This is a genomic window from Acinetobacter sp. ANC 4973 (assembly GCF_002135275.1).
GTDB classification, from domain to species: Bacteria; Pseudomonadota; Gammaproteobacteria; order Pseudomonadales; family Moraxellaceae; genus Acinetobacter; species Acinetobacter kyonggiensis.
Genome location: NZ_NEGM01000008.1, coordinates 57672 through 142145, shown reverse-complemented (window position 1 = coordinate 142145; position 84474 = coordinate 57672). Strand labels below are relative to the sequence as shown.

Genomic DNA, 84474 nt, shown 5'->3' with positions numbered 1-84474 from the left:
ATGCTGAAGTGTTTGATCCAGAAACACACCGTTCTGTAGGTAAAGATACAGGGTTAACTAACCATGTTGAGCGCTTTAATGCCACACTGAGAAATCGCTTAGGACGTTTTACACGAAAAACTTTGAGCTTTTCAAAGAAGAAAGAGAATCACGAGGCTGTCTTACATCTATTTTTGTTGAAATATAATCAGGATATGAAAAATAGGTGGATAACACGTTAAATTTAAACACTACCAAATATTTTATGCTCTTTGCTGAGTATGTATAAAAATACGACATATAATTAAAAAATAAGCAATAAAAAATCCCCAACAGAATGTCGGGAATTTTTTATAAAATTTAGTTCTAAAAATCTGTATTAAGATATATTAAATTAAATAGAATTCGGGTTATCTATATAATTTTGAAAATTTTCCCGCTTAAGGTACTTTGAAAAAACATTTCGAAACTTGGCCGAATATCTTCACCATCAATGGTGATATGTTTTACATTAGAAGAAGATTGCGTATTAGCAAAATGCTTATCAACTGTTGCTTGAATAGCGTGTTTAACGCCAAATTGATCTTTCACACTGATACTTTGTTTAAGCATTAATATACCTTTAATAATATTGTAGTAGAGAAAATATATAAATTTAAATATTTGATATATATAATTATTATTTAAATAATTTTATGCTTTAACTTAAACAGTTGGTGTAAAGAAGTATAAAATGTACGACCATCTAAATTTAAATCAACCACAATGCCTGACTGAAGAAGAACTCTTTTTCCTACTTCAATTTTTTTTAAACCTTGACGTGTATTTTGCATTTTATTTAGGGGAATTAAGGATACTATAATTTCAGTACCATTTTTAGATTTTGCAATTAAATCATTTATTTTTAACAACTTATATCCTATTTTTGGAGACTCTTCCGATCTGGAAAACAACTTTAAAATTAAATTTTGGATTATAAAAAAAGCACTGATTAGTGCTTTTTTATTACTGCTTATTATTACTTAGATAGCAACAATATTTACAGCATTTGGTCCTTTTTGACCTTGAGCTACACTGAATTCAACCATTTGGCCTTCAAGTAAGGTTTTAAAACCTGAACTAGCGATTTCGCTAAAATGAGCAAAAACATCTGGACCTGATTCTTGTTGAATAAAACCAAAACCTTTAGTTTCGTTGAACCACTTTACAGTACCTTTAACAACATTTGAGTTTGACATAATATATCCTACTGATTTTTTAATAATTTTTAGTCAAATTATTGACTGATTATAACTTTGAAAATAATAAAGAATGAGACTTAAAATCTGAAAAAACGAAGGATTATGACTAAAACTGCGATACTTAAAGAAGATTTACCGAAACAAGACTTTTTTCTAGTTAAGTTAACTATACACTAAAAACAAAATTAATCAAGTTTTCTTATATATATATTTATTTTTCTTATAAAAACGTCAGATTTATTAAAAAATTTAGTTATTTCAATGGTTTTTCTTTTCATTGTAATTGTAACAAAATAAGGTTAATCTGTTGACTTAGTAAGTTTGACAAGTACTGAATGCGATTGTATAGCTTTGTAATAATAATATTGGCGTTTTTAATTTCGGGAATGATGGTTGTTTCCCATATGCAAAGAGCTTATGTAACCTTCTCAATTTAACCTTATTGTTTACCACTAAATCCAAGAAAAAACCGCCTAATGAGCGGTTTTTATATATTAGTTAGTCATACTAATAAAAAAAATATCTTGAATAAGTACAAAAACTATTCGTTACCTCTAAGTACTTTTGCAAATTTTTTGATCTTTTCTATTGTCGCATCCACACCTTGCTTAAAAAAAGTTTCAACCAGTGCTGAGCCAATAACAACCATATCTACTTTATTTGCTAAGGTTTTAACATGGCTTTCATTTTTGATCCCAAAGCCAATTGCAATAGGGATATTAAAGATTGGTTTTATTTCAGCAATCTTTTTTTCAAGATTGGGCAGATTTAAATTTCCTCCGGTTAGGCCATTTTCTGCAACATGATATAAAAAACCTGTAGCACTCTCTGATATTTTTTCTAATCTATCAAGTGGAGTCGTTGGAGCTGTCATAGCAATTAAGTGCATATTTTTTGCATTTAATATCAATTTAAAATTATCTTGATATTCATGTGGCACATCTAAAATAAGGATGCCATCAATAAGGTTTTCTGTTTCAAATACAAGTTTTTCGAAATCGTATTGCATAATTGGATTTAAATAGGTCATGAATACAATAGGTGTTTTATTATCATTTAACCTTATTTTTTTGACCAGTTCGATAGTTTTACTCACAGTTTGGCCAGCACTTAAAGCTCGGATATGAGCGGCCTGAATGATTTCCCCATCAGCAACAGGATCAGAAAATGGAATGCCAATTTCAATAATATCTGCTCCAGCTTGGCCTAATTGACTAAATAAATTACAGCTTTCTGAGAAGTCAGGATCTCCAGCAGTAAAATAACACACGAGACCGCTTCGCTTTTCCTGTTTTAATTCCTTTAATTTTTGGTCTAAACGGTTCATTCTGTTACTCCTGAGAGATATTTTTTGACTGTATTTAAATCTTTGTCACCTCTCCCACTTAAATTGACAATAATGGTCTGTTCAGGCCGCATTTCTTTGGCCAATTTAATTGCATATGCGATAGCATGAGCACTTTCCAGTGCAGGTATAATTCCCTCCTGTTGACTTAAAATCTGAAATGCATTGACTGCATCCTCATCATTTACAGCAACATAAGTAACGCGCCCTGTTTCAAACAGGATGCCATGCTCAGGACCAACCCCAGGATAATCTAATCCTGCCGATATAGAATGTCCGTCTAGAATCTGTCCATCTGAATCTTGTAATAAGTAAGTCAAATTACCATGTAGGACGCCAACTCTACCTTTTGAAATAGATGCAGCGTGCTCACCGCTGTTTGTTCCTTTTCCACCAGCTTCAACCCCAAACATTTTGATATTCGTATCTTGTAAAAATGGGTGCATTAAACCCAATGCGTTGGATCCACCACCCACACAGGCAACTAAAGCATCAGGTAGTTTATTTTCTTTCAACAGTATTTGATTTTTAGCTTCTATGCCAATAATTTTCTGGAACTCTCTCACTATGGTCGGATAGGGATGAGGACCTGCACCCGTTCCTAATAGATAATAGGTCGTATCTACATTACTGATCCAGTCACGTAATGCCTCATTCATAGCATCTTTTAGGGTTCCACGACCTTTCTTAACGCTTTTAACTTCAGCTCCTAGTAATTTCATTCGATCAACATTCATTTGCTGACGATGAACATCCGTTTCACCCATGTAAATGGTGCATTTAAGCTTAAAGAGAGCACATACTGTTGCTGTTGCAACACCATGTTGTCCAGCACCTGTTTCCGCAATAATTCTGGTTTTACCCATTAATTTAGCCAACAAGATTTGTCCAACACAATTATTAATCTTATGGGCACCTGTATGGTTCAAATCTTCTCTTTTAAGATATATTTTGGCTCCCCCCGCATACATTGTGAGATTTTTTGCATAAAACAGAGGGCTAGGTCGACCCACAAAATCTGTTAAAATTTGTCGGTATTCAGTCCAAAACTCGGCTTTATTCCGAATAATATTAAATTCTCGCTCTAGGTCTTGAAGCGCAGGCATAAGACTTTCTGGCATGTAGCATCCGCCAAATTTACCAAAAAACCCTGATTTATCAGGACCATTACCTGTATACAGTGTTGTCATTTTATATCACTTGAAGAATCAAAATTTTCTTCATCTTAAAAGATTTCCATTTTTTATATAATTGATATATTTTTAGATCATGATGTTAGAAAAATTCACACCATGAAAGGTAGAAAGTTACCCCCATTAAATGCTTTGAAAGCATTTGAAGCGGTGGCTAGAAATAGAAGTTTCAGCTTAGCTGCAGAAGAACTATGCGTAACCCATAGTGCTGTTAGCCATCAAATAAAACAGTTGGAAGAATGGCTTGATAAAAAATTGTTTATTCGACATTCCTCAACTATCTCTTTAACCAGAGATGCAGAAGAATTATTCCGCCTTTGTACTCACTTTTTTAACGATCTGGAAAAATGTGTCTTTGAGTTAACAAATAAAGCCTCTGAAGTTGAAATTGTTATTGGAGCATCTCATAGTTTTATGGCTAATTGGCTCATTCCACGATTAGAAAAACTCGAAATAATCTATCCGAATATCCATGTTAAATTAATGACATGCAATGATTTAAAGTTACTAGAAAAAGAAAAAATTGATATTTTTATCAATAGTTTGAATCTAGATCAAACGCTTCCAGAATCTCTAGATAAATACATTTTATTTCCTGATAACATGGGACCTATTTGTAATCGTAAAACATATAATCTAGACACAATAAATGATGTTTTGAATTATCCACTACTTCATACCAATTCAAATAAAAATGCATGGAATATATGGTTGGATAGATCAAGGCTTCATTCTGCGCATAAATCAAGTGAACGTTATTTTGATAGTCTAAATTTAATGATAGAGGCAGCTGTTTCCGGATTAGGTATTGCAATAGCACCTCAAATTTTAGTAGAAAAAGAAATATTGAATGGAAGGATCATAGCTCCTTTTGGCTTTATATATTGCGACTATAACTTTTATGCGGTAGTAAGAAAAAATAGTGCTAACAGTGAGGTTATGAATATTGTTAATTGGTTACAGTGTGATGCCAAAACAACTTCTTAGATAATCTGAATCTCAGATAAAAAATTGACTTGAAAAAGGGGGCTAAAAACCATTAGGGTGTCACTACACAGCTATGCTCAGCTACCATGTTCCTAGCGCCATATATGGCTCATACATACTTCTTATGCATGATTGATGGGTTTTTTCAAAAATTCGGCAACCTATTGGCGATTTTTGAAACAAAACAAAAAGCATTTGAGAATGCAGCCTTCTCAATTGAAAATTTCGGAAATCGTGTTCATCTCTATTTAGTATAAATTTTCATATTTCAATAGAAACCTTATTGAACTTCTTTAGAAGAAATATAATCTGGTAAAGCTGTAAAGCTTGCACTCTTACTGACTCTTTAGCGAGGATCTATGCTTCTTTATGCGTCTATCAGCTTTGTCACCCAAATAAGCCAATGATTCAAGTTAGTGAAGTATTCACTTAAGCAGGATTCAAATTGATTAGTGAAATCATTAATTATTTTTGTTTTATTCATATATTTTCACAAAAAATTCACTATTAAATAACTATTATTATAAATGAAATTTGATATATCAAATAGATTGTTAAATCAATCTTAGCTGAATTAATTACGGCAATACTTACTACATTTAATGTAGTAAGTATTTATTTAAAAAATTTATTAATTTAAAGATAATACCTTTAATTGTTGTATATTTTTAACGATTAATGATAAGTTTTTAACTTTAATGTTTTCTAAAATATAAATGGATGAATCAGTGACTATAGAATTCGTGGCTAAATCTAAATTACCGACAGCTTTTGGCGATTTTGAAATCATAGCATTTCAAGATTTAAGTACTGGTGAAGAACATGTTGCCCTTTCTAAAGGACTAGATACTATTCTAATGAAACCAATATTAGTCAGAATACATTCTGAATGCTTAACTGGCGATGCCTTTAGTTCATTAAAATGTGATTGTGGTCCACAATTACATTCCGCAATGAAAATGATTAGTGATGAAGGTCAAGGAGTGATTTTATACTTACGTCAAGAAGGTCGTGGTATAGGTTTGACTAATAAGATTCGTGCATATGCACTCCAAGATCAAGGACATGATACTGTTGATGCAAATTTGCTTTTAAATTTACCAGCAGATGCTCGTCACTATGATATGTGTATTATTATGCTTGATTATTTAAAAGTTAAAGAAGTAAGGCTAATTACTAATAACCCTCTTAAAGTTAATTCATTGAAACATTTTGGTATTAATGTAGTTGATCGTGTCTCTATAACAGTAGGTTTAAATATTTTTAATAAAGACTATTTACAAACAAAACAGGAGCGTATGTCACATATGTATGAAGAAATTGACTTTAAGTAGATTAAAATTTCATTAGTATTTTCAATTATACATAACACACATTATGCGAAGTATGGATATTAAAGCTCAAGTAGAAACATCCACTTTTAGAACAATAATACTCTTAATTTTTATATTAACTATTTAACCATAATAGCGAATAAGCAACACCATTTAAAATCATTAATTTCTCTGACTATTTTTATCAAATTAGAATATTTTTGACTCTAAAACAGTTTTTATGCTTAAAAAAATAGCACCCCTTAAGCAAGATTCTGCTTATTTAGCAATTAAATCTATTAATTGCTAAACAATATAAATTTCAAATTAGACTATTGTTTAAATTTTATCTTATTAAATAACTATCTAGTGACATATATATCAGTTTTAAGTCAGTTATAGGTGCCGGTCGCGCATAAAAATAACCTTGAAGAAGATCACAATTTTGTTGATAGAGTAAACTAGCTTGATCTAATGTTTCGACGCCTTCTGCGACCACTTCTAAATTAAGCTGATGTGCCAGATGGATAATCGACTGAACAATAGCTGCATCTTGATCATTTATAGTAAGGTTTTCAATAAAACTACGGTCTAATTTGATTTGATTAATAGGTAAACGGCGTAAGTAGCTGAGACTCGAATAACCGGTTCCAAAATCGTCTATTGCGACTTGTACACCTAAAGCGCGTACCGATTCCAAAATTTTTATTGCTCTATCGGTTCCATTAATAATTACTCCTTCCGTAATTTCAATTTTGAGTAATTTAGCAGGTAAATCACTGACTTCAAGTACATATTTAAGCCCTTCTAGAAAGCCCGTTCTGCAAAACTGTAAAGGAGAGATATTAACCGAAACGGTAAGATCGCTATTATGTTTCCTATTCCATTCAGAAATATCTGTACATGCTTTTTCTAATACCCATTGACCAATGACTACAATTTGTCCTGTTCTTTCTGCTAAAGGGATAAAAACATCGGGGAAAATATAGCCCCGCTGTGGATGATACCAGCGAATAAGGGCTTCCACCCCCTTAACCTTTCCAGTTAATGGCTGAATCAGCGGTTGATAAAATAGATTGAACTGTTTCTCTTTCACTGCTTCCATAAGTTCAAGGCGAAGATTAGCATAGTCTCTTTTTTGGACAACCTTGTTATTACTTTCTTCATACCAGCTCCAAGTATTGCGACCCTGTCTTTTGGCCTCCTGCATAGCTAGAACAGACTGATACAAAAGTTCTGAAGAGTGCTGTATGGAATTGTTATTTGTTACGATGCCAATACTGGCACTCAAATGTATAGTGTGACCCTCGATTTGAAAAATTTGTGAAATAAGATCAAGAATCTTTTCAGCGGTTGCGATTACTTTCTTTGGGTCATGTGGATCTGCCATCAATACTACAAACTCATCTTCGGCATAGCGGCTGAGAAAATCATCTGGGTTTAAAAATTCTTGAAGACGGCTTCCAACGTTCTTGATAATTTTATCACCAATTACATAGCCTAAACTGTCATTCATTGATCTAAAGTCATCAAGGTCTATGTAAAACAAGACTAAAGGTTGTGGATTGCGCTGTTGTTTTTCAAAAGCATCTTCTAAAAAATTTTCAAAAATTATTTGATTGGGTAAGCCAGTTAAATGATCATGCTTATGTAGATATTCCAAATATTCTTCATGAATACGTTGCTGGGTAATATCTTCCTGAATCCCTAGGAAATGAGTGCAATTATTATATTGATCAAAAACAGGTCCCAGCATTAAGCGACTCCAGAACCAGCTTCCATCTTTACAATAATTTTTTACAGTAACAAAAACCTCTTTTTGTTCTTCTACTGCTTGTTTGAGTAATGTAATCTGATCAAAATCTGTATCTGCACCTTGTAAAAAAGAACAGTCTCGCCCCATGACTTCTTGTTCTGTATAACCGGTTAGCTTGAGAAAAGCTGGGTTAACATAGACAATTAACATTTTTTCAGATGCATCAGTAATAAATATACCATTCGGACTCGCATCTACTCCACGTTTTAAGAGGCGTAAAGTTTCCTTATTTTTGCGGCGTAGGGTAATGTCACGTGCGATTGCAAATACACCAGTAACTTTTTGGTTTTGAATAATCGGTAAATTAGTCAGGTCAAGCCACAAGATTCCACCAGAAGCATGGTAAGCAGGAGTTTCATAGTGTTTAGCACTACCTTGTAGCGTTTCTTCAAATGCTGCATCCACTAGATCATGATATTCATCAGGTATAAATGCCTCATAATGTTTGCCTTGAATTTGTTCTTCAGAAAAACCTGTAATTTCATGACAAGCAATATTAGTATTTATTACATAGCCTTCTGTATCAAATTCAAAAATTACATCAGGATGATGAGTATAAAAAGAGCTGTATTTTTCATTGATTGCTAATTTTTGCTGGCGTTCATTATCAAGTTCAATAGCTAAAGCAACTAAGGCCGCGGCTTGCAATAAAAGATTAATATTTTGTTCAGTAGGTTCTCTTTTAATGCGATAGTAGGTTCCAAAAGTTCCGTATAAAATACCTTTTGCACTAATAATCGGTGTAGACCAACAGCTAGAAAGCTTCTCTGTCTGAATTAGTGCTCGGTAAGCTTCCCAATTGGGATCTTCCATTAAGTTAGGACTAATCACTAGCTTGTGCAGAAATGCAGCCGTGCCACAGGAACCCTGATGTGGACCAATTTTTAAATTATCAATAGCTTTGCAATACTGCTCAGAAAAGTGTTGATTGCCACTAATAAGTTTTAAAGTCTGATCCTGTTCTGAGTAAACCATAATGGTGACTAAGGCATCTGGAATATGCGATTCAAGCCATTTGGAAATCGTATTTAAAATTATTTTAAGTTCGCTATGCTGCCCAATAAGATTAAAGATATGGTAAGTGTCATAACTATTAAAATTATCCTTCATTTAGAGCGCTACCTTCCTTAACTTTTTTTACATTTTAGATTTATTTCTAACTTAATTTTTATAGGAAATCCATATTAACTACCTATCAAGACTATTTTATTAAAAAAAAGTAGAGTTTAGGAAAAATTTCACACTCTACAATACAACTATGAGTTAAGGCTTGTAATTATATCGAAGAAGTATTCATGAAAGACCTCAAATCATTCATCAGCGGTCACGTTTTGGCGATCTGGAAATAGATACCATCGTCGGCAAGAATCATCAGCAACCTTTAGTTTCGATTGTGGACAGAAAAACAGGCTATCTATGGCTAAAAAAGTGCAGTAAAGCAAATTTATGTAGGTAAGTGAACAGGTTGTGTCGTGCCTATTGATTTTTTACCGTAAATTATTAAAGATTTTTAATACTATTTAAATTTCAGTTAATTTTATTTCACTAAAAAATTTAAGTTCTCAACTTTGCTGATGGAGATGGTGACAAAACAACCCATAAAAATAAAATATAATTTTCAATGCCTTATAAAAATCAAAGGTACGAACAATTACCCTTAAAAACCCAAGGTCTGTTGAGAGTTAAGTAAATTACTATCCAACTTTTATAATCGCAAGATGGATACAGATATACTTACAGATGCCTAATAAATAAAAATGGCACTCCACTACTTAGATAAAATTACAGATTGTAGTCATAGTTGTAAAAATAATAGATTACTCCCTGAAACTGTATTATGGGTAGCCCATGGCTAGACTTATCACTTGGATTCAGCAAATGAAATACTGTCTTTAAAAGATATCGAGACTGGATGTAAGCTGCAATATTCGAGACAATTTTAGTATTAGTCAATGATCATCTTGATATGGAATACGTCATGATTGATGGAAATAACCCTCTTTAACTTCCTAAGCCTCTTTACAATTATAAAAATAGGTTATCCACCATATGTTTACCATTACAAATCACTTATTTTATTATGAAGCCCTTGATCAATAGATTGCTTATGGTAAGACTAAAGACTTCATCAACTTGATTGCTGAATTTGTCTTAGTAAAGCTTTAAGCTGTATCAAGCAATCTTGCAGAGTATGCCTCTTAAAAACCAGTCATAACAATCAATCTGTGCTTAATTGAAATCTACTATTTCTTCACATTAATAGTCTGTTTTTTTAAGCGATAATCTAAAGCTGCTCGGCTAATGCCTAAGATACGGGCGGCTTCCGAAACATTATTGTTGGCTTTTTGCATTGCAATAAAAATCAGCTGCCTTTCATGATCTTCTAGACAAAAGCCATCTTGTATCACGACATCTAAGTCCATTTTTTCAGATCTTGGTTCAACATCTTGTTTGATTTGCGGAAACAAATGATTAAGTTTAATTTCCTGCTGATGATCCGTCAGTAAGGTTGCCCGCTCTAATAAGTTTTCAAGTTCCCGAATATTGCCGGGCCATTCATAAGTCATGACAAAGTTTTTGGCTTTATCACTTAAACCTTTTAATGTCTTTCCATACATATTTTCAAAACGCGATAAGAAGTGCGTAATCAATAATGGAATATCATCACGACGTTCGCGCAATGGCGGAATAATGACAGGGAAAATGTTTAAACGATAATATAAATCGGCACGGAATTTTCCCTCTTTCACAGCTTGTTCTAAATCTTCATTGGTTGCTGCAACCAAACGTACATCAGCCTTTCGAGTTTGATGATCTCCAACCCGCTCATACTCTCCTTCTTGCAGCATGCGTAACAAGGCAGCTTGTGCACGTGGAGAAAGCTCAATCACTTCATCTAAAAAAATAGTTCCTTGATGAGCACGTTCAAATTTTCCACTTCGGGTTTGCATTGCACCTGTAAATGCACCTTTTTCGACACCAAAAAGTTCTGCTTCAATTAAATCTGGCGGAATACAGGCACAGTTTACAGCAACAAAAGGCTGGCCTTTGCGGGAACTGCCTTCATGAATCCCGCGCGCAAAAGCTTCTTTACCCACTCCAGTTTCACCTTGCAACAAGACAGTAACCTTACTGCCAGCAGCTTTTTTCAAAAGATCACAGACTTTACGATATGCAACTGATTCACCAATAGAATTAAACATGGTGTAGTCTGCTTCTACATCGGTATAGATATTTTTCTTTAACTCATTGAGTTCCGCCTGTAAGGCAATCAGTTCATCCGAGACAGGATCAGGTGACATAAATTGAATCAGTTCATCAGCATTTTCCCATTCTTTTAGGGGCTTACCAACAATTCGACAACAGTCATCACCTTTTGCCACACAATGGGTTTCTTGATAAATAATGGTTTGCCCCATGACTAAACTGCTATAACCGCAGGCATAGCCCAATAACATCCAACACGCGGACTCATCAGAAGCCCCGAACTCACTTAAATGAACTTCCGCCTCAAAAGAATTGCGCCAATTAAAATCTGCGTAAAATTGATGCTCATCGTGACTTAATTGAAGTTCATTCACCTCAACTTGCACCATCCCTCGAATACCATGCATTTGTGGTCCAGCCATAAAGGCTTCAGCTTCATTTAAATTCGGGCGTAATTTAGAAGTAACTTCTGCATCTCGCACGCCAGCCTGATAACCCAAACGGATAAAAAAACGCTTAGTCCTTTCCCAGCCCAGCATGTTATATAAATCTTTTCTTAAAAAACCCATGATGCTGGTATGCAGCAATAGCATACGGTTTTCTTCAAACCAAATTTTTCCATGCTGACTATCAAACTGAATTTTATCCAGCAAATCTTGAATATCTTTGTTCTTTTGCAAAATTTGAGTATAAAACTTCGCATCTTTGGCTTGAGGCATGACTGAATATCCATCCTTGGCTATAGGTCGATCCCCCTATCTTACTAAATTCCGACTAAAAAGCTTTACTACCTTATTATCATAACTTTATACCTCTAAAGTATTTTTAAATTAAAACTATAAAATCATATAGATATAAATCACTTGATCTGGAAAAAGTATTTTCAAATTCCCAGCCTAATCATTCACGATTTGATGAAATCAGATATTTTTATGTTCATCATTCCATGAGTTTTTATCACTCAAATAACCCCGAAAAAACAAATAAAAAATATAATAGTTTGATTAATAACAATTAATAAAAGTTGGCATGGGTTTTGATATATCTCTATCAATAAATGCAAGGTTGCATCACTGAAATGATTTCAGTGTAGAGATAAAAGGATGATTCCAATGACTCAAGCACTACAACATGACCAACTCACCAAATACATTCGTGTAACAGGCAACCGTCATGCCAAGTTTGTTGAATTTGACTTCGCAATCCACGACCCAACACTTTTTGTCGAACTCATTCTCCCCCAGCAAGCCTTTCAACATTTTTGCGAAATTAATCATGTCATCGAAATGACTGAGGCGCAGCAAGCATGGAATGACGCACAAGAAGATAAATGGCGTTATGGCGTTGAACCAACGGTCCTAAGCCAAGTTCGTGAACATTTAGATCAAGAAGATCAATCTTAAGCCCATAAGGAAATCGTGATGACTTTAGAAATTAAAACATCCAATCTAGAACCTATTCGTCAAACCTATGCCTATATCGAACGCCGTTTTGGTAAAAAGCCAGCGACTCGTTATCAAGAAGTCAGCTTTGATGTACAAGGTACAACCAATTTTCATTACCGTCCATTGTGGAAACTAGACAAAACTTTAAATGATCACACCCATACAGCGTTGCAAATGCAAGACTGGTATGCGTTCAAGGATCCGCGTCAATTTTATTATGGCCCTTATGTACAGCATCGTGCACGTTTACAAGATAGCGCTGAAAGCAATTACTCATTCTTTGAAAAACGCCATTTGGTTGAAAATCTCAGCGATAAAGTTAAGCAAAAAATCATTCACTGCTTATTGCCATTTCGCTATGTGGAGCAAACCGCCAATCTACACATGATGTCAGGCAGTGCTTACGGCTATGGCACGGTCATTACCCAAGCCTGTGTTTTTGCGGCCATGGATCGTTTGGGCATGGCGCAATATCTCTCCCGTATTGGTTTACTCATTGATGGCAATACCGGTGAATCCTTAGAACAAGCAAAAGAGTCATGGATGAATGACGTAGCTTGGCAACCACTTCGCAAGCTGTGCGAACAAAGCTTGACTGAACAGGATTGGTTCAAACTTTATATCCTGCAAAACCTACTCATCGACAGCTTAATGCAGGAACTAGTTTACGGCGAACTAGATCAATGGCTGGTTGAATACGGTGCGCGTGATGTGGCGATGCTGACCGAATTTATGAAGGACTGTTTAACTGATTTACGTAAATGGTCAGACCCTGTTTTAAAAGCAGCTGTTGCTGAATCGGAAGAAAATAAAACATTAATTCAAGGTTGGATAGACATACTTTTACCGCAAGTCACAGAAGCCTTTAGTGCATGGGCCAAAACCGCTCTTGGACATGCATCTATCGACAATGGCCTAGCTGTCATTGCAGAACGCAGTAAAAAAGCAGGTTTAACCCTTAAATTAGAATCAGTGGCATAAGGAAGCGTAGATATGAGTTCTAAAGTTTATTTGGCATTACAAGATAATGATACCTCACGCTACATCATTGAAGCGATTGAGCAAGATAACCCAGAAGCGACGATTCAATATCTTCCTGCCATGATTCGTGTGGAAAACCTCGGAAAATTAGTGGTTCGTGCTGAAACTGTCTCTGAAAAACTAGGACAAGATTGGGATATTCAAGAACTGCAACTCAACATGATCACTTTGGGTGGCAACGTTGATGAAGATGATGACACTTTCACTTTGCAGTGGAATTAAGCCCACACGGAAGAAATAAATACAAGAAGCCGACTGCTTCAACAGATTGAAAAGGATGATCAAGATGAATAGCCAAGCAAAAAATGCGACAAAAACTGCAACCAAAAAACTGAATGCAAAAGATCGTTACCGTATGCTAACCCGTGATTTGGATTGGGATTTTTCCTATGCAGATCGTAAAGAAGCTTTTCCTTACGAAGAGTTTGAAGGTATTAAAATTACAGACTGGTCAAAATGGGAAGACCCATTCCGTTTAACCATGGATTCTTACTGGAAATATCAGGCGGAAAAAGAGAAAAAACTGTATGCCATTTTTGATGCATTTTCTCAAAACAATGGTCAGATGAATGTCAGTAATGAACGCTATCTCAATGCCATTAAACTGTTCTTAACCGCAGTGACGCCACTGGAATATCAAGCCTATCAAGGTTATGCACATGTAGGCCGCCAATTTAGCGGCATCGGTGCACGTATTGCCTCGCAAATGCAATCGATTGATGAACTGCGTCATGTACAAACGCAAATTCATGCCATGAGCCACTACAACAAGTTCTTTGATGGCTTCCAAGATTGGGCACACATGCATGACCGTGTTTGGTATTTGTCTGTACCAAAATCATTCTTTGAAGATGCACGTTCAGCAGGGCCATTCGAATTCCTATTGGCGATTAGTTTTTCTTTCGAATATGTCCTCACCAACTTATTGTTCGTCCCATTCATGTCAGGTGCAGCCTATAACGGTGATATGGCAACCGTGACCTTTGGCTTTAGTGCACAGTCGGATGAAGCACGTCACATGACCTTAGGTTTAGAAATCGTAAAATTCTTACTTGAACAGCATGAAGATAACGTTCCTATTGTTCAGGAATGGATTGATAAATGGTTCTGGCGCGGTACTCGCCTACTTTCCATTGTCGGCATGATGATGGACTACATGCTGCCAAACAAAGTCATGTCATGGAAAGAAGCTTGGGAAACTTATTTCGAAGAAGCTGGCGGTGCTTTATTCAAAGACCTCAGCCGTTACGGTATTCGTATGCCGAAATATTCCGACGTGATTGTGAAAGAAAAAGAGCATATCTCACATCAAGCATGGTGGATTTTCTATAACTTTGGTCATGCTGCTGGTTTCCATACGTGGATTCCAACCGACGAAGAAATGGATTGGTTATCTGAAAAATACCCAGATACTTTTGATAAATACTACCGTCCTAAATGGGAACTCGCACGTAAATTGGAAGCCGAAGGTAAACGCTTCTATAGCAATGGCTTACCGCAACTGTGCCAAATCTGTCAGATTCCAATGACCTTTACCGAAATGGATGGCGACCCAACCATGTTCAGCTACCGCGACAGTATATATAAAGGCGAGCGTTACCATACTTGTTCAGATGGCTGTCATGACATTTTTGAACGTGAACCTGAAAAATATATTCAAGCTTGGTTGCCAGTCAATCAAATCTTGCAAGGCAACTGTGGCGGTCCCGATTTAGAAAGTATTTTACGTGACTATTACAACTTTAACGTTGGTGCAGACAATCTTGATATTGAAGGTTCTCCAGACCAAGAGCGTTGGAGAAAATGGAAAGGTCACGTTGCGTAAGCAAAAAAGGATCAGAAGTCATCTCATAGATAAAAATTTCGAGATGGCTTCACACTCAAGGAATTTAGGAGTTTTCTCATGCCAGTACAAGCCATTCAACAACATTATGAATTTGATGCACGTGACGCACAAAAAAATTACGGCGACAACATGTTGCTCTATGTGGGATGGGATCATCACACTTTATTTTGTGCCGCTCATGCTTTTGTGGTCTCGCCACAACAAAGCTTACAAGACTTGATTGATCAGCAAATTCAGACTGGTTTTAATCAGCACCCAGACTTTGAACATATTGATTGGTCAACCGTACAATTCACCTTAAATCGTCAATTATTAACAGACGTGGATTTTTCTAAGACATTGGCGGATTTAGATTTTGATCATAAATCGCTACTGCGCTTTGTCACGCCCGGTTTAAATGGCTACAACGGCACACATGTATAAGGGAGAAGTATCATGAGTTATCAAGTAACGATTGAACCTGTCGGCATGACCATTGAAGTTGAAGAAGATCAAACTATTTTAGACGCTGCTTTACGTCAAGGTGTTTGGCTACCCTTCGCCTGTGGTCATGGCACATGTGGAACCTGTAAAGTTCAAGTGACGGACGGTTTTTATGATGTCGGTGATGCTTCACCCTTTGCACTAATGGATATTGAACGCGAAGAAAATAAAGTGCTTGCCTGCTGCTGTAAACCTGAATCTGACATGGTGATTGAAGCTGATGTCGATGAGGACGAAGATTTTCTTGGCTATTTAGTCCAAGACTACCAAGCCAAAGTTTTAGAGATCACACAACTGTCGCCAACCATTAAAGGTGTCCGTTTACAGATTGATCGCCCAATGGAGTTTCAGGCTGGACAATACATCAATATTCAATTGCCAAATATTGAAGGTACTCGTGCATTTTCGATTGCCAATCCGCCGAGTGAAGAAGGCATTATTGAATTGCATATTCGCCAAGTACAAGGCGGTGCCGCCACCACCTATGTACACGAAACCCTTCAAGCGGGCGATGAACTGGCAGTCTCTGGGCCATATGGACAGTTCTTTGTACGTAAATCGGATGAAAAAGATGCCATCTTTATTTCAGGCGGTTCTGGTCTATCTAGCCCACAATCGATGATTTTAGATCTTTTGGAACAAGGTGATACACGTACCATCTATCTTTTCCAAGGCGCACGTGATGTTTCTGAACTCTATAATCGCGAAGTGTTTGAAACCTTAGTCAAAGACTATCCCAACTTCCGCTATATTCCTGCATTGAATGCACCAAAAGCAGAAGATCAATGGACAGGATTTACAGGCTTTGTGCATGAAGCCGTGGCAGATTATTTTGAAAATAAATGCAGTGGTCATAAAGCTTATTTATGTGGTCCTCCACCGATGATTGATGCAGCCATTTCAACGCTGATGCAAAGCCGCCTCTTTGAAAAAGATATTCATACCGAACGTTTCCTGAGTGCAGCTGATGGTGCTTCTAACGAATCTCGCTCTGCTTTATTTCGGCATATTTAGAATGTTCTTTTAAATAAAAAATTTGAACTATCACATTGAAAAACATTGTGATAGTTCCACCCTTTTCGAATGATCTGTTTCATGTCCGTTCCAGATCATTCGATTCTATTTTCATTAATCCAAGGAAGATCATGATGAATACTCAAGAAATCGAAAAATTAGTCAAAAAAATCAATGTTGATACAGCACAAGGTGATGTCGATTTACGCATTCAACAAATTGTAGTGCGATTAACTCGTGATTTATTTCAGGCGATTGAAGATCTTAATATCTCTCAAACAGAATTATGGAAAGGTCTTGAGTACTTTACCGACGCAGGTCAAGCCAATGAACTTGGTCTTTTGGCTGCGGGCTTGGGACTTGAGCACTACCTTGACCTTCGCGCAGACGAAGCAGATGCAAAAGCAGGCATCACTGGCGGTACACCACGTACCATCGAAGGTCCGTTATATGTCGCAGGTGCACCCGAATCAGTCGGTTTTACCCGTATGGATGATGGTACTGAATCAGATAAAGTTCCGACTTTGTTCATTGAAGGGACTGTGACTGATACCCAAGGCAATATCATTAAAAATGCTAAAGTTGAAATTTGGCATGCCAACAGTTTAGGCAACTATTCATTCTTTGATAAGTCACAATCCAACTTCAACTTACGCCGTACTGTATTAACAGATACTACAGGGCAATATGTTGCTCAAACTACAATGCCTGTTGGCTATGGTTGTCCGCCACAAGGTACAACTCAATTTGTCCTAAATAAGTTAGGTCGTCACGGTAACCGTCCTTCTCATGTGCACTACTTCGTATCTGCACCGGGCTACCGCAAATTAACCACGCAATTTAATATCGAAGGCGATCAGTATCTTTGGGATGACTTCGCATTTGCAACACGTGAAGGTTTAGTGGCAACTGCTAAAGATGTAACTAATGAAGCTGAAATTGCACATCGTGGTTTAGACAAAGTATTCAAACACATTCAGTTTAATGTTGAACTTGTAAAAGATACTGAATTTTCACCTTCTACTGAAGTAGACCGTCGCCGTGTAAACGCCTAAAACGGTATCAATGCCATTTAAATTGTTTTAAGTGGCATACCAATCAAATTGCGCTTTGCAAAAAATTTAAAAATCATCGAAAAGGATTTTCTATGAAAAAACCCATCCAAAAAATTTCATTTTCACTTTTGCTCGCTTTTGCAGCAAATTATACTTTTGCCACAGAAAATGGTGCCGATTCATTTGCTTTAGGTGCTGAAGGCATGATGGCCGGTGCTTTGCCACCACCGGGATTATATTTGCTCAACTATTATCAAAATTATCATGCAGGAAAATTTGACCATGGACCAGACAGCTTTCATCTTGATGTAAATGCCTTCATTCCCCGCTTAGTTTGGATGACAAAACAAAACTATGTAGGTGGTCAACTTGGTTTTTATGCTGCACAGCCTTTGGTTGATTTACGCTTAAAAATTAATGGTATGTCTAATCATAATGCGGCATTAGGCGATTTAATTCTAGGTTCAATGTTAGGCTGGCATAGCGGTCATCACCATTGGATTGGAGCAATCGAAACAGTGCTAGCTACAGGAAAGTATGATGCACCGACAGCATTTCAGCCTGTTGTTGCCAATACTGGGAAAAACTACAATACAGTTCGGCCAATTATTGCCTATACCTATGCTCCTCCTATGGGCTTGGATATTTCGACTAAAATTTCATATAGCTTTAACGATGAAAATGATGACACGCATTATAAATCTGGGGAATATTTTGCTGGCGACTACAGTTTGGGCTATAAACTGAATGATCATGTCAAATTGGCAATAGAAGGTTATGCTTTTAAACAAGTTAAGTCAGATCGTGTCAACGATGATGATATTGGTCAAAAAGGACAAGTCCTTGCAGTTGGTCCTGCTATTCAATATCAGGATCAAAATTGGTCTATTGAAGCAAAATATTTAAAAGAAACCAATGTTGAAAACCGCCCTGAAGGACATACTGGCCTTTTAAAATTTATCTGGGCTTTTTAACACAGCAAACTGAATCGTTATACTTTTTGAAGATTTAAAGCGGACTATACTAAACTGTTAAAAAATAAAAATCATGAATGAATCTTATATCATCGCGATATTCGAAGCTGCCTTATCGATTGCCGTACAGATAGCCCATGATGCAATACCTACCGCTTTGAAACAAAGCATACTGTTTTGAAAGAGATAGAGCTTGGGCCGAAGCGGGAGGATTTGAAACTATTTTACGATAATAAATACGAATATTGACCTTGAAGATGCCATGATCGATGTAAACATCATTAAAGTACATCATCATGATCAAGGAATAATTATGACCATAAAAAAGAACAGTAACATATTGATATAAATTGAATAAAAATAACTTATCACCCCAAAATCCACCCAACTACATTATTTATATTAATAAGTACTAAATTTCTGAATCATAATCCCACATAAAACTTCTCAATCAACTGTCGTGTCTTCACCAATAAATTGGTAAAAACATTATCTCGTTCAAATAGCTTCACTTTGTAATTAGGCAATTCTTTCAGCTCTTCTTTACGCGGCAGCCGCTTCGTGAACTCATATTGATCCAATACTGCTTTCATTACTTCAGGTTTTAAATTTTCTTGTTCACACAAATACTGATATGCCTGTTCTTTTTCTACATCCCAAAACTCAGCAAAAGCTGTTTGCACACTTTACCCATTGAGCATTTTCGGCATACTGTCTTCAATGAACTTCTTAATCAGCTCTTGCTTATCATGCAAGCCCACTTCACTACCGATCAAATCATGAATTTGTGCTTCATACTACTTACGCTTTTGCTCATCATCACTATTCAACACAAGCTGTAATAAAGTTAGGATAACTAACTTCTTCAATTGAGCTTTGTTTGATTACATCAATATATTGCGTATATTCTACATTGCTTTTATCAAGTTCTAAAAACTGAATATCTTCGCCCTCTAAAATATCATCCGCAAAGGCAATGGCTTTTTCAGAGAGATATTTATAAAAAATAAACCCAAGAATGTAATCTAGAAATTCATCTGCACCCATCGTGCCACGTAAAGTATTGGCAATATTCCAAAGTTGTTTTGTAATTGTTGCAGCTGCACTTGGGTCATTATTGTGAATCCGCAAATTAAAGATAAAGCGTGACTAGTTTACCGAAAATTAAACTTTTTTCATCTAAAAATATGAGGTTAAAGACATGACTTATCGCAGTCACACCTTAACCGCAACAACGTTTTAATCCTTAATATTTCGATTGCTATCATTTGATATAAATCAAATCTGATATACTGATTAAAATTTTTTGACTTAAGGAGCCTAGACGTGCTTAAGACAATTGAACAGAAAAAAATATATATTCAGGCAACACGCCTACAGAATTATCGAGCCAGCCTAAAACTTGAAGGTCTTTCTCCATCATCTGCCCCTTCAACTTTAAGCAAAGACCAAATCCTGCAAAAATATAAAAAGTTTTCAGAATCATAATCTGGTGATTTAATGGATAAATATGGTGAAATGGGAGACAGTTTATACTGTTATCCAAACTCAAATATTCTCAAAAATAAACTGCATCTCCAAGATGAAAAAATTTTGCAGCAAGCCGAATTAGAGCTTTCTGAATATGCGAGCTTACTGATTGAATATGCTGAGCCACCATACGATCTCCAATACCTCAAAAACATTCACGCCTCATTATTTTCTGAACTTTATGAATCGGCAGGTGAGCTTCGGCGAGTTGACATCTCCAAAGGTGACACACGCTTTTGTACCTTTAGCCGTATTGAAGTTGAAGCCAATAAGCTTTTTAAACAACTTCAATCTCAAAACTATTTTCAACACCTTGAACAGCAACAACTGATTATTCAGCTTGCTGACTTCTATTGTGAACTAAATGTTATACATCCATTTCGTGAAGGCAATGGACGCACCCAACGTATTTTCTTTGAACACCTTCTCGCCTATTGTGGTTATGGTGTTGATTGGTCTCAGATTGAATCTCAGGAACGCTGGATTCAAGCAAATATTGAAGGGTTTTACGGGCACTTAGATGGATTAGTTCAAATCTTTAACGAATGTATAGTCATTCCCCAATAAAAAAATAAGGGAGCCGAAACTCCCATCTTGTTAACGAGTGGCCAACTTATTTTCAATCCATTGATGAATTTCATAAGCTGACCAACCAATACGATTCTGCGTGATTTTCACTTTTTTTGGAAAAGTTGGGTCATAGTACGGTGAAAACTCATCCATCATTTCGTAAATTGTTGAACGCCCTACGCCTGTAAATAGAACAACTTGTTTAATGTTAATGAGTTGATTCATCTGAAAAGTCTGACCTGTGAACGCATTCATGATGTTTACTCCTGATCATTGATGCGAGCGGCAATTCGCTCACATGATAGGCTTCTGGCGTAAAATATTACGTTCACGATTTCACAGCCTGAACTGATTGCCGCAGCTCTCTCTGAACATCCTGAATATGCCTTAGCTTAGGTACTTGCTCCTTCTGCTCTACTTCTTCGGGGTAAAACTCCTCAACAACATCCAAATCCTCTTCAGAATTCATCTCAAACCGTGCCTTGGCACAACCCTGCCTTGCCACATGATCTAGAGCCATTTGATTAAACCCAGCTAACTTACTTTTTTGATCAATCTCCTTTGCCGTTTGAATGGCCTCTTGTAAACTCACTCCTTCTCTTAAAGTTAAATCAACGTAATACACAGGGGTTCGATAACTTTGTGTGGTGGACTTGCCTCGAAGTGTCAGTTGCAGAGGGAGACATGACAGCAAACCATTCGAAGCTGCATGGTAATAACTCAATCGTGCTGCCAAAGTTCGGATACTGTTAAAGCCCGTGGTTCTAAAAATGAAAGTCCCTAACTCATCTGATTCATCTAAATTGACATGCAAGCGTCCATAGGGCTTACAGTTTCCTCCTTGTGCCAAGGGACATAAATCAGGCGATGGACAGGGATGCTGTTCTACCCCTTGATTGGTTAAGCGTTGGCAGGTTTCACCATTACCCACACACACGGGACGACCTGTTTGTCTGTCAAATAGGCTGTACTCTGCGCGTAAATTCAGTTCAGGATCATTGAAGATCATTCGTACTGGAATGGTTCTGAGTTTTTGATTCGGTGCTTTGGCTCGAAGCTGCTCATCCAAAGGATGTTTGATCCAGCCCTCTTTACTTTGGATTTGGCTAGTCAGGGTAAATTGGTCATCTTTTTCAGGCAGTCGTTTGCCATTCTTTTCAACCATTTTACCAATGCTGATACGGCCCAATATTGGTGGGGTAATTGCGAGACCTTTAATCATGTGGGTTTCCTCTCATGTTGATTAATTGATTGATGTTTGGTTTGAAATTTAAAAATCGAATGCATAAAAAAATCCCATGCTGTTTGGCATGGGATCGTTATGATGTTAAATAGGTTTGTTGTTGAATTTCTTAGGCTCAGTTCATTTTAGTCATCATCTGTATAGATGTTAAAACGCCGTGTGCCCTGTTTACTTTGTGGAAATTGCGTCAGCATTTCAGGATGCAGTTTCAGTAAAGCTTTACTGTCTAAGCTGATCGAATCCTTAGACTTTTTCCACGTCACTGAACCTGTTTTAAAGGTGGCTCGTTCCACCTCCTGCATCTTGGCTTGCAGCTGATGCTTGAGTTGATCGAATTGCTGTTGCTGCTTTTCAATCTGGTTACGTGCTTGAATTAATTGTTCAAACTGTTGGTTGGCGGTTTCGTCTTCCGATAAATCCGCGGTACTGAGGGGTACATGCTCAGGATAAAGTTGTTGTAAGGCTTTGGCTGCTGAGCGACTTGCATCTGCATCGGGTGGAATGTCCTTTTCTACACATTCCCAGAAGTAACGCTCGGCATTGACGATATGCTGAATCACAGATTCACTGCGGGTCACTTTAAAAATACGGGTTTCATGTCCACAGAGTAAGACACAGATATGCGCAGCCTGTTTACCTGTCACTGCCAGTTGATGTTGGACTTGACACAGCACATACAGCGGAACGCCATCTCGCCATAACTTAGCGCCATATTCTCCTGCGGTTTTACATTCCAGAATTTGCACCTCTGCATGACCCACCACGGAGTAATCTAAGTTGGCCAACATAAAGTGTTTATCTGGATCGCGGTGCTGTAATACAGCATTGACCCGTCTGACTTTAGTGTTGGTGTGCATACTGTAGTACTGTGCCACCAATGGTTCCAGCTGCTTGCCCCAGTACAGTGGCGCATGGCCTTCACTTTCATCTTCAACCGATTGTTGAATTCGACCTGTTTTAATCATCCACAGTTCCAACATCGACATATAAGGATTGAGTCCACAAGCTGCGGCACAATCACTGCTCCCAATACCCTGCCTACGGATTTCCAGCCATTCGGCTTGACTGAGTTTTCGGGTATCAACAAAGCGTTTAGCAGTAAACAGTTTTGGAGCAATAAAAGGTGTCGCTTGAGAGGCAAGATTTACTGTAGGTAATGCGATTGCTGTATTCATTTGTTATTCCTCATTGAGTCAATCTGTTAAATAAAGGGCATAAAAAAGCCCCATCCGAAGATGTGGCTGAGTGGGAATGTGCTGAGTTGATGAACTGAAATAAGAGAATGAGTGAAATTAAATCGGGGCTATATCTTTCCGAGGTGAACGGCTGTCGTTAAACCATCATGCGTAAGGCTTGTTCTAGTCCACGCTGTTTTAAACTTGCCCCTGCACCAAACCATGCTGAATCAAGTCGGTGGTCCTGACTCATGGCACGACGTTCATGATCTGCAAATTCCGTAATACTGCACAGTAAGCCATAGGCAGTATCTTTAACTGAACTGAGTTCTGCACCACGACCATGCCCATTAAACATGGTCATGACTTTCGACATGGCACGGCCATTCGGTTCAGTTTTGTTGTCGGGTGTAGTATTGGCGACATTACGATAGAACTGAATCAGATTATCATCCTGTTGAGCGATACTGAGACTGCTGTTGTTAAACACAGCATCAAAGTAAGCAGCCGCTTCTTGTTGAGTGACTTTACGCTGACTGAGTTGTTTCATTTCATACATGTGTTCATCCCATGCACGTACTGAAACACCCAATTGTTGTTTAACTTTCTCTGCATCAAACTTAGTACTGTGTGGAACTTTGACCACGCCTGCACTGCTGTTTTGTCCTTTTAATGCAATGGCTAAGGTGTTGTTACACACCACACGAATGGAAGTAAATTGTGCCGTAGTCGCAAGGGTGCCATCACATGCGGTGGCTAAAAGAATGTAGCCATTGCTGACATCCTTACCTTTTAAAGCAGAGGTCTGCCCAGTTTTGGCTAAAGCCCAGAATTTCTTGCCACCTTTGAGAACCCCTGCGGTTTCCAGTTCAAAACCAGATTGTTCAGTCAGATCACGATAGAACTCTAAAATCTCAAGCGGTTGAACTTCCTGATAACGCTGACTGACCACCGATAGCGGTGCATGCGTATCAGAACGATACAGAACCCGTTGTTCCTCAAACGGCATAATGATGTTTTGCCCACGATCATTTTTAGCCATGTAGCTAACATCAGAGGATTCAATCCGCCAATTCATACCTGCCTGCTGTGCCCAGACTTCAATTAGTTGATTTTGAGTGAGTGGATTACCTAAGCCATGCCAAGGGGTTTGTCCCACGTAAGCCATATTCTCGATTAAATGTGCCATGATGATTTCCTTTTAAAGAATGAATATTTTTAAGATTTGCCAATCTAAATTTCTGGCATAAAAAAAGGCCTGCTGAGGGAGCAGACCAAACAGGTAAACCATGCGGTAAGAAACCTGCATGGAGATTCATGTAAATGTTATATATCTGAAATTTATTTAATTCTTGTTCAATTCCTTGATGCTATTTTTCTTCAAATTGGTCATCCGCAATTGACCTGTCCAACCTCTACGATTATCCTTAACTTGCTGGCCTACATCGCCAGTCGGTTTTAGCAGACCGCTCATACAGCGCATCAGGGTTTATTCTTCTGAGTATTCTCTACGTGCGTAAAACCTTCTCGTCCCCCTTTGCGGTAGAACGGGAGGGGGACGCGTTCGCGCGTGCTGGTTCTGTATGTCCAGTCTGCTAACCCTCTTTCGTTCTGCCACCATTATTTAGCAGTAATTGGTAGAACTTCTTATACATACAGGAGTCATCACCATGACCAAGCATTATCTCGCATTATTATTTTCCCTAAAGCCTATCTGGGCCATTCCCTCGCCCTTGGCATAATTCATAGATTTTAGATCCGCTTAAATTGACCTAAAAACGTCCACCTTCTTTGGCTGGATTACGCTCGTCTGTTCATTTAATTACGCGATTACATCTATCTATTTCAAAATAGCCAAAACAATAAATTCGGGGGAAATAATGAAAACCTCTCTATCAATTGCTTTCATCACGTTGACCGTACTCCTTCTGACAGGTTGTGCCAGTAAAACTGAACGGCAATTTGTCAGTGGTTGCCAATCTACAGGTATGGAACGCTCTGCTTGTCAATGTGCCTATAAGAAGCTTGAAAGCAAATATGGGGAAGATGGACTAAAGAATCGTCTCTACACACTTCAGCAAAGTGAGTCCTTTCAATACGACATGATGCAAAGTGGCTTGCAATGCATGAAGGAGTAATTCATGAGAACGCTTGCTGGCACCATCTGCATCATCGCAGTGATCTGCTTTTTAGCTTCATTGGAAGGATGATAGTTTTGGGCTTTTTTTCTTGCTTGCGCAATATGCTTTTGGGGGAAATAAATGAATCCATCGATTAAAACTTGGGTCATTCGTGGCTATTTGATCATTGGCTTGCTTTTCACGCTGTATCAATCCTTCTGGGGACAATACAGCTATAAATCATTTGCCTATCACCTCGGACAAGGCGTGATCTGGCCTGCTGTCATGTTCCCCTCAGTCGGTAAATTCATTGGTGGGATGCTACTGCTGCTGATTATCGGCGGATTAGTCCTACGTTCAAAATAGTTCAATATTATATTACTGGGGAAATTCTTATGAAAAAGCTCATTAGCGCTGTTTTACTTACGGCTTGTACAACGTCTGCCTTTGCAATTGACCACATGCTCATCAATGGTAAAAATGTGACGGTAAGTGATACACGTTCAACATTAATCCAAAAGTTCGGTAAACCTGAATCTGGCACAAATCAATTCAGCAATTGGACAGTGGGCAACTTAAGTCTTTATGCGAATTATAACCAACAGGGTTTAGTCCAGTTCAGTGTCAATCAGCTCAACACAAAACCAAGCAATAACTATATCAATGTTGACGGTAAAGCCATTTATCTTGGTAAAGACACCATTAAAACAGCGACAGCCAAATTAAAACATGGCTGTTTTAACTTTGATGAGAGTCGACAAGGCTCAACCTATACCATGGCTCCGAAGACTGCTGTGAAAAACAAACTGAATATCGTTCTTGAAACCACTGCTGATGCATATGATGTTAAGACGATTTCTAACATGCCGATCAATGGTTTTTCATTCACTCAGGAATCACCGGAATCAAATAGAGGCTGTAAATAAAGTATTAAAAAAATAAAGCGGGTGTCCTTCTCATTTCAACAAGCATTGCGCGCTTAAATTGTTTAAGAGCGCAATGCTGAATCCCAATTAAACACCCATCTCATCATCAATATCTATATCGAGCTCCATACCATGCATCATTTAGTTTTACTGACTGCCTCATTGATTGTTTCTTGCTGTGCGTTGAGTATTCAAGCCAAGCCCGTCACTCAACAAATGCATGCCTGTAAGAGCGATAACATCCGTACCATTTCAACCAATTGCAAAAACCCCACTGCTGGTTTTACCTTAGGCTACAGTCTCGAAAATTATGGTGATCACGGTTCATTACTGAAAATCGAAAATCCAACGGGACGTAATATTGAGATTGATCGAATAGAATTATTCGATGGTTTTAATCAACAATGTGAACTTGATAGCTGGGGGCCAGAAGGTGAGACCATCTCTGCTAAAAGTTACTTCAATGTCATGAGCAGTGAATGCAAGCCTGAACGTATTTTAAAACATGTGTTTATCCAAGGAAATAAACGGTATGTGTTCTAATCCAGAAATACATTGAGTCGTCATTCAAATATCGTAAAAAAAACCGATCATCATGGATCGGTTTTTTTATCCCTCTTCAATAGAGCATTCAACCCATATGGCTAAAGTTTAAAATACTGCTGACATTGTTCACAGTAAAGCGCTATCGCTATCCCTGAATCGAAATGACTTCGCTGTGTTTCAATCCAATACAGATAAACACTTTTAAGCAGCACCTCAGCTAATCCAGTGATCCACGGTGATAAGGGCCAGCCTTTCGACAGTTGCTTTATGACTACTCCACCGAATCCCAAATGAGAACTCAATAAAGACGTTCTGTGTGAACTAGATGCAGGCGGTTTAGAATGAGAAACAAATACACGATAAATGTGAGTAGACTGGCAATATGGGCAATGCGTTAACATAGTTGACACCTCCAATGAAAAATAAAAAGGGCCTGTATGAATAGGCCCTGATCACTTGAATCATGATCTTCAGGTGGATGATGTATGCCTGTATTATTTTCTATTATCCGAAGGTGCGCATGCGCTTCCGGCACTTTACTCGAAGATGCTGATTTTCTTTTTCAGGCCGTACCAGATAAGCCACTGTATCCAGCATATTATTCACCTCATCTGGATTCTTACGGTGAATCATCCCAATGCCTAGACGGTTTCGATCTGAGAACTGTTTCAGATAGGCTGCTGTATGACAATTAAAATGACAGCCTTGATCTTCTGTAATCGTTGACCATAGTTTTCCAACACGATCAGCGACTGAATATGCGCTACGACGTTCACTACCTCTGTAAACCAACAGCAAATGACAGTGATAGCCCTTCTCCTCTCCCTGTTCTAATACCATGCATATTTAACTAAACCTTTAAAAATTGTATCTTGATCACGTAGTCGGGTACACAGTACCTTCATATCATCACTAAATTCTTGAATACCTACTTGATCTTGGTATTTAAGTGGATAGGCTAAATCAACACGTACCACTAAGATGCGTGAATATTTATCACTGATATCATTCATCCGCTGAACTAGATTTTTTGTATTCTCAGATTCACTATAACGATGATCACGTAATTGTCGTTTATGTCTACGATAATGTTTTTTAAAACTTTGTTGTATCTCAATAAAAGACTGGTCATTTAATCGATCTAATAACTGCTCTCGATCATATAAGTATTCATTCATATCTAATAGCAATTCGATGAATGCACCGATGGAGGCTGAATAATAAAAATCGGCTTCATAAATTTCATCAAACTGGATTAGCAGATCTGCTAGGTTATTATAGAAGTTACGAGGCTGAAGTTTTTTAATAGAAATATCTTCAACGAAATATTCAATCTTGATTAAGACTTTTGATTCATTTAAATTATTGCTCACGAGCATCTCTTATGATGGTTTAAATCATATAAAGAAGATCTCTGTAATTATTCACTTAACTCACCACCTATAAATTAACTAGTATGATTATTTAATTAAATAATATTAATAACCCAAATATTTAACTTTACAAAACAGGCCAACACAAACGAAATTCAAAGGAATTTTTCTAAAAAAAATCAAGCAATAGTTATCCAGAAAATTATCTTATAAAGAATTTAAAATCTCACCACATCATATCTTGTTAAGTAAATTATCATCTAGTTTTCTCCTCTATCAAAGCAACAAAGCTATCTATCCACCAAGAGTGAAAACGATAGTTCTTCAGCTTCATTAAATTCATACAACCTTAACTTTAAGAGTAGATACTTTCTAAACTACTAAAAAATTCAACAAATACCACTAAAATCCACTAAAAACCCTTCTGTATAACAACTACATATATATAAATACTACTTAAGAAACTATTAAAATTCATATAAAATTACCACCCAAATTCTACGATAAACACTACAGAGATATCTACAAATGCCTGGATTCAATACATTGGAAGATAAAATAAAAAAAGAACTGAAAAAGTATCAGGATGAGGAAATGTTTTGGATATACGATATTATTTTAAAAATCAACTCAAACAGCAAAGATTATCTTAAGTCTCGTTATATAAGTGGAATTACAAATTTCAATCAATTAAGGGAATTAATTATCGAGGAATTACTAAAAAGTGAAAGCGAAGATAAAATTAAGTACCGTTTTGAAGCAATTAAAAATGCAAAAATAAAATTCATTAAAAATGAAATTTTTAATGAATTTAAAAAAGATTCAAGATTATGTTTATTTACATTATCATCTTTAAACAAACATTCTTTGAATAAAAAAGAATCACAAATAGATCTCGATTATTTAGTTGAAGACAACTCGATAGAAATTCTAACCGAAACACTCCTTGTAACAAATAAAGACTTTAAATTTATTTCTGAAAAATATATTTATATAAAATTTATTATTAATATATTTATAAATAAAATCTCCGAGAGAAAATTAATTAAAATCAAGCAAGAATATAAAAATAAAGTTAAACAAGAAATAAATAGTTCTACTAAGTTTAATGACCAGTATTTCATCAATTGGTCTTATGATTACTTAATATCAAAAAAGCTTAATTTTAAAAAGGCATCACATTCCTGCCACAACAATGAGGATAAAAAACTATTTATCATTTCATACCTTGACTTTCTATATCTCAGTGATCACCAAGAGCATGAGATTTTAACAATCAGAATGAGTAAAGCATGGAGTCAAAAAAAGTTCAGAGATGGCAATAAAGTAAAAAACCCCTACCATATCCCGCTAACAAAAAAGGCCAAAGAAGAACTGGGGAAATTATCAGATTTCAAAAATCTATCCGAATCTGATATCTTGGAGCGCCTTATCAATCAAATGTTTCTGAACGAAATGTGTGATAAAGATGGAAATCTAAAGTACTGAGCAACCAACCTGATCCTTAAAATCAGCAAATTATTTTCAACACCTTAAATTAAAAATATAGCTCTACTTTTATGATTATCGTACCTTACTTGCTTAATTTAAGCTTTTCAAAAAAAGAGGCTTTCCCCCTCTTTTTCTTATATTACATTTTGCAAGACCAATTTTTTACTCGCTCCCCGTACCATTCCATAATTTTCACCCTCTCATCCCAGTACTGTGCTCGGTTATATGCAGCACGAATTCTGTTCTGAGGAACATGAGCAAGCTGACGCTCAATAGCATCGGGATTAAACAGATTTGATTCATTTACGACTGTACTGAATAGCGATCGAAAACCATGTGTTGTCATTCGACCTGCATAGCCTGAACGCTTAATAACTGCCAAAATGGATTCACTCCGCATCGGTTCTTTATTATTTAGACGATGAGGGAAAAGCAATTCTTGATTATGGGTAAGTCTTAAAGCTAGCAGTTCTTCAATCATCATATCAGTCAGCGGTACACGATGCGGAAGACGATTCTTCATACGATCTTCAGGGATATCCCACTTACGCCCTTCCAAATCAAACTCCCCCCATTGCGCTTGTAGTAACTCACTAACTCGAACACCAGTAAGCATAATGAGAATGATGGCATGATGAGTCTGAGCATCACTTGGATAAGCTCTCACTTTTCTTAGAAATTCAGGCATATCTGAAGCAGGTAATGATGCTAAATTTTTCACACGCTTATTTTTCAGCGCATAAACCAAATCACCCGCAGGATTATCGTAACGATATCCATGAGCTATGGCATATTTCATGACCATCCCACAACGAGACAAAGTACGTTTAGCCACTTCAAGTGAGCCTCTTGCCTCAATCCTTTTGATAATCTGCAAAATTTCAGGTGCTTGAATTTGGTTAATACGCTTATTGGCAAGAGCAATATAAAGCTCATCTAACGAAGCTCGAACATTGCTAATGTGTTTAGTTGACCACGTTTTTTTTTGATTATTAAATCAATCTTCTGCAACCTCTTGAAAAAAAGGCTGCATCTCTTCGACCTCAACTGTATTTTTGAGTTTATACCTCAGATCAAGTGCTATCTCTCTTGCATGTTTTAGACTCAGCTCAGGATATATACCTAATGCTTTGGACTTCCTTTGCCCATTTTCCGTATATCGGATAGACCAATATTTTTTCCCATTCGGATCGATTCGTAAAGAGAGACCATTGATATCAGAAAGGCGGTACTGTTTCTCTTGCGGTTGTGCTTTTTTACACATCACATCAGTAAGTGACATATTTTTGTCCCACTTAATTAAACTTATTTAGTGGGTCAAATTGTCCCAATATTGACCCACATAAGGCAAAAATAGGGTCAAATAGCTTAGGACAGTATCGGACAATACAGCCAATAAAAAAGCCCTTAAACATTGAGTTTAAAGGCTTTTTTACATTCATTCGAACAGCTCTGAATTGAATTTTGGTGGGGTGGCGACAATTGAACTGGATTCATAAGCAACTGTTATTTAATTATAAAATTTAATATTAAAAATAAGGGATACACGTGGGGATACAAATTACTTGCTGCTGGGCTATTTTCTTCGAGTTTGGTTGCTATATCGGGAGTACAACTCAAAGTATATTACTCAACACTTATCCCTATTATTATTTCGCCTCCTTGCCCTCCACTTAGTCTAGAAAGTGAGGTTTCACACCTACCACACTCTTACATTTTCTATCTAAGCCCTCTAAACAATATAATAGATTGGTCTTCCCTAAAAATGATAACTAGCAGCTTCGTTACAATGTTGCCAAGTTATTAGATAAGAAGTAGATACGATGAGTGATGCAAATAACGCCGTTGATATAATAGATTCAGATAAAAATAAGAAGATAAAAACACCGAAAGAAATTGAGAAAGAACTTAAAAAGCTCAAGCGTTATAAAGTTGAAAGTGAAAAGTCATTTCTTTACTCACTCCAGAATACAAAACGCTTAGCCGATCTGATTAAAGAACACGGCGGTCTCATCAGGTACACACCAAATAAAGGCATCAGTATAGATAAGGCCAGCTATGAAAAAATGCCTGAGCCAATACAAACGCAATTCAAGTATGGATTAGGAAAACTGGAAAAATACTTTTCTATTTTGTATGAAGCTGATTGCCAAGCACGTGCTTTTAATGCCTATCTGTATCTGTTAGAAATGCAATATCAAAAACATAGAATTCTCAACAGTCCAACAAAATATGCAAAGGTCACTTTAACTGAATGGCGTAATTGTGTATCAGAAGTAATGGCTTTAGATTCTGTGCATCTGGATAGGATAGAAAAGTATTTAATTGATAGCGGTAAATTACTTTATTGCTGGAAAAGAGGTACAAAGTGCTTAACCAGCTCAATGGAAAAAAACGGTGAAAAACTGAATTTAAAAGAAGATTACCGCATCAGTTTTAATGAATGGATGAATACAAATAGAATTGTTTATTTGGAGATGGATGTACTAAAACTAGCGTTCCCATGTAGGTAGTCATTTCTGACTTAACACTAAAAACAAAATCCCTTTTTTTTGATCAAAATGACATTATTTTTGACGTTTAACCACCCAAAAATATTTATATATAATTCATTAACTTAAAGGCAATGGAACTAGTCATTTTTAACGTCAGATTTTAGACCTATTATTTAGTTCGTTTGGCTATGGAATTGACACAGAATGACCACCTCCCCCAACTATAAAAACAGCTGGACACCTGAACGTAGGAGAAAGCAACGTGAACGGATTATGCAAAATAAGCCGTGGCTTAAATCCACCGGACCAACAACAGAAGATGGAAAAAAGGCCTCAAGCCAGAATGCTCGATCTAACTTTGCAAATCTCGCATGTGCAGAGCTGGATCAATTGATGAAAAAACAGGTCAAGCTGTTAAAGAAACTTTCAAATCTAGATTTTGAACAGGATCTACAGGACATTGAAAATGAAATTACGGGAATCAAAAAAATTTTAGGATCTGGAACTACTCGTAAATCACTAAAACAAACTAATAAATAATGACTGCATCATTTATCCATGAGTATTTAAAGATGACTTTTAGCAATCAATCCAAAGCTACTGCTGTAATCCTAAGTGCAGATATTGCCCTAAAACAAGCTGGTTTAGCACATAAAGGTATTATCACTGATACAGCAAAGTTACTGCTGTCTACCGCCCACGATCATCAAACCACTGTAGACAACGCATATAGCATTCTATGTGAAGAATATAAACAATTAGAAGAACAGCAAAAACGGCGCAATGATGAAGCTGTCAAAGCTTATGATCATCATATTGCTAAGAATCAAGGTGAGTTGAAGCAAATTAAACAGGATATTGAAAGACTAACAACGGAAGTTTCTTCTTTAGAGAAAGACTTACAGCGTAAGAAAGAAATTCATGGCCAGCAAGAAGGACGATTAAAGGCAGAAGGCCTTACCCAAGATCAGATTAAAACCGTATTGGGTATGGGTAAATCCTTAGATGAAGGTAAAATTTTAGAAGAAATTAAATATAAGAATGAAATCAAAATTCTACTGAATGAACGTACTGATGAGATTTATACAGAAGCACGCTCTATCAAAGAAACAGTTATCTATACCCAGTAGTGACACTCCACTGAATTAAATAGTTCCCACACCCACATGCAATGATTTTTTGCATGTGGCTCATAAAAGGTTATCAAAGTGACTCAAGCTGAAAAGATTAAAACTGAACTCTCAAATTATCGTTATTACAAAAACAAGTTTGGAGAGGCCCATCCCCGGACAATGGATAAATTGCTAGAAATAGCCGATTTAGTCCCTAGAGAATGGATCGCTGATAAAGATACAGCATTGAGCAAGTTTGTTGCTTCAGCGCGGCTTATTAATGATTTGCGTAAAAAGAATGAATAAAACTTAATTTTGAGCTTTGCTTTAAAAAAAATGCCTTATTCCCAACGTATTCCGTCAACCTAAATTAAGTTTCACGCACAGCTGAATTCACTGTATTTTATTAATTAAAATATTAAAATTAATTTAGATAGCCCTGCTTTTAATATTTAGGGGTTATTAGATATTGGTCAGCTATAATTAGTAATTTGGACTATAAATCAGTAGAAGCAAGAGAACAGTTATATTTAAAGAGGGAATTATGGAAGTCACAAAAGATTCAATTGCTCAAAAATACAATTTTTCTAAATGTGTAATCTGTACACATAAATTTATGGATGAGGATCCAAACCCATGTAGTGATGAGCATATTATTCCTGAGTTTCTTGGTGGAAAGTTGAAGGTAAAATTTTTATGTAAAATTTGCAATAATAACTTAGGTGGGGGGGTCGAAAGCCGTTTGGCCGTTTCATTTTTTGGCAAGGCTCATGCACATCAGTATCAAATAAAAGGTAAAAGTGGCCGTGTTCCTAACTCCCCTTTAGTGGGCAATTATGAATATAACAATACAACTATTTTTTTTGCTCCAGATTACACGATCAAAATGCACCCAGCTATCGAATGTACTGTTCGCGAGGATGGAGGTATAACATTTAAAGGAAGTATCGATGCGAATAATTTAGAAAGCTCAAAGCAAGAATTGGTTACCATGATAATAAGAAAATTTAAACAACAGGATAGAGAGGTAAATAGGGATAGTATATATGAGCAAATCAGCGCAAATATTGATAATTTGCCAAGAAGTGTTCATGAGAAGCCTAAGATTAATATTAGGGTTTCTATAGATCTAAGTGATATTCAGTTATTGCATTTAAAAATTGCTTATGAAATCTTGTGTATTCATTTTGGCGAAGAAATTATAGATGATAGTTTTTTTGATAAGTGGAGATTATCTTTACAGCATCAAGTAATTGATACTTCTATACCTTATGGTAATAAGAGTTTTTTTGAGACCATTGAGCATTTAAAAGATCTTTCGCCAGGTACTATTAATTTTACTAGTTTTGAGGAAGGACACTCAAGGAATAACATATTAATAATATTATCCCCTAATGCTATATTTGTAAGATGTCTTGGTTTTTGGGGAGTTTTTAAAATTAATAAATCAGAGTCTCTATTTTTGTATGAACATGGTGTTCTAGATGGGAAATTACAACAATATAATTATGATGAGTTTATTATCAGATTTATAAATATAAAGTCTATAGCTGCATTAGATCAAATCTGAGATATTCAACCAGCTATTAATAATCTTAAAATAATAATTTGTGGATTTTAAATCTAGAATTAATTTCATTTATGAAATCCCTGTAAAGCCCCATCAAAGGGGCTTATAAGCATCAAAGCAATTGCAGCACATCAGCTCTAATCTCTGTCACTTCCTTTTTATTGCCGCTATGGTCTTTCCACTTCCTTGTACGCAATGAGCTTTCATATAAATACCGCCTTTCTTGAGGTACTTACTGGCAAACAAACTTAATCTGGAGCCAACCAAGCATTTAATGGACCCACATCACTTTTGACTCCATAAGCATATGAAGATTGGTGAGAAGGAGCTCCTTGATAAAGAATATAATTACAAGTTATTTCAAGCTCTTTATAAATTACATTATCTGTAGCACAGCAATATAAAAGTGCTATGCCTATATCCTTACCATTTTTTGAGGCTCGTACAGTTATGTATTCACCTTGCTTGATAGGCTGACCAAAAGAATGGCATTGCCAGCCATTGTCCCTGAGCATTTTTACTATTTCATCGTTCATTTTAGATGAAAGAATTGCTGAACGACCTAACCAACCATCATCAGAGGCAGTAGGGTTAAAAGGCAAACAATTATTAATTTGTAATTGCTGCAAGGTATGCTTTTTAATGACTTGCATGTTTAAGCAAGCAAAAACATCATTACGAAAAGATTCTGATCTTTTATCAGGAGTTGGTGAAAAAATTGACAGCTTAGATTCTCTTAATGCAAAACACTCAATAAAAGCAAGAGCTTGTATTAATCCCATAGCACGGAAAAAATTAGAAGGATTTTGCCAAATTTCAGACTTTGCATGTGCGAAAAAATGTCTATTGAAACCTGATGTATTTTTATAATGCTTAGTTTCCTTATAAAAACTATTTTTAAGCCAATTACCAATGAGTTCTATGATTTTAATACGTTCATTCATTACCTTTAAAACATCAAGGTCTATGTATTCTTTAGGTATCCAGTCAACTCCCTGAATATGATCGAAAGTTATATTTTTTTGGGCTTGTTTTATACATTTGTCAACTTTATCAATCAATTTTAGATCAGTGGATGAACTATCAATAATAGAGGTTAAAATATTTTCAACGATTGGGATTAGAGATGCTATAGAGGTAACTCTCATTCCACTATAGAAAGCCAAAACCGATTCTCTAATTACTGGTACATGTTTTGATATAGCTATTGAGTTAGGCAACGTTTGTACAGTGACTGGTATAATATTAGAAAAATTATATACCGTTGAAAAGAAGTGCTCAAAACGTTCTTGAAGCTTCTCCCTAGTAAAATAATCTTGATAGCCAATTTTCAAATTAGCTACTTTAAATCCATTACTTATCTGTTCTCGACTCATAAACACTGGGGGAAACCAGTCCACTTTAGCCCAAAACTCTTCTTCTTTTTGGCAAGGCAAAATATTGTTCTGATAATTTTCTATTTCTGATAATTTTTGTCGAGGTAATAGTGCTGTTGAAGCATCTTTTAATGTAATTTTAATTGCTGGAATATTCTGATTGAAACCAAAATCACATTCTTCAATTTTTAAAATCTCACATCCTTTTTCTATACAGTAATTTCGTACCTCTTCTAAAGTTATTGATGACATTTTATTTAGCTTATTAAGTTCATACCAAACCCCTCTAATTTTTTTTAATTTTTGCTCTGACATGATGAACCTGAATATATAAAGTTGAAATTACCTATGTAAATTAACCCTCACTAAAAAGGGCAAGAAAAACTAGATTAACCTTAGCACATCAACTCTCATTTTCATCACATGAATTTCCTTGCCAACTTACTCTTTTAACCTGACATTTCTAATTTTTTGATAGAATCACTTCGAACCCATTATATGGAAGATTAGTTCTCAACATAGACCATCAATACTAAAACCATGATTCAAATGAATATATATTCACAATATTCATTTGATGATTAATCTGTTGGTTTGTATAGCTGTCTTTTTTACTGTGACAAGTGTGACGTTTGTGACGTATCTAATTAAGGTTATGTTTTATATATATTTATCTAATAAAAATACGTCACACTCATTGAATAATCTAACTCATTTCAATTGTGACGTTGTGACATGAAAATGTGACGTTTCTCCTTGAGCTAAAATATGCGTCACACTCGTCACAGTCACGTCACACTATTGAATATAGCTTTAAATAAAAACTGTGACGCATTAAATATTATATATAACAGTGTCTTAAAGCTAAAATAATACATCACGTCACACGCGTCACAGTGAGTAATCATCATGTTTAGATTTCATTATTAAAGTTCTGTATAGCATCAACCTTAAAATGCATCATGGTTGGACGTGAACCATCAGGCAGCTTACCGCCCATCCGCTTGGTATAACGGCCATCTTCACAATCAAGCCATCCGCTTGCCTTTAAAACCTTCTTAGCACTGGCTTCATTCATACCGATGCACATTTCCTTTTTAAACATGATTGTTGATACAAGGTAATGCCCTGAATCAGGGTCGTAGTAGCCGACACGGTTATTGATACGTGGGCGCAGAACTTCACCATCTGCCTGTCTAATCACGGTTAGATCTTCAAAACGGCTTGTGCCATTGGCTTCAAAAAATGCCTTGATATGCTCCAATATTTTAGTTTCTTCCATGTTCTCGCCGTTGCCTAGATTACCTAACCAAGTGTTAAAACATTGCGCTACAGCCTCAAATGCGCGTCCCTGTTTCCACCCTGTAATGCCTGCTTGTGTTGCCAGTTCTCCAGCAGTGGCCACAAGTGCAAAACGGCGTAAAACACGGCTGGCTTGGCCGTTCTTTATTTGGCTGTGCTGTTCAATAAAGCTGTCCAGCAGGGCTTGGGCTTTCTCCATGACAGCATCTTTATCCTTAGTCAGATATTCCAACCATTTGATACCCGCATGACCATAATGCTTTGATGCCAGTTCATTTATGCGGTTGCCAATATCTTGCGGTGCTGTGCCGTAGTTAATGCAGTCAAATACGCCGTAGCCTTTGCCTGCATCACTAGGAATGTGTGCAAAGCGCAGTAATAGCCCTGCATCCAGTTCGATATTGCCACGGCGCAAATGCTCCTCAAGGGTGACTTCACCAGTAGAGGTATACATGAGGCTAAATTGCTTGGCATCGCGGTTTTTACCTGACTTGCTGCTTCGGGCTTTACCTTGGCCACCTGTCAGCATATAAACAATATCCGACACGGCTTTGGGTACAGCTTGGCGTAGTTCATCCAGATTTAAGAAGCTATCGTTTCTAAGCTCTGCCTCATTCTCTAAAGCATTGTCCGTGGTACGCCATGACTTAGAGATATGCTTAGGATTACCCCATATACTGCATGATGCTTTGGTAACGGTACTTTTCCCATCTGTTGATGAACCATAGATATGAAAACCGCCACTTTCAGCACCTAAAGGCAAAACCAATTGCCCTGAAAATGCACTTGAGAATGCCAGTACCGCTAAAGCATGAGGTTCAATTAATTGGCTCAATTGCTGCCATTCTTGAAAACTCCCCGATACGGTGTAAGGGCTTTTATTATCACTGTGAAAAAGTAGTTCTTCATCTTCACTGTTGCCATAGGTTTTATTGGGTGTAGCAAAACAGTAGCCATGCCATCCTGCACGATCTACACACCTAAAGCGTTGCTCTATCGGGTAATCCTGAATGTAGTTAATAAATACATTTTTCTTATAGGCTTGGCGTGGTGGCATCAGGCCATGATTGGCAATAATTTTTAAGGCTTCCTGCGCTTCCCCCATAAAATGCTCATAAGGGATTAATAATCGGTGCAAGGTATTGTCCTTGTCATGAAACTGAATAACACGCTTCCAGTTGTCATTATTCAGGCTTCTCGCCTCACCTAAAATAATGGCTGAATGACAAATAAAAGTTCGGGTTTGCTTAAGCTCCCCATCTTCATCTCTTTTTTCTTTAATCAGATATAGGCCATTGTCCAAAATATGCAGGAATGCACCGTCATCCATCCTAAAAGGTTTGGCCAAGTGGCCTTTAGGTAACAGACTAAATTTAGGCAGTTGCTCTATAGCTTCATCAATAAAAGCATTCACTTCCTCTTTGCTGTCAGTTTTTAATAGCTCAGTGAGAAACTCAGCATCCATAATCGTTTGATACTGATTCAGCAATCGAACTGTCGTATTTTTCTCTAGGCTTTGGAATGCTTCAAGCTGAATATGTTCAGGGCGTACAGGCATATATAACTGCGTATAGCCTGCCTTTAATAACTGATTAATCACAAACTGAATTTGATCAAAATCAAATGGCTTAAGTTCGCTTTGCTTGGTATTACATAGACTGGGTAATATCACCAATGCCACGGCGTAACCGGTTTGAGCAATCTTAAAGAATGCCTCTAGGCTATAGGTAATAATGACAGATTTATCTTGGTGAAAATCTCCATAGTAGGCAAAGCCTTTGGCCAATCCATCAGGAATGACAACTACACGCTGGCCATCCTGTAATACAGCACATTGAACAAGCTCTAATTGACCATTCACAATAGGTAGAATCACAGGGCTTTCGTACTGAATACCGTTAATCTCTACATTGCTTTGATCAACATAGATCGGCTGTTCAGGACTACCAAAACGCTCAATGATTGAATGGTTTAGATATACTGCATCCAGTGGATTTAGGGTGGTGCATTGCGTTAATATAGTTGCAGGCTGAGTTAGGCCATGCTGAAAGTTTTGTTGGGCGGTGTCATTCATAGTGATACCGCCTTTTTATTTGCTTCCCATTCTTTCAGATACCTTTCACGATCAACATCGTAAGAATCCGTATGGCTTTCAGCCAAATATTCAGAGAGGTTTATTAAGCGTTCAAGATTTGCAAATGCAGCAGGATAAACATCTTTTTTTGCTACAGACTGCTTAACTTCTTCGACTTCTTTTTTTATTTGTCCAAGTAAGGTGTAAAGCCATGAAGTATTTTCATAAACTAAGGCATAAGTGTCATGTAGATCGCCAGCATCATAAGTTTTAGGCGTATTTTTGGAATTGATTTGATTATTCATTGTTAAGCCTCCACTAGATCAGTAGGGGTATATTCCTGTTCCAGTTGTTGGCTTAGTTCTATATGGTCGCTTACCATCATGTTGGTAATAACCAACAATCGTTTTAAATTATCTAGATAATTTACAGGAATGCCATACGCTTGATGCAAACGCTCTTTGGCTTGGTTAAATTCAGTAAGGATTGCACCCAACATGGCATGAGTGTCAGCAGATTGTTCATGTGCAAGGCTGTACGCCTCATATAATTCTATAGTGTTGTGTTGAGTGGAATTGATTTGTGTAGGCATGATTAATGCGCTCCTTTGTTGCTTAAGGGAGCTTTGCCATTCACGACCAAATGAGGGTGGCAAAGCTGAAAAGGGTTGGTCGACAGGGAACAAAGGAAACCTGCACACTCGAAAGTGTCCCTCTCCAGCTCCGCCATAATATGCGAACGCATAGAGATTTTACGCACAAAAAAAGCCCTTGCGGACTGTGCGCCTTTGTTACTATTGTAGCCGACCAAAGCTAATTCACCATGTGGGTGAACACGCTTAGCATAAGATGGTTTTGTACAGCTTGCAACAGGAAAAACAGTTATTGCCCGAACTGAGAACAATTTTAAGAGGTTTTTCATGCGCCTATGCCTCCAATACAGCTAATTGACTGGCCAAAGCTGGGCGGTTGGCTTTAAAGTTTTGAGCAAATAAATTTAATGCTGTTTTGCGCTGCTCATAAGTGCATTGAGAGCCAATCAAAATTAGGTCTTGAGCTTCCAGCTCTGCCAATAAATCCAATTCATCGTATGAAAGGCTATCACGGTCTAAACCAGTGAATTGGCCTGTTATAGCCCAATTGATCAAGCGCGCTTCATTCATGTAATGATGGGGCTTTGTTTCCTTGCCTAATTGCTCGCGTGAAAGTTTTAATACGGCGGATACAGCTTTATAAGTTGCGGCCGCTTGATGACGTAAACGGCGTTTATCAAATATTGGGTGATTGCCCCTTAATAAGTAGTCGATCTGTTCGTCACACCAAATAGCAAAATCAATATCTAGCCACTGGGCAAAGCGCACGGCTAATTTGGGATGCAGCCAAGTGCCTTGTGTAAATAACTTTGAATTACCTTTCTGGGTTTTTACAAAATCAGTGATGCGGGATAATCTCGTATCACTTTTTTGATTTTCTCTTTTAACAAGGGCATCAATATAACGTTGTGTATCTGGCAGACGTAGCCAGTCATTCGGTTTTTTATTAAAGCGATTCGATGCTTGAGTAGCATTAAACCAACCCTGCTCATTAAAACTAAGTTCATGGCCATCATATTGAGAAGTAATTAGTCCTTTCATGCTTCAACACCTCCCATAAACGTGTCAAACAAACGGCTTAAACTACCGCCGTGTAGGACTAGAACGTCTTTGGCTTCATTGTTCTGCATCAATTGATTCATGCCGTCTGTAATGCTTTGAACGCCCTCACCAACGGCAATCAGTTCAATAAAGCTACATGGCTCTTTGTTTACGATTAGATCGGCTTCAATGTCGCTTTCAGTGCTGGTTCGGTAGGACGCTAATACATATTGATTCATGGTCTAGCCCTCATTGCACACGGTTGATATGGATATTTGAGTTCATCAAAATACCGTCATTGGACAGCCCGACCTTTTGGCGGTTATCCATCATCTGCAATAAATGCTGTTCAGCATCGTCAATACTGATACCGAAATGTTTAGCAATGTCATCTAAGCTATACATAGCTTCGCCATCATCGGTGTATCCGCTTACTGGTGGCAGTAGATTCAATTCTTTGGCTTTGGCACTCATTTCCGCTTTGATATGATCAGGCGTGTAGTGCATGGTCAGAATAAATGCCTGTTCTGTGATGGCGTGGTCTTCACCGTACTGGACCAACATGGCTTTATAGTGGTCAAAGGCTTTGAAAAACTCAGGGGGTGTATGATTATTCATTGTATAACCCCCTCAAAAGTAAGCTCTAGATTGGTTTTGCACGTTTCAATACGTACAGCATTCAAGTGCTTTTCACGTTTACGGCGGTGCATACCATGACTGTGAAATGAACCCTTATCTTTGGATTCTTTTTCTTGCATACATAGACGGTTTAATTCTTCGTATGCGGTCTGTCTTGCTGAATATGAACCTGTTTTGCGAATGGTTGGCAGTACCTCGGCAAATACCCAGTTTTGGAAGTTAATAGCTGCGGGTTTATTGGATCGGAAAATGATGCGGTATAAATTCGGTTCATTTATAAATTTTACTTTCTGAGTACCGCCATTTGTAGGGATGTGGCAATCTGCCATACCCTTTGCATCTAAGTCACGTAATAGGCGTGATGTGCGGTCTACAGATAAAATACGACATACATCAGTAAGACAAAATAAAGGCTCGTTGTTCCCATCAAAGACAACACGAACGCCGTGTTCATTGAAATTAAAAGTAAATGGATTCATACCTGCGCCTCTTTTAAGGCGGGCCAATACTTGGGTTTGATGGTTCATGATTAAGCCTCTAATACTGCGAGGCTTTGCTTTTGGCTGTTATGCCACTCTACAAGCTCAGCATAGTCGAAATAGACTGGTGCTTGTTTGGTATCACCTTCTTTGATCGGGCGTGGAAAAGAGGCATCGGTACGTACTTTATGGCGCAGTGCTTCACGGCTTATATCCAGTAGCTCACAAGCTGTTTTGAATTGGACACGAATTGGTTTGATCGACATAAAAAAGCCCATACATGAAAGAATATGAGCTTAGTATGTTTATGATTTTTATTTATTTAAACCGCTATGCACGCACACCGTACGGTGTGCGTGCATAGCGTACGGTGTGCGTGCTGTGTGCTTGCAAACCGTAATTAATTAACCTCGATCCTGCTTAAGCCAATAATTCAGATTATGGAGTCATTGGCTTAAGCAGGATCGAGGTTAATTAGGTTTTTTATTATCTCTAAGTTGCTTTTGAGAGTCGCCTATCCATTTGACTACTGTTCTATGAGATACGCTCACTTCACCACCTTTTATTAAAGCATCTGCAAATTTGGCACGACTTGGAAATTCATGTTTGCTATTCCATTTGTTTAACACTGTTTTCTTCTCCTGCTCATATGTTTTAGCCTTGGCATTTCCACCAATAGAGAATTTTGCAGATACAATAACTTTGCCAATTTCAGCTGAATAATATTCATTCTTGGCCGCTAATGTTGAACCGTAAACCCTATTTGCAATGCATAGACAATTTAAGATTTGCTCATTATCATTTTGCTCAATAAAAAATTCAGTTAGTGCTATCCATAAAAAAGTAGAAAATAATCCTCTCTCTATAATATTGTCTAAATTGTTCTTAAGATCTTGATTTATAAATTTTTCAGCTAATCGTATTGTCGATTTTTTTGTTATTTCATAATTCCCATTAGTATTAGTGATTTCTAGTTTTGCTTCATCGGTCAACGCATACATTTTTGCGCTTAGTGATAGCATATGATTACTTTCACTTATTAAATTATTTTGTTCATACAAAAAAAATAAGTCTGAATCTAACTTGACTCTTAGAGCCTGTATTTGATTTCTTACCTGCTCAATCATTGTTATGCCTCCCACAGCACACCCAAAATAGAAAAAGCTAAATCAATCGGATTGGGCATCCGACTTTCGCCCCGTCAGGCTAGACTTAGCAAACTGAATATAAACGGTATTTAATTATATTTATATGTATTTGGGTAAGTTATGCGACAAGATACATCACTTAACCTTTTTAAACTGAATCACTGTCTGATCCGCTATTTCTTCTAAATGGTTTGCATACCACTGCATCATGTTTGCCCTATCCTGTAGGTATTGAGCTTTGTTATATACCCCTGCTACGCCGTCCTTAACATGAGCTAAAGCAGCCTCAATATGACGTTCATCAAAGCCACGGTTATTTAATAAGGTACTGGCGATATGTCTAAAACCATGTGGTGTTTGTCTACCCTCAAATCCCATTCGACGTAATGCCATGATAAAAACAGTATCTGATTTGGGTTTGCTCTTGTCCGATCTACTAGGGAATAGATACTCAGAATCAGTTTCATAGGTTTTTAATTCTTGAAGTATCGCTACTGCTTGCTTAGGTAAAGGCACAACATGCTCACGGCGTTTCTTCATGCGTTCCTCTGGGATATTCCATAAACCTTGTTCTAGGTCGAACTCATCCCATTTAGCCCCTCTTAGCTCAGTAGGGCGACAAAACAGCATAGCTAAAAGCTGTAATCCCATTCTTACGTCCATAGTGGGGTAATTATTAATTGCTCGGATTAATGTTGGTAATTCCGCCTCACTCACATGAGCCATGTTTTCTTTTTTACCTTGCTGTAAGTATTTTTGAATACCCTCTAATGGGTTGTAATCAATTCGCCCTGTGACCTTTGCAAAGTCATAAATATCACGACACATGGCACGGACACGGTTCACCTGTTCATATATACCCTTTGACTGCTGTATACCTTTTAAATGATTCATCCATTCAATAGGTTTGATTGTGGTGTACAAGCGTTTACCAAAAATTGGAAATATATGCTTTTCTAATGCACCCTTATTTCGGGTCATGGTGTCCTGCACCCAAGTATTAACTTTCGTGTCTAACCACTCACGAGCTAATATTTCAAAGGTCGCGTTATTTTGCTCGAGCTCTTGGAGTTTTCTTTCTTGCTTAGTAATGATTGGGTTTTCACCTCTGGATACATCATCTAAAAGTTCTTTAGCTTTCTTACGTGCTAATTGACCACTGATTTCAGGATAACCACCCAAACCCAACCACGACCATTTACCATTAGGCTTTTTATATCGAAGTTGCCATGACTTATTACCATCGGGTTTTACTCTGATATACAGGCCATTGCCGTCAAGCTCACGATATTCTTTTAGTTCTGCTTCAAGATTGGCAATTACAGTATCAGACAAAGGACGGCGTTTTATTTCTGATCTTTTCATTTAACCGTGTATCCCTTGAGTTCAATATTTATCAAAGGATACATGTGGGGATACATGGAAAGCAACACTATATGCTTTTATGTTTGGTTATGATTAGGCATAAAAAAAGGCTTAACCCCTTTAGGATTAAGCCTTTTAGTTCCAAAACTTGGCATATTTTGCCATGTTCGGGAAGGTATTTGGTGGAGGTGGCGGGAGTTGAACCCGCGTCCGCCAGCACTACGCTCGAGAATACTACATGCTTAGATATCGTCTATTGTTTTAACTCTTTGTGACCCGACGAACAGGGTACAAATCGCGATCCTCTTAATTTAGTACAAAACCCCAAGGCTTGGTTTTATACGGACTTGTGTGCGTGCGCTTCAGTCGGACTCTCTAACCACAAGTATTCGGAGAGGCGGACAAGCTGCCCTTAGGCAGCTAGAGCGTATGATTCGTCGTTTGCGACTAAAAAATGCAAATTTGATTTACGAGAGAAAATGCGCTCTCGGCATGCATCTATGAGTTTCATCACCAGCGTCGAAGCCAGAAACACCCCCAAAGTACAGCGCAATCATAGCATAAATGTCAAAAATTACGATGTAATTTCTAAACTTTTACATAACTAGATGCGTTTAATTACATAATTGAGCTAATATTTTACTTTTCAAGTCTAATAATAGAAAAAATTATGAGTTATTTACTTGCACTCGATCAGGGGACGACATCTAGTCGTGCGATTATTTTCAATGAACATGGAAAAGTTCAGGCAACAGCCCAACGTGAAACCCACATCAAAACACCGCATTCGGGCTGGGTGGAACAAGATGCTCAAGAAATCTGGACAACACAAATTGCAGTGGTGCAACAGGCTCTAGCATCGGCTCGCATTCTGGCCAAAGACATTAAAGCGATTGGACTGACCAACCAGCGGGAAACCACCATCGTTTGGGATAAACGAAATAGTAAACCCCTATCCCCTGCGATTATTTGGCAAGACCGTCGTGCAACGGAGTGGTGTAACCAACTCACACTGCAAAATTTACACGATAAAATTCACCATAAAACAGGTTTACGCATCGACCCCTATTTCAGTGCAGGGAAATTGTTTTGGCTACTGGAAAATGTAGCAGGTTTACGTGAACTTGCTGAACAAGGGCATGTCGCTTTTGGCACGGTTGATAGCTGGTTAATGTGGAATCTGACTCAAGGTGCGGAACACGTCATTGAAGCCAGTAATGCTTCACGCACCATGCTGATGAATCTACAGACCCAACAGTGGGATGAGGAATTACTTGAACTCTTTAATATCCCCCACTCTGTTTTACCTAAAATTATTTCATCCGACACTTATGTCGCAGATACAGCAACAGGTCTACTGGGTGCCAATATTCCGATTACGGGTATTTTAGGGGATCAACAATCTGCTTTATTTGGTCAATCTTGCTTTGAAATTGGTACAGCGAAAAATACCTATGGTACAGGTTGTTTCATGCTGTTTAACACAGGGCATGAGGTTCAATTTAGTCAGAATAAATTACTCAGCACACTGGCTTGGAAATGCCAAAATCAAACCACCTATGCCCTTGAAGGCAGTGTATTTATGGCAGGTGCCATTGTGCAATGGTTACGCGATGGTTTAGGCATTATTCAGCATAGTAATGAAGTCGAAAAGCTGGCTTGCCAAGTCAAAGATACCGATGGTGTGGTCTTGGTTCCAGCCTTTACAGGTCTGGGGGCACCGCACTGGGATAGCGATGCACGTGCTTTGCTTTGTGGTATGTCGCGTGGCACCAATAAAGCCCATATAGCACGAGCAGCCTTGGAATCCATTGCTTTTCAAGTTTCCGATGTCTTAACCGCTATGCAATCTGATATTGCACATCCTTTGAAAGAATTGCGTGTCGACGGTGGTGCCAGTCAAAATGATATGTTGATGCAATTCCAAGCCGACATTCTGAATGTTCCCGTACTTCGCCCCAAAATGCTGGAATCGACCGCATGGGGTGCTGCGGCTATGGCAGGTTTAAAATCTGGAATTTTTTCCAATATGTCTGAAATTTCAGAATCTTGGCAACTGGATCGGGCCTTTGAACCCAATATGGGTATTGATCAGCGCCAATTTCATCTGAATCAATGGCAAACTGCGTTAAAACGGTCAAAATCGGACATCTAATCAAAACTGTCTCTGCATCTCAGACGCAGAGACAGTTTTATAAACACGGCGGATTAATGCATAGGTTGACTAGCACCACCGACTTTAGGTTTAGGGCACAACCAAATGATTAATCCTGCAAAAACAAAAACCATCGATAAGATTAAAAACACATGGTTTGCTGACAAAGTTAAGGCTTCTTTATCCACTAAACTGGAAATATAACCCAAAGCACCATCTGGACTCATTCCACTTTGTATCAAAGTACTTTGTGTACTTTCAGGATGTAGATTGCTCACCATTTCACTGCGTGCAACTTTTGCTTGATCATCCCACATGGTCACCGCAATGGATGCGCCAATTGCCCCCGCCATGGTTCTTAAAAAATTCATCAGTCCTGCGGCAGATGCCATTTCATGTGGCTTAACTGAAGCCAATGCCATATTTGACAATGGAATAAAGAAAAATGGGACGGCAAAACCCTGTAAAATTTGCGGCAATGCCAATGTCATAAAGTCCGCATCAGTGGTCCAGAATGACCGCATGAGAGTCACAATCCCCAATAACATCAAACCAAAACAGGCTAAAGCACGTTGATCATATTTGGTGGACATTTTCGCCACAATGGGTGACATCATTAAGCTACCAAAGCCCATGGTGGCAGTAAGGTAACCTGCCCATGTTGCGGTATAGCCCAAGTTAATTTGTACCCATTGCGGTATCAGTACAATACTGGCAAAGAATGCCCCAAACGCAAAGGCCAGTGACAACACTGAAATGGTAAAACTACGATAGCGAAAGATCTGAATATTCACTACGGGGTGTCGTTCGGTCAGTTCCCAAATAATAAAAACAATCAATCCAACGACAGTAATCACCGCTAAAGCACAAATAAAAGTACTATTAAACCAATCATTTTCATGCCCTAGATCCAGCATCAACTGCAATGCACCAATCCAAATAATCAGTAAAAATAAGCCAATACTATCTATTCTAATTTTCGAAATAGCCGTTTCAGCAGGTTTTAATAAGCGTAATGCTGCAACAGCACAAAAAATCCCGACTGGAATATTGATAAAGAAAATCCAGTGCCAAGATAAATTATCACTGATTGAACCGCCTAAAATAGGTCCAAGAATAGGTCCTACGACGGTGGTCATCGCCCACATGCCCATGGCTTGGGATTGTTTTTCTGGAGGGAAAATACGCATCAGCAAGGTCTGGCTAAGTGGCATAATTGGCCCACCAAATAGCCCTTGTCCAATACGACACATCACCAGCATTTCTAAACTGGTCGATAAGCCACATAAAACCGAAAAAACAGTAAAGCCAATCAAACTGATGATAAATAGCCTGACTGCACCAAAACGCCCCGCCAACCATCCAGTCAATGGAACACAAATCGCTTCGGCAACGGCATAGGAGGTAATCACCCATGTGCCTTGTGAACTTGAAACGGCCAAACTGCCAGTAATATGCGGCACAGAAACATTGGCAATAGTCATATCCAATACGACCATAAAGTTAGCCAATGCCAACACAAAAGCCGCAAGGATGAGGCGCCCTCCTTTAAGGTCGCCAAATGGTACGTAGTTATTATTCATAAGCCACTACTTCGAAGCGAGGTTAATTTTCGCTTCCATAGATAAGCCTACACGTAAAGGATGCTCAGCTAATTCTTTCGGGTCAAGCGCAATTCGCACAGGTAAACGCTGCACCACTTTAATCCAGTTGCCTGTGGCATTTTGTGCAGGGATTAAAGCAAATGCTGAACCCGTTCCACCTGAAAATCCAACAACCGTGCCATGAAACTCAACCTCATCACCATACAAGTCGGAGGTCAGAACAGCTTTTTGCCCTGCTTTAACTTTGGCCAACTGGCTTTCCTTAAAGTTAGCATCGACATACAGTTTCGAAATAGGCACCAACATCATTAACACTGTACCCGGTGCGACACGTTGTCCAACTTGAATATTGCGACGTGCAATCACCCCATCAAACGGCGCTTTAATTTCGGTACGTTCTAAATCAAGGATGGCTTGTTTTAAACGTGCTTGTGCAATCAATACATCGGGAGCAGAAGTTTCATTACTACCACGGATCAATGCTTCATTGGCAGCCAAGGTACTTTGTGCTGCTTTTTGACTCGATTGCGCTTGCGCCAAGCCTGCTTTCGCCAAATCCAAACCTGCTTGTGCATTATTTACAGCACTTTGAGCAGTACTCAGTTCTTCTTTGGAAATTGCCCCAGAGGCACTGAGTTGACTACGGCGTGCCAAGTCATTTTGCGCTTTATTCAACTCTGCTTGTGCTTTAGCCACTTGTGCTTCTGCACTATGAATGCCGTCATCACTAACAAAAACTTGAGAATTTAAAGCACTGCTATTGGCCTGCGTTTGTTTGTATTGACGCTGTGCTTTCATCAATTCAGCTTGTGCCTGTGCCAGCGCAATTTCAGCATCACGTTCATTCACACGTACCAACAAATCACCTTTTTTGACTTGTTGGGTGTCACTGACCATCACATCTAAAACCTGCCCGCTGACCATTGAGGTAATGGATGCGGTTTCTGCACCGACATAAGCATTTTCGGTACTGACGGAGTGATTAAAAAACAAAGTCCATACCGCATATGCAACAGCAGCAATAATGAGTATCAATGCGACCATGCTTAAAGCTTTCTTTCGTTTTGCTTTTAGAGCAGCATCCGAAATTTGTTCATCTGGTTCTGGCAAGGTGTTTTTAGCATCTGTCATGATTATTCCTACATCCAACAGACTTGGTCACCACATATCATAGGTGTTGTTTTGATCGAGATAAAACCAACAGCTATAAAGACCATCCATGTGATGCGATGGTGTCGATGAGAAAGTCATTTTTTATTTAATATTGATGGCGCATTTTAATAACAAAAAATCATGATGCGAGAATAAAAATGTAACTGATCAGTCTTTAAAATGATTTTGGCATTGAATTGTCATTCAATGCCAAATAAATTTTTCAGTTCTATTGATTTTAACTTTACAAACTTAAAATAAACTTAATATGCATAAGATGCGATTGCCGTTGCAATCGGCTTATCCTCATCATTGACCAAGGTCATCCGCATAGTGCAACCCTTACGACCTAAACGTAAAGTTTCAGCACGCGCAATAAAATATTTACCACGACCCGGTGCCAAATAATCGACGCGCATATCGACAGTCGCCAAACGCGTTACCTTTTTAATGGTATCTGGCAGTTCATCGGCTTCCGCCTTTTTATATAACTCGCCCATTGCCGCAATTCCGCCAATACTATCTAAAATAGTCGCAGCGACCCCGCCATGCAAAATTTGAAAAGCCACATTACCAATCATAAAAGGCTGCATTTCAATATAGGCTTCAATTTGCCCATCCACCACACGCATCAGCATCTCATTGTGTTTAAAGTAAGGAGAGCTATTAAATGCATGACACAACTGTTTGAGGACAACATCAATATCGACCTTCGCGCCTAAATGTATGTTACCGGTCCAATTTTTCTCTGCTTGCGTCATAGTCTGCTCGAATACCTTAATTTGAGAAATAGCCATTAACTTATGCCCTAAAAGCCAATTCTAGGGCTACAATAGCGCTAGTTTAATACTGATCAATGAGATTGTTATGACTTATACGTTCAATCGTCCTGCATTTCCTGCCACTCGCATGCGTCGAATTCGTAAAAATGATAAATTGCGTTCTATGGTACGTGAAACCCAATTGACGACCGATCATCTCATCTATCCAGTATTCGTACTTCCGGGGCAAAACCAAACCCAAGATATTCCAAGTATGCCCAATGTTCAGCGCCTGTCTGCTGATCTGCTGTTAAAAAAATCAGAACGCTTACTGGAACTCGGGGTGTCTAAACTGGCTTTATTCCCAGTCACGCCACAAGAAGATAAAAGCCTAACTGCTGAAGCGGCTTGGCATGAAAATGGTTTAGTACAAAATACCATTCGTTTACTGAAAAAAGAGTTACCAGAAATGGTGCTCATCACTGACGGTGCGCTTGATCCTTACACCACGCATGGTCAAGACGGAATTATTGATGACACGGGTTATGTGCTGAATGATGAAACCATTGAATGTTTGATTAAACAGGCCTTAAGTCATGCTGAAGCAGGTGCAGATGTGCTTGCACCCAGTGACATGATGGATGGTCGTATTGGTGCAATTCGTACCGCGCTTGAAGCCAATGGTCATATCTATACCAATATTATGGCTTATTCAGCCAAATATGCTTCGAGCTTCTACGGCCCTTTTCGTGATGCTGTCGGTTCATCCAGTAACCTAAAAGGTGGCAATAAATATAATTACCAGATGGACATCGGCAACCGCGCTGAAGCCTTACATGAAATTGCACTGGATATTCAAGAAGGTGCAGACATGGTGATTGTGAAACCGGGGATGCCTTATCTGGACATCGTGCGTGAAGTGAAAGATAACTTTGCTATTCCAACCTTTGTTTATCAAGTCAGCGGTGAATACGCGATGCTGGCGGGTGCGATTCAAAATGGCTGGTTATCCGATGACGTGATTATTGAATCACTGATGAGCTGCCGCCGCGCAGGTGCAGATGGAATCTGGACTTATTTTGCAGAACAAGCTGCGCTTAAACTCAAAGACATGAACTAAGGACAAGTGGCGCAAGCGATGAAAATTGCCATTATTGGAGCAGGTATTAGCGGTTTAATGTCTGCTTTAGAGCTTGTGGAACAAGGATGTTCCGTCATTATTTTCGACCAGCAACACGCAGGTCAAGCCGCATCATGGGCTGGTGGCGGAATTCTCTCCCCGATGTACCCGTGGCGCTATCCGCATGCTGTGAATCAATTGGCACAACACGGAAAGTCTCTGTATTTAGACTGGAATGAAAAATTAAAGCCTATTTCAGGCATTGATTTTGAAATTCATGAAACAGGTCTACTGATTTTTGATGAAGCTGATTTTGAAATAGGATTGAATTACGCCCAGCAATTTCAACAACCAATGCAGCACGCTGAATATTTACAAGCAGAACAATTGGCACAAGTGAATCCCTTCATTCATCCGCAATTTCAACATGCCATGTATTTCCCGCAGATTGCCAATGTACGTAATCCAAGATTGTTACAATCTATGATTGGCTACTTAAAGCAGCACCCTAAAGTTGAATTTATTGAACACTGTCCAATTGAACAGTTCAATACTGTAAATGGCAAAGTTCAATCCATTCGTAGTCAAAATCAGCAAACCTATTTCGCAGACCAGTTTGTAATCACGACTGGCGCTTGGTCTAAACATTGGTCTGAACAACTCGATTTAGACATTCCTGTCCAGCCTGTACAAGGACAAATGGTGCTGTTTAAAACCCCACAAAACTGGTTGCCCACCATGTGCATGAATAAGGTGATGTATTTAATTCCACGTTTAGATGGGCATGTCGTATGCGGTTCAAGCATGGCCCATTGTGGTTTCGACACCACGCCTACTGCTGCAACCAAACAGACCATTTTAGCAGCATGTTTCGAGATGGTGCCTGAACTGGCAGCATTTCCAATCGTCAAACAATGGGCTGGCTTAAGACCAAGTTCACCGACAGGTGTGCCTTATATTGGGAAAATGCCCGAGCTTGATAATGTATGGGCAAACTTTGGGCATTTCCGTAATGGCTTATGTATGGGGCCTGCATCTGCACGCCTATTAAGACAACTCATACTGAAACAACCGACCTTGCTCGACCCAAAAGCTTTTTGTCCAACAAGACTGACTGCCAATACTTTAACGACTTAACTCGACCCTAAAATATCCTCCAAAGCCAGCTTTAAGGTTGGGTATTTAAACTCAAACCCGACCTCTTGTAATGCTTTGGGTTGCACATACTGACCATTTAAAACCAATTGCGATTGCTCTCCAAGCAGTGATTGCAAAACAAAAGCTGGTAAACAAAATAAAGGGTTACGTTTCAGTTGCTGCGCGGCAATTTGCGCAAATTGCGCTTGGCTTATTTTTTCTGGACAGACCACATTAAAAGTCTGAGCCGTGGTTTCTTTGGTCATTAAAAATTCAATTGCGCGTAGCACATCTTGTATATGCACCCAAACCACAGGTTGCCGTCCATGCCCAATACGCCCCACCATATTCAGTTTAATCGGCAATAACATTTGCGGAAGAATGCCACCATTGTTTGCAAAGACAATCCCGAAACGTACGATTTTAGTCTGCTGAGACTGAAAACTTAATGCAGCATGTTCCCATCGCTGACACAGTTCCGACATAAAAATAGACTGTGGCGCAGACTGTTCAGTACACACCACTGTCCACTGTTCAGTCGGATCAATACCATAATAGCCCACGGCAGAACCTGAAATAATCCGCTTGGGAAAAATCTGTCTTTTTTCTAAGTAACGATAAAGTTGCTGTGTGGTTTCAACGCGACTCTGGATTAACTGTTGTTTTCTTTTGGCTGTCCAACGTGCCTTGCCAATATTTTCGCCCGCAAGATTAATCACATAATCAATATGATCGGTTTTCAGTTCATCTAACTGCTGAATCCAAATCAGACTCGGATGACGAGACAGCTTATCTTTTTGTCGCGTGAGTCCAACCACTGCATAATCACGCGCCAATAAATAAGCAATAAGATGCGAACCAATAAAACCACTTGCACCTGTAATCAATACACATGCTTTTTGCATTTCATGATCTCTCTTGTTTCTTCTATCTATAGATCAAGAGCGTTGAAAATTCAAGCATGGAACATTGATCAACCGAACATTTTTTTTGCCATACGTTGTGCTTGTTTACCATAAAACCAATATGTTAAGAGGTATAGCGGTATCGCAATCAACAGAATCATCACCATCACTACACTCATAAATTGTGGATTTTTTAGATAAAATAGGAAATTTTGCCAAATATCGGGATCACCTTTAGAAAAAATTAAAATTCCAACCAACAAAAAGGCAAGGTTATAGCCCCAGAAAATCAGACTAAATCCTAAAGTTATTTTTTTCCGCTCTTGATCACTGGGTGCACGCTGTTGTTGTTTTAAAAACTTATAAAGCACTAAGATCATGGCTGTTAAATACGGTATTACGGTCAAAATACCGCCCATGCCTGTAGGCAATAAAGCGGCTAAAACACCGCAGATACAGGTAAAAATAAAGCAAAATAAAAAAAACCATAAAAAATATCGATTTAGTGACACTATGTACCTACGTAAACAACGTTTAGATCACCATTATAAAAAAAAATGAGTTTTTTTTCATTTTATTGTCAACCAATCTGTAAACCCCTACGTTATATGAGGTAAGAAGTTCATAAACCCGTTAATTTGTACCGGCATCCACAACGTTTTCGGTGAACTTTTCCTAAAGCAATAAACTTACTAAGTTTCAAGTTTTAGTATGGAACAGCAGCCCGAACTAAAATTTGCAACAGATTTTTTGACCGACGATTTCACATCACTCGAATCGTCGGTCTTTTATTTTCTACAGCTTATTTTCTAATTTTCGTATTCATTTGCAAATGCTTAAAGCAATACCTGATGCATTGCTTTGCTCTAGAAATGATAAAATAATACGATATGCGAATGACGCAAAAAACTACTTCATACCAAAAATGAGTTTTAAGCCCAGTAAGGTCATGACCCCACCTGCAATTCGGTCAAAAATAGCTTTAGACTTTAAATAAACTTTTCTTGGCCCTTCAGCCGATAATGCCACGGCCACCAATGAATACCAGCCTGCATCAATAAAAAAACATAAAATCGGTAAAACCAGATAAAAATAAGTAGGAATTTCTTTCGGTAACAGTGCCGTAAAAACACTGGCTAAAATAATGGCAATTTTAGGATTACTTAACTGCGTAATTAAACCTAAACGATAGGCCTGCGCATGAGTCATGGGCTTTACATCGCCTTCTGCGGTTTGCATCGGCTCTTTGGCATGTTTAATAATTTTATACGCCAGCCAAAGTAAATATAAACCACCACAAATTTTCAAAGCCAGATAAGCTGATGGCACTGCCAGTAAAACAGCTTGCAATCCCATGACTGCTAAAAAGCCAAATAAAGCAGCACCCGTACCTGTGCCTAAAGCGGTAAATAATCCATGTTTACGTGAAATCGAAATTGAATTTTTTGCTACATAAATAAACGTTGGCCCAGGGCTGATTGCACCCAACACCAGCGCCAAAGTAATTGAGCCTAATATCAATAATGATTCCAATGCGTTTGACCTTAAATAATGAGGAAAAATATGTTGACCAATTCTACGTGTTTTATATGCTTATTACCCTAATAATTTTATATTTCAGATTAATTAGATCACTCACATAGATCAAAGAACGCTCAATATTTAATTCCTTAAAATCAGCACTACCTCATTTTATTGATTTAGTTTTTATATCTTTACCTAGACATTAGCGTTACTTTTGAAAGGTTTAAAAGAAGTAAACATCTACGCCAAATTCCTACCCATTTGACGTAGCACACTGCATCTGTTACTTCTTGCACAATCACCCTACACTCCCATGTACTGACAATATTCAAATACCCAGCTTTTTTTATTGATCGCCTCACTGTTGAGCGACAGGTTTAATTTCGCGGGCATCCAGCTGGCTAAGACGATAATCCTGATCATGAATAGGCATACCACCAATAATCATGGTACGTACCTCAGTTTTTGGCTTGTTATAATCATCTTTTGCATCACAAGCCGTCAATAAAACCAACAAGCAAATAGATAAACCAATGGATAGCTTTTTCATTACATATCCTCTTTTTCATCATTGTTATATCGTTTAGCTTAGCACTAATGCACATTTAGTGATCTTTTTTTTCTAATCCAAATTCAATGACTTAAGATATTCTTACAAATAAAGATGATTTAAAATTTTTACAACCATATTTGCCCAAACAAGATGAACACTGAACTCTCTAATTTTACAGCTTTAATTTTATTAGCTTCTAAAACTACGGGTACAATGCTGTGGAACTTATTGATTTAGATTCATCTATGTTTGACAGTATTGCCCAAACCATTGCTTATCAAAAATTACCGCTGGATGCCTCCGTCAGTCTGAGCATTAAACGGCTGGATCAAATTCATCCGCAAATTTCGGGCAATAAATTTTTTAAACTGAAATACAACGTTCTGGAAGCACAACAACAAGGCTTTGATAACGTATTAACCTTTGGTGGTGCTTATTCCAATCATATTGCTGCCACCGCCTATGCAGCACATTTATTTGGTCTAAAAAGTGTCGGGATCATTCGCGGTGAAGAACTGAGTGATAAAGTCCTTAATCCAACATTAAGCACGGCACAACACTTCGGCATGCAACTGCATTTTATCTCGCGCCAGCAGTATCGACACAAAGATCAGCCTGAATATTTGTCAGCATTAAAACAACAGTTCCCCGAGCACTATATTATTCCTGAAGGTGGCACCAATGCGCTTGCAATCCAAGGCTGTCAGGAAATATTAAGCGAACATGATCGACAAAATTATGATGTGATTTGCTGTGCGGTTGGGACTGGTGGCACGATTTCAGGTCTGATTGAAGCAAGTGCAGCCCATCAAACTATTTTGGGTTTTTCTGCATTAAAAGGGGATTTTTTATCCCATGAGGTTGCCCAGTATACGGTCAAGAAAAACTGGAACATCATGGATGATTATTGTTTTGGCGGTTATGCCAAAGCACCAACGGAACTGATGCAATTTATCGAAAAATTTGAACAGGATTTTGCTATTCCTTTGGAACAGGTCTATACCGGAAAAATGCTCTACGGGATTTTCGATTTAATTCAAAAAAAATATTTCCCCCCAAATACAAGAATTCTGATCATTCATAGTGGCGGTTTACAAGGTAAAGCCCTCAAGTAAGATCAAACCTGAAATTGAGCGCAAAATTGTCTATAATGCCCTGCTTTTATCTCCCGTGAGTTTTTCATGTCTTCAAATCAATATGATGTCATTGTTTTAGGTGCAGGTGCGTCAGGTTTGATGACTGCTTATATGGCTGCCGAACGTGGTCGTAAAGTTTTGGTACTTGAAAAAGCCAATAAAGTGGGTAAAAAAATTCTGATGTCTGGTGGGGGTAAATGTAACTTCACCAACCTGTATGTCGAACCTGAAAATTTTATTTCACATAATCCACATTTTGTGATTTCTGCCCTCACACGCTATACCAATTGGGACTTTATTGCTTTGGTCTGCCAACATACTATTGCATACGAAGAACGCAAACATGGTCAGCTCTTTACTCTAAATGGTGCCAAAGAAATTTTAACCATGCTGTTAGCTGAATGCGATAAAACAGGCTTAGTCGAAATTAAAACCAGTTGTGAAGTAAAAGCGGTGAACTCAATTGCTAATCAAGGTTTTCAAGTCGCAACCACACTCGGTCATTTTCAAACTGAATCAGTAGTGGTTGCATCAGGTGGTTTATCTGTTCCGACCTTAGGCGGTTCAGGCATTGGTTATGACATCGCTAAACAATTTGGGCATCATATACACCAGACTCGTGCTGGCTTAGTGCCTTTTACCTTTTCCGATCAGTTTAAAGAAGTCACCACGCGTTTAAGTGGCAATGCCGTCGATGCAACCTTATCGAATGACTTAAACAGCTTTACCGAAGCCTTGTTATTTACCCATCGTGGTTTAAGTGGGCCAAGTTCTTTACAACTTTCGAACTATTGGGATGTCGGTCAAAGCTTTAAAATCAACTTCCTGCCTTATCTGGATTTACTCGACTTTTTTAAAGCGAAGAAACAAAGCCAACCGAAAGTTTTGTTGCGTACATTATTGATTGAACATTTACCGAAAAGTGTCGTTTTAGAATTACAAACCTTAATTTGGGCTGAATCTGCTGAAACTTCAATTGGTAATTTGAGCGATGATAAATTAGAACAAATTGCCAATCGTTTACATGCTTTTGAGGTCAAACCATCAGGAACTGAAGGCTATCGTACTGCGGAAGTGACTTTGGGCGGTGTGGATACCACAGAAGTATCCTCTAAAACTATGGAAAGTAAGAAGCAAAAAGGCTTGTACTTTGTTGGTGAAATTTTAGATGTTTCAGGACATTTAGGCGGGTTTAATTTTCAATGGGCATGGTCGTCTGCACATGCCGCATCGCAATATGTTTAATCACTACTGAATTATTCTAAATAATCAGTACGCAATAAATCGACCTGTTTAGCCTGCTGTAAGCGAGCAATGGTGATCTCCATTTTAACCATTGCTTCTGCTGCATTAGAAGATTTATTGGCATCTAGCATCATCGAAAATGTCTTTAAAACTTTATTCAATAACATAATATTTCCCCTTTATTATTGCTAATCATTCATCCGAGTATGATTTATAAATATTTCATTCACATTAATCTAAATGTTTATTTTTTATGAAATAGTCATTTATAAATAGCATAAAAAATTAAAAAAACAATCATTTATTCATTATTTTTTCATCTTTCGTATCTGGTGATTTATTTACTGAATAATCATGTTCTATCTGATCCATTATTTGCTTAGGTTTGGCAAATACAAATTTATATGCACTAATCAAGAATCCTGCTGTAATTCCTGCAATGACAATTGGTGCTATAAATTTATTCGGTTGTTTTTTTAACATCACCCTTTCCTCATTAAGCATGAAATCAAAGATCGACCACATCACGGTGATCGATCCCGAGCAAAATTTAACGGTTATTTCAGATCATCTTTGGGATGAAGGTCAACATCTGCTTCTGCCTCTCCTGTAGAGCCAAAAGGTTTATTTAAGGGTTTATGGGCTGGATCAACATCAACTTCGGTGACAGGGACATCTGTACTTTGATATTCATCTGCCATTACGCTTGAATCAACTTGTTCAGTCAAAGAGGCTATGTGTTCCTCTGGTTTGGATGAATCATGTAACGGATTTGGTTTGCAGGCTTGCTTTTTGGCTTTATCCATTAACTCTGACAGTAAACGCTCCGCAGGTTGACGACCACCCAAACCAAAAGCCAGAGCAAATGCAACTGCAACTGCGCCTAGTGTTAAACCAAATGCCAAATTGACAATAGAGTCTGCAATACCCATGGCACGTAAGCCCATCGCCACCACTAAGCCCATAATCAGTATACGCACTAAATTGGCTAACCAACGTGAACTATTATACTCACCGCGCCCAATGACTTTCGCCACCAGATTGGCAAGCCAGAAACCGACCAATAAAATGACAGCACCCAATAAAATATCGGCACCGAATTGGATAAACATGGAAATCAATCCACTGACTTGTTCAAAGCCCAGTCGGTTTGCTGCTTCAGAAACAGCAAACAGCATGGTAAAGAAGACAATCAAGTAACCGACTATGCAAGACACTTTGGTCATGCCTAAAAAGCGCTGCACATCTAACTTAGCAGGTATTTCATCGACACCTGTTCCAGAGATCACTTCGACCACCAAATTGGCAACAAAACGTGAAACCACATAAGCCAAAATTAAAATTAGCCCTGCCGCAATAATATGCGGTATCGCATTCATAATTTCATACAACATCGCTGTAGCGGGTTGAGAAATGGCTTCTATGCCTAAAGTTTCAAACGCAATAATCAATGCCGTAATAATGACCATTGCAAAGACAAATGAACCAAGTACTTGCGGCAAATTGGAGTTTTTAAATAGACCAATTTTCTGTGCTTGTTGTTGTAAATTTAAACTATTGACCAAACCCTCAATAATACCGCGTACAATTTTTGCCAAGATATAACCCACAAAAACAATAACAGCAGCAATAAAGATATTGGGTAAAAATGAAACCATTTCATTAAGCATATTTTGGATTGGGAACAACAATCCATTTAGACCTAAAATAGATAAAACAATCGGAAGGAATAACAACAAAATCAGCCAATACACAATATTGCTAATATTTTGGCTAATTGGACTAACACCCACATCCGCACTGAGTTTTTCATCCAGTTGTGTTCGATCAAGTAGCTTTTGCAAGCCCACTTTGACTAAATTTGCCACAATCCAGCCAATAAACCCAACAGCCAAAGCAGCTAAAAGTTGAGGAATAAAGAGCAAGAACTGTTGAATCATATTACTAAATGGCCCACTGACACTGGTGAGATTCAGCACATTTAATGCACCAATCACGGCAATGATCATCACCAGCCAAAACACCACACGTGAGACAATACTTTCTATATTGGAACGATGCCCAGTGGCAGTAGAAAGCTTTTGATTTGTTCCCAATTTTTCTAAAACTTTCTTAACACCTGCTGCAATAACAAGTGCAACAATCCAACCAATCAATAAAATAGCAACAGCCGCTAAAATGGGATGAAATTGATTCCAATAGTACATGGCATCAAACTCTGCGCCTCTAGGAGCTCCAGAAAAATACTCATTCATGTTGTCATTTCCTCTTGTTATTACTTATTGAAGTTTTACTGTGTATAAATCATGCTGTTCTCTTGAGTGAACTCAGCCTAAAATGATGCAATTCAAAATACATTAGGTTTTGCTTGTTTTTTAAGCAACACTAACCATCACAAATACAACAAAATGGCACATTAGATTGCAAAAAACCCCAGTCTTTGCAGACTAGGGCTTGAGTAAAAAGCTAAATTAAATTGCCAGTCAGTTAATAGCCTTTTGCGCTATCTTTATCGCTACCTGACATACCTGTGGTTGTATTGTTTGGTGTTGCTGGCTGAGCTGAAGGATTAGGAGCTGCATCAGTGGCTGATGGCGCTCTATCTGCAAACATATAGGCAAGTAATGCAATAAAGAAAATACCAATAAGAATTAAAATATATACAGGTACTCTTTTCTTGTGCGTTTTTTCTTCTGCACTAATGACATGAGGTGGTTTATTAAAATCATGTGTCATAAGTTTTCCCCTCTATTTTTAAATATTCTCCCTCGTAATTTTATGCTAACAATAATTATTGCGCTGTTGTGTATAAAAGCATAGTGAGATGGTGAGTACATGTAAATTTCTAAAGTTATCCAAAAAACATAACCCCTCATCGCGTTTAAAAAGAATATTCAAAAACAGTTTCAAACTCTACGCCAAGAAAAATAAATCACGCAAAGGCTGATCTTTTATAAGGAATAAAGATGAACAATGCTTTTGCTGCTGAAAAAGCGAAAATGAGCTATAATTATGCACCTTGTTTTTCATGCTGCTTAACTTTATGGCGTATCGTCAACAATCTGTAACGCTTGATTTGGACACTGATGTCACTCATCAATGTTGCTTGCATTACACTCGTGATGAACATCTAATTGGTATTATTGAATTTAACAAACCAAGCTATGTACTCAAATGGGGTGACTTGGAATATTTTCGCCGCCGTACTGAAGAATTTTCAGTGATGCCTTTTCCCGAATGCATCAATGCAATGGTAATTGATATTCGTAATATTGCACCCTTTTTAGACAATGAAGTGCCAATCATTCCTTGGCGCTTATTAGAAGAAGAATGTCCAATTCGTTTGGTTGTCCCGCAAGATCGTCTTGAGCATTATTCAGGGCTATTTGAACCAACATGGCTCACAGCCGATGTCGAAACTGCCATTCAAGAAATTCGTGAATATATCGATATGTTCGTGCATTAAAAATGAATAAAAAATCCCTCACTATTAGAGTAATGCCAGTCAGTTTCTTAACTGACTGGCATTTTATTTTTTAAATTCATAATGTTATTCGACACGCGGAAACGTCATCCGCAACTGTTCGAGGCAAAACTATTTTAAAAAGTAAGGTTTCTGCGATTTATTAATCAATAAAAGGTATTTGGCGAGTTTTGCGGTGAGGCGCACTGCGCCGCAAGATGCCTTTCTTGCGAAGCTCTGCTTCTCATTTGGGCTTATCCAAAGTAATAGATGAGCTCCAAGTTTTTGATTTAAAAAATATAAGACTCCGTCATGAACAACTAAGGACTTTATTTCTAAAACCCTTAACTGACTGGCATTACACCATTAGAGGGATTTTTTAGGTCAGAATTTTTACCAATAATTTTCAACCGCAATATTACCTTCACCACGTCGATTCATAATTAAACCACGAGCTTTCAAGGCTTCTTTGGTGTCCTCCACCATTTGCGGATTACCACACAGCATCACATGACTGCTTTCGGTATTGAATTGTAATCCAACTGCTTTTTCTAATTCACCATTTTCAATCAGCACAGGTAGGCGATCATGTAATGCTGCATTGGGATCACGGGTGATAATTGGCACAAATTTAAAGCCACTATGCCCTTCACCAAAAGTTGCTGCAATTTCCTCAATACGTGTTGCATAAGCCAGTTCGGATGCAGTACGGACACTATAAACCAGATTGATTTTTTTATATTTTGACCACGTGTCAAAATCTTGCAGCATAGAAATAAAAGGTGCTAAACCTGTCCCCGTTGCCAATAACCATAAATCATGCGGTAAAGGCAATTGATAACGTGTCAGTGTTAAAAATCCATATGGAATTTTTTCTAGGTACAGTTCATCGCCAACCTGTAAGTGCTGTAAATTCGAGGTAAATGCACCATCAGGCACTACAATTGAAAAGAATTCCAAGGTTTCATCGAAAGGTGATGACACCACGGAATAAGCCCGAACCACCAGTTCATCTCCCACTTTTAAACCAATACGCGCAAACTGCCCTGCGGTAAATTTAAAATGTGCAGGTCGTGTCAGGGTAAAACTGAATAAGGTATTGGTCCAACGATGTACAGATAAGACTTTTTCTAAGCTAAATTTTTCAATTGACATGATTTCAACGTGGCATGAAAGACTGCGCTCATGGTAGCATGCCAACATAATTTATTAATATTTTTTAAATGTTAAGGCTCTATTCATGCGCATGACTTTACGCCAGTTGGCTGTTTTTGTAGCAGTCGCCCAAGAAGGCACAGTAACCAAAGCCAGTGATGCCGTAAAACTCACTCAAAGTGCCGCAAGTATGGCTTTAGCAGACTTAGAAGATGGCTTAGGTGCTCCACTGTTTGACCGCTTAGGTAAGCGTCTACAATTGAATGATTTAGGTCGTTATCTATTGCCACAAGCATTAGAAATTTTAGGTCGTTGTGATGCATTCGAACAGGCAGCCAAAGGCGAGTTACAAAGTATTGACTTAAGACTGGGTGCCACACTGACCATCAGTGATTACCTAATGCCTGATCTCATGGCAGACTTCTTACAGGTTCAACCACAAGCACATTTGCAACTTCAAGTCGGCAATACTCGCCAAATGATTGAAGCGGTAAATCAATTCCAGTTGGATTTAGCACTGATTGAAGGTTCATGCCATTTACCGCAGTTGCAGTGTATTCACTGGCGCGATGATGAACTTGCAGTGTGTTGTTCACCCAATCATCCACTGGCACAACTCGGACGTCCACTGACCCCTGCTGACTTTGAATCTGTTGTTATACAGTGGATTTTACGGGAAGAAGGTTCAGGTACACGTGAAGTTTTTGATAATGCGATTCTAAAAGATTTACCCGATGCCAATATCCGTTTGACTCTTGGTCATAATGAAGCGATTCTGAAAATTGTCGCAGGTGGGATTGGCATGTCCTGTATTTCTAAACTCGCCATTGAACCTTTACTTGAAAAAGGTCAGTTGGTGATTTTAGAGACACCTTTCTGGCAACTGACCCGTCCTTTATTTATGCTAGTTCATCGTCAAAAGTATCAAGGGCCGGGGTTAAAAGCTTTTATGAAATTCTGTGAAAAATAAGAAATTATGATTGTAAAAAAGTGCCTAGATGGCTAATGCCAGTCAGTTAAGGATTTTAGAAATAAAATCCTTAATTTTTAGTTGTTCATGACGGAGTCTTATATTTTTTAAATCAAATACTTGGAGCTCATCTATTACTTTGGATAAGCCCAAAGTAATCAAAGGCATTTGTCATCCGCAAAACTCGCCAAATCCCTTTTGTTGATTAATAAATCACAGAAACCTTACTTTTTTAAAATAGGTTTGCCTCGAACAGTTGCGGATGACATTTCTGCGTATCGAATAAAATCATGAATTTAAAAAATAAAATGCCAGTCAATTTCTTAACTGACTGGCATCACCTAGATGGCGCTTTTTTACATTTTAAGAATTACCAACGTGAATCATTTTCACAAGGCTCTACATCATTATTACCATCCATTTTTGTTCCTGGACAATTACTTACAAACCAACGGGCTTCTTCTCTAGAGTTCATTTGACCACAATGGATTCGACCATCACAACGATAACCATTCGGATTTGAATCAATAGGCTGTGTAACTATGGTCTGTGCAGGAGCAATAGCAGGCTGTTGAGCAAGATGCCAACGCTGATATTTACCATACACCATATACGCTAAACCCACGATGATTACGAAACCAATGATCGTCGTGAATAATCCGCTAACCGGCTTTGCTTGTTTAGCCTTTGAACGATCTCGATGTGAACGATTAGCTTGAGCTCGACTTTGCGGCGTATGCGTAACCGACTCAATTTTAAACTCTAAACGAACAATCTGATCAGCTTTGAGTTTTCCACCCTCTTCCACAATGCTAAACTTTAAGTTCTCCCCCTATTCTAGGTTCAACACTTTGATTGGGAAAATCTTTAATATGAAAAAATAAATCTTTTCTCTGCCCTTCAATCTCGATAAAACCAAAACCGCGTTCTTCATTATAGGTTTTGATTTTCCCCTCAACAAACATAAGTCACTCTTAATGTTTAAATCTTATGTCGAGAATTGTAATAAAAAAAGCACCTTAATGGCACTTTTTAATGAGTATTTCAAGCATCTAAATAAAACACTTAGATGACGAAAATTTATTTAATCAACGTTTGAAGTTTGATAACAATGCTGTTGAAATGGCTTCATTGTGTTCCAATATTTTTTTCTGTTTAGTTTTAGCTGGATTTGGATCAACACGCTCAATACGTGTAGCTTTCAACTTCTCGCCATTTTCTTCAAGCACAAATTTTACTTTTTCATTGCGTTTTGGCTCAACCTCTGTGGCAGTGGCGAAATCTGAGATATGGAAAAATATATCTTCGCCTGCCATTGAAATAAAACCGAATCCTTTTTCAGGATTGTATTTGAATACTTTGCCGAATCTATATTCTAATTTCATGAACTTTACTCTAATCTGTAAACGCTATTAGGACAGTATATAAAAAAGAGGCTTTAAAAGCCCCCTTTTTGATCAAATTCAAAAATTAGTCTTTTTGAACTGAACCAAAGATTTTATCGCCAGCATCACCCAGACCTGGAACGATATAACCATGTTCATTCAAACCATCATCAATCGATGCAGTAAAGATAATCACATCAGGATGTGCAGTCTCAACACGTTTAATCCCTTCGGGTGCAGCAACCAATACCATCACACGAATATCTTTACAGCCACTTGCTTTTAATACGTCAATCGCGGCAACCAGTGATGAACCTGTTGCTAACATTGGGTCAATAATCATCGCCAGACGGTTTTGAACATCAGGCACTAATTTTTTATAATAAGTACGTGCTTCTAATGTTTTTTCGTCGCGCTCTAAACCCAATACAGAGACTTTTGCGCTTGGAATCAGGTTTAAAAAACCATCCAACATACCAATACCGGCACGTAAAATGGGTACAACAGTAATCTTTTTACCCACAATGCGGTCTACAGTCACTTTACCATTCCAACCATCAATTTCATGGTCACATACGGGTAAATCTTTGGTGGCTTCGTAAGTCAGAAGCATCGTGACTTCTTGTGCTAACTCGCGGAAATTTTTTGTACTAATGTCTGCACGGCGTAACAAACCAAGTTTATGGCGAATAAGCGGATGTCGGATTTCATGAATAGCCACGGGAGAACACCTAAAAGATGAAATAAAAATTTATCCTAGTATAAATGTTTTTTATAGTGCTTATAAACTAAAAAGCCCCCTAAGTAAGGAAGCTTTTTAGTAAAAAATAATCGTTTTTTTAGATTACTGTTGCGAAAGCATGAAATGTAATGGAGATAAAATTTCTGCTTGAAGCGCTAACTTAATGATTGGATCTGGATAAATACCGATCACCAATACCGCTAATGCCGCAGCAAGTACCATAATACCACCCACTTTTTGACCCCAATGTTTATCAGCATCAATACGTGGTATTTCTGGTGCAGTCATGTACATCACAATCATTACACGAAGGTAATAGTACAAACCAATACCTGAACCCACCACAATCATTGCAGCAAGGAACCAATGTTGCGTTGTAACCGCAGCCATCACCACCAAGAACTTACCAATGAAGCCGGCAGTCAATGGAATACCTGCAAGAGACAACATCATCACAGTCAAGGTTGCAGTCAGTACTGGACGACGCCAGAACAAACCACGGTAATCCGCTAAACTTTGTGCTTCATCCGCATTGTTATACGGACTCGACATTAAGGCTACCGCACCGAAAGCACCAAGCGTTGTAAGCACATAAGTAATGACATATACCGTTACGTTACCAAGGCTTGCATAAGTCATGCTGATTAAACCAATCAACAAATAACCAAAGTGTGCAATTGAAGAGTAACCCAAAATACGTTTCAAGTTGACTTGACGTACTGCAAGGAAGTTACCCACCAAAATTGAAAGCACCGCAAGAATCGTAATGATGGTTACGATAGAATCAACCAAGATTGCACCTGACGTTAATAAATAACGTACAAACAAACCAATGGTTGCCACTTTAGCCGCAGTCGCAAGGAATGTTGCGATTGGCGCTGGTGCACCTGCATAAACGTCTGGTGTCCATTTATGAAATGGCGCAAGCGATAATTTAAATGCTACAGCAAAGATGATTAAGCCTAAACCTAAAACCACCATTGGCTGGTGAATCGCTTGCATTAGTGCTTGAACATTGTCATAGAAAGACAACGAACCCGTATAAGCATAGATATATGCCATGCCCATCAACAACATTGCCGAAGCAGTGGCTGAAAGAACAAGGTATTTAATGCCCGCTTCTAAAGATTGCGAACGTTGATGCGTATATGCCAACAAACCGTATACAGGAATCGACATTAACTCAAGGCTAATGAAGAATGATGCATAGTGAGAGCTTGAAACCATTAACATCGCACCCGCAACCGAACACAACATTAAGATGTAAAGTTCTTCACGGTTATCGTTATAGCTTTCAATATAAGCATGCGACAACGTACAGCAAGCAAGTGCCGCAACTAAAATCACCAATTGATAAAGCAAGCTAAATGGATCGACCATAAACATGCCCATCACGTTCGCTGGTGCAAAAGCACCACCGAACATGGCCAACAAAATGTAGGCCGCAGCAAGGTTTAAGCCAACCACAGATGCTGTTGCAATTAAATCGTGGTTACGTTTAATTGACGTAAGAATCATCACAACGACCGCAGTTAAAGCTACGATCATCACAGGAGCTAATGGCATAAGTTCAGAAAATGACATTGTGAAGTTCATGCTTATTGGATCTCCACATTTTCGAGTTGAGTGGTTGCTTGTTGTACAACCTCAACCGTCTCTTGAACTGGGATATAGCTATTTGCCAACCACGCCATGCTTGAATTTGAAATATCAAGGAAGCTTTGTGGGAAAATACCAAGCCAAAGTAGACCAAACGCACAAATGAGCAAAATAACAATTTCACGTGCATTTAAGTCTTTCAATGGATTTGTATAATGCTGTTTTTGCTCTTCATTTGGCGTACCAAACAATGCTTTATGAATTAGGATTAAGCCATAAAGACCTGCTAAGACTAAGCTGATTGCAGCCAAAATAGTAAAGGTCGGGAATTTACCGAATGAACCCATAAGTATGAGGAATTCACCAATAAAGTTACCTAAGCCTGGAATACCAACAAGCGCAGCGACAAAGAACATGAGGAAGAATGAAAGGTATTGGAATTGACCACGAATACCACCCATTTGACGCAAGTCACGTGTATGTAAACGCTCGTACACTTGACCACACATAATGAACAACGCAGCAGAGGATAAACCATGTGCCAACATCATAATCATTAAGCCTTGGAACGTCAGAATATTACCTGCGTAAAGCGCAAGTAAAACAAAGCCCATGTGCGAAATAGAAGTATAAGCAAGTAAGCGTTTCATATCGGTTTGTTGGAAAGCACACCAAGCACCGTAGAAAACACCAATTAAACCTAAGATGATCGCGATGTCTGCAAATTGTGCAGAAGCCGCTGGGAAGAACGGAATAACAAAACGCAGTAAACCGTATGCAGCGGTCTTAATCAAGATACCCGCTAAGTCAACAGAACCGGCTGTTGGTGCTTGAGCATGTGCATCTGGTAACCAACCATGCAATGGAAACACTGGAAGTTTCACAGCGAAACCAATAAACATACAAATCATCAAGGCATAGGCCACTGATGGTAATTGCGCATCAAGCGTATTCGCCACACCTAACAAGTAGTTGTAATCGAATCCAATCATGCCTGTCATCATGTAACCGTAAACCACAAGGCCTAGGATACCGATCAGCATGATTAAACCCGCGACTTGGGTATAGATAAAGAATTTGGTTGCAGCATAAACACGAGATTTACCATCTGCGCCTTTATGACCCCAAAGTGCAATCAAGAAATAGATTGGTACTAGCATCATCTCCCAGAAGAAGAAGAACAAGAACAAATCAATTGCTAAGAATACACCGATCACCCCACCTAAAGACCATAAAAGGTTCAGGTGGAAGAAGCCAACATTCTTTTGAATTTCACCCCATGAACAACCTACTGCAAGTACACCCAGTAATGCAGTCAAGCCAACCATAAGCAGTGAAAGACCATCCACCGCTAAGTGAATGTTAATGCCGAGAGTTTGAATCCAAGGCACCATGAATTCGGCAGACCAAGTCGGAACTTTAGCGCCTAATTCATACGTAAATGTACCTGTTTGCCAAAGCGCGATCGTTAAGCCCAAAGTAATGAGCATACCGAATAATGCGATATAGCGTGGTAAATACTGGTCAAATTTATCAACCAACCAGCAAATAAAACCTGCAATGAACGGTACGAGGATCAGCGCGGGTAAAATCCAATTGTTTGTGATTTCCATCTTATTTCCCCACGACCTGAATCACGATCAAGATCATCAGTAATACTACGACACCAAGTGACATACTTGATGCGTATTCACGCAATGAACCTGTTTGACGCGAGCTGGTGAAGCTATGACCACTTTTAACAATGGCAGGAAGCACTAACCACAAACCATCAATCGGATCACGACCTAGAATTTTCGCAATCAGCAAATATGGTTTCACAAATACGATGTTATACAAGGCATCGAAACCAAGTGCATTACGACAGATATTAACAAGACCAGCACCCAATGAAGTTTGAGCAAAACCTTTCACTGCATTATAAGCAAATACAAATAAGATGATGCCAACCACCAGACCTGCCAGTGCAATACCTACAGCTGTGTGCTCTGCACCATGTACCCCTGCTTCAAGCGCTTCAGGAATAACAAATGCTGGAATTTTTGCAGCGTTTAGAATCGCTTCGACTGGTGCTTTTAAGAAGTAAGCTAAGCCTGTTGAAAGTACAGCCAAAATCGCCAAAGGAGCCCAATAAGTCGCACCTTTAATTGCGTGATATGGCGTATTTTCTTTACCAAAGAATACCACCCAAATTAAGCGGAATGTATAAATTGAGGTTAAGAATGCACCTGCAACACCCGTCCAATATAAACAGTTATATACTGGAAGATTTGCAATATGACCTTGCGCCCAAACTGCGCCAAGAATGGCATCTTTTGAGAAGAAGCCAACGGTTAAGAATGGAATCGCGGCCAATGCACCACCACCAATGGCGAAGCAAGCAAACAAGAATTTGTTATGTTTAAACAAGCCACCCATTTTGAAGATGTTTTGTTCGTGATGGTAAGCCAGAATCACCGCACCTGAAGAAAGGAACAATAACGCTTTAAAGAATGCATGAGCAAGCATGTGGAACAAACCTGCTTGGTAAGCTTCAGCACCAACAGCCATAAACATATAACCCAGCTGACTCATGGTTGAGTAAGCCAAAATACGTTTGATGTCTGTTTGAACCAATGCAGCAAAACCAGCCACAATCAATGTTACCGCACCCGTGATTGAGATAAACATCATCACTTCAGGAGTCATTTCCAACACTGAGAACATACGGCAGCACAGGTAAATACCTGCAGTTACCATTGTTGCAGCATGAATCAATGCAGAAACAGGTGTAGGACCTGCCATCGCATCGGCAAGCCATGTTTGTAATGGAATTTGCGCAGATTTACCTGCCGCACCCAAGAACAACATTAAAGATGTCCAGATCGCCAGTGAATGATCACCCGCTAATACTTGAGGTGCATTCGCAACGATTGTTCCAATATGCAAAGTACCAAATTGTTGGTAAAGCAAGAACAATGCAATCAGCAAGAATACGTCACCGACACGCGTTACGGTAAATGCTTTGATTGCAGCAAAACCATTTTCTGGGTTTTGGTAGTAGTAACCAATCAACAAGTATGAACACAGACCTACGCCTTCCCAACCCAAGAACAATAACGCTAAGTTATCGCCCAATACGAGAAGCAACATGCTTGCTACAAACAGGTTGAAATAAGAGAAGAAACGCGCGAAATCTTCTTCACCACGCATGTACCATGATGCAAAGATGTGGATGAGGAAACCGACACCCGTCACCATACCCATCATGAGTAATGATAAACCATCTAAATGTAAGCTCATGCCCGGTGCAAAACCACCGACATTGAACCAAGTCCACAGATGTTGAACTTGTGCCACTGAGCCATTTGCAACAAAGCCCATGCCAGCTATCAATGCAAATAAAGCAGATAAACCGACTGAACCGACCCCAATTATGGCTGCAACATTTTCAGGAAGCTTATTACGCCCTGCCGCTAAAAGGATAAAACCAATGAGCGGAAATAATACTGTTAAATATAAATAACTCATCCGCGCATCTCACTAGCAGCATCCACATCCAAATGATGGAAGCGATGGTAGAACTGAAGGACGATCGCAAGACCAATACATGCCTCAGCAGCAGCAAGGGTTAAAATCAAGATAAACATAATTTGTCCATCTGGTTGTAACCAAGCACTCCCCGCTAAAACAAACGCAAGTGCAGCTGCGTTCATCATAATTTCAAGGCTCATTAACATAAATAAGAGGTTGCGTCGCACCATTACACCGTAGAAACCAAGTGCAAAAAGAATGGTTGCAACGATCAAACCATGTTCTAAAGGGATGTTGCCCATTATTCTTTTTCCTTTTCTGCACTTGGTTCACGTTTACCTAAATGGAATGCTGCAACAAGGGCTGCAAGCAATAACATCGCGGCAACTTCAACCAATAGTAAATAGTGAGTAAAGAGCGCTTGACCAACAGCTTTAGGTCCAATCACTTCGGTGCCCATTACAGGACCAGCCGTGGTGTAATCTGAACCGAGCATCCAGACAAGCACTAAGCCCATCAGGAAACTCATTAATGCTGGGTACGCCCATGCAGATGAAGTGAGCCACTTACGTTCTTGCTCAACAGTATGTTGACCCAGATTCAGCATCATCACCACAAACACGAACAACACCATGATCGCGCCTGCATAAACAATAATTTCAAGCGCACCAGCAAATGGTGCACCCACGATCATAAATATTCCTGCAACTGCAAGAAGTGACACGATCAAGCTCAGTAATGCATGTACAGGATTCGCATTGGTGACAACACGAACCGTAGAGATAATGGCCACAAGTGCCATCAAATAAAATGGCCACATCATGGTAATAAGCTCCGTACGTCAACAGGCGCACTTTCACGTTGTGCTTGACCTTTCTCTTTACCTGTAACAGCCATACCCGTTACACGGTAGAAGTTATAGTCAGGATATTTACCAGGACCTGAAATGAGTAAGTTTTCTTTCTCATAAACCAAATCTTGACGAACGTATTCACCTAACTCGAAGTCAGGTGTCATCTGAATTGCAGTCGTTGGACATGCTTCTTCGCACATACCGCAGAAAATACAACGTGAGAAGTTGATACGGAAAAATTCCGGATACCAACGACCATCTTCTTTTTCAGCTTTTTGTAAAGAGATACAACCCACTGGACATGCAACTGCACACAGGTTACATGCAACGCAGCGCTCTTCACCATCTGGATCACGAGTCAATACAATACGACCACGAAAACGTGGCGGAACAATTTGTTCAGCTGGCACTTCTGGATATAAAATGGTGTCACGTTTACGTGTCACGTGGCTAAAAACCATCCACAATGAACGTACAATTGATCCGAATCCAGCTAGAATTTTATACATTTTGTACTCCTTGCTGTCCTAGGCCTGATTCATCAGAATCACAGCACCAGTCACCAACAAGTTGACCAACGCCAATGGCAAACAAATCTTCCAACCAAAGTTCATGACTTGGTCATAACGTGGGCGCATTAACGAGCCACGAGCCAAGACAAACATCATTACAAAGAATGCTGTTTTAATAATGAACCAGAATACGGGTGGAATAAATGGAATTTCTAAGTTGAATGGTGCGAGCCATCCACCGAAGAATAAAGTAACGATCAGTGCTGAAATAAGAACCACGTTGACATATTCTGCAACGAAGAACATCCCCCACTTCATACCACCGTATTCAACGTGATAACCTTCGGCCAATTCTTGTTCAGCTTCGGGTTGGTCAAATGGGTGACGATGCGTTACTGCAACACCTGCAACCACAAAGATTAAGAAACCTAAAAATTGAGGAATTACGAACCACACATCACGTTGTGCTTCTACAATTTCACGCATATTGAATGAACCCGCAATTGCGACCACACCCATCAATGAAATACCCAAAAACACTTCATAAGAAATGGTTTGCGCCGCAGAACGTAGACCACCCAATAACGCATATTTGTTATTAGACGCCCAACCACCGAACAGTACGGCATACACTGCAATACCTGCCATTGCCATAAAGAACAATAAGCCAATGCTCATGTCCGCAACGCCAAGCGTTGGGCTGACAGGAATCACCATAAATGACAGTACCGCAGTTGCCATGGCAACTGCTGGTGCTAAACGGAAAGTCAATTTGTCCGCAAATTTTGGTGTCCAATCTTCTTTGAACATGATTTTCAACATGTCAGCAACGATTTGGAACATGCCCCCAGGACCAACACGGTTTGGACCGTAACGGTCTTGCCATAATGCAAGTAAACGACGTTCGATAAATGACATCAACGCAGCGACAAGCACCACCACAAGCAAGATCACAATCGCTTGAATAACCGAGTAAGCGATTGGCCAGTTCTCAGCCCAAAGCGGTGTTTGACGTATAATTTCTTGATTCATGAATTACACTCCTACCGCGACTGATACAGGCTCTGCAAGTGAAACCGTTGGTGCAAGACCAATTGGATAACCAATATAACCTGTCGGTAAATATTCAATCACTTGAACTGGAAGACTAATGGTTGCTTCACCTGCTTGCACAGTAATTTTTTGACCATCTTGTACATTCAGACGCGCAGCATCTTGCTCACCTACTGCAAACATCGCGTTTGGAATACGAGATTCCATCGCAGGTGTTTTTACCGTAAATTCACCTGAAGCAAAGATGTGATGCATCGGCACTAAACGGAAGCTTTCTGCATTTACTACAACAGGTGTTGGCGCAACAAAAGTACGTACAGGACGTTTTTTCAGACGGTCGAATAAACGAATGCCTGAATCACCACCTTTTAAGTGACCACCCACATTGTCTTGGAATTTATTCCAAGCTTGCGGCGAGTTCCAACCCGCAGACCATGCAAATGGAACCAATGCCGCTGGCGTTTCGTTACCGACATAACCTTCCATAGAGAATGTTAATGCAGAATCGATATCAAGCGGTTGTTTAGGCTCATGCACAGATAACGGTGCACGTATTGCAGTACGACCTGAATAACGACGTGGTTCACGCGCGATTTTCAAACCATGAATACGGTAGCCTGCATCTGGTGCCACATCTTGAATGCCTTCCAATGCTGGAACATTCTTGGCAACAGATTCAATCACGTCATCTAGTAATGTCCAAGAAATAGCCTGACCTTTCAGACCTGTTTCAAGGGCATGTAACCAGCGCCATGATTCTTTAATCGCCAATTCTGGTTTGTAGTAGCTTGGGTCATACACCTGATAGAAACGCTGTGCACGGCCTTCTTGACTTACTACAGTACCATCACCTTCAGCGAAACTTGCCGCAGAAAGTACCACAGAGGCTTTCTTCACGGTTTCAGTTTCAGAATGATCAAGTACGATCACATCGTTCGCTTTAGCAAGTGCAGCATCGACTTGAGCTGTTGGTAAACGACGGTATAAGTCATTTTCAACCACGATAATGGCATCATAATCTTGTGCAAATGCTTGCTCTAAACTTTGACCACCAAAAATCGCTAAGCCCATTGAGTTCACTTCAGGAACTGTCAAGGTTAAACCCGCATGACCAAGGTTCTGTGCAACTTGTGCAGCCGCTTCCATGATCGCTGGATCTTGTAAGCTAGTACCCGAAATGATCAATGGTTTTTTCGCAGCTTTTAATGTATCCGCAATGGTTTGTGCAAATGCTTTGGCATCGTCATCTAAACCATTTACTGTTTCGCCTTGCAATGCCGCAGCCACTGCAAAACCTAAACGGGCAATATCATTTGGAGAAGCAACCACTTCACCTGTTGCAACATCAGAAAGACGGGTTTGCGTTGCAGCCAAAATGTAAATCGGAGATTTTTCATCTTGAGCAATACGCTGTACTGGCTCAGCTAACCATTCTTGCGTACGACGCTCTGCCGCCATTTCTTTGGCTTTGTTTTTCGCAGCTTGGCGAACAGACAATGCCATACGTGGCGCAGTTTGGGTTAAGTCTTCACCTAAAATGAGTACCGCATCATAACTTTCAATTTCACGCATACTTGGGTTGTAAACACCCTCGGTTTGCATGATCGATGCAGCCAACTCAACCAAGTTTTGCTCTTTCTGAGAAAGGCCTGTAGAGAAGTTGTCTTGACCGACCAATTCACGTAATGCAAAGTTTGATTCAATGGATGCACGTGGTGAACCAATACCCAATACTTTTTTGCCTTGGATATTTGCAATCACGCTATCCAGTGCTTGGTCAACTGAAACCGTTGCGACGTTTTCACCATCACGGAATTGTGGTTGACGTGGACGATCTGCACGATTCACATAACCTGTACCGAAACGACCTTTATCGCAAAGGAAGTATTGGTTCACGTCACCATTGAAACGGTTTTCGACACGGCGCAGTTCACCATAACGCTCACCCGGAGAAATATTACAACCTGACGAACAGCCTTGGCATACGCTTGGCGCATACTGCATGTCCCATTTACGGTTATAACGCTCAGAATGCGTTTTGTCGGTGAATACACCAGTTGGGCAAACTTCAGTCAAGTTACCCGAAAATTCAGACTCTAAAGTGCCTGATTCTGGACGACCAAAGTAAACACGTGATGCACTTGCATACACGCCAAAGTCCGTACCACCTGCGTAGTCGTTGTAATAACGCACACAACGATAACACGCGATACAACGGTTCATTTCATGTGAAATGAATGAGCCTAGCTCTTGGTTGTAATGCGTACGTTTGGTGAAGCGATAGCGACGACGGTCATGCTGTGTCATCACGGTCATGTCTTGTAAATGACAGTGACCACCCTCTTCACACACTGGACAGTCGTGCGGGTGATTGGTCATCAAGAATTCAACAATAGAGGCACGAAAATCTTTCGCTTCTTTGTCTTCAATCGAGATATAGGTATTGTCAGATGCAGGCGTCATACATGACATGACTAAGCGACCACGGGTATCTTCCGGATTCGCATATTGAGTCACAGCACATTGACGGCAAGAACCGACAGAACCTAAGGATGGATGCCAACAAAAATATGGGATGTCGATGCCCAGACTCAAACATGCTTGTAGCAAGTTTTCCGAGCCGTTGACTTCATACGATTTTCCATCGACATGAATTGTAGCCATAGTCGAATTCCTTAAGCTTGTTCTACGTGACTAACTTGAGCAGCAGCATTCACTACTTTTGCTTCAAATTCGCCGCGGAAATATTTGAGTGCACCCATAAGTGGTTCCATTGCACCTGGTGCGTGGGCACAGAAAGTTTTACCAATCCAAAGCTTACGTGTAAGCTCTTGTAAGTGATCGATATCTTCTTTCTTACCTTCGCCATTCTCAAGTGCTTTTAGCGCTTTGACTGCCCAAGGTAGACCATCACGACATGGGGTACAGAAACCACATGACTCACGTGCAAAGAATTCTTCTAAGTTACGAGTTGCTGAAACCATACATTGCGTTTCATCCACGACCATTAACAAACAGGTGCCTAAACGTGAACCTGCTTTCATGATGCTTTCTGCATCCATAGGCAAATCAATATGTTCAGCAGCCAAGAAGTCAGTCGATGCACCGCCTGGTAACCAAGCTTTCAGTGTTAAGCCATCGCGCATACCGCCCGCATGGTCTTCAATCACTTCACGCGCAGTCGTACCAAATGGCAGTTCCCATAAACCGGGGAATTTCACTTTGCCTGATGCGCCATAAATTTTAGTGCCTGGATCTTTCGATTTACCCGCAGATAAACCGACATACCATTCAGGACCACGTAAAATAATGGCAGGTAAGTTATTGAAAGTCTCTACGTTGTTGACAATCGTAGGACGACCCCAAGCACCAGCAACCTGTGGAAATGGTGGTTTAGTACGTGGATTTGCACGGCGACCTTCAAGCGAGTTAATCAATGCAGTTTCTTCACCACAAATATAACGACCCGCACCCGTATGCACGTGTAAATCAAAGTTCCAACCGGTACCTAAGATGTTTTCACCCAAGTAACCTTTGGCACGAATTTGCTCTAAAGCTTCATTCAAGAAACCAGCAGCTTCGATGTACTCACCACGGATGAAGATATAACCTTGCGTTGCTTCTAATGTATAAGCAGCAATCAACATACCTTCAATCAATTGATGTGGAAGTTTTTCCATCAACAAACGGTCTTTAAAGGTGCCCGGTTCCATTTCATCAGCATTACAAATCAGGTAACGAGGGCCACCATCATTGGGTGCCATCAATGACCATTTAATCCCTGCTGGGAAACCCGCACCACCACGACCTTTTACCGTCGCAGCTTTAATGACATCAAGCACTTCAGCAGGTTTCAGCTCAATCGCCTTTTTAAAACCGGCATAACCTTCAAGTGCTTCGTAGTCATCAGCATTACGAACTTCGTCACGCTGACTCAAACGCCAAGTCAATGGATGAGTTTCTGGGTTACCGTCACCATAAATTGGTTTTGGTTCAGTATTCATACATACTTCTCCAATAACTGTTTAATTGAAGTCACTTCAACCAATCCATGAGTGTCTTCATCAATCATTAAGGTTGGCCCTTTGTCACAGTTGCCTAGGCAGCAAATTGGCAGCAAAGTAAAACGACCATCCGCAGTCGTTTGACCAAACTGGATGCCAAGTTCGCGCTGGAATGCTTCTGCCAAAGTTTCCGCACCCATCAAGAAGCAAGCAATTGAGTCACAAAGTAAAATCACGTGACGACCAACAGGTTGACGGTAAATACGGTTATAGAACGTCGCTACACCTTCTAAATCAGCAACACTGATTGTCAAAAGCTGAGCAATAGCATTCATCTGTGCATCATCTACCCAACCATTACGGCGTTGTACACACTTTAACGCATCCAGTGATGCAGCACGTGGGTATGGGTAGTGACCAATGTGATGTTCAATTTCATGGATTTCGTCCGCAGTCAAAATCCCTTCAACATTCACACGTGGCTTTTTATCAGTCAAAATCATCATAATGCGTTCCCCTAGCGATCCACGTCAGCCATTACGACGTCAATGGTCGCTAAATAAATGATTAAGTCAGACATTAAGCTGCCATTAATCACAGAAGGCATTTGCTGTAAATGAGTGAAAGTTGGTGTACGAATACGGGTACGATAACTCATGGTTGACTTATCTGAAGTCAAGTAGTAGTTCGATGCACCTTTCACCACTTCTGCCATTACAGACGCTTCACCAGCAGGCATCACAGGACCCCATGACACGCTCAAGAAGTGCGTAATCAAAGTTTCAATATCTTGTAATGTCTTGTCTTTTGGCGGTGGAACAGCCAAAGGATGATCCGCTTTATATGGACCAGAAGGCATGTTATCCAAGCACTGCTTCACAATCTTTAATGATTCATTAATTTCATGGAAATGCACCATCACACGCGCGTAAGCATCACCTTCATACTCTAAAGGCACTTCAAAGTCGTAATTTTCATAACCGCTATAAGGACGGTATTTACGCACGTCGAAATCGATACCTGTCGCACGTAGACCTGTACCTGTTACACCCCAAGCCAATGCAGATTTTGCATCGTATTGCGCAACATTACGGGTACGACCAATAAATACTGAGTTGCGTAGTGCAGCTGTATAGTATTCATTCATACGCTTCGGCATCCATTCGAGAATTTCACGAATCAGATGTTGCCAATTGTTTGGAAGGTCATGCGCAGTACCACCAATACGGAACCATGCTGGATGCATACGATAACCTGTAATGGCTTCAATCGCGTCATAGATCTTTTGACGGTCAGCAAACATATAGAATACTGGTGTCATACCACCCGCATCTTGAATTGCAGTACCAATGAACAATAAATGGTTATTGATACGGAATAATTCAGACATCATGACACGGATACATTGCGCACGGTCAGGAACAGTAATTCCCGCCATTTGCTCCACACCCATCACATAAGGCATGTTTTGCGCACAACCACCCAAGTAGTCCACACGGTCAGTATAAGGAATGAATGAATGCCAAGTTTGACGTTCAGCCATCTTTTCCACACCACGGTGGTGATAGCCAATATCAGGCACACAGTCTTTCACTTCTTCACCATCTAACTGCAAAATGATACGGAATGCACCGTGCGCAGATGGATGGTTTGGACCTAAGTTCAAGAACATGAAATCTTCATCGGCATTACCGCGTGATAGACCCCAATCTTCAGGAACAAAACGTAAGTGTTCTTGCTCGAAATCCTGCTTCGCTTGGTTCTGCATATACGGGGTATATTCAGTGGCACGTGCAGAATATTCTTTACGCAGTGGGTGACCTTCCCAATACGTTGGCAACAAAATACGACGGAGCATTGGATGCCCTTCGAAATTGATCCCGAACATATCGTAAGCTTCACGTTCGTACCAGTTGGCATTTGGCCAAATGTTGGTTGCGGTTGGAAGATTGAGATCGCTCTCACTCAACGCAACTTTAATACGAATATCACTGTTACGCTCTAGCGATAACAAATGATAAAACACAGTGAAGTCTGATGCAGGCAAACCGTCACGATAGGTACGTAAACGCTCATCTACCGCAGACAAATCGAACAACATCACGTATGGACGTTCAACTTTCCGCAAGAACATTAAAACGTCTTGTACACGCGCGCGCTCAACCCAGACCGTTGGAAAATCTTCAAAAGTCGCTTGCACATAGAAGTTCTCACCAAATTTGGCTTTGAGCTCTTCTACAATTGCAAATGCTGGGCGTGAATCAACAGGCGTTGATTCTGGCATAGCAATGTCAGTTTCAGCCATTGGCTTGGCTTCCTATTTAATACAAATTCAGTCAACTTTAACGACAATTACACCCAGATCGGGTGCATCAATATTTCATCGTTAAAATTATTTAATTTCATCCATAGAGCGTAAGTTTTTCACTGCAATACGTTCTGCATTCTTACGGTCACGTTCTGGCTGCATCTTTGGCTTATATACTGGCTGAAGATCATCACCAATCACCGCTGAAAGTGGACGGCGCTCAAGTTGAATTTGGTCTTGCAACAACATTAATGCTTGCAATAATGCTTCAGGACGCGGTGGACAACCTGGGATGTACACATCGACAGGAATGATTTTATCCACACCTTGTACAACTGAATAGATGTCATACATACCACCAGAGTTTGCACAAGCACCCATTGAAATCACCCATTTAGGCTCTAACATTTGCTCATATAAACGCTGAATTACAGGTGCCATTTTCACGAAGCAAGTCCCTGCAACGATCATTAAATCCGCCTGACGCGGTGAAGCACGAATAACTTCGGCACCGAAACGTGACATATCATGCACACCCGTTAAGGTTGTTGCATATTCTACGTAACAGCACGATGTACCAAAGTTAAAAGGCCATACCGAATTTTTACGGCCCCAGTTTACAGCTGTATGTACCACGTCCTCTAAACGAGTCATGAATACATTTTTATTCACTTCTTCTTCAAGCGGATCGGCAACAACCTGACGCTCTTGAAGTGGATATTGATCAGCATCCGGATTCGCACGGGTTAATGTGTATTTCATCCCGAGTTACTCCTTAATAGATGATGTAGCCGGTGTTTTTGCTTTCACACGACCAGAAGATTGAGCTGGAATTTGACCTGTAGGGTCGATAACCAACTCTTCGATAGAATTAAAGCGCGTAATATCCGCAAGATTCATATTTGGCGAACCAATTTTCAGTGGTATACCTGCTGATTTGCGACGATCTACTGGTGCCCAATTTAAAGCACCGACAGAAATTGCATAAATCAAAGCAATCAACAAGTCGACAACAAAAATCACCACAGTGGTAAAACCAAACCAACCGACTTCACGAACCGATGTTGCCCATGCGTAAAGATAAAGTGCTTCTAGGTCGAAGACTACAAAGAAAATTGCAACTAAATAAAATTTAGCAGACAAGCGGATGCGTGCTCCACCAGCACCTACCACACCTGACTCAAATTGCTCTTGCTTCGCACGGCCCCATGACTTACCCCCAAGGAGTAAAGGAACTGTGAGCATAAAGACGCAAAGAAATGTAACGCCGATCACGAAGGCAATAATTGCCCAATCGTATGGAGTAATGGCACTCATGCGGGGATAACTCCTGGCAGGCCTAATTTATTAACAAAGAATGTATGTATTGGCCTTCAAATACACCAAACACAAAATTAATCCCGCCAATTGTACCTGATTTATGATTTCACTTGCTAGCTTATCAGCCTTAGTCTTTTGGATGATATTTTAATCATTTTGCATTTTTTTCAAAGCTTAAGCCCCATTACTTCCCAAGCAATCGCTTTATCAAATCAAAAAAAGAAAAGTGATTATTTTTTTCAAATCCATTAAATCGACCTTTATCTTTTTAGAGTAAAATTTTAATTACCACGTCATTCGTTCATAGCACATACTTTATCATCAGGCGCAAATGATCAAATATTTACGTGCTATACCAAAGAGTAGTCCATACCAACCCAAATCATTTTTATTACAGGCTTTTCATAACAGCAAAATTTTGATCATTATGCTGAAAAAACATAAAAATGCTTTTAATGTAATTTTTAAACTCTGTGACTTATATAAAAAGGCATGACCATAATTGCCCAATACATAAATTATCGAATAGATATTTTGTGTGTTTTTTTGCAACTCGCATGCATCTCCTAATGCTCTCCGCCCCCTATTTATGCTATTCCTATATGCAACTCTAGAACAAAGAATAAGGAACAAACACATGAGCTTAGAATACACACATCAACCTGATTATTTTTTCTTTGCACAATTATTGGTGCATCATGTGGAAGGCTATATTGAAAAACATCCAGATGCCCAAAATGCCATTTTTGACCTTCGTGATATTTACGAACTTTTCCGCCAAGACTTTGCTTCTGCAACCACCAATCTGGATGCCATTCTACATATTGCCGATGAATACAAAGTAGAGACCTTAAACGGTGATCAAAAACTTATTAGCCATTACGCCATAGACCCTAAAAACAATTCTTTGCTTCTCGACTTCAATGCTGATGCGCTAGAAAATCTGAAACAAGGCAAAAAACTCATTGAACCCGACCCCACCAGCCACGAATAACGCGATATAAAAAGCACCGAAATCGGTGCTTTTATCATATTTAAGGCTCTATGTCGTTTTTTGTCATATTCATTTTATTTTTGGCTCGATTAAATCGTCGTGCAGGCCATGACATGGTAAAACGTGCTCCACCCAAAATAGGACTTTGATCGACGGCTATTTTACCGCCAAACCAATACGCAATCCGACTCACAATAGACAAACCTAAACCATAACCACCCGACGCTCGAGTTCGGCTATCATCTAAACGGGCAAAAGCCTCAAAAATCCGCTGACGCTCTTCTTCTGGCACACCCGCCCCATCATCCTCAACTTGAACATAGGCCATTCCCGCATCATCTATGCCACCACTCACAATCACTTTATGATCGCAATAACGAACCGCATTCCCCACTAAGTTTTGCACAACACGGTGTAGGTAACGACGCTCTGCATCCACAACCAAATTAATTGGAAGAGGCAGCAGCTCAATTTCTTTTTGAGTTTTCAGTGCCTCAGTTTCAACAATCACTTGATCTAATACTTCAAATAAAACAATTTTTTCAAAATCGAGTGAAGGTGTACCTTGTTCTAGTTTTGCATAGGTCATGATTTCATCAATCAAAGTATTGAGTGCCTCAATATCTTTATCAATCATATCAACTTGTTGTAGACGGTAGTCGTAATCATCTTCTTCTGCGAGCATTTCCATACCAAACCGGATACGTGCCACAGGCGTTCTAAGCTCATGCGAAACTGCGCGCATCAATTCACGCTGCGCCTCAATCAAACGCTGAATATGATCAGACATACTATTGTAATTGATCGCTAAACTTGCCATTTCATCCGTACCATCTACAGGCAAGCGTAAAGTCATGTCACCAGATTTCATCCGATGTAATGCATAATTCACTTCACGTAAACGACGCTGCATAGGCACCAGCAAGCCATACACACCTAAACTTAATACGAATAGGCTAAGTAAGGTAATACCTGCTGCGAGTTGGAAAGGCATCCAATTAAAGAGCGGTACAGGACCTAGAACCAGCACCTCAGAAGGCGAGCTTGGCATTGGGGAAACAATAGAAATCGTGGTGCCGCGCACGGTGGCATTATCACGGTACAAAATAATACTGTGATCTAATCGAAGTCGACCGATTTGCTCAGAATCAAGCGGTAGGTTTTGAACTTTTTCAATTTGAATCGGATAGGAAAAATTCGACTGAATTTTTGCAAGATATTCTTTTTCTTGTCCTGGGTAATACACCAGATAATCTAAAATAAAAATAGGTAACGCCTTCATTTGGCGCTCCCCTATTTTATCTACTTTAATATAAAGCAAATGTTTGGGATCATCTCGTAACCCAATAATAATATAAGCAATCGAATTTTCCGCATCATAACGCACCGCAGCTTTACGGTTATCAATTCTTTTTTGCTCAGTACGCGACAAATCGACTTTACTTGAATCCACATAATAAATAGGGAGTTCAAGTAAGTCGGATGCATCAGAAATCCAATCGCGTTTCTGCTGCTCATTGGGCTGTCTTGAGATTCCCTCACTAATGATATAAGACACACCATCGGTCAAAGATTCACGATATTCTTGTGCGCGTTGATAGTTGATAATTTGTACCAATAGGTAGCCAAATACAGCAACCAATGCCACTAAAATCACTAACCCTGCATAAATACGCAAGAATATACTGTGTTTAAACACGCGGCTGTCCTATAAAATTAAGGGCAAACATTAAAGACCATTGGTCTCTTTAACGAATAAATAACCTTTACTACGTACTGTTTTAATACGTTTTGGATTTTCAGGATCATCACCAATTTTTGGACGAATACGTGAAATACGCACATCAATTGAACGGTCTTGACCATCATATTCAATACCGCGTAGACGCTCAAAAATGTCTTCACGCGATAAAATACGACCTGCATTTGAAGCCAGTAACCATAACAAATCATATTCAGCACTGGTGAAATCAACCAATTCACCATTTAAAGTCACTGAACGACCGCCATTATCAATAACAAGGTCATCAAATTCAATGCGTTGTGCCACTTCGTCTTCAGGTGTTTTATCTGTACGACGCAGTAAGGCACGAATACGTGCTAAAAGAACACGCGGTTGAACAGGTTTTGCCACATAGTCATCTGCACCCATTTCTAGACCTAAAACTTGGTCCATATCTTCAGTACGTGCAGTCAACATCAAAA

At 39.0% G+C, this 84474-nt stretch carries 85 protein-coding genes, 1 other RNA gene and 4 pseudogenes (1 of these 90 cut by a window edge); 31 read left to right on the top strand and 59 right to left on the bottom strand.

The window, feature by feature from the left end; all coding sequences use genetic code 11:
- Positions 1–221 (top strand): IS1 family transposase (locus B9T30_RS16560; protein ID WP_264754381.1); only part of this gene is annotated, 221 nt, incomplete at its 5' end.
- 172 nt (positions 222–393) lie between these two features.
- On the opposite strand, the gene B9T30_RS11695 is transcribed toward B9T30_RS16560, so the two are convergent.
- The 5 genes from B9T30_RS11695 to trpB all read right to left on the bottom strand — a co-directional run bounded on the left by B9T30_RS11695 (position 394) and on the right by trpB (position 3755).
- Entirely contained in the window at positions 394–591 is a 198-nt protein-coding gene (locus tag B9T30_RS11695) for a hypothetical protein (RefSeq protein ID WP_086185140.1), read from the bottom strand.
- Positions 592–662: 71 nt separating this feature from the next.
- Complete coding sequence (locus tag B9T30_RS11690; protein ID WP_086185139.1) at positions 663–890, bottom strand: hypothetical protein; 228 nt, start codon at positions 888–890, stop codon at positions 663–665.
- Between the two features lie 111 nt (positions 891–1001).
- Entirely contained in the window at positions 1002–1217 is a 216-nt protein-coding gene (locus B9T30_RS11685; RefSeq protein WP_004649268.1) for a cold-shock protein, read from the bottom strand.
- A 544-nt stretch (positions 1218–1761) separates the two neighbouring features.
- On the bottom strand, positions 1762–2547 hold the full coding sequence (gene trpA, locus B9T30_RS11680; protein WP_086185138.1) for a tryptophan synthase subunit alpha: 786 nt from the start codon (positions 2545–2547) through the stop codon (positions 1762–1764).
- Positions 2544–3755: a tryptophan synthase subunit beta gene (gene trpB / locus B9T30_RS11675; protein WP_086185137.1), complete on the bottom strand. Its 1212-nt coding sequence runs from the start codon at positions 3753–3755 to the stop codon at positions 2544–2546. Before trpB ends, trpA begins: the two co-directional genes overlap by 4 nt.
- Before the next feature lie 102 nt (positions 3756–3857).
- Between trpB and B9T30_RS11670 the strand changes: the two genes are divergently transcribed.
- Positions 3858–4745, top strand: a complete 888-nt coding sequence (locus B9T30_RS11670; protein WP_086185136.1) for a LysR substrate-binding domain-containing protein — start codon at positions 3858–3860, stop codon at positions 4743–4745.
- 728 nt (positions 4746–5473) lie between these two features.
- Positions 5474–6079, top strand: a complete 606-nt coding sequence (gene ribA / locus B9T30_RS11665) for a GTP cyclohydrolase II (protein ID WP_171264163.1) — start codon at positions 5474–5476, stop codon at positions 6077–6079.
- A 325-nt stretch (positions 6080–6404) separates the two neighbouring features.
- Here the strand turns inward: ribA and B9T30_RS11660 are convergent, their stop codons facing one another.
- Together B9T30_RS11660 and mobR are read right to left on the bottom strand one after the other, a co-directional pair.
- Positions 6405–8984 carry a bifunctional diguanylate cyclase/phosphodiesterase gene (locus tag B9T30_RS11660; protein ID WP_086185134.1) on the bottom strand — a complete coding sequence of 860 codons (2580 nt, stop codon included), beginning with the start codon at positions 8982–8984 and terminating at the stop codon, positions 6405–6407.
- 1133 nt (positions 8985–10117) lie between these two features.
- On the bottom strand, positions 10118–11800 hold the full coding sequence (gene mobR / locus B9T30_RS11650; RefSeq protein ID WP_086185133.1) for a phenol degradation transcriptional regulator MobR: 1683 nt from the start codon (positions 11798–11800) through the stop codon (positions 10118–10120).
- A 393-nt stretch (positions 11801–12193) separates the two neighbouring features.
- Here mobR and B9T30_RS11645 point away from each other — a divergent pair, with 393 nt between their 5' ends.
- The 8 genes from B9T30_RS11645 (at position 12194) to B9T30_RS11610 (ending at position 18939) form a co-directional block, all read left to right on the top strand.
- Complete coding sequence (locus B9T30_RS11645) at positions 12194–12484, top strand: phenol hydroxylase subunit (RefSeq protein ID WP_086185132.1); 291 nt, start codon at positions 12194–12196, stop codon at positions 12482–12484.
- A gap of 18 nt (positions 12485–12502) precedes the next feature.
- Entirely contained in the window at positions 12503–13507 is a 1005-nt protein-coding gene (locus B9T30_RS11640; protein WP_086185131.1) for an aromatic/alkene monooxygenase hydroxylase subunit beta, read from the top strand.
- A gap of 12 nt (positions 13508–13519) precedes the next feature.
- The gene (locus tag B9T30_RS11635) at positions 13520–13789 is read left to right on the top strand and encodes an MmoB/DmpM family protein (RefSeq protein ID WP_086185130.1); all 270 of its coding nucleotides are present in this window, start codon (positions 13520–13522) and stop codon (positions 13787–13789) included.
- Between the two features lie 64 nt (positions 13790–13853).
- Positions 13854–15392 carry an aromatic/alkene/methane monooxygenase hydroxylase/oxygenase subunit alpha gene (locus tag B9T30_RS11630; protein ID WP_086185129.1) on the top strand — a complete coding sequence of 513 codons (1539 nt, stop codon included), beginning with the start codon at positions 13854–13856 and terminating at the stop codon, positions 15390–15392.
- Positions 15393–15470: 78 nt separating this feature from the next.
- Positions 15471–15836 (top strand): phenol hydroxylase subunit P4, encoded by a 366-nt coding sequence (locus B9T30_RS11625; RefSeq protein WP_086185128.1) that lies wholly within the window; start codon positions 15471–15473, stop codon positions 15834–15836.
- 12 nt (positions 15837–15848) lie between these two features.
- Positions 15849–16910, top strand: coding sequence for an NADH:ubiquinone reductase (Na(+)-transporting) subunit F (locus B9T30_RS11620; protein WP_086185127.1), 1062 nt, complete (start codon positions 15849–15851; stop codon positions 16908–16910).
- A gap of 134 nt (positions 16911–17044) precedes the next feature.
- Positions 17045–17965, top strand: a complete 921-nt coding sequence (gene catA / locus B9T30_RS11615; protein WP_086185126.1) for a catechol 1,2-dioxygenase — start codon at positions 17045–17047, stop codon at positions 17963–17965.
- A gap of 92 nt (positions 17966–18057) precedes the next feature.
- The gene (locus tag B9T30_RS11610; RefSeq protein WP_086185125.1) at positions 18058–18939 is read left to right on the top strand and encodes a transporter; all 882 of its coding nucleotides are present in this window, start codon (positions 18058–18060) and stop codon (positions 18937–18939) included.
- Positions 18940–19364: 425 nt separating this feature from the next.
- Here B9T30_RS11610 and B9T30_RS16370 read toward each other — a convergent pair.
- Positions 19365–19793: pseudogene (locus tag B9T30_RS16370) on the bottom strand (type I restriction endonuclease subunit R, EcoR124 family); the annotation flags it as partial.
- Positions 19792–20054, bottom strand: a pseudogene (locus B9T30_RS11600) (type I restriction-modification system subunit M N-terminal domain-containing protein); the annotation flags it as partial. The pseudogenes B9T30_RS16370 and B9T30_RS11600, both read right to left, overlap by 2 nt.
- 211 nt (positions 20055–20265) lie before the next feature.
- On the opposite strand from B9T30_RS11600, the gene B9T30_RS11595 reads away from it, so the two are divergent.
- A complete protein-coding gene (locus B9T30_RS11595; RefSeq protein ID WP_086185123.1) occupies positions 20266–20427 on the top strand; it encodes a YhfG family protein in 162 nt (53 codons plus the stop codon).
- 12 nt (positions 20428–20439) lie between these two features.
- A complete protein-coding gene (locus tag B9T30_RS11590) occupies positions 20440–21036 on the top strand; it encodes a putative adenosine monophosphate-protein transferase Fic (protein WP_086185122.1) in 597 nt (198 codons plus the stop codon).
- A 30-nt stretch (positions 21037–21066) separates the two neighbouring features.
- Here the strand turns inward: B9T30_RS11590 and B9T30_RS11585 are convergent, their stop codons facing one another.
- From B9T30_RS11585 to B9T30_RS11570, 4 genes are all read right to left on the bottom strand, one after another.
- A complete protein-coding gene (locus B9T30_RS11585; RefSeq protein WP_086185121.1) occupies positions 21067–21294 on the bottom strand; it encodes a helix-turn-helix transcriptional regulator in 228 nt (75 codons plus the stop codon).
- A 73-nt stretch (positions 21295–21367) separates the two neighbouring features.
- Complete coding sequence (locus B9T30_RS11580) at positions 21368–22261, bottom strand: hydrolase or metal-binding protein (RefSeq protein ID WP_086185120.1); 894 nt, start codon at positions 22259–22261, stop codon at positions 21368–21370.
- Between the two features lie 146 nt (positions 22262–22407).
- Complete coding sequence (locus tag B9T30_RS11575; protein WP_086185119.1) at positions 22408–23457, bottom strand: YqaJ viral recombinase family protein; 1050 nt, start codon at positions 23455–23457, stop codon at positions 22408–22410.
- A gap of 157 nt (positions 23458–23614) precedes the next feature.
- Complete coding sequence (locus B9T30_RS11570; RefSeq protein ID WP_086185118.1) at positions 23615–24646, bottom strand: DUF932 domain-containing protein; 1032 nt, start codon at positions 24644–24646, stop codon at positions 23615–23617.
- A gap of 691 nt (positions 24647–25337) precedes the next feature.
- On the opposite strand from B9T30_RS11570, the gene B9T30_RS11565 reads away from it, so the two are divergent.
- The 4 genes from B9T30_RS11565 to B9T30_RS11550 all read left to right on the top strand — a co-directional run bounded on the left by B9T30_RS11565 (position 25338) and on the right by B9T30_RS11550 (position 27046).
- Positions 25338–25595 carry a hypothetical protein gene (locus tag B9T30_RS11565; RefSeq protein WP_086185117.1) on the top strand — a complete coding sequence of 86 codons (258 nt, stop codon included), beginning with the start codon at positions 25338–25340 and terminating at the stop codon, positions 25593–25595.
- Between the two features lie 123 nt (positions 25596–25718).
- Positions 25719–25943, top strand: coding sequence for a hypothetical protein (locus B9T30_RS11560; RefSeq protein ID WP_086185116.1), 225 nt, complete (start codon positions 25719–25721; stop codon positions 25941–25943).
- Positions 25944–25972: 29 nt separating this feature from the next.
- A complete protein-coding gene (locus B9T30_RS11555; RefSeq protein ID WP_086185115.1) occupies positions 25973–26503 on the top strand; it encodes a hypothetical protein in 531 nt (176 codons plus the stop codon).
- A 132-nt stretch (positions 26504–26635) separates the two neighbouring features.
- Positions 26636–27046 (top strand): hypothetical protein, encoded by a 411-nt coding sequence (locus B9T30_RS11550; protein ID WP_086185114.1) that lies wholly within the window; start codon positions 26636–26638, stop codon positions 27044–27046.
- Between the two features lie 507 nt (positions 27047–27553).
- On the opposite strand, the gene B9T30_RS16690 is transcribed toward B9T30_RS11550, so the two are convergent.
- Complete coding sequence (locus B9T30_RS16690) at positions 27554–27847, bottom strand: hypothetical protein (protein ID WP_227518969.1); 294 nt, start codon at positions 27845–27847, stop codon at positions 27554–27556.
- A gap of 32 nt (positions 27848–27879) precedes the next feature.
- A complete protein-coding gene (locus B9T30_RS16685; protein ID WP_227518968.1) occupies positions 27880–28422 on the bottom strand; it encodes a hypothetical protein in 543 nt (180 codons plus the stop codon).
- A gap of 528 nt (positions 28423–28950) precedes the next feature.
- On the opposite strand from B9T30_RS16685, the gene B9T30_RS11540 reads away from it, so the two are divergent.
- Positions 28951–29910, top strand: a complete 960-nt coding sequence (locus tag B9T30_RS11540) for a hypothetical protein (protein ID WP_086185113.1) — start codon at positions 28951–28953, stop codon at positions 29908–29910.
- A 142-nt stretch (positions 29911–30052) separates the two neighbouring features.
- Here B9T30_RS11540 and B9T30_RS11535 read toward each other — a convergent pair.
- Positions 30053–31195 (bottom strand): annotated as a pseudogene (locus tag B9T30_RS11535) (tyrosine-type recombinase/integrase).
- Positions 31196–31736: 541 nt separating this feature from the next.
- Between B9T30_RS11535 and B9T30_RS11530 the strand changes: the two are divergent.
- The 5 genes from B9T30_RS11530 (at position 31737) to B9T30_RS11510 (ending at position 35090) form a co-directional block, all read left to right on the top strand.
- A complete protein-coding gene (locus tag B9T30_RS11530) occupies positions 31737–32426 on the top strand; it encodes a hypothetical protein (protein ID WP_086185112.1) in 690 nt (229 codons plus the stop codon).
- Between the two features lie 186 nt (positions 32427–32612).
- Positions 32613–32948 carry a hypothetical protein gene (locus B9T30_RS11525; RefSeq protein ID WP_004651087.1) on the top strand — a complete coding sequence of 112 codons (336 nt, stop codon included), beginning with the start codon at positions 32613–32615 and terminating at the stop codon, positions 32946–32948.
- 32 nt (positions 32949–32980) lie between these two features.
- On the top strand, positions 32981–33538 hold the full coding sequence (locus B9T30_RS11520; protein ID WP_143223207.1) for a hypothetical protein: 558 nt from the start codon (positions 32981–32983) through the stop codon (positions 33536–33538).
- 78 nt (positions 33539–33616) lie between these two features.
- Positions 33617–33826 carry a hypothetical protein gene (locus tag B9T30_RS11515; protein ID WP_086185110.1) on the top strand — a complete coding sequence of 70 codons (210 nt, stop codon included), beginning with the start codon at positions 33617–33619 and terminating at the stop codon, positions 33824–33826.
- A gap of 238 nt (positions 33827–34064) precedes the next feature.
- Entirely contained in the window at positions 34065–35090 is a 1026-nt protein-coding gene (locus tag B9T30_RS11510; RefSeq protein WP_086185109.1) for an HNH endonuclease, read from the top strand.
- Positions 35091–35338: 248 nt separating this feature from the next.
- On the opposite strand, the gene B9T30_RS11500 is transcribed toward B9T30_RS11510, so the two are convergent.
- The 13 genes from B9T30_RS11500 to ssrA form a co-directional block, all read right to left on the bottom strand.
- On the bottom strand, positions 35339–36781 hold the full coding sequence (locus tag B9T30_RS11500) for a hypothetical protein (protein WP_086185108.1): 1443 nt from the start codon (positions 36779–36781) through the stop codon (positions 35339–35341).
- Between the two features lie 598 nt (positions 36782–37379).
- Positions 37380–39842 (bottom strand): DUF927 domain-containing protein, encoded by a 2463-nt coding sequence (locus tag B9T30_RS11495; RefSeq protein WP_086185107.1) that lies wholly within the window; start codon positions 39840–39842, stop codon positions 37380–37382.
- Complete coding sequence (locus tag B9T30_RS11490) at positions 39839–40147, bottom strand: hypothetical protein (protein ID WP_086185106.1); 309 nt, start codon at positions 40145–40147, stop codon at positions 39839–39841. The genes B9T30_RS11495 and B9T30_RS11490 overlap by 4 nt, the downstream gene beginning before the upstream one ends.
- A gap of 2 nt (positions 40148–40149) precedes the next feature.
- Positions 40150–40434, bottom strand: a complete 285-nt coding sequence (locus B9T30_RS11485; protein WP_086185105.1) for a hypothetical protein — start codon at positions 40432–40434, stop codon at positions 40150–40152.
- Between the two features lie 2 nt (positions 40435–40436).
- Positions 40437–40763 (bottom strand): hypothetical protein, encoded by a 327-nt coding sequence (locus tag B9T30_RS11480; protein WP_086185104.1) that lies wholly within the window; start codon positions 40761–40763, stop codon positions 40437–40439.
- 4 nt (positions 40764–40767) lie between these two features.
- Positions 40768–41475: a KilA-N domain-containing protein gene (locus B9T30_RS11475; protein ID WP_086185103.1), complete on the bottom strand. Its 708-nt coding sequence runs from the start codon at positions 41473–41475 to the stop codon at positions 40768–40770.
- Positions 41472–41714: a hypothetical protein gene (locus tag B9T30_RS11470; protein ID WP_086185102.1), complete on the bottom strand. Its 243-nt coding sequence runs from the start codon at positions 41712–41714 to the stop codon at positions 41472–41474. Before B9T30_RS11470 ends, B9T30_RS11475 begins: the two co-directional genes overlap by 4 nt.
- Before the next feature lie 10 nt (positions 41715–41724).
- On the bottom strand, positions 41725–42093 hold the full coding sequence (locus B9T30_RS11465) for a hypothetical protein (protein ID WP_086185101.1): 369 nt from the start codon (positions 42091–42093) through the stop codon (positions 41725–41727).
- Entirely contained in the window at positions 42090–42593 is a 504-nt protein-coding gene (locus B9T30_RS11460; RefSeq protein WP_086185146.1) for a Bro-N domain-containing protein, read from the bottom strand. Before B9T30_RS11460 ends, B9T30_RS11465 begins: the two co-directional genes overlap by 4 nt.
- A 50-nt stretch (positions 42594–42643) precedes the next feature.
- Positions 42644–42859, bottom strand: a complete 216-nt coding sequence (locus tag B9T30_RS11455) for a transcriptional regulator (RefSeq protein ID WP_086185100.1) — start codon at positions 42857–42859, stop codon at positions 42644–42646.
- Positions 42860–43063: 204 nt separating this feature from the next.
- Positions 43064–43720, bottom strand: a complete 657-nt coding sequence (locus B9T30_RS11450) for a hypothetical protein (RefSeq protein ID WP_086185099.1) — start codon at positions 43718–43720, stop codon at positions 43064–43066.
- Positions 43721–43876: 156 nt separating this feature from the next.
- Positions 43877–45106: a tyrosine-type recombinase/integrase gene (locus B9T30_RS11445; protein ID WP_086185098.1), complete on the bottom strand. Its 1230-nt coding sequence runs from the start codon at positions 45104–45106 to the stop codon at positions 43877–43879.
- Positions 45107–45286: 180 nt separating this feature from the next.
- Positions 45287–45645: a transfer-messenger RNA gene (gene ssrA / locus B9T30_RS11440) on the bottom strand.
- 131 nt (positions 45646–45776) lie between these two features.
- On the opposite strand from ssrA, the gene glpK reads away from it, so the two are divergent.
- Complete coding sequence (gene glpK / locus B9T30_RS11435) at positions 45777–47261, top strand: glycerol kinase GlpK (protein WP_086185097.1); 1485 nt, start codon at positions 45777–45779, stop codon at positions 47259–47261.
- 53 nt (positions 47262–47314) lie between these two features.
- On the opposite strand, the gene B9T30_RS11430 is transcribed toward glpK, so the two are convergent.
- The 3 genes from B9T30_RS11430 to B9T30_RS11420 form a co-directional block, all read right to left on the bottom strand.
- Positions 47315–48844, bottom strand: coding sequence for a DHA2 family efflux MFS transporter permease subunit (locus tag B9T30_RS11430; protein WP_086185096.1), 1530 nt, complete (start codon positions 48842–48844; stop codon positions 47315–47317).
- 6 nt (positions 48845–48850) lie between these two features.
- On the bottom strand, positions 48851–49996 hold the full coding sequence (locus B9T30_RS11425) for an HlyD family efflux transporter periplasmic adaptor subunit (protein WP_086185095.1): 1146 nt from the start codon (positions 49994–49996) through the stop codon (positions 48851–48853).
- Between the two features lie 284 nt (positions 49997–50280).
- Positions 50281–50778: a thioesterase family protein gene (locus B9T30_RS11420; RefSeq protein WP_086185145.1), complete on the bottom strand. Its 498-nt coding sequence runs from the start codon at positions 50776–50778 to the stop codon at positions 50281–50283.
- A 106-nt stretch (positions 50779–50884) separates the two neighbouring features.
- Between B9T30_RS11420 and hemB the strand changes: the two genes are divergently transcribed.
- Together hemB and B9T30_RS11410 are read left to right on the top strand one after the other, a co-directional pair.
- Positions 50885–51898: a porphobilinogen synthase gene (gene hemB / locus B9T30_RS11415; protein WP_086185094.1), complete on the top strand. Its 1014-nt coding sequence runs from the start codon at positions 50885–50887 to the stop codon at positions 51896–51898.
- 18 nt (positions 51899–51916) lie between these two features.
- Positions 51917–53035 carry an NAD(P)/FAD-dependent oxidoreductase gene (locus tag B9T30_RS11410; RefSeq protein WP_086185093.1) on the top strand — a complete coding sequence of 373 codons (1119 nt, stop codon included), beginning with the start codon at positions 51917–51919 and terminating at the stop codon, positions 53033–53035.
- On the opposite strand, the gene B9T30_RS11405 is transcribed toward B9T30_RS11410, so the two are convergent.
- The 4 genes from B9T30_RS11405 to B9T30_RS11390 form a co-directional block, all read right to left on the bottom strand.
- Complete coding sequence (locus B9T30_RS11405) at positions 53032–53940, bottom strand: TIGR01777 family oxidoreductase (RefSeq protein WP_086185092.1); 909 nt, start codon at positions 53938–53940, stop codon at positions 53032–53034. The two genes, B9T30_RS11410 and B9T30_RS11405, sit on opposite strands and share 4 nt — an antisense overlap.
- A gap of 68 nt (positions 53941–54008) precedes the next feature.
- On the bottom strand, positions 54009–54455 hold the full coding sequence (locus B9T30_RS11400; protein ID WP_086164465.1) for an ABZJ_00895 family protein: 447 nt from the start codon (positions 54453–54455) through the stop codon (positions 54009–54011).
- A 394-nt stretch (positions 54456–54849) separates the two neighbouring features.
- Positions 54850–55473, bottom strand: a complete 624-nt coding sequence (locus tag B9T30_RS11395) for a LysE family translocator (RefSeq protein WP_086185091.1) — start codon at positions 55471–55473, stop codon at positions 54850–54852.
- Between the two features lie 349 nt (positions 55474–55822).
- Positions 55823–56014: an NF038215 family lipoprotein gene (locus B9T30_RS11390; RefSeq protein ID WP_086185090.1), complete on the bottom strand. Its 192-nt coding sequence runs from the start codon at positions 56012–56014 to the stop codon at positions 55823–55825.
- A gap of 248 nt (positions 56015–56262) precedes the next feature.
- On the opposite strand from B9T30_RS11390, the gene B9T30_RS11385 reads away from it, so the two are divergent.
- Positions 56263–57132 (top strand): 1-aminocyclopropane-1-carboxylate deaminase/D-cysteine desulfhydrase, encoded by an 870-nt coding sequence (locus tag B9T30_RS11385; RefSeq protein ID WP_086185089.1) that lies wholly within the window; start codon positions 56263–56265, stop codon positions 57130–57132.
- A gap of 66 nt (positions 57133–57198) precedes the next feature.
- Positions 57199–58398: an NAD(P)/FAD-dependent oxidoreductase gene (locus B9T30_RS11380; protein WP_086185088.1), complete on the top strand. Its 1200-nt coding sequence runs from the start codon at positions 57199–57201 to the stop codon at positions 58396–58398.
- A gap of 11 nt (positions 58399–58409) precedes the next feature.
- Here B9T30_RS11380 and B9T30_RS16510 read toward each other — a convergent pair whose 3' ends face one another.
- The 4 genes from B9T30_RS16510 to B9T30_RS11365 form a co-directional block, all read right to left on the bottom strand.
- Positions 58410–58565 carry a hypothetical protein gene (locus B9T30_RS16510; protein WP_171264161.1) on the bottom strand — a complete coding sequence of 52 codons (156 nt, stop codon included), beginning with the start codon at positions 58563–58565 and terminating at the stop codon, positions 58410–58412.
- A 130-nt stretch (positions 58566–58695) separates the two neighbouring features.
- Positions 58696–58881: a hypothetical protein gene (locus tag B9T30_RS11375; RefSeq protein ID WP_086185087.1), complete on the bottom strand. Its 186-nt coding sequence runs from the start codon at positions 58879–58881 to the stop codon at positions 58696–58698.
- Between the two features lie 74 nt (positions 58882–58955).
- Positions 58956–60653, bottom strand: a complete 1698-nt coding sequence (locus B9T30_RS11370; RefSeq protein ID WP_086185086.1) for a mechanosensitive ion channel — start codon at positions 60651–60653, stop codon at positions 58956–58958.
- 232 nt (positions 60654–60885) lie between these two features.
- Positions 60886–61134 (bottom strand): hypothetical protein, encoded by a 249-nt coding sequence (locus tag B9T30_RS11365; RefSeq protein ID WP_086185085.1) that lies wholly within the window; start codon positions 61132–61134, stop codon positions 60886–60888.
- A gap of 307 nt (positions 61135–61441) precedes the next feature.
- Here B9T30_RS11365 and B9T30_RS11360 point away from each other — a divergent pair, with 307 nt between their 5' ends.
- Positions 61442–61864 carry a hypothetical protein gene (locus tag B9T30_RS11360; RefSeq protein WP_034697336.1) on the top strand — a complete coding sequence of 141 codons (423 nt, stop codon included), beginning with the start codon at positions 61442–61444 and terminating at the stop codon, positions 61862–61864.
- 390 nt (positions 61865–62254) lie between these two features.
- On the opposite strand, the gene B9T30_RS11355 is transcribed toward B9T30_RS11360, so the two are convergent.
- Complete coding sequence (locus tag B9T30_RS11355; protein ID WP_086185084.1) at positions 62255–63016, bottom strand: ferredoxin--NADP reductase; 762 nt, start codon at positions 63014–63016, stop codon at positions 62255–62257.
- An 85-nt stretch (positions 63017–63101) separates the two neighbouring features.
- Here B9T30_RS11355 and gigC point away from each other — a divergent pair, with 85 nt between their 5' ends.
- A complete protein-coding gene (gene gigC / locus B9T30_RS11350) occupies positions 63102–63986 on the top strand; it encodes a LysR family transcriptional regulator GigC (protein ID WP_086185083.1) in 885 nt (294 codons plus the stop codon).
- Positions 63987–64356: 370 nt separating this feature from the next.
- Here gigC and B9T30_RS16505 read toward each other — a convergent pair.
- The 16 genes and pseudogenes from B9T30_RS16505 to ndhC form a co-directional block, all read right to left on the bottom strand.
- Positions 64357–64951: pseudogene (locus tag B9T30_RS16505) on the bottom strand (cold shock domain-containing protein).
- 123 nt (positions 64952–65074) lie between these two features.
- Positions 65075–65371, bottom strand: a complete 297-nt coding sequence (locus B9T30_RS11340; RefSeq protein ID WP_086185082.1) for a cold shock domain-containing protein — start codon at positions 65369–65371, stop codon at positions 65075–65077.
- 85 nt (positions 65372–65456) lie between these two features.
- On the bottom strand, positions 65457–66092 hold the full coding sequence (gene upp / locus B9T30_RS11335; RefSeq protein ID WP_004651045.1) for a uracil phosphoribosyltransferase: 636 nt from the start codon (positions 66090–66092) through the stop codon (positions 65457–65459).
- A gap of 123 nt (positions 66093–66215) precedes the next feature.
- Complete coding sequence (gene nuoN, locus B9T30_RS11330) at positions 66216–67709, bottom strand: NADH-quinone oxidoreductase subunit NuoN (protein WP_086185081.1); 1494 nt, start codon at positions 67707–67709, stop codon at positions 66216–66218.
- Between the two features lie 2 nt (positions 67710–67711).
- The gene (nuoM, locus tag B9T30_RS11325) at positions 67712–69319 is read right to left on the bottom strand and encodes an NADH-quinone oxidoreductase subunit M (RefSeq protein ID WP_171259158.1); all 1608 of its coding nucleotides are present in this window, start codon (positions 69317–69319) and stop codon (positions 67712–67714) included.
- Between the two features lie 7 nt (positions 69320–69326).
- Positions 69327–71222: an NADH-quinone oxidoreductase subunit L gene (gene nuoL / locus B9T30_RS11320; protein ID WP_086185079.1), complete on the bottom strand. Its 1896-nt coding sequence runs from the start codon at positions 71220–71222 to the stop codon at positions 69327–69329.
- Positions 71219–71527, bottom strand: a complete 309-nt coding sequence (nuoK, locus tag B9T30_RS11315) for an NADH-quinone oxidoreductase subunit NuoK (RefSeq protein WP_004651041.1) — start codon at positions 71525–71527, stop codon at positions 71219–71221. Before nuoK ends, nuoL begins: the two co-directional genes overlap by 4 nt.
- The gene (nuoJ, locus tag B9T30_RS11310; RefSeq protein WP_171259157.1) at positions 71527–72045 is read right to left on the bottom strand and encodes an NADH-quinone oxidoreductase subunit J; all 519 of its coding nucleotides are present in this window, start codon (positions 72043–72045) and stop codon (positions 71527–71529) included. Before nuoJ ends, nuoK begins: the two co-directional genes overlap by 1 nt.
- Positions 72045–72587: an NADH-quinone oxidoreductase subunit NuoI gene (gene nuoI / locus B9T30_RS11305; protein ID WP_086164483.1), complete on the bottom strand. Its 543-nt coding sequence runs from the start codon at positions 72585–72587 to the stop codon at positions 72045–72047. The genes nuoJ and nuoI overlap by 1 nt, the downstream gene beginning before the upstream one ends.
- Before the next feature lie 18 nt (positions 72588–72605).
- Positions 72606–73622 (bottom strand): NADH-quinone oxidoreductase subunit NuoH, encoded by a 1017-nt coding sequence (nuoH, locus tag B9T30_RS11300; protein ID WP_074945959.1) that lies wholly within the window; start codon positions 73620–73622, stop codon positions 72606–72608.
- A 3-nt stretch (positions 73623–73625) separates the two neighbouring features.
- On the bottom strand, positions 73626–76307 hold the full coding sequence (gene nuoG, locus B9T30_RS11295; protein ID WP_086185077.1) for an NADH-quinone oxidoreductase subunit NuoG: 2682 nt from the start codon (positions 76305–76307) through the stop codon (positions 73626–73628).
- An 11-nt stretch (positions 76308–76318) separates the two neighbouring features.
- Positions 76319–77647 (bottom strand): NADH-quinone oxidoreductase subunit NuoF, encoded by a 1329-nt coding sequence (gene nuoF, locus B9T30_RS11290; RefSeq protein WP_086164485.1) that lies wholly within the window; start codon positions 77645–77647, stop codon positions 76319–76321.
- Positions 77644–78153, bottom strand: coding sequence for an NADH-quinone oxidoreductase subunit NuoE (nuoE, locus tag B9T30_RS11285; RefSeq protein ID WP_004651034.1), 510 nt, complete (start codon positions 78151–78153; stop codon positions 77644–77646). Before nuoE ends, nuoF begins: the two co-directional genes overlap by 4 nt.
- 11 nt (positions 78154–78164) lie before the next feature.
- On the bottom strand, positions 78165–79952 hold the full coding sequence (gene nuoC / locus B9T30_RS11280) for an NADH-quinone oxidoreductase subunit C/D (protein ID WP_086185076.1): 1788 nt from the start codon (positions 79950–79952) through the stop codon (positions 78165–78167).
- An 87-nt stretch (positions 79953–80039) separates the two neighbouring features.
- Positions 80040–80717, bottom strand: a complete 678-nt coding sequence (locus tag B9T30_RS11275; protein WP_004651032.1) for a NuoB/complex I 20 kDa subunit family protein — start codon at positions 80715–80717, stop codon at positions 80040–80042.
- Between the two features lie 6 nt (positions 80718–80723).
- A complete protein-coding gene (gene ndhC / locus B9T30_RS11270; protein WP_086185075.1) occupies positions 80724–81272 on the bottom strand; it encodes an NADH-quinone oxidoreductase subunit A in 549 nt (182 codons plus the stop codon).
- A 640-nt stretch (positions 81273–81912) separates the two neighbouring features.
- Between ndhC and B9T30_RS11265 the strand changes: the two genes are divergently transcribed.
- A complete protein-coding gene (locus tag B9T30_RS11265) occupies positions 81913–82269 on the top strand; it encodes a hypothetical protein (protein ID WP_086185074.1) in 357 nt (118 codons plus the stop codon).
- Between the two features lie 40 nt (positions 82270–82309).
- Here the strand turns inward: B9T30_RS11265 and bfmS are convergent, their stop codons facing one another.
- Together bfmS and bfmR are read right to left on the bottom strand one after the other, a co-directional pair.
- The gene (bfmS, locus tag B9T30_RS11260) at positions 82310–83968 is read right to left on the bottom strand and encodes a sensor histidine kinase BfmS (RefSeq protein ID WP_086185073.1); all 1659 of its coding nucleotides are present in this window, start codon (positions 83966–83968) and stop codon (positions 82310–82312) included.
- A gap of 30 nt (positions 83969–83998) precedes the next feature.
- Positions 83999–84474: the 3' portion of a response regulator transcription factor BfmR gene (gene bfmR, locus B9T30_RS11255; RefSeq protein WP_004651027.1), read on the bottom strand. Its footprint extends 241 nt past the window's final position; the window shows 476 of its 717 coding nt (coding positions 242–717); the start codon falls outside the window, past its right edge; its stop codon occupies positions 83999–84001.

Bases quoted from the DNA above. Each gene is read 5' to 3' on its own strand.
- nuoF (WP_086164485.1), bottom strand. From the start codon at position 77,647: ATGAATACTGAACCAAAACCAATTTATGGTGACGGTAACCCAGAAACT.
- B9T30_RS11620 (WP_086185127.1), top strand. From the start codon at position 15,849: ATGAGTTATCAAGTAACGATTGAACCTGTCGGCATGACCATTGAAGTT.
- B9T30_RS11510 (WP_086185109.1), top strand. From the start codon at position 34,065: ATGGAAGTCACAAAAGATTCAATTGCTCAAAAATACAATTTTTCTAAA.
- B9T30_RS11525 (WP_004651087.1), top strand. From the start codon at position 32,613: ATGACCACCTCCCCCAACTATAAAAACAGCTGGACACCTGAACGTAGG.
- B9T30_RS11460 (WP_086185146.1), bottom strand. From the start codon at position 42,593: ATGAATCCATTTACTTTTAATTTCAATGAACACGGCGTTCGTGTTGTC.
- B9T30_RS11530 (WP_086185112.1), top strand. From the start codon at position 31,737: ATGAGTGATGCAAATAACGCCGTTGATATAATAGATTCAGATAAAAAT.
- mobR (WP_086185133.1), bottom strand. From the start codon at position 11,800: ATGCCTCAAGCCAAAGATGCGAAGTTTTATACTCAAATTTTGCAAAAG.
- ndhC (WP_086185075.1), bottom strand. From the start codon at position 81,272: ATGAGTGCCATTACTCCATACGATTGGGCAATTATTGCCTTCGTGATC.
- B9T30_RS11375 (WP_086185087.1), bottom strand. From the start codon at position 58,881: ATGTTAAAAAAACAACCGAATAAATTTATAGCACCAATTGTCATTGCA.
- B9T30_RS11685 (WP_004649268.1), bottom strand. From the start codon at position 1,217: ATGTCAAACTCAAATGTTGTTAAAGGTACTGTAAAGTGGTTCAACGAA.
- trpB (WP_086185137.1), bottom strand. From the start codon at position 3,755: ATGACAACACTGTATACAGGTAATGGTCCTGATAAATCAGGGTTTTTT.
- B9T30_RS11450 (WP_086185099.1), bottom strand. From the start codon at position 43,720: ATGATTGAGCAGGTAAGAAATCAAATACAGGCTCTAAGAGTCAAGTTA.
- nuoH (WP_074945959.1), bottom strand. From the start codon at position 73,622: ATGAATCAAGAAATTATACGTCAAACACCGCTTTGGGCTGAGAACTGG.
- hemB (WP_086185094.1), top strand. From the start codon at position 50,885: ATGACTTATACGTTCAATCGTCCTGCATTTCCTGCCACTCGCATGCGT.
- B9T30_RS11590 (WP_086185122.1), top strand. From the start codon at position 20,440: ATGGATAAATATGGTGAAATGGGAGACAGTTTATACTGTTATCCAAAC.
- B9T30_RS11455 (WP_086185100.1), bottom strand. From the start codon at position 42,859: ATGTCGATCAAACCAATTCGTGTCCAATTCAAAACAGCTTGTGAGCTA.
- B9T30_RS11565 (WP_086185117.1), top strand. From the start codon at position 25,338: ATGAAAACCTCTCTATCAATTGCTTTCATCACGTTGACCGTACTCCTT.
- B9T30_RS11425 (WP_086185095.1), bottom strand. From the start codon at position 49,996: ATGACAGATGCTAAAAACACCTTGCCAGAACCAGATGAACAAATTTCG.
- B9T30_RS11445 (WP_086185098.1), bottom strand. From the start codon at position 45,106: ATGAAAAGATCAGAAATAAAACGCCGTCCTTTGTCTGATACTGTAATT.
- B9T30_RS11495 (WP_086185107.1), bottom strand. From the start codon at position 39,842: ATGAATGACACCGCCCAACAAAACTTTCAGCATGGCCTAACTCAGCCT.
- B9T30_RS11265 (WP_086185074.1), top strand. From the start codon at position 81,913: ATGAGCTTAGAATACACACATCAACCTGATTATTTTTTCTTTGCACAA.
- gigC (WP_086185083.1), top strand. From the start codon at position 63,102: ATGCGCATGACTTTACGCCAGTTGGCTGTTTTTGTAGCAGTCGCCCAA.
- B9T30_RS11630 (WP_086185129.1), top strand. From the start codon at position 13,854: ATGAATAGCCAAGCAAAAAATGCGACAAAAACTGCAACCAAAAAACTG.
- B9T30_RS11475 (WP_086185103.1), bottom strand. From the start codon at position 41,475: ATGAAAGGACTAATTACTTCTCAATATGATGGCCATGAACTTAGTTTT.
- B9T30_RS11635 (WP_086185130.1), top strand. From the start codon at position 13,520: ATGAGTTCTAAAGTTTATTTGGCATTACAAGATAATGATACCTCACGC.
- B9T30_RS11365 (WP_086185085.1), bottom strand. From the start codon at position 61,134: ATGACACATGATTTTAATAAACCACCTCATGTCATTAGTGCAGAAGAA.
- B9T30_RS11275 (WP_004651032.1), bottom strand. From the start codon at position 80,717: ATGAAATACACATTAACCCGTGCGAATCCGGATGCTGATCAATATCCA.
- B9T30_RS11480 (WP_086185104.1), bottom strand. From the start codon at position 40,763: ATGAAAAACCTCTTAAAATTGTTCTCAGTTCGGGCAATAACTGTTTTT.
- B9T30_RS11355 (WP_086185084.1), bottom strand. From the start codon at position 63,016: ATGTCAATTGAAAAATTTAGCTTAGAAAAAGTCTTATCTGTACATCGT.
- B9T30_RS11500 (WP_086185108.1), bottom strand. From the start codon at position 36,781: ATGTCAGAGCAAAAATTAAAAAAAATTAGAGGGGTTTGGTATGAACTT.
- nuoJ (WP_171259157.1), bottom strand. From the start codon at position 72,045: ATGTGGCCATTTTATTTGATGGCACTTGTGGCCATTATCTCTACGGTT.
- B9T30_RS11490 (WP_086185106.1), bottom strand. From the start codon at position 40,147: ATGAATAATCAAATCAATTCCAAAAATACGCCTAAAACTTATGATGCT.
- B9T30_RS11670 (WP_086185136.1), top strand. From the start codon at position 3,858: ATGAAAGGTAGAAAGTTACCCCCATTAAATGCTTTGAAAGCATTTGAA.
- B9T30_RS11555 (WP_086185115.1), top strand. From the start codon at position 25,973: ATGAAAAAGCTCATTAGCGCTGTTTTACTTACGGCTTGTACAACGTCT.
- B9T30_RS11640 (WP_086185131.1), top strand. From the start codon at position 12,503: ATGACTTTAGAAATTAAAACATCCAATCTAGAACCTATTCGTCAAACC.
- nuoI (WP_086164483.1), bottom strand. From the start codon at position 72,587: ATGTATAAAATTCTAGCTGGATTCGGATCAATTGTACGTTCATTGTGG.
- B9T30_RS11405 (WP_086185092.1), bottom strand. From the start codon at position 53,940: ATGCAAAAAGCATGTGTATTGATTACAGGTGCAAGTGGTTTTATTGGT.
- B9T30_RS11570 (WP_086185118.1), bottom strand. From the start codon at position 24,646: ATGGCACATTTAATCGAGAATATGGCTTACGTGGGACAAACCCCTTGG.
- nuoE (WP_004651034.1), bottom strand. From the start codon at position 78,153: ATGATGATTTTGACTGATAAAAAGCCACGTGTGAATGTTGAAGGGATT.
- B9T30_RS11360 (WP_034697336.1), top strand. From the start codon at position 61,442: ATGGCGTATCGTCAACAATCTGTAACGCTTGATTTGGACACTGATGTC.
- B9T30_RS11380 (WP_086185088.1), top strand. From the start codon at position 57,199: ATGTCTTCAAATCAATATGATGTCATTGTTTTAGGTGCAGGTGCGTCA.
- B9T30_RS11410 (WP_086185093.1), top strand. From the start codon at position 51,917: ATGAAAATTGCCATTATTGGAGCAGGTATTAGCGGTTTAATGTCTGCT.
- nuoN (WP_086185081.1), bottom strand. From the start codon at position 67,709: ATGAACTTCACAATGTCATTTTCTGAACTTATGCCATTAGCTCCTGTG.
- B9T30_RS11470 (WP_086185102.1), bottom strand. From the start codon at position 41,714: ATGAATCAATATGTATTAGCGTCCTACCGAACCAGCACTGAAAGCGAC.
- B9T30_RS11465 (WP_086185101.1), bottom strand. From the start codon at position 42,093: ATGAATAATCATACACCCCCTGAGTTTTTCAAAGCCTTTGACCACTAT.
- B9T30_RS11610 (WP_086185125.1), top strand. From the start codon at position 18,058: ATGAAAAAACCCATCCAAAAAATTTCATTTTCACTTTTGCTCGCTTTT.
- nuoL (WP_086185079.1), bottom strand. From the start codon at position 71,222: ATGAGTTATTTATATTTAACAGTATTATTTCCGCTCATTGGTTTTATC.
- nuoC (WP_086185076.1), bottom strand. From the start codon at position 79,952: ATGGCTGAAACTGACATTGCTATGCCAGAATCAACGCCTGTTGATTCA.
- B9T30_RS11575 (WP_086185119.1), bottom strand. From the start codon at position 23,457: ATGAATACAGCAATCGCATTACCTACAGTAAATCTTGCCTCTCAAGCG.
- B9T30_RS11485 (WP_086185105.1), bottom strand. From the start codon at position 40,434: ATGCCTACACAAATCAATTCCACTCAACACAACACTATAGAATTATAT.
- catA (WP_086185126.1), top strand. From the start codon at position 17,045: ATGAATACTCAAGAAATCGAAAAATTAGTCAAAAAAATCAATGTTGAT.
- B9T30_RS11390 (WP_086185090.1), bottom strand. From the start codon at position 56,014: ATGAAAAAGCTATCCATTGGTTTATCTATTTGCTTGTTGGTTTTATTG.
- B9T30_RS11340 (WP_086185082.1), bottom strand. From the start codon at position 65,371: ATGAAATTAGAATATAGATTCGGCAAAGTATTCAAATACAATCCTGAA.
- nuoK (WP_004651041.1), bottom strand. From the start codon at position 71,527: ATGGGCAACATCCCTTTAGAACATGGTTTGATCGTTGCAACCATTCTT.
- glpK (WP_086185097.1), top strand. From the start codon at position 45,777: ATGAGTTATTTACTTGCACTCGATCAGGGGACGACATCTAGTCGTGCG.
- B9T30_RS11550 (WP_086185114.1), top strand. From the start codon at position 26,636: ATGCATCATTTAGTTTTACTGACTGCCTCATTGATTGTTTCTTGCTGT.
- B9T30_RS11560 (WP_086185116.1), top strand. From the start codon at position 25,719: ATGAATCCATCGATTAAAACTTGGGTCATTCGTGGCTATTTGATCATT.
- B9T30_RS11645 (WP_086185132.1), top strand. From the start codon at position 12,194: ATGACTCAAGCACTACAACATGACCAACTCACCAAATACATTCGTGTA.
- B9T30_RS11660 (WP_086185134.1), bottom strand. From the start codon at position 8,984: ATGAAGGATAATTTTAATAGTTATGACACTTACCATATCTTTAATCTT.
- B9T30_RS16510 (WP_171264161.1), bottom strand. From the start codon at position 58,565: ATGTTATTGAATAAAGTTTTAAAGACATTTTCGATGATGCTAGATGCC.
- trpA (WP_086185138.1), bottom strand. From the start codon at position 2,547: ATGAACCGTTTAGACCAAAAATTAAAGGAATTAAAACAGGAAAAGCGA.
- nuoG (WP_086185077.1), bottom strand. From the start codon at position 76,307: ATGGCTACAATTCATGTCGATGGAAAATCGTATGAAGTCAACGGCTCG.
- B9T30_RS11420 (WP_086185145.1), bottom strand. From the start codon at position 50,778: ATGACGCAAGCAGAGAAAAATTGGACCGGTAACATACATTTAGGCGCG.
- B9T30_RS11370 (WP_086185086.1), bottom strand. From the start codon at position 60,653: ATGAATGAGTATTTTTCTGGAGCTCCTAGAGGCGCAGAGTTTGATGCC.
- B9T30_RS11385 (WP_086185089.1), top strand. From the start codon at position 56,263: ATGTTTGACAGTATTGCCCAAACCATTGCTTATCAAAAATTACCGCTG.
- B9T30_RS11520 (WP_143223207.1), top strand. From the start codon at position 32,981: ATGACTTTTAGCAATCAATCCAAAGCTACTGCTGTAATCCTAAGTGCA.
- B9T30_RS11695 (WP_086185140.1), bottom strand. From the start codon at position 591: ATGCTTAAACAAAGTATCAGTGTGAAAGATCAATTTGGCGTTAAACAC.
- B9T30_RS11580 (WP_086185120.1), bottom strand. From the start codon at position 22,261: ATGATTAAAGGTCTCGCAATTACCCCACCAATATTGGGCCGTATCAGC.
- B9T30_RS11430 (WP_086185096.1), bottom strand. From the start codon at position 48,844: ATGAATAATAACTACGTACCATTTGGCGACCTTAAAGGAGGGCGCCTC.
- B9T30_RS11585 (WP_086185121.1), bottom strand. From the start codon at position 21,294: ATGAATGCGTTCACAGGTCAGACTTTTCAGATGAATCAACTCATTAAC.
- B9T30_RS11625 (WP_086185128.1), top strand. From the start codon at position 15,471: ATGCCAGTACAAGCCATTCAACAACATTATGAATTTGATGCACGTGAC.
- B9T30_RS11540 (WP_086185113.1), top strand. From the start codon at position 28,951: ATGCCTGGATTCAATACATTGGAAGATAAAATAAAAAAAGAACTGAAA.